This is a genomic window from Agrobacterium sp. 10MFCol1.1 (genome assembly GCF_000381165.1).
Taxonomy (GTDB): Bacteria; Pseudomonadota; Alphaproteobacteria; order Rhizobiales; family Rhizobiaceae; genus Agrobacterium; species Agrobacterium tumefaciens.
This window is the reverse complement of the sequence record NZ_KB906081.1, coordinates 1-115343: the sequence shown is the minus strand read 5'-3', so window position 1 is coordinate 115343 and position 115343 is coordinate 1. Positions and strand designations below refer to the sequence as shown.

Sequence of the window (115343 nt, the reverse complement as noted above, 5' to 3'; positions counted from 1 at the left end):
GCGAAATTGGCCGGAAGCTCGAGCCCGCCCAGCTCCACTGCACCGCCGACGCGAATGCCGGTCGAAAGCCGCGTGACAACGAAACCATGACCGCCGAAGGTCACCTGCGTGCGCAGATCGAAGGCGGCTGAAGGCAGGGTGGTATTATACCCTCGTTCCGTTTCCAGCGGAATTTTTTCCCCAAGCGAACGGGCAATGCGATGCGAAAAAGCGCCCGCCGCCAGCACCACCTTGCCGGCCTTGCGGGTGCGCCCGTCATGGCTCACCACTTCCACACCGTCTTCCAGCGGCCTGAGCGCTGCGATGTCGAGACGTTCGATACGACCGCCGATGCTGCGGAAATGCTCGGCAAGAGCCAGCGTATAGAGCTTTGGATCGGCGATGGAATGCCAGCCGGGCGTGAAGGTGCCGCAGGTGAAGCGCGGCGCGATGCCCGGCTGTATCTCGGCCATCTGCTCGGCATTGAGGTGCCGGAATTCGATGCCATGACGCTCGCGCGCCTTCCAGCCGGCAAGCGAGCCTTCGAATTCGGCTTCGCTTTCATAGACCTGGAGATTGCCCTCCTTGCGCAGCATGGCAATCGTGTCGGTTCTCCTGAGAAACGGCTCAAGTTCAGATTTCGACAGGTCCATCAGCGCCGTCTGGGCGGCGGTGGAATGTTCAATCTTCGAGGCGGCACAGGCGCGCCAGAACCTGAACATCCATGGTGCAATCTTCAGCGCATAGGCAGGCGGTACGCTGAGAGGCCCGAGCGGGTCGAGAAGCCACTTCGGCGCTTTCCAGAGAATGCCGGGGGATGCGAGCGGCAGGATATCGGTGAAGGCGAAGGCACCGGCGTTACCGGCGGAAGCGCCGGCCGCCGGGCCTTCGCGATCGATAACCGTGACCGAAAGGCCGCGTCCCTGCGCGGCAATAGCTGCCGAGAGGCCGACAACGCCGGCCCCTATGACGATGACATTGTTTGCAGACATTACCGCACGCTCGACAGGAATTTCTGCGTCTCGGGGTGCTGCGGCGCGCCGAAAAGCCGATCCGGCGTGCCGATTTCCGCCATCACGCCCTGATGGAAAAAGGCGACACGGTTTGACACATCGCGGGCAAAGGCCATTTCATGGGTGACGCAGATCATCGTCATGCCCTCGTCGGCCAGCATCTTCAGCGTATCGAGCACTTCGCCCACCAGCATCGGATCGAGCGCTGAGGTGACTTCGTCGAACAGCATATATTCCGGCGACATGGCAAGAGCGCGGGCGATCGCCATACGCTGCTGCTGACCGCCAGACATGCGGTTCGGATAGACCTTCAGCTTTTCAGCAAGACCGACATGGGTCAGTTGCTTGACCGCGATTTCCTCGGCCTGCTCTTTCGAAATGCCAAGCACCTTGCGCGGCGCCAGCATGACGTTTTCGAGCACCGTCAGATGCGGAAAGGCGTTCCATTGCTGGAAGACGATGCCGACCTTGCGACGCAGCTTGTTGAGGTCGGTCGATTTGGCATGCACCTCGGTGCCGTCGATGACGATCTTGCCGCTATCGATCGGCTCCAGGCCGTTGATGCAGGTCAGCAGCGTCGACTTGCCGGAGCCGGAACCACCGATGATAGTGACGACCTCGCCGTTGTTGACGGTCAGGTTGATCCCTTTCAGAACCTCCAGCGGGCCGAAGGATTTGCGGACGTTTTCGATCTCAATCATTGGGGGACCACCGTCTTTCGAGATACCCGCCGAAACGGGCGATGGGGAAGCTGATAAGGAAATAGATGGCGCCGCAGATCATGAGAATGGTCAGCGGTTCCTGCAGGCGGGTGACGAGGATCTGCGAGGCACGCAGAAGCTCGATAAGTCCGAGCCACAGCACCAGCGCCGAATCCTTCATGACGCCAAGTGTCAGGCCGATCCAGGCGGGCAACGACACGCGAGTTGCAAGCGGCAGCACGATGTAGCGCATGTCCTGCGACCAGGTCATGCCGAGCGAACGGCAGGCACGGCGCGTGTTCGACGGCACCGCTTCGATGCCGCCACGCACGATCTCGGTGCAGTAGGCCGCCGTATAAAGCGACAGTACCACGCATGAGGTGGTAAATGGCGGCCAGCCGAGCTTGGCGATCGACTGGAAGGCATTGCCAAGCACCAGCTGGATGAGGAGCGGCACGGAGCGGAAAACATCCAGCACGAAGGTCAGCGGCAGCGACCAATAGGCCCCGAGCTGGAAGCGGATGACACCGAAGATGATACCCATGAGGGTGCCAGCCGTCACGGCAACGGCGGTGACGGCAAGCGTCATCCCCGCGCCCTTGGCAAGGAAGGCAAGATCACTCCAGGTGAGAGCGGTTTCAAACATGGCGCACCTCTCTCAGTAACGAAACAGACGAGCGGCCAGCAATCTGGCGGCAAGCGTGACGATCTTGGCGATCACGTAATAGATGACCGCGGCAAGCGCGAAGAATTCGAAGGTGCGGAACGAACGGGCGTTCAAGGCCTGCGTGACACCGGCAAGATCCGTATTCATGCCGACGGTGACACCGAGCGAGGTCATCAGGATTGCCCAGACCATCTGGTTGGTGGCAGGCAGGAAGGCGACGCGCAGCATCTGCGGCATGATGATGAGGCGGAAGGTTTGCATCGACGTCATGCCGAGCGAACGGCCGGAGCGCGTTTGCGTATCCGGTATCGCCTTCAGCGCTCCACGGAAGTTCTCCGCAAGATAGCCCGCATTGTTGAAGGCGATGCCGGCCAGAAGCGCCGTATAGGGGCTGAGATGAATGCCGAAATTGCCAAGGCCGAAATGGGCCATGTAAATCTGGAACAGCGCCGGCGTGTTGCGGGCGATTTCCACCCAGACGGCGGCAATGGCACCCAATATCCGGTTACCGGAAAGCCGGAACAGGGTCAGCACGATGGCGCAGGAAAGACCGATCACCATCGACAGGATCGCGATCTGCAGCGTCACCACCGCACCGTCCAGCAGCTGCGGCAAAGCCTTCAGCGCCTGATTCCAGTGGAATGTATAATTGAACATAACCGTCTCACCTTTTCAGAAACGATCAACGGCGCGATCGATCCGACCGCGCCGTTTGGGAAAAGTTCCGATCAGCGATAGACGCCGTTGACGGTGAGCGAAGGAACTTCGCCGCCAACCCATTTTCCGTAGAGTTCGGCGTAACGGCCGGTGCGAACCTGCTGGTTGATGAACAGGTTCAGGTAATTGATGAAGCCATATTCATCGCGGTTGGTGAAGAGAGCGACATAGTCGATGTCATAAGGTGCCTTGCCGACCACCGAGATGCCGGCAAATTTGCCGGTCTTGACGTTGGCCTGTGCAACGGTCGAGGTCGAAACGGTGGCGTCGATCTGGCCCTGGCTGAGCGCGAGGAACACATCGGCCTGCGTCTGGTAAGGACGGAACTCGCCCACGCCCCATTCCTTGACGGTCTTTTCGAGCGCAATGGCTTCGAACGTACCGGCAGTCGCGCCGACGGTCTTGCCCTTCATGTCCTCAAAGGACTTGACGCCGGACTTGTCGTTGGCGGTGACTGCCATTTCGAAGGCGAAGTAAGGCACGGTCATGCCAACCGTCTTGGCGCGCTCAAGCGTATCGGACGTGGAGGCAACGCCAACATCGACGCGGCCGGACATCAGCGCCGGAATACGTTCCGGGAAAGGTGTCTCGACGATTTCAGCCGTGACGCCGAGCGCCTTGGCGAGATCGTTGCAATAATCGACATCGAAGCCGATCGGGTTGTTGGCGTCATCACGCGCGCCCATGGGCGGGAAGTCGAGCACGACCGCACAGCGCAGCGTACCGGACGAAATGATGTCGTCAAGCTTGTCGGCCTTGGCCGGAGTAATAGCGAAAGTGGCGGCCAGCAGGCCGGCGACGATGACCGATTTTTTCATTGTTGATTTGCTCCCAGAATTGCTCTGCCATTGAAGGCGAGGTCACTATTTCCCCATGGAGGCGATAAATCAACATAAAAATACAATGAGTATACAAAAAGAATTTTTGCAGCAGCGAACACTGCTACGGCAGCCGGCTTGCAATTCGGGACCGAAGAGCACGTGAAAATGGCGCCCTGGTTGGGCAAGTCTGCCCTACTCTCATCCCGGCGCTTGTGGCAGGAATGGGCACCGGACGCAGAATGCCGAAAAGACGAGTTGCAATAGAATGACCGTTGTATACTTTATGTATTCAAAATGTGCGAGCCCAATATCGGAGGATTATGATGAGCGACAACACCACATTGACCATCGACGGGCTTTTTCAGCGGGTCGAAGCGATTTTCCGCAAGGCGGGGCTCAATGCCGTGCAGGCGGGAGCGCTTGCGCGGGTTATTGTTGCCGGTGAGCGCGACGCCTGCAAATCGCACGGCATCTACCGCATCGAAGGCGCCCTGCGCACCGTCAAGGCAGGCAAGGTTAAGCCCGATGCGATGCCGGAGGTGGCCGCAGACGACGGCACAGCGATCGTGAAAGTCAGCGCCAATGGCGGTTTTGCCAATCCCGCTTTCGAGCTTGGCCTGCCTGTTCTGGTGGAGCGGGCGAAACGCACCGGCATCGCCGCGCTCGTCATCAATGACTGTACCCATTTCTCGGCGCTCTGGCCGGAAGTCGAGGGGCTGACAGCGAACGGTCTAGCGGGTCTGGTCATGTGCCCGAGCTATTCCACCGTCGCCCCCACTGGCGGAACCAAGCCGCTGCTCGGCACCAACCCCTTCGCCTTCGGTTGGCCCCGTAAGAACACTTCACCCTATGTCTTTGATTTTGCGACATCTGTTGCGGCGCGCGGCGAGATAGAACTGCACCGTCGCGCGGGCAAATCTTTGCCTGAAGGCTGGGCCGTGGATGCCGACGGAAACCCGACGACCGACCCGGAGGCTGCGCTTGCCGGCGCCATGCTTCCGTTCGGCGGCCACAAGGGTTCGGCGATCGGCACCATGATCGAGCTTCTAGCGGGTATCATGATCGGTGACCTGACCAGCCCCGAAGTACTGGAGTATCTCGGCACCACAACGCTTGCGCCCTTCCATGGCGAGCTGATCGTCGCCTTTTCCCCGGAAGCCTTCGCCAAGGGCCGTCCGGGCGATCCTTTCCAGCGGGCGGAAATTCTGTTCGACGCCATTATCGGCCAGGGAGCCCGCCTGCCCTCCGGCCGCCGCTTCACTGCACGCGCCAAATCGGAAAGCGAAGGCATTACCTTGACCGCCGCCGAAATCGCCGGTCTCGACCGGCTGCTGGAACAGGGGATGGACGCCGTCTCCTGACATCAGTCCTTCGTCGTGCCGAACCCAATCAGGCATGACGAAGGATAGCTATCGAACCTTATAAAACAAAAAAGGCCCGCAAATGCGGGCCTTTTTCACTGCAGAAAGTAATCAGGCAGCCTTGCAGGCCTGCACCGCACCCGGAAGCTTGCTCCAGTCGGCGTACCAGCTGTTGAACAGCTTGAACTGCGCCTCGACATAACCGCGCTGGCTGTCGCTGAGGGCATCGGTCTCGTTGAAGTGCAGCGTATATTCCTTGTCGCCCTTCAGCACCATCATGTGCTTGAAGTAGAGAACCAGATCCGGGCCTTCATCGAAGGAGGAGAGGACGGCGAGCGCCTGCTCCAGTTCCAGCGCGCGGGCGCGGGCATCCGCATCGCCCTTGGCGGCGGCCTGCGACAGCTTGCAGAGATGGATGACTTCCTTCGGCAGGACATTGCCGATGCCCGTGATCGCGCCGGTTGCGCCGCAATTGACGAAGCCGTGGACAACGGCAGTATCGACGCCGATCATCAGGGTGACTTCATCATCGCGGCTGGTGATGTTTTCAGCAGCGTAACGCATATCCGCCGGACCACCGAATTCTTTGAAGCCCACGAGGTTCTTGTGTTCCGCACGCAGCGCGAAGAAGAGATCGGCGCGGGTGGCGAAACCGTAATAGGGGCTGTTGTAGATGACAGCGGGCGTTTCGGGAGCGGCCGCAAGGATGGCCTTGAAATGCGCCTTCTGGGCAGCGATGACCGAGCCGCGCGAAAGAACACGCGGAATGACCATCAGGCCCTTTGCGCCAACCTTCTGGGCATGGGCGGCGTGCGCAACGGCAGATGCCGTGTTGACCGCGCCGGTGCCGACGATGACCGGAATGCCGGCTTTTACCAGACGTTCCACGCCTTCCATGCGCTGCTCATCGGAAAGAAGTGGCCAGTCGCCCATGGAACCGCAATACACGACGGCAGACATGCCATCGGCGATCAGCTCTTTGCCCTTGCGGACAAGCGCGTCGAAATCGGGGGTGCGATCATCTTTGCAGGGGGTCATCAAGGCGGGAATCACGCCGGAAAAAATGCTGGCCGTCATTACTAGCTCCTAAGGGACAGTTTTTCGGGAATGGACGCACCTCCGCGCCACCCTTTCAACAAGGACATTACAATCTTGCATTTTATTTGTCGACAAGAAATCGACAAGCTACAGATTTATTTCCAGCCGCTCATTGCGCACTAGTAGTTTCTGCACCTGCTGCACGATCTGTTCGGCATGCTCGCGGGCCAGTTTCTCGGACAGAACGGTGTCGCGCGCGGCGATCGCCGCTATGATCGCATCGTGATCGTCGACGAAACGTTTCGGCAGGCGATCATCATAGGACTGGTAATACAGCCGCAAGATGCGCCGTCCCTCATCCAGCAGACGCTTGAACAGACTGGTGAAATAGGGGTTGCGCCCGGCTTCGGCGATGGAAAGGTGCAGGGCCGCATTGGTGGAAATCATCGCCAGCGCGTCTTGCTCTTCCACCGCAATGGCAAATTCCGCATTATGGGCGCGGATGCCGGCCAGATCTTCCGGACGGTGATATTGGGCAGCAAGCTGGGTCGTCACCCGGTACATCAGCACCAGCGCATCGAAATAGGTATGCATATTGAGGAAATCGATGTTCGACACCATGGTCGAACGGTTCGGCAGCGTATCGATCAGCCCCTCGCCCGAGAGCCGCACCAGCGCTTCGCGAATGGGCGTGCGCGACATCTTGAACCGCTCGGCAAGCTGCACCTCATCGATTGGACTACCCGGCGGCAGAACCAGATCGAGAATCTCGTCGCGCAGCAGATCGTAGACCATCTTCACGCCGGAGCCACGCTTACGCTCGGCAGAAGCAATTATATCCGTCATAACCAAATCCCTCTTGTCGACATAAAGAGTACTATTATATTTTTTCCATATCAACGCCGCGTTGCAGCACCTGCCCCTCGAATGGCGGAATAATTGTTCAAAAACAACAAAAAGCCGTCACGAAAATTACCCGCGACGGCTTCAATAATTCAATTTGTGACATCGCTGCTTTTTTACAAAGCACCGTTCCGAGGTAGGGACCTCAGTTACGCAGGCCGGTGGCCACGACGGAAATCTTGAAAGCGCCGTCCAGCGTCGGATCGAAGGACGCGCCCATCACCACATCGGTCTCTTCGCTGACTGCCTCGCGCACAAGCGTCATCGCCTCGTCGATCTCGTAAAGCGTCAGGTCGTTGCCGCCGGAAATCGACACAAGCGCGCCGCGGGCCTCCTTCAGCGACGGTTCGCCGAGCAGCGGGTTGGCGATGGCGGCTGCTGCCGCTTCCGAAGCGCGTTTTGGACCCTTGGCCTGCGCCGTGCCCATAAGCGCGCGTCCGCCATTCTTCATGACGTAACGCACATCGGCGAAGTCGAGATTGACCAGGCCTTCGCGCAGGATGAGATCGGTAATGCAGCGCACGCCGAGGGACAGGACCTTGTCCGCCGTCTTCAGGGCACTTTCAAAGGTCGTGCCGGCATCCGCAATACGCAGCAGGTTCTGGTTGGGAATGACGATGACGGTATCGGCGGTATTAAGCAGATTGGCGAAACCATATTCGGCAGCACGCATGCGGCGCGCGCCCTCGAAGCTGAACGGCAGGGTGACGACACCGACGGTCAAGATATTCTTCGCACGGCACGCTTCCGCGATGACGGGCGCAGCACCGGTGCCGGTACCGCCGCCCATACCGGCGGTGATGAAGCACATGTCGTAACCGTTGAGGTGATCCATGATCTCGTCAAGCGAATCGATTGCCGCCTGCCGGCCAACCTCCGGATCAGCCCCGGCACCCAGCCCGCCTGTAAGTTCGGAGCTGAGTTGCACGAGCCTTGGCGCGTTGGTTTTCTTCAGCGCCTGCGCATCCGTGTTGGCGGCGATGAAATCAACGCCGCCGATGCCCTCGTCGATCATGTTGTTGATCGCGTTTCCGCCGCCGCCACCGACGCCGATAACAGCGATATTGGGCGTATTGCGGGCGATTGGAGCGCGCGGAGACTGGGTCATCGTCTTATTCTCTTTCTAAACTCATAGGGTCTCGCGCCGTTTTTTAACCGCGGCACGCGAATGATCGGCAACGTTCCTGCGTTTCCTTCCTGGCGCGTGAAGGACGCTGTAACGCTTTGAATTTGCATGCAAGCCTTTGCCCCGCTTGCGGCTAAAGGCTTGTGCTCCAGGGGCGAAAGATGCGCTACGGCGACTGTCTCCGACCCCTTCCCCGGATGAAAACCAAACCGAATCAACTGCTTCGCTATCTAGAGGTGATAGCCGAAAAGCCGGTCCGTTTACACTGTATTCACCATGTTTATCTCACTTTGGAACGAGTTGCTTCGGCAGGTGTTTGCCTTCCGACCGCGCTAAAGCGCATGGAATGGAGGCAGTCATATGTCCGCATACATCCTGCAAAACGAACCGGGTTTCCGCACGGAACAACCGCGTGTGCTGATCGTGGAGGACGAATTTCTCATCGCCATGGATATCGAAGATTCCATTATGCAGGCGGAAGAGGAAGCTGACGTCATCGGCATCGCCAACCGGCTGGATCAGGCCGTGGCACTCGGCAGCCTCGCAGATATTGCCTTTGTCGACGTCAATCTCGCCGACGGCCAGACCGGCCCGGAGATCGGGAGGCGGCTTTCGCAGGACCACGGCGTCGTGGTGATCTTCATGACGGCAAATCCGGAAGTGGTGGTCAATCTCGGTATCGGCGCAGGCGTTATCGTAAAACCTGTGCCGCAGGACGCCGTGGAACAGTGCCTTTCCTACGCACTTGCCAAGCGCGCGGGCACGCGTGCCGTTACGCCCATCGGCATGATGGCTTTCGACTGAACCATTCTTGTGGAGATAAAAAGCGGGTTGCCTGAAAACGGCGCCCGGCGCTGAAAACAAAAAAGCCTGCCGCGGGAGGAGGTGCGGCAGGCTTTTTAAAAGATTGAACAGCGATATGGGAGGAGGAAACCGCTGTCCCCGGGGCAATCCTTGGGAGGAGGAGTAGGATCACCCGCATTACCGAAAGGATGTGGGAGGAGGTACATCCGTTTCGATGATTTGAAGATATCATTTTTTTCTGCATTTCACAGACACAAGCTTGCACCTCAGACATGCATCAAACGCATGGCGATTTTTCCAACCCGAAACATCAATGCAACAGGCTGATCTTCGCCTTTGCACGGCATGCCCCGTGGGAGACACAAGCGTCGACGGTTCGCCAAAAACAAAAACGCCCGCGAAGCGGGCGTTTAGTCATTCAAAAGCGGCAATAGCTGCCTGATTACTTGCCGACGGCGGCGCGGGCGACGCTATTGATCTGGCTACGGTCGATACCGAGATCGTGCAGTTCGCGGCTGCTCATGCGGCCCAGTTCGTTGACGGTCTGACGATACTTGCGCCAGTTATTAAAGCTGCGTGCTACGTTCATGACATTACCCTTTCAAGGTGTTGGCGACGTCAGTAACGTTTCGTTCCGGCGTCCTTTGATGTCCCTTATATGCGCCCTGTCGGGACCAAAGAACAGACAGAATAAGGCAGGCCACCCATGCGCTGAATGCAAGGGTCATCCTCCGAGGGGCGCGGAAAAACGGAAGTATGGCGTAAATTCAGTCATATCGGGGGGCCACTACCGGCACCACGTCGTCAGAACTTGTAGCGAACGCCAAACACATTGGCATTCGTCGCGCCCTTCATATTGCCCAGCGTCTTGCCGCCGCCGGAACGGTGGTGAAGCCGCCAGAAGAACTCCGTCGAGGATTCTTCGCTGAAGGAAACATTGATTTCCGGGCCGAGGTAAAACAGGACATTGGCGTTGCCGTTGTCCTTGATTTCTTCTTGCCTCTCCCGCCCCGGCTGAGCATCCGAGACGAGGCTCAGACCCGCCGTGAAACTCGGCGAAACGAACAACCGTTCCCCGAGCCTGATCTTGTCATAACGCGCGACAGGCCCCGCCCAGACTTCACCTGTGAAACCCTTGCCAAATCTGACAGCAACGCCAATTTCACCGCCCAGTTTCACATTGCCAATGCGATAGGGATAGAACTGATAACCGCCACCCAGAATGGCGTTCTTCTCATAGTCGACCGGAATGAGTGCTGCGCTTTTCAGCATGTCTTCCGTGGTGAGGGCGCCGCCAAAACCGAATATCGCTTGGCTTGTCTCCGAGCCCATATCCTCCGAAGAAAGAGACGGCGTCGCGACCAGGGCAATCATGACTGCCAGTGACAGACTTGGTGCGATATTCATTTGCTACTCCTGAACATGGCCGCTTTTATCCGCCCTCATAAGGGTATTCACGTAAGGCGAACATACCCTTACCGAACACAATTAATTTAACACATTCGGAAATGGGCGAGAAAAGCCGTCCACCGTTGCCGTCGTGGGGGCATAGGTGAAACCGAAAAAGGCCGTGGATGAATCCCACGGCCTTTTGCATTCAGCAGTTCTGCGAAGCGAGCTTACACCGCGCGAGCGCGCTTCACCTCCACCTGCGTCCATTCCGGCAACCAGTCCCGGTGCGCGACAAGCAGATCATCCACCAGCGACCAGATCTGGTCGAGATCGAGTTCCGCTGCCGTATGGGGGTCCATCATCGCCGCGTGGAAGATATGCTCGCGGTTTTCGCTCATCAGCGCCCGCACCGTCAGCTCCTGCACATTGATGTTTGTGCGCATCAGCGCGGTCAGCTGCGGCGGCAATTCCCCGATGAAGGTTGGTTGCACGCCGTTATGATCGACAAGGCAGGGCACTTCCGCAGCGCAATCTGATGGCAGCGAGGTGATGCAGCCATTGTTGCGCTGGTTGCCGTAGATGACAGACGGTTCGCCGGTCCAGACCGAGTTGATGATGGAGGAGGCATATTCCTTGGATTGCTTGACCTCGATCTTCTCGGCTGAGCGATAGGCAGCCGCCTGCCCCTTCCAGCGCTCGATCTGCTCGATGCAGCGCTTGGGATATTCATCGAGCGGAATACCGAATTTCTCGATCAGATCCTCGCGCCCCTCCTTGATGAAATAGGGTGTGTATTCGGCGAAATGCTCGGAGCTTTCGGTGACGAAGTAGCCGAGACGCGTCAGCATCTCGTACCGCACCTTGTTGGGGCAGCGCGGGTTCCAGCCGGGCTTCGGCGCACGGCCTTCGCGATAGCCGCGCACGAGATCGGGATAGAGGTTCTTGTAGCTGCCATCAGGCTGGCGGTGCTCGAATTCCAGGAAAAACGCCATGTGGTTGATGCCGGCCGAACGATAGCGGATTTCCTCATAGGGAATATCGAGGTCATGGGCGAGTTCCATGGCCGTGCCCTGCACCGAATGGCAAAGGCCGACCTGCCGGATGGTCGGGTATTTTTCCGCAATCGCCCAGGTGTTGATCGCCATCGGGTTGACATATTGCAGCATGATCGCATTGGGGCAGACGGCGAGCATATCCTCGCAAATCTTCCACAGATGCGGCACGGTGCGCAGGCCCCGCATGATGCCGCCGACACCAAGCGTATCGGCAATGGTCTGGCGCAGGCCATATTTGCGCGGCACCTCGAAGTCGGTGACTGTGCAGGGCTCGTATCCGCCGATCTGGAAGGCGACGACGACGAAATCGGCACCGGCGAGCGCCTTTTTCTGGTCTGTAAAAGTCTCGGCTTTCGCTTTTGCCCCGAGCGTCGAAATCAGCTTGTTGACGACGATGGCGCTTTCTTCCAGCCTTTCCCGGTTGATGTCCATCAGCGCGATCGTTGCGCCTGAAAGGGCTGGACGTTGCAGCACGTCGCCGATGATGTTCTTCATGAACACCGTGGAACCTGCGCCGATAAATGTGATCTTGGGATCTCGTGCCATATTTGCCTCCGGCATCTTGAACTATGCGATTTCAAAGGCGGCCCGGACGAGCCGCTGGGTGTATTCGGTTTTCGGACGGTTCAGCACCTCCTCGACGGGGCCTTCCTCCACGATCCTGCCGCGCTGCATGACGATGACGCGGTGGCAGAGAGCGCGAACGACCTTCAGGTCGTGCGAGATGAACAGGTAGCTCAAGCCCCGCTCGTCCTGCAGCTTGCGCAGCAGGTCGATGATCTGCGCCTGAACGGAAAGGTCGAGCGCCGAGGTTGGCTCGTCGAGCAGGATGAATTCCGGCTCCAGCGCGACTGCACGCGCAATGGCAATGCGCTGGCGCTGGCCGCCGGAAAACTCGTGCGGGAAACGCGAGAGGATGTTGCCGGGCATGCCCGCCGCCTCCAGCGCGTCGCGCACCCGCTCCAGCCTTTCGGCCTTGGTTTTACCAAGCCCGTTGATGACCAGCCCTTCCTCGATGATCTGGCCGATGGTCATGCGTGGATTGAGCGAGGCGAAAGGGTCCTGAAAGACGACCTGCATGCGAGAGCGCAGAGGCCGCATTTGAGACCGGGAGCGGCCGTCGACCCTCTCGCCATCGAAAATCACCTCTCCGGCCACCGGCTCGTTCAGCCGCAACAGGGATTGGCCAAAGGTCGTTTTGCCAGACCCGGATTCTCCGACAATTCCCAGCGTTTCATGGCGCTTGAGGGTAAGACCAAGATCGTCGACAGCAATCAGTTCCTTCAATTCCGGCTTGAACAGGCCACCGTAGCGCATCATGAACGACACCCGCACGCCATTCGCCGTCAGCAGCACACCGGAATTTTCCGGCAATGGTTTGGCGGTACCATGCGGCTCGGAAGCAAGCAGCTTTCGGGTATAGGGGTGCTTCGGCGCTGCAAACAGCCGCTCAGTGGTGTTGTGCTCACGCATCTCGCCATGCTGCATGACGTAGACGTAATCGGAAAACTGCTTCACGATCGTCAGGTCATGGGTGATGAGCACCACGGCCATGCCGCGCTTCTTCTGCAGATCGCGTATGAGGTTGAGGATCTGCGCCTGTACTGTCACATCCAGTGCTGTGGTGGGTTCGTCGGCGATCAGAACATCCGGATCGTTGGAGAGCGCCATGGCGATCATGACACGCTGCCGTTGACCGCCTGAAAGCTGGTGCGGATATTGCTTCAGCCGCGCCTCGGGTTCCGGAATCTGCACCTGCCGCAAAAGATCGAGCGCCCTCGCTTCGGCCTGCTTCCTGCTCAGCTTCGAGTGGACGCGGATCGCCTCGACGATCTGACTGCCGATCGTATAGATCGGGTTCAGCGAACTCATCGGCTCCTGAAAGATCATCGAGATACGGTTGCCGCGCAACGCCCGCCGCTCGCGGCTTGAAAATTTCAGGATGTCGTCGCCGTTGAAGCGCACGGTCGCGGTTTTCGAAACCGAGGCCCGCTTCGTCAAAAGCCCCATGATGGTGCGGGCGGTCACCGATTTTCCCGAACCGGATTCGCCAACGATGGCGATCGTCTCCCCCCGGTAAAGCTGGAAGGAAATGTCCTTCACTGCCTCCACCGTGCCGTGCTCAACCTTGAAAGTCACGGCAATATTGCGTGCATCGATGATGGCCTGGTCGTTTCGATTATCAGCATCGAAGCGGATGGCAGGGGCGTAGGTGTTCTGTGCAGCAACCATGTTACGCTCCTCTCAATAGGGATCGACAGCATCGCGAAGGCCATCGCCCAGCGCGTTGAAGGCAAAAACGGTGACCAGCACAAAGCCGACCGGCGCAAGGATCCATGGATAGGAACCAATGACAGAATAGGTGGCCGTATCCTGAAGCATCAGCCCCCAGGAGATCAGCGGCGGCTTGACCGCGAAACCGAGAAAGCCAAGGAAGGATTCGAGCAGCACGACGCTTGGAATATGCAGCGTGACGGCAACGATCACATGGCTCATCACATTCGGCAGGATGTGCTGGAAGATAATGCGCCGGTCGGTGGCGCCGACGGCAATCGCGGCGCGGACATAATCGATACGCGCCAGCGCCAGCGTCTTGCCGCGCACCTCGCGAGACATCTGCGCCCAGCCGAGCGCTGACATGACGCCGACCACGAAGAGGAGGAAAACAGTTGTCGGGGCGGTGACCGGGATGAGCGACGTCAAGGCGAGATAGAGCGGCAATTGTGGAAAGGCCAGAACCACTTCCACGAAACGCTGCACCCAGGCATCCAGCGGCCCGCCGAAATATCCTGAGATCAACCCGACGCTGGTGCCGATGACGGTAACGATGGTGACGACACTGAGCGCGATGGCAAGCGAGATGCGCGATCCATAAATGGCGCGTGACAGCACATCGCGTCCGAACTTGTCGGTTCCGAGAAAATGCACCGGCTGCCCGTCCGTGGTGCCGAAGAAGTGCCGGTTTGCCGGGATGAGGCCGAACAGCCGATATTCCGCGCCTTTCACGAAAAAGCCGAGATAAAGCGGATTGTCGTAATCCGGGCCGACGATAGGCTGGAAGGTCACCGGATCGAGCTCGTCCGTTTCAGCGGTGGCATAGACCCGAGGGAACAGGCTGATATTGCCGTCCTTGTCGGAGAACCGCACCACCTGCGGCGGGGAGAAACTGTCATTGGTTTCAAGCGGGTTCATCGGCGCGAAGAAATCGGCGAAGACTGAGATCGTGATCAACAGCACCACCAGCACCAGCCCCACCATGCCGGTGAAAGAGCGTCTGAGGCGCCGCCACACCAGAGCGAGATAGGTCTCGTTACCCTGAACACCCCGCTCGGGCTTCGCTGCGGCAGCCGATTCATTCTTGAGTTCGTCAACGGCCACCATCTCAAGCCCTCCCGAATTCGCGCACACGCGGGTCGAGCATGGCGAGCAGCATGTCGGCGATGATGTTGCCGACGATGAGCGTGGCGGCCAGCACCATCATGAAGGTTGCGGTGACATAGACATCGCCGACCGCCATGGACCCGACGATGGCGGGACCGACGGTCGGCAGCGCAAAGATGATCGCAGTTTCGATTTCGCCGCTCAGCATGTAGGGCAGCACGACGCCCTGATACATAATGAGCGGATGCACGGCGTTCGGCACGGCGTGGCGCATGATGACCGCGCCTTCCGAAAGGCCCTTGGCGCGCGCCGTCTCCACATATTGGGCGTTCAGCGTGTCCAGCAGATTGCCGCGCATCACCCGCATATTATAGGCAAGGCCACCGAAAACGGCGATGGCAACCACCGGCCAGACATGGCTGACGAGATCGACGAACTTCCCCCATGACCATGGCGCACCGCCATATTGCGGCGAAAAGAAGCTGCCGATTTCCGACACGTCGAAATGAAACACCATCAGGTAGACGAGGATCAGCGCCATCAGGAAGCGCGGAATGGTCATGCCGAGGAAGGCGACGGTCGAAAGCAGATTATCGATCCAGGAATATTGTCTGGTGGCAGCCCAGATGCCGAAACCGATGCCGAGAAGCGATGAAAGAATGTGGCAGACAAGGGCGAGTGCGATGGTGCGCGGCAGGCGTTCGCCGACCACATCGGCAACCGGCTTGTTGTAATAGAAGCTGTAGCCGAAATCGCCGCGTGTGATGATACCGCCGATCCAGTTGAAATATTGCACGACGATCGGCTTATCGAGACCGTGTTCGATGCGGTAGGCCTGCGCCTGCGCTTCCGCCTGTTCGAAGGACGCGCCGCCCTGGTTCATCAGTTGGGAGCGGATGTAGTCGGCATAGTCGCCGGGTGGCGCCTGAATGATGGCGAATGTCACCACGCTCAGGATAAGCAGCACCGGAATGGCGGAGCCTATGCGTATTGTCAGGAATCTCAGCATCGAACGGGTATCCTCCGCTTGGCTAGTCCGTGTGTCTCCGGCCGCGCTTCACGCGCGACCGGTACCGGGTTTTCTCCGGGAGGAGTTCTAGTTGATCGGGCCGCCCTCACCCGGCTTGCCGGGAAGCTGCTCGGGGAAAAGCTCGTATTTGCCCTGCTTGTCGGCCGCGACCCAAAGGCGTTCGCGGATGATGGCGTCTTCAGCCCAGTTGAACATGAAGATCGGCGTGCCCTGCGGCACATTCGAGAACCGCTTGTTCACGATGAGCGCGCCGGGATATTCGGTAAGCCCGATCGTGTAGAGGTTCTGCGTGTAGACCTTCTGATATTGCTTCATCAGTTCCGCCCGCTCGGCATTGTCCTGCGAGGAGATGAATTTGCGCACGATATCGGCCATCTCCTTTTCGAACGGCATCAGATCCAGTTCCTTGCCTTCAGGTGCGCGATGGTTCCAGCTGGTGCGCGGGCCAACGGGTGCCAACTGCTCGGTATTCTGCACCACGGACGAAAGCTCGGTGGAGTTGCGGCGCACCAGCCAGTCGAACTGACCGCCATAATGGGCCGCATCGCGCTGGTTGGAATCAAGGCTGTTGATGACGAGGCGAAGGCCAAGTTTCGCCATTTGCCCGACAAGGCCTTCCGCAATGCTCTTGTCCGTTGTGTAGCCGTTATTGACCAGAAGAATGATCTCGACGTTTCGTCCGCCCAGTGTCTCCTTCGGGAAGTTCAAGAAGCCGTCGCCATCGGTGTCCTTCAGGCCGATTGATGCAAGGGCGGCTTTCGCTTCCTTAAGGTTGAAGGGGTAATAGACCGTGGAATTGCGATCGTAAAAACCGGTGCCCGAGGAAATGCCACCCGGATAGATCGCCGTGAACGGGCCCTTGACGAGCGAGTCGCCGATTGCCTTGCGGTCGAGGGCCGAGGTCACCGCCTGACGGAACACCTCGTTGCGGTTCAGCTCGCGAATGGCCTGCCCGCGCTCGTCCGGATTGCCCCAGCCATTGGCGGAAAAGTTCATCTGCAGGTTATAGCCGATCAGGCGTGGCCCGAAGGCAAGGCGAGCCGGCGCATTCGGGTCAGCTGCGCGTTTCAGCGAAGCGACGAAATTTTCCGGCTGTTCGAGATTGGAGAAATCGCCCGATCCCGCCACAGCCTGCACATCGCGATCGGCCCAGGTGGAGAGCTTGTAATGAAGCTCGTTGAGATAAGGCAGCTGCTGGCCCTTCTCGTCGACCTTCCAGTAGTATGGATTGCGCCTGAGCACGATGATGTCGTCGGGGCGATATTCCACCGGCACCCAACCACCCATGACAGGCATGTTCATATATTCCGGCGGAAAGGCGTTCTTGAACTGGTTATAGGTGTTCTTGGAATATTTCGGGTGCTGTGGTTTCAGAATATGCGCCGGTCCGGGGCAGAAGCTCGGATAAGCCATGGTATAGAGATATTGCTTCGGGAAAGCGGTCTTGAAAGTCCACTCCACCGTATAGTCATCGATCTTTTTGAGCGTGGTGCCTTCGCCGAAGGCTTCAGGCGACGCGCCGCCGCCGAGCGGCGACACGTTGGGATCGAGAACCGCGTCTTCCCAGTAGAATATGACGTCATCGGCGTTGAACGGCACACCGTCAGACCATTTGGCACCCTTGACCAGATGCATCGTCAGCTTGTGGCCATCCTGCGACCATTCCCAGCCTTTGGCGAGATTGGGCAGCGGTTCGGTGTCCTTGGCATTCACCTGAAACAGCGGCGCTGTGCGCGTCAGGCATTCGGAAAGCGCAATATCGATGCCGCCCCAGCCCTGGCTCTGGCCGGCAATGTAGTTCCAGCCTTCGGGCCGTCCGCCGATCACATGGCGCATCGTATCGCCATAAACGCCGATGCCATCCACCATGTTGCCGGTCTTGTAGACCAGCGGCTCCTCAGGCAAGCGTTCCTTCAAGGGCGGCAGCTTGCCTGTCTTCTCGAATTTTTCGGTGATCCAGTCCGGCTCGCTGTAATCAGGCAGGGCCTTGAATTCGAGGATCGAGTCGCGCGCCACATAATTGATCTTGCCTTCCGCCGGAAACTGCGGCGGCTCCGGCGGCGTGGTGGTTTCGAAGGCGTTCGCACTGAGTGCGATCATCGAAACACCAAGACCCAATGCCGAGATGATACCGATCTTGCGTTGAAGTTGCATCGTCATTCCTCCCAAATGGCAGCTCTTCGACCGCCCACCCTCTGTTGTCGCGATAGCCACGGCGGCGAACTCCCTTTTCACCACCGGCCTGTTCCCATGCCTTTTCCTTCAAACGGCCTTTTTCAGCGCCGATTTCTCGGCCCGTAGTTCCTCGATTGAGCGCACATTGCGGCGCGCCGCACCCGCCCAGTCGCGGGTCTTGACGGTGGATTTCGCAAGCCGCTCCTTGGCATCAGGCACGGCATCCGCATATTGCGGCAGCCAGCGCGCCTGTGCGACGACCATCTCGTCCACCATCTGCCAGACCTCCTCCGGAGTGGCGACGGCGCCGACCAGCGGGTCATGCAGCACGGCAAGCTTCAGAAGATCGATATCGCCGCTGACCGCCGCATGTACCGACATGCGCTGCACGTTGATGGACGCCATGCAGGTCGCTGCGCAGGCTTCCGGCAGCGTGATACCCGAGACCATGTTGATGCCGAAACGATCCACGAAACCGGGCGACTCAATGATCGCATCAGAAGGAAGGTTGGTTATGACGCCATTGTTCTTGACGTTGAAGTGGCCGCGATAGACACGCCCGGTTTCAAGCGCTTCCAGAATGTGGCTCGCATGTTCGTTGGAGCGCTTCTCCGGTTCGATGGGCTTGGCGGCTGACGCCAGGAACTGCGGGAATTCCGTTTCGAACCAGTTCCGCGTCTCGGTGGAGTGGCGCAGATAACCGCCGGTTTCGCCGTGAATCCAGTCCGACATATCGATCCAGCGGGCGATTTCATCCGGGCGCTTACGGTACCACGGCAGATATTCGGACAGATGGCCGTTGCTCTCCGTCGAGTAGACACCGAAGCGCTTAAGCACGTCGATGCGCAGCTTTTCCTGCTGTGAGAAAACCGGATGCGCCTCGAAAGCGGCGACCAGCTCTTCTTTGCCGATCTTGCGGCCATTCAGCCTCAGATCGATGAACCATGTCTGGTGGTTGATGCCCGAGCAGATGTAATCAAGTTCGGACGGGGATTTTGCGCCGAAAATTTCAGCGATCTGCTCCGCACCGTGCTGCACACCGTGGCAAAGACCAACCGTATCCACCTTGCCGTATTCGATGGCTGCCCATGTATTCATGGCCATGGGGTTGGCGTAATTCAGGAACTTGGCACCGGGTGCGGCGACCTCGCGGATATCCTTGCAGAAATCCAGAATGACCGGAATGTTACGCTGGCCATAGAGAATGCCGCCGGCGCAGATGGTGTCACCGACGCACTGGTCGATCCCGTATTTCAGCGGAATACGGATGTCGTCCGCATAGGCTTCCAGACCGCCGACCCGCACACAGCTTATGATGTATTTCGCACCCTCAAGCGCGCGACGGCGATCGGTATGCGCTGTCACTTTCACCGGAAAACCGTTGGCCTCCACGACCTTGTCGAGGATCGCCCTGATCATATCCAGATTGTGCTGGCTGATATCCGTCAGCGCGACCTCGATGTCGCGAAACTCCGGCACGCACAAAAGATCGGTGAACAGTTTTTTCGTGAATCCGACGCTTCCGGCGCCGATTATAGCGATTTTGAAACTCATAACGCCACCTCTGTTGCAAATCGAACGGGTGAAACGGGCCAAACGATCATAATAAGGCGATGCGAGAATATACCTGTAAGAACCCCGGAAAACCGGCACTCCTGAAAAATTCTCCGCAACAATATCGTACTGGCTGTCTCCTCGGTTCGGGATTATGCGTATAATGACGAGCGGAACCAGAGAAGGATTATGCTTTCATGGGTAATTTTGTGCTGCAAGATTTGATCGATCAGGGGCCCGGGATGCGGACCGTCTCGCTGCCCCGCGGCCGCCAGACCCTGCACACAATGCCCACCAGCAGCGGCTATGAAATCCGCAGCAGTGGCAATTATGACTGGGACGGACGAAAGCGCGGACAGACACCATTCACTGTGCTGCAATATTGCATTGGCGGACAGGGAAACCTTCGTTACGAAAACCGTCATTACGTGGTGAAGCCGGGCGAAACTCTCCTCCTGCTCATCCCGCACAATCATCGCTACTGGCTGGAAGCGGGAAAGCAATGGGAGTTCTTCTGGATCTCCATGAATGGCGAAGAGGCCTTGCGCATTCACCGCAATATTCTTGCCGTCACCGGGCCGATCCTCAAGCTGCAACAGGAAACCGTCGATCATCTCGCCCATTGTTGCTCGCGCCTCGTCAACGGCGCGGAAACACCAGGTGCGGCCTCCGCCGTCGCCTATGAAGCGGCGATGACGCTTTATGACGACGTGTTCGGCTCGCATCCCTCCTTTGGCGGTGAATATCGCACCATGCAGCAGGTGCTGAGCTATATAGACGGGCATCTCGGAGAGCGTCTTTCCGTCAGCGATCTTGCCGCCGTCGCCGGCCTCAGCCGTGCGCATTTTTCCCGCATCTTCACGGCAAGCGAAGGCCTGCCACCGGCCGAATTTGTATTGCAGCGACGGTTGAGGCGGGCAGCCAAGCTTCTCACCACAGCCGAAAACATCCCCATCAAGGAGGTATCCGTGCTATGCGGCTTCGAAGACCCGAACTATTTCTCGAAGGTCTTCCGCAGGCTATATGGCATCAATCCAAGCGAATTCCGCACCACCGGCATGTATGCGAGCGTTCAGCAGAGCAGATCGTAAAAAACAACTTCGTTTTGCCACGTTTCAGGCGATTAAGAATTGGCCATACAGCCCCTTTTGGAGACCGAATGAGGTGAACAACAAAATCAGGAAGATCCTCATCTTTCCGCTTCGGGCAATCATCGTGTTTGCCCTGATCCTCGACGGCATGTTTCGCCCGCTCTATCGGCCGATCATCAAGGCAATATCCAGACTGACATTCATCAGGAAACTGGAAAGCCGGATTGGCGGATTGCCGCGTCTCGCCATTCTTCTTTTGCTGGCGGTGCCATTTGCCATCGCCGAACCGATGAAAATCATCGGCCTGCTCCTCATCGCGCACGGCACCGTCAAAACAGGAATTGCGCTGACGATCCTCGCTCACCTCGCCACATTCCTGATTGTCGAGCGCATTTACCACGCCGGTCGGGAGAAGCTCCTCACCTACGCCTGGTTCGCATGGATCATGCGATATGTGCGCTTTGCCCGTTCGTTTTACGATCGCTTCAAGCGCGCGACACTGGGCTGGATCCGGCTGAGCGTTCTGGCGCGTCAAAGATAAAAGCGGCACCTTTCACCGCCGGCCGCGCAACTTCTTCAAAAGATATTCCGCAAAGGCGGTTGCCTGCAAGGAGACGAGAATGATGGCAATGCCAAGAACAACACGGGCTTCGGGCACCTCGTCAAACAGGAAGTATCCCACAGCGGTCACGAACAAAATCGACAGATATCCAACGGGCGCCAGAACACTGGCGTCAGCGATGCGATAGGCCCGCAGGAAGCAATATTGCCCCATTTGCGCAAGCAGGCCGATGGCGAGCAGCGCCACCCAGTCGAGCGGCATGACCGGTTTCCACGTCCAGATCGCCGGAACGGCGGTAATGACGGCAAGACCCACCGTGTAGAACACCATCATGACAGTGGTGTTTTCCTGCCGCAGCGCCCGGGTCTGGATCACCGCAAGCGCGCCGAACACGACGGAGACGAGGACGACGAGCACGCCTGCGTTAATCTCCGCGCCGCCCGGCCCGATGACTACAAGAACGCCAACAAATGCGAGGCAAGCGCCGACCCAGCGATATCGGCTTACCTTTTCACCGAGAAAGACAACCGCCATGGCCATCGTCACCAGCGGGCGTGAGAAGCCGACAGCATTGACGGTGGCGAGCGGCAAGAGGGTGATGGCGACGAAGTTGCTCGTGAGTGCAATGGCGTTGCAGCAGATTCGGAAAAGGTTGCGCCAGGGATATTTGACGCGCGCCATTTCCCCCCGGTGTTGCCAGATAAGCGGCAGGATGAAGATCAGGCCGATCATCGCTCTTATGAAGACGAGCTGGAATGCCGGATAGGTCACACCCTGCGCCTTGACGAGGGCTGTCATTCCACCCGAAACGAGGGCCATATCCATGAGCAGCCAACCGATGCCCGCGCGAGCATCGTTTTCGCGCGGGTTTTCCTGTTTTTCAATCTGGTCCTGGCCATTCACGCGGGTTGCACAAGGTTGGCCATGAGGCGAAATGCCCCCGGCACCAGCTTGTCCATCTGGTGGTGCAGCACGAGGCTTGTATGCGTATGCCGGCCCCTTCCAATGGCCGCCGAGACCAGCGCCCCTTTCAGAGGCTGTTCATCGACATCGTGCATGGCGAGCAGGGGTTCATAAGCATCATCCCAGCGCGCAGCGAAATAGAGCCCGCGCTCCTTGTCCCAGCCCGTCCAGTCGGCAGCACCGATCGTGTTGGGCCCGACAAGCAATGGATGATCGGGCAATAGCACCGTCACCTCCGCATTTGTGTCCGTCACCCGCCAACGCAGGGAAGGCTTACCGATCTCAAGCCGCCTGACGGGCGTCGTCTCGGGATTCCATCCGTCGGTTGGACGGTGATAGAGCGTGACAAGATGGCCGCCTTCTTCGACGAAGCGGTGAAGCCTTTCGGTTGCCGCAGCCAGATCCTTGCGAATGCCGAAGGCGAAGATGCCGACAACGATTGTCGTGAAGGACGAGAGATCACCGCCAAGCGCCTGCGCATCGAGTTCTGTGACATCAAGACCCATGCGCGAAAGCCATGACCCGACCCGGTCGGCACCGCCGCCGACATAACCGACGCGCGCGCCCTCGGGCAGCTTGAGATCGAGCGAGAGGATTTTCAGAGCGGAGGGTGCCAGAAACCGCGCCCGGCCTATATGCGGATATGCGATGGGCGTGATCTGGAAGGCAGGTTGTGAACCGACAAGCGCTTCGATCTGGGCAAGGCCAACCGCTGCCTCACCGGTACGCTCGGCAATCCAGTCATTGCCGGTCTTGCGCAGGTTCCAGCCACCCGTACTCCTGAAAGACAGCGGGGCATCGGCACCCTTTATGTGTGCCTGAAAAACATGGGAATCCTGCCCCTGTCCAAGTGGAACCAGAAGCGCATCGGGCGAAATCGTCAGCGACTGCGCCGGCGTCACGAAAAACGGCTCCTCCAGATCGAAAGCGGCCGAAACCTCCCTGCCTCCAATCCTTACGGACAGGCGCACCGAGGCATGACCATTGCCGCCTGAGGCTTTCCAGTCGGGCTGGTAAAGCCCGGAAACGGCCGCGTCCTGATCGGCGGCAAGCGAGAAGACCATTGTCTGGCCACGCGACTGAACCGAAGACGATACGCCAGCCGGAAGGACCGGGGTAACCTCAACGTCAAATTCAGCCGCCTTTCCCGCGAGTTCCACATAGAGAGATGACGTCCCACCCGGAACGATCTCGGCTGGCTCGGCATAGGCCCGCTCGAAAAGATCGAGCGCTGTCAGGATAGCGGCATCGACCTGCGTCCGTTTGCGCGCGATCCGGTGCCCATGCAACTCTCTGAAGTCCTGCGCTGCGGCCTCGTCGACCTCTTGCAAAAGGGCTGCCGCCGTCAGAAGTGAGGCCGTGATCCGCTGCGTGTCGGGAAAGGCATCGATTGCGTCAGTGATTGCCTGTTCGGCTGCAACCAGCGCCTTTTCCAAATCGGCGGTAAGACCCGGAAAAGCCGAGAGATCAGCCAGCGACGACGGCAGGCTGTCGAGGATCGAGCTTTCCTCACCGACTGCGACGTTGGAGAGTTCCAGATGCAGTGGCCATGCTTCCTGCGCCCGCTTCGGCCAATGCCCCATTCCCTGTGAGGCATGATAATAACGCGACCATTCGCCGATGCGGTCATATTGCGCGCCGGTTGCCCGCTCCTTGCCCACCGCCTTGACTGTCAGCGTCGTTTCCGGCGGAGGCACCTCGTCATCATAGGTGTCACCACCACCAGACCATGCAGGAAGATAATATTTGGCCACCTTCCACGGCTTCAGCCCCTCGGAGAAATGCTCGGGATAGGCGGCAGGATCAGCCGCCAGCGCGATTGCGCTTTTCGCCGCGCGCGTCATGGCGCGGTGATGCCCGTGTTGTCCCGGCACATCGAGAAATGTCGGAATGACGATATCGGGCCGTTCCTTGCGATAGGCGCGCACCAGCCGCTCGACGATGCGCTGCTGCCCCCATCGACCAAAGGTCTGGTCGCCATCCTTGGAGAAGCCGAAGTCGTGGATGATATCCGCCGGGCCATGGCCGAGCCAGCTTATGTCCGCATCGATGATGCGGGCCGCCTCCTCCAGCTCCCGCGACCGGATGACACCAAGCGCGCCCAGCCGCTCCGGCCCAAGCGCATTCTGCCCGCCTTCACCGCGCGTCGAGCAGGCGATGATGATCCGCATGCCCAGTTCCATCCGGAAATAGGCAAGAAGACCGTTCTGCTCGTCGTCCGGATGCGCACCGGTGTGCATGACGGTGACAGTGGATTTCAGTGCGCTCAGTCTACGGTGCAGACGCACGAGCCATGGATCGGCCATCTGCCGTTCGATGCGCTCCCGGGGGTTAAGCATGGGCGGTCTCCTCCAATATTCAGCCGGGCACCTGCGCTGCGGCGCCCAGGGACGTCTCAAGTTTTGGTGTGACAATGTCGAACAGCGGCAAGGCGGCAGCACCAAGCGCCGCCGTCAACTGTCCGGACTTGCCGTGGATGACGCGCGGCAACTCTCTTTGCCGCCGGCTTGCAACCGAAGTCGGCAGATGCCCCATCCGCGCAATGATCTCGCTGATGATGTTTTCAGGCAGCGCACCGCCGAGAATGACCGTCTGCGGATCGAGAATGTTCTCGAGCATCGCCACCATGGGCGCCAGATGGACGGCTGCCTCGTCGATCCATTCCATCACGACCGGATTGCCCGCGCTGAACAGGGCTTCAAGATCATCAAGCTCCGTGTCCGCAACACCGGCACAGACGAGCTTTTCCTTGAGCACATAGACGGAAGCATAGGCCTCCAGACAACCTCTTTGCCCGCAAGACGGGCAAGGCCTTCCCTTGGGCGAGACGGTCACATGGCCGATTTCGCCGGCGTTGCCGAAAGCACCGCGATAGGGCGAACCATCCTGGATGATGCCGAGACCAATGCCGACGCCGAAATAGATCATGCAGAAATTCGGGATAGCCAGCCCTGCGCCGAACAGGCGCTCGCCGACGGCAGCGGCCGTCGCATCGTTTTCCACCACGACCTGTTGGCCGCAGGCATCGCTCAGCATCTGGCGGGCATCGATACCCACCCAGCCGGAAAGCGTCGTCGGACCGACAGAGGTCATGCCGTCAATCTCGAAAGGCCCGGGCATGACAACGCCGGTGCCAAGCAGCCTGCACCCGACATTCTTCGCAACCGCTGCATGCTCCGCCGCAAAGGTTTTGAGTATGGCGTCCGGCGTGGTGTCCTTGAGCGGGGTAACGCGCTGCGTGCGCAACACGCCGGCCAGATCAAGACCGACGGTGACCATATGGTCTGCGGCAATCTCAACCCCGATCGTTGCGCCACCATCCGGGTTGACAGCAAATTGTATCGGCGGCTGGCCCCTGCCGGTGCGCCGGCGACCAAGCTCTTTCAGGAGTCCCTCGCCCACCAGCTCATCGACGATATTGGCGACCGCCTGGGGTGTGAGATGCGTGATCTTGGCTAACTGGGCGCGACCGAGCGAGCCGTGCCGCCTGACGATGTCGAGGACGACTCGCCTGTTGTGTTCGCGGCTGCGCTCAGGATTTTTTCCGATTGCTACGGGATAGGTATCCACCGTGTGCACCGTCATCTCTTCAACTTCCCGTCCGTTAGAAAATTCATAGCGTCGAAGTGAGGATAAGCGCAATATAATAATTCAAGTAAATTATGTTATTGACAAATGCTCGCCTTCAGAGAACCGTAGAGAGCGACCGGGGGTCAGAATTGCAAGGGGCGGAACGCGTAAAAATCCCGCTGCCGGCAAATCGATGAGCGCGCGCGAAAGCGCGGATAAAGGGAACGATCACTCCGCATCCGGAAGACCGGGCGGAGAAAATGGAGGCTTACATGCGCAGGGCAACTTTGTTCGCCGGCTTGGTCGCCGGTTTCAGCACATTTGCATTCAACGCCGCGCAGGCGGTTGAAATCGAATATTGGCAATATGTCTTCGACACACGCGTCAAAGCGATGGACGAGCTTATCGCCGAGTTTCAGAAGGCCAATCCGGATATCACCGTCAAACAGGTGACCTTCCCTTATGCCGACTACCAGACGCGAGTGATTGCCGCCAACATGTCCGGTAAAGGCCCTGACGTGATGCAGCTCTTCTACGGCTGGCTCGACAAGTTTGCAGCCGGCGGTATCTTGCAGCCGCTGCCGACAGACGCTTTCCCGCATGACAAGATCGAAAGCGAATTTTTCCCCATCGTCGGCGCCATGAAGCGAGGCGACGATTATTACGGCCTGCCGACGGCGGTTCGCTCGCTCGCACTTTTCTACAACAAGAAGCTCTTCACGGAAGCCGGTCTCGACGCCGCGAATCCGCCGAAGACGCTGGACGAATTTGTTGCCGCGGCGGAAAAGATCGCCAAGCACGATGCCGCCGGAAACCTGACCGTTGCAGGCTCCACGCTCGATATGGGCGGTCAGGACCACCAATGGTGGCGCGAAGTTCTTATCCGCCAATATGGCGGCGAGCCCTACACCGACAACGACCAGAAAGTCACCTATGACAGCGAGGCGGGCATCCAGGCGCTGAAGTTCTATACGAGCCTGCAGCTTGAAAAGAAGATCGGTCAGGTGGGCTTCATGGACGAAGGCCAGGCTGCCTTCCGTGCGGGCAAGGCAGGCATGACCATCGACGGCACGTTCAGGCTTGGATCTTTCAGAACCATCAAGGACTTTGAGTGGGGCGTGACCGAGCTTCCCACCAACGACAAGAATATCCGCTCCAACTATGCCAGCTATTTCGCCAATGGCATCAGCGCCAAGACAACCGGTGAAGAACTGGAAGCGTCGAAGAAATTCCTCGCTTACATCTCCTCACCGGAAGCCATGGCGATCTGGCTGAAGACGGTTGGCGAGTTGCCGGCGCGGCGATCTGCGGCGTTGACCGAGGAGAACCTGAAAGACCCGATCTATGCACCGTTCCTGAAGGGTCTCGAATACGCCCATACGACACGGTTCATGGATGAGGCAGCCCAGCGGCAGAACGCCATCGACATGACGAACCGGATTTTGCTCGAGGGTCAATCCGTCGAGGAGTCCATCAAGCAGGCCGCCAGCGCCGAGCAGGAAATCATCGACGCGGCCAAACCGTAAAACCGCAGGTCCAATCATGACAGCGATCGATCAACAGGGGGCGGCATCCGGCCGTCCCGGCGGCTCCTTCGGGGATCGCTTTTCCATGCGCACGAAGCGGCTTGTGTGGATCTGGAGCTTTCTTGCTATCCCGATCCTGTTTTACAGCATCATCCGTTTTTACCCGACGTTGCAGGCCTTCTGGTTGTCCTTCACCAACTGGGACCTGCTGCGCCCGGCAAAGTTCATCGGCGTTGCCAATTACGTCAAGCTGTTCAAGGATCCGCAATTCTGGAAGGTTTTCAAGAACACCTTCACCTATCTCATCGTCGGCACGCCCATCAGTCTGGTTCTGGCTTTCGTCATCGCCTTTTATCTGGATCGGGTGCGCATCCTGCACGGTTTCATCCGCGCGCTTTATTTCCTGCCCTATCTGACGACGGCAGCAGCAATGGCATGGGTCTGGCGCTGGTTCTATCAGCCGCCGCCGATCGGCATCATCAACGACGTGCTTGGCATGATCGGAATTCCCCAGCAGCCGTTCATCCGTTCCACCGATCAGGCGCTTTATTCGGTCATGGTGACGTCCATCTGGGCGGGGCTTGGTTTCCAGATCATTATCTTCATGGCGGGCCTGCGCTCCATTCCGACGACATTTTATGAGGCCGCGCGCATCGACGGACTTGGCGAATGGGCGATCCTTCGAAAGATCACGCTGCCGCTCCTGAAACCAACCACCGTTTTCCTGGTCGTCTTCTCCTCAATCGGGTTCCTGCGCATTTTCGATCAGGTCTACAACATGACCACCAACGATCCGGGTGGACCGCTCGGCTCAACCAAACCGCTGGTGCTGATGATCTACCAGACCGCGTTCAATTCTTATGCGATGGGTTATGCCGCTGCGCAGACGGTTGTCCTGTTCACCATTCTTCTTGTCGTGTCGCTGGTCCAGCTCTGGGTTCTGAGGGAAAAGAAATGAGCGAAGCGTTGCCACTCTCCCACGCCCGCGTCCGCCCCGGCCGCATCCTTGCCTGGACGCTGCTGTTCATCGGCGGCCTGATCATGATTTCGCCGCTGCTCTTCATGTTTTCGACCTCGTTCAAGACCGCGGATCAGGTCTATGATCTCAGGCTCATTCCCGCAGCACCGACGCTTGCGAATTACATGACTGTCATGGCCGACGGCCGTTTTCTCCGCTGGTTCTTCAACTCGATGTTCGTTGCGGTTATCGTCACCGTCTCCAACTGCTTCTTCGACAGTCTGGTCGGTTATACGCTGGCCAAATTCGAGTTTCGCGGTCGCTACTTCATCTTCCTCGCGATCCTTTCCACGCTGATGATCCCGACCGAAATGCTTGTTATCCCCTGGTATCTGATGTCCAGCCAGCTTGGCTGGCTCGACAGCTACTGGGGCATCATGTTCCCGGGAATGATGACGGCCTTCGGCACCTTCCTGATGAAGCAGTTCTTTGAGACGGTTCCGAATGACTTCCTGGAGGCAGCGCGTGTCGACGGGCTGAACGAATTCCAGATCTGGTGGAAGGTAGCCCTGCCGCTGGTGACGCCTGCCCTTTCGGCGCTTGCAATCTTCACCTTCCTCGGCAACTGGACAGCATTCTTCTGGCCCCTGATCGTGACTACCAGCAAGGAGCTGTACACGCTGCCCGTCGGCCTATCGAGCTTTGCGGTGGAACAACAGATCCAGTGGGAAATGATCATGACCGGCGCTGCCATTGCGACCATCCCAACCCTTATCGTCTTCATCGTCCTGCAACGCTACATCGTTCGCGGTGTGATGCTGGCAGGCCTGAAAGGATAACATCATGGCCGATATGAACCCGCGCCTGTCGGATACCAGCAAGTTTCCCGACCCAGTTTACAAGGAAACCGTGCTGCGTCCGCTTTTCGATGGCGCCAAGAACCACCATGTCGACGGTTTCCGCCGCATCGACCGCGCCCATCTGGTCATGCTGCGCGAGACCGACATTCTCGATGCGGACACGGCAGCAAAAATCGCCGAAGCGCTTGATGACATCGACAGGACCATCAATCCGTCGGAGCTGGTGTATACCGGCGAGGTCGAGGATTTCTTCTTCCTGATCGAAAAGGAGCTGAAAGCCCGCATCGGTGTCGATGTGGCAGGCCGCCTGCACACGGCACGCTCGCGCAACGACATAGATCACACGCTTTTCAAAATCGGCCTGAAAGACAAGATCGACACGCTCACTGCCAAGGCGCGGCTTCTGCTGGCCGCCCTGATCGACGCCGCCGAGCGCAATGAAAAGACGTTGATCGTCGCCTATACGCACGGACAACCGGCCCAGCCCACCACCTTCGGCCACTATCTTTCCGCCGCCATCGAAGTGCTGATCCGGGATATTGACCGCTTCACTGAGGCCCGGCGCATCGTCGATCTCTCACCCATGGGCGCTGCGGCCATCACCACGTCCGGCTTTCCCATCGACCGGGCACGTGTCGCCGAACTTCTCGGCTTTGCGGCACCCTTGCGCAATTCCTATTCCTGCATCGCCGCCGTCGACTATACGACAGCGACCTATGGCGCCATCGAATTGATGTTTCTACATCTCGGCAGGCTCATTCAGGACTTCCAGTTCTGGACGAGTTTCGAAGTCGGGCAGATCTACGTACCGAATTCGCTGGTGCAGATTTCGTCGATCATGCCGCAGAAACGAAACCCGGTCCCGATCGAACATCTGCGCCACCTTGCAAGCCAGACATTCGGGCGGGCAAGGACCATGCTCGACGTGATGCACAACACGCCCTTCACCGACATGAACGACAGCGAGGGCGAAACCCAGGGCATGGGTTACGAAGCCTTCGCCTCTGCCGGCCGGGTGCTCGATCTCCTTGCCAGCCTCGTCGGCAAGATCAGTATCGATCCGGAAAGGGTCGACCAGAATATTCGCCGTTCCTGCATCACCATCACGGAACTGGCAGATTCTCTTGTCCGCATCGAAGACCTGTCATTCCGCCAGGCCCATGAAATTGCCGCAACCGTCGCCAAAAGCGTTGTAGCGCTGAAGGGTGACCTGTCGAACGACGGTTACCAGCCGTTCCGCAGGGCGTTCGAGGAACTGGCAGGACGCGAGACCAGTGTCGATGAGGAAAAGTTCAGGCAGATCGTCTCGCCTGAGCACTTTGTCGCCGTGCGCAGCCGCTTCGGCGGCCCTGCCCCGGAGCCGATGCGCGAGGCGATTGCGGCCTATCGCGACAAACTTGCTGCGTTTGAAGCAGAAGCACAGCGATCCGCCGACTACGAAGCGGCAAAAGCCGCTGAGCTTGCAGAGAAATTTACCGCCCTGACGGGAGCGCGATAATGGCGACAATCGAACTCAATCAACTCGTAAAGCGCTACGGCAAGGTGGAGGCAGTCAAAGGCATCGACCTTGCCATTGAAGACGGCGAATTCGTCGTATTCGTCGGCCCTTCCGGCTGCGGCAAATCCACGACACTCAGAATGATCGCGGGTCTGGAAGAGATTTCGGGCGGAACGCTGAAAATTGCCGGAAACGTCGTCAACGAGAAAGAACCGAAACAACGCAACATCGCCATGGTCTTCCAGAACTATGCGATCTACCCGCATATGACGGTTCGCCAGAACATCGGCTTCGGGCTCTATACCTCAAAGCTCGACAAGGCGGAAAAGAACCGGCGTATCGAAGAGGCCGGTCGGGTGCTCGGACTTGAGGCATTGCTCGACCGTCGGCCCGCGGCTTTGTCAGGCGGACAGAGGCAGCGCGTCGCCATCGGCCGCGCCATGGTGCGCGATCCCTCAGCCTTCCTTTTCGATGAGCCGCTGTCCAATCTCGACGCCCAGTTGAGATCGCAGATGCGCATTGAAATCAAGCGCTTGCACCAACGTCTTAAGACAACCACCGTCTACGTCACTCACGATCAGGTGGAAGCCATGACGATGGCCGACCGGATTGTCGTGATGAAGGACGGCCATATCCTTCAGGTCGGTACGCCCTCGGAACTTTACGAGACGCCGGTGGACGTCTTCACTGCGCGTTTCATCGGCAGCCCGTCGATGAACCTGCTGCGGGGCAAAAGAACGACGAACAGCGTTACACAGTCTGCCGATGGCGATCTGCTGATTGGCATTCGCCCCCATGATCTGCTGGTTGGAGAAGGCGAGGCAACTCAAGGGTCCTTCTCGCTGGAGGGAACAGTGACAGCCGTGGAGCCGCTCGGCCCGGAAACGCTGGTTCATCTGGACACGCCCACGACCTCGGTCATCGCGACAGCAAGGGGCAAGGCCATTCCCACGGTGGGTAGCCGCTTGCAATGCGAGGCGCACGTAGGCGCGCTCTATCTTTTCGATGCCAAGACGGAAAAGCTTCTGGGCCGCGCATGATGACGACAGACACGGAAAAGTCAGCGGTCATCAGTATCGGCCGGATCTATTGCGACCTCATTTTCACCGGGCTTGACGAATTGCCGGTGCTCGGACGGGAGCTGTTTGCCAGCGACATGGAAATCGCCGCCGGTGGCGGGGCTTTCATTGCGGCTGCGCATTTCGCCCATATCGGTCGCACGGCCACGCTGTTGGCAAGGCTCGGCACCGACACCTTCTCACGCGCCATCGGCGAGAAAATGCAGCAAAGCGGTGTAGACCTGCAATTTCTGGAACACTCGGCAGATGCGGGCCCGCAGGTCACCGTCGCGACGGTGGTTGGCAATGACAGGGCGTTTTTGACACGGCGCGCCGGTATCGCCCGGCCATCGACCCTTGATGCCGCCTTTTCGTGGAACGGGGCCTGCCATCTGCACATCGCGGAATTCGCCACGCTGCACGAAATCCCCGATCTCGTCGCCCGCGCCAGGGACAGCGGACTGTCCGTCTCGCTCGATCCCAGCTGGGATGCCTCGCTGATTTACGACAAGGGCCTGCTCAAGGCGTGCGATGGCGTCGACGTGTTTTTGCCCAACCTCGAAGAAGCCGAGGCGATCACAGGCCATTCTGACCCTGAGGCGGCGGCCAGGGCCTTGTCGGGGTCGTTTCCTGTCGTCGCCCTGAAAGGCGGCGCAGAGGGCGCCTGGGTGTCCTCGCAAACAGGCCTACACCATGCGGCGGCGAAGAAGGTACCCGTCGTCGACACGACAGGCGCGGGTGATGCCTTCAATGCCGGTTTCATCGATGCCTGGCTTCGGCAGGCGGACGAGAAGCAATGCCTTGAGGCAGGCGTCGCGGCGGGTAGCCTTGCCGTGCAGGCCACGGGCGGCGCGCCGAGAACGACCGCCGCCGCATAATCCCTGCCAGCGTTATTCCCCGCGTGGAAAACGCTGGTTTTCCTCCAGCACGTTCAAGTCCATGTGGTTGCGCATGTAGCGTTCCGAGGCTTTCTGCAACGGCTGATAATCCCACGGGAAATAGGCGCCGTTTCGCAGCGCCTTGTAGACCACCCAGCGCCGCGCCTGACTTTCCCGCACCGATGCGTCGAAAACGGGCAGCTGCCAGCGTCGGCCGATTTCAGCCGAAAGCGATGACAGCACATCCGCGAATTCAGGATTGCCGGCAAGGTTTATCCGCTCTTCAGGATCCGTCTCGAGGTCGTAGAGCAACGGCGGATCCGCTTCGCAGACTGTGAGCTTGTAACGGCCATCCCTGATGGCGACGAGTGGCGCAATCGAACCTTCGGCGGCATATTCCATCGGCACCGGCCCGCGCTCGCCTGTTCCCGCAGCCAAAGCCGCAAGGTCTTCGCCATCCGTCCAGCGTTTCAGTGAGGTAATATCGAGGCCTGCCAGACCGCACAGCGTCGGTGTGACATCAAGCGTCGAAACCGGCGCGTCGATAAGCGCCGGTTTCCAGCCGGGTGCTGCGATCATCAAGGGCACACGGGCCGAACCCTCGAAAAAGCACATCTTGAACCACAGGCCGCGCTCGCCCAGCATGTCGCCATGGTCGGAGAGGAACAGGATGATCGTGTCCTCCTCCATCCGCGTCGCCTTCAATACGTCGAGAATTTCGCCGACCTTCTCATCGATATAGGAGATATTGGCGAAATAACCGCGCCGCGCCCGGCGTATCTCGTCGGGTGAAATATCGAAGGCCTGATGATCACAGGCTTCCAGCAACCGCTTCGAATGCGAATCCTGCTCCTCGAAGGGAAGCGCCTGTATCTGCGGATCGAGTGCCGGGCAATCCTCATAGAGATCCCAGAATTTCCGCCGTGCCACATACGGGTCATGCGGATGGGTGAAGCTGACGGTCAGGCACCATGGGCGGTCATCGAGCCGGCGCGACAGATCGTAGAGCTTGCGGGTTGCGTGATAGGCAACCTCATCGTCATATTCCATCTGATTGGTGATTTCGGCAACGCCCGCGCCGGTGACCGAACCGAGATTGTGATACCACCAGTCGATCCGCTCGCCCGGCTTGGTATAATCAGGCGTCCAGCCGAAATCCGCCGGATAAATATCCGTCGTCAGACGCTCTTCGAAGCCGTGCAGCTGGTCCGGTCCGACAAAATGCATCTTTCCGGAAAGGCCGGTGTAATAACCAGCTGCCCGCAGGTGATGCACATAGGTCGGAATATCCGACGCGAATTCGGCGGCATTATCGTAAACCCGCGTCCGGCTGGGCAATTGACCGGACATGAACGAAGCCCGGGCCGGCGCGCAAAGCGGACTTGCCGTATAGGTATTGGCGAAACGGACAGACCGCTCCGCCAACGCTTTCAGATGTGGCGCATGAAGAAAGTCGGCCGGGCCATCGGGAAAAAACGTCCCGTTGAACTGGTCGGCCATCAGGATCAGGATATTGGGACGCGGCATTTCACCCTACAGTCTCAGAGGCCAAGCTTGCCTTTGACGGCATCCGCACCCGGCTTGCCATCCAGCGTGGTAACGCCCTGCAGCCAGCCATCCAGCGATGTCGGATTGGCCTTCAGCCACGTCGCCGCCGCCGCCTTGGAATCCTCGCCACCGAGAATGGAACCCATCAGGGCATTTTCCATGCCGATATCGAATTTGAGGTTCTTGAAAAGCGTCGCCGCATTCGGGCATTTCTGCGGCCAGCCGGTACGGGCAAGCGTATAGACCTCGGCGCCACCGAAATTCGGGCCGAAATAGGCGTCACCGCCGGAGAGATAGGCGATATCGATCTTCTCGTTCATCGGGTGCGGCGCCCATGCTAGGAAGACGACCGCCTTTTTGTCTTTTCCGGCCCGTTCCACCTGCGCCAGCATCGCCTGCTCGCCGGATTCGACAAGCTGCCAGCCCTTCAGGCCGAAATCATTGGCATCGATAATCTTCTGAATGTTCTGGTTGGCGGGTGCGCCCGGCTCTATGCCGTAAATCTTGCTTTCAAATTCGTCAGCGTGTTTGGCAAGATCCGAAAAATCCTTCACGCCCTTTTCGGCCATATAGGAAGGCACTGCCAGGGTGAACTTGGCGCCTTCAAGGTTTTTCGTCAACACGTCGGCCGCCTTGGCGGCGTTGAGGTCGTCAACGAAGGATTTCTGGGCGGGCATCCAGTTGCCGAGAAAGACGTCGATCTCACCGTTTTTCATGGCCTGATAACCGATCGGCACCGACAGCGTCTTGACGTCGGCCTCATACCCCAAAGCATCGAGCAGAACCGAGGCGACGCCATTGGTGGCGGTGATGTCGGTCCACCCGGGATCGCTGAGGCGAATGGTCTTGCAGGCCACATCATCGGCGGCATAAAGCGGGGTGGAGAAGGCTGCCACGGACAAAAACAGACCGGCGGCGATGCGGTGCATGCGAGAAACGGTTTTCATTGCGGCTCCCCTTTTATTAGTCCAGTTTATTGAACACCACATTGTTTTTGCCTGTGAAGCGGGTATTTTTCGATGACTGATATAAGGAATTTCTATGACAGAGCGGCCGCTCGATCTTGGATGGATGCGCATTTTTACCGAGGTCGCGCGTCGCGGCAGCCTGACGGCAGCGGCGGCGTCCCTGCGGCTGACCCAGCCAGCTGTCAGCTATCAGATCCGCCGGCTGGAAGACGATCTGGGCGTTGCACTGGTGCGGCGTAAACATCGCGGCATCGAGTTGACGGCCGAGGGGCTAAAGCTGTTCGAGATCGTCTCACGCAATGTCGATGCCATCGATCTTCTGGCCCAGCAACTTCGCCGAACGGAGGAACGGCAGACAATCCGCCTGCACACGGACTATGCCTTCTCCTCTCTCTGGCTCATCCCACGCATGCATGGTTTTCGCGCGCTCAATCCTGACATCAACATCCAGATCGTCGCCACGCAGGATCCGCTCGGACAGGGCAAACACGACAGCGACGTGATGATCATCTTCGGCACGCGGCAGGATGCCGGCGACGGCGCGGTGCTGCTGCTTTCGGAGAAGGTCACGCCCGTCTGTTCGCCGGCGCTTTTGGCGGAGCAGTCGGCACCCGAAACCGTGGCTGATTTTTCGCGGCTGAAACTCATCCACCTCGAAAATACCTCACAGGCGCACTGGTTCGACTGGGCGTCCTATTTCAAGCATTTCGGCGTGCTGAGAGGCGCGGAAAACGAAAGCGGAGACATCAGCTTCAACAATTACACCATGGTGGTTCAGGCGACGATCGGCGAACAGGGTTTTGCCCTCGGCTGGGCGGGACTGGTCGATCCGCTGGTCGAGGCAGGCGTGCTGGTGACCGCAGGCCCGAGTCTGGATGCGCCGGGTCGCGGCTACTGGTTGCTGAGGCCGAAAAGCAGCGACAGTGCGGTCAGAAAACTCACCGGCTGGCTGATCGACGAGAAGCGTTGACGTAACCAGCCAGCCGGTGATGCTTCCGGCTTAAATCGGGTAATGCAACGGTCCGTCCTGCAGCGTGACCCATCGCAGTTCGGTGAATTCCGCAATGCCCGAAGTGCCGCCAAAACGGCCGTAACCGGAGGCCTTCACCCCACCGAACGGCATCTGCGCCTCGTCGTGAACGGTGGGTCCGTTGATGTGGCAAATGCCGCTTTCGATGCGTCCGGCTACCGCGAGTGCTTTTGCCTGATCCCTGCCGAAAATAGCTGCGGAAAGACCAAACTCGGTTTCGTTGGCGATACTGACTGCCTCATCGACGCTGCCGGCGCGAATGATGGAAACGACTGGGCCGAAGCTTTCTTCGGAATAGAGCCGCATCGCAGAGGTCACGCCATCGACGGCAAGCGCATCCAGCATGGTACCATTGCCGCCTCCGCCGGCCACAAGGCGTGCGCCTTTGGCAACGGCGTCATCCACCAGCGCCCGGATGCGGGACGCGGCCTCGGCGCTGACCAAGGAGCCAAGCGGCATTTTTCCCTCCCGAGGGTCTCCCGCTTTCAGGCTCGCCGCTTTTTTGGCAAAGGCCTCGACAAAGGTGTCGGCAACGCTGTCGAGTACGATGATGCGTTCCGTCGACATGCAGATCTGGCCCTGGTTCATGTAAGCGCCAAAGGCGGCCGCAGCCACTGCTGCATCGATATCGGCATCATCAAGCACGATGAAGGGTGCCTTGCCGCCAAGCTCCAGAAGCGCTGGCTTCAGGTAACGGCCCGCCGTTTCCGCAATGACACGACCGACGCGGGTCGAACCGGTGAAATTCACCCTTCTGACAGCCGGATGGGCGATCAGTGTTTCAACGATTTTCGCCGCATCGTCCGGCGCATTGGAGACGGCGTTCAGCACACCTTTCGGCAGACCTGCCGAAGCGACGGCCTCGATGATCAGCGCATGGGTGCGCGGGCAAAGCTCCGAGGTCTTCATCACCACGGTGTTGCCACAGGCAAGTGGCGTGGCGATGGAGCGTACGCCAAGAATGACCGGTGCATTCCATGGCGCGATGGACAGAACCACGCCTGCCGGCTGGCGAAGTGCCATCGCCGTGGTTCCCGGGCGGTTGGAGGGAATGATTTCGCCCTTTATCTGGGTCGTCAGGCTGGCCGCCTCGACCAGCATGTCGCTGGCCAGCATCACGTTGAAACCGGCCCAGGCATCCGTCGCGCCAATCTCCTCTTTCATCGCCAGCGTAATCTGCGGCCCGGCATCGCGGAGCGCCTGCGCCGCGGCAAGAAGCAGGCGACGGCGTTCGCCGGGCGGCGTTGCCGACCAGACGGGAAAGGCTGCGGCTGCGGCATCGGCCGCACGTGTGGCGTCCTCAGGGGTTGCCGCCGCCGCACTGGTTGCCAGGTCCCCGGTAATCGGATTGTTGCGCTCGAAACGCTTACCGTTTGCGGCCGGGCAATGGTCGCCACCGACGAAAAGATTGACAGTCTGCATGGTCTTCCTCCTGAATTCAGAAAACGGTGGCGGCGGCACCGCCGAAAAACGCCCGTTGCAAGGTGGGACGGGAGGAAAGGGCTGCTGCCGTCCCCGCCCCTGCGATCCTTCCGGTTTCCAGCAGATAATCGCGATCGACAAGGGCAAAGCTTCCGCGAACACCCTGTTGCGCCAGCGCAAGGCAGGACAGCGTTCTGCGCTTCATACCATTCATGATTTTCCTCCAACGGCGCAGTAGCGGGATTGCCATTCTCCTCAAGGCTTCCCTGCGCTGATGGAAGTTTAGCAACGACAGGCGCATATAAAATGCACTAATGTAATACATTATTGTACTTTTGGAGGGTGAATGCCGCATCACGGCCAGATAGCTGCTAACAGGATCGAAACGACGGCGCGCATGCTGACTTCGTCCCTGCGCGTGTCGGAGTTCAAGCTGGAACAGGGCGCAGCCCATCTTGTCCTCGTCTCAGCCGGTGAAGCGGAGATCATTCAGGGCGAAAAGACACTTGTGGTTACCGCGCCGGGGCTGGCCTGGCTGCCTGCCTCCGGCCCCGTCGGCCGCCTGCGGCTGAATGCCGGAAGCCGCGGATCACTGCTGAAAACGACTGAAATCGGCCTTGCGCATGCCATGCCAACCGGAACGAGCGCAATCATGGTGCGCAGCACATTGCAGCGCGTTCTGACCCGGACGCTGGCTGAAAAAGACAGCCAGGAACTGGCGGGTTATCTCGACACCATCGCGGATGAGAATTTCCGGTCATCGACAGCGTCGGATACGATTATCGCCAGCCTGTTATCCGTCACCCTTATCCGCATCTGCCAGCATGCCATGGCCGAGGTCGCGGGCGCGGCTTCCACCGCAGGCAGCCTTACGGAGCGGTTTGTTCTACTTGTCAGTCAGCACAAACGCGACCAATGGGGCGTGGAAGACTATGCGGGTCAACTCGGCGTCAACCGTGAACGTCTTGGATTTGTGGTGCGCAAGGCAACGGGGCTTTCACCACAGGCCTATATTCACCGCGAACTGCTTTCCGAAGCGCGTGACCTTCTTCTCAACTCTTCACTGCAAGTCGCTGAAATTGCGTTTCGATTGGGATTTCAGGATCCTGGGTATTTCAACCGCTTCTTCACCCGCAATGAAGGCACGTCTCCCGGCCGTTTCCGGCGAATGGCGATGCGCATACAGAACGTAGCACCGCCGTCCTATGCCGCATGGCCTTGAGTTCTGCCCGGCAGGTGCAAATCAGGAGCGGCAGAAGAGACAACGGAGCGAAGTGCCGGCCTGTTTGCCCGGCACTCCAACGGGGCGTTAGCGGGCGCTGTCGATAATCTGGCCGCCGTCCGGGGTCAGGCTCGAGCCTGTAATGAATCTCGAATCGCTACTTGCGAGGAAGAGAGCGACCGGAGCGACATCCTCTTCAGGGGAACCGTAACGACCAAGGGCATTCGTGGGAGCAGGAGCGTCGACGCCCGCACCCCAGGTGTCGGCAACCGGAAGCAGGTTGTTCACGGTGATATTGTCAGGACCCCATTCGCGCGCAGCAGATCTCGTCAGGGCGCGGACGGCCTCCTTGGCAAGGTTGTAAGGTCCATACGGCGACATGCCGAGAATACCGGCCAGCGACGCGAAATTAATGATCCGGCCCTCGCCACTGGCCTTCAAGTACGGATAACAAGCCTGCATCGTGCGAAGATAGGCGATCGGCCCCATATCGAGGTTTCGTTGCAGTTGCTCGACGGTGAGCTCAATGATCGGGGAGTGGACGACAGTCGGGTCGAACGCGACATTCACGAGAATGTCGATGCCGCCAAATACCTCCGCTGCCTCAGCCACAGCCCGGGTGATCTGTTGGCCATCGCCAAGATCACAGACGATGCCGAGCGCGGTGCCACCACTGGATTGTATCTGACTGACGACCGCGTTCACATTTGCAGGCGTCAAGGACAATACCACGACCTTGGCGCCCTCCCTTGCAAAGAGTTCTGCCGTCGCACGGCCAATCCCTCTGCCTGCGCCCGCCACGATGGCTACTTTTCCGGTCAGTTTTCCCATTTTGATTTCCTTTCGTGATGAATGCGTCAGAGCTGCCGTGCAAGGGCATAGGGGGATGGGACTTCGCGTGCAGCGTTCTGCATGGCGAAGGAAACGACGAGCAGCCCGAGCCCGATGGCGGCAGGCAGTGCGCCGGCAGGTTTGCGGACGCCGATATGTGCAAGGCCGGACAGCAGCAGGTGAAACAGTACCCCCGCATACGCCAGATCGCTGATGGCGACGTTGAACCGCGCAAGGATGGCGATGACGGCGGCGATCTTCACCGCCGTCAGAAGAGGCACGAGGTAGGCAGGGTAACCGAATCCGGTTATCGTCTCCCTCACCCAGTCGGATTTGACGACGTAGGTGACTGCCGACGCCAGATAGAGCAGGACGAGAAGGGTTGTTGCGACCCAGTAGATATAGAATGAAGACATGGGATATCCATTGCCGCCGAATGTCTTCGGCAGCTTGATTTGTTCAATATTTTCGTTGTTCCGGAACAGCTTGGGGCTCATGATCCGGCGTTCACATGGAAAATGTGCTATTGAATGAATATGCGCAAGTAGGATGAATTTGGCGTGGTAAGTATGGAAAACCAGACTAATGGCGGTGGAGCCATTAACATGCACGAGGAAATGCGTCGCGCTTTCGCGCTGCTTTCCGGCAAGTGGAAGCTCGAAATCATGTGGCTTCTCAACCAGCGGATCTATCGTTTCAACGAGCTGCGCAAAGCCATTCCCGGCATCACACAGCACATGTTGACCTCTCAATTGCGTGAGCTCGAGGCTGATGGACTGGTCTCTCGCACCGTCTTTGCAGAGGTTCCGCCACGCGTGGAATATGAAATTACGGCAAAGGCGAAAGGACTTGGCCCGACCATGGAGGCATTGATGGCATGGTGGAACGAGTACGGCGCGAGCGTTCCGGTTAAAACCACCACCCGTGGACGCAGACGGTCACCGCAAAAATAGATGGATTATTGCGGCCGTTGCGCCGCCGTCCTGTGCCGCCCGATCGGCAGCATCATTGGTTTGCCCGACGTCGGGTCTTCGATGACACGGCTTTCTATGCCGAAGACGTGCCGCACGTTTTCTTCCGTCAGCACCTCCTCCGGCGTGCCGCAGATATGCAGCTTCCCACCGGTCATGGCGACCAGATGATCAGCGTAGCGCGCCGCGAGATTGAGATCGTGCAGCACCATGACGATGGTGGTCTGACGGGCATGGTTGAGGTCCGTCAGAAGATCCAGCACTTCCACCTGATGGCTGATGTCGAGGAAGGTGGTGGGTTCGTCGAGCAGCAATATCTCGGTCTCCTGGGCGAGCGCCATGGCGATCCATACGCGTTGCCGTTGCCCGCCGGAGAGTTCGTCCACCGGCCGCTCGGCAAGTTCGACCGTATCGGTGGCGGCGAGGGCTGCGGCCACGGCCTCATCATCCTGGCGCGACCAACGCGCGAAAAGGCCGTGATGCGGGTGCCGGCCGCGGCTGACCAGATCGGCAACGACGATGCCCTCGGGCGCAATCGGTGACTGCGGCAAAAGACCCATCCGTCTTGCAAGTTCGCGCGAGGGAAGACGGTGGATCGACTTTCCGTCGAGCAGGACCTGACCGGCGCGGGGAGAGATAAGCCGCGACATGCTGCGAAGAAGCGTGGACTTGCCGCAGGCATTGGCACCGACGATGACGGTTATCTGGCCGCGCGGAACGACAAGATCCAGCCCTTCGATGATGAGGCTATCACCGTATCCGGCCGAAAGACGGTTCACGGAAAGGGAGTGGCTGGTCATAACGAGCCTCCGCTGCGGTTCACCCGCACGATAAGGTAGATCAGATAGGGCGCGCCGAGCGCGCCGGTGACGACGCCGACCGGGTAACGGCCCGGCAGCAGGAACTGGCCGCAATAATCGCCCACCAGCACCAAGGTTGCCCCAACGAGCGCAGCCGGAATGAGCAGCGACCCATTGCTGCCAACGATGCGCGCGGCAATCGGCCCGGACAGAAAGGCGACGAAAGCAATCGGCCCCGAAACTGCCGTGGCAAAGGCGATCATGCCTACGGCGGCGATAATCACGATGATGCGCGTTCTCCCCACTTGGACCCCAAGCGCCGCGGCCGCATCATCGCCAAGCCTCAATGCCTCGAGATCGCGCGCGCGACTGAGCAGCAGGCCGCCAAAAAGGATGAGCGCAACGAAGAGCGGCAGCGTCTGGGCAAGTTTTGCGCCGTTGACGCTGCCCGTCAGCCAGCGCATCGCCTCCTGCAGCGTCCAGGCCGGTGCAACGGACAGGATATAGGCGATGAAACTTTCGAGCATGGCCGAAACGCCGATGCCGACAAGGATCAGCCGCGTTCCGGCAACCCCGTTGCGGAAGGACAGCAGATAGACCAGCAATGCGACGCCAAGCCCGGCGACAACGGCAAACACCGAAACGAGCGGTCCACTCAGATGCAGGACAACGATGGCAAACACCGCTGCCACGCTTGCGCCGGAACTGATGCCGATAATGTCAGGGCTGGCAAGCGGGTTGCGCAGCATGATCTGGAAGGCGACACCACCCAGCCCGAAGCTCAGACCCGCGAGAACGGAGAGCAGCGCGCGTGGCAGGCGCAACTGCCCGACCGTGAAAGTGACCCCGGCAATGTCCTCTCCGAGCAGCACCCGCAGGACGTCACCGGGCGGCGTGAAGCATTGTCCCAGCATCAGCGTCAATGCGAAAACCGCGATCAAAAGAGCTGAAAGGGCTGCTATGACAAGGCGACGCCGGCGCTGGCGGTCGTGACGATTGGAAACCAATGTTTCCATGACGGACGTGTGCATGTTCACAGTTCGCGTACCCGCTGACGTCTGACGATCCAGATGAAGAAAGGTGCGCCGACAAGGGCGGTGACGATACCGACATCGAGTTCGGATGGCCGCGCAACGATGCGCCCGACAATATCGGCCGCAAGCAGCAGACAGGCGCCGCCGAGCGCGGAAAATGGCAGAAGCCAGCGATTGTCGACGCCAACGAGCAGGCGGCAGAGATGCGGAACGACCAGCCCAACGAAACCGATTGGCCCGCAGATGGCAGTCGCCGCGCCGCAGAGGAGGATAGCTCCAAAGGATGCAATGGCTCTCGCGACCACGACATTCTCGCCAAGACCGGCAGCCAACTCATCACCAAGCGCCAGAGAATTCAGCTTGCGTGCCGAAAGAAGGCTGATGGCAAAACCGGCGGCGAGGAACGGCAGCACGGTCTCAATCCGGTCAAAGGTCGCACCACCGACACCGCCGATCTGCCAGGAACGGATGCCGCCGGCAATATCGCTGCGCGGCAACACGACGGCAATGACGAGTGAGGAGAAGGCGACAGAGGTGGCGGCACCGGCCAGAGCGAGTTTCAGCGGCGTTGCCCCACCGCGTCCGAGCGAGCCGACGACATAAACGAAAACCGCAGCCGCACCCGCCCCGACAATCGCCGTGATGATAAAGGCCTGCGCCGAGGCAATGCCGAACCAGACGATGGCGATAACGACGGCAAGTGATGCGCCCATATTGACGCCAAGAATACCGGGATCGGCAAGCGGATTGCGCGTAACGCCCTGCATGATGGCGCCAGCGAGCCCGAGCGCTGCCCCGGACAGCAGGGCAAGCAGCGTTCGCGGCAGGCGAACCGCCACAGCCGCTTCCGCCACCGTCTCCACGCGACCGGCAAGCGCTGCGGTGATGTCAGCGAACGTGACGTCACGGGTGCCAATCGCCACGGAAAGCGCACATAGCAGCACCAGAAGCGCCAGCACGGCGCTGAGCCATGCGGTCCGCATGCGGTTGGAGCGGCCGCTCGGCAGCACGGCCGGACCTTTGGCAGGCCCTTCCATTGTCATTTCGCTTTACCGGAGGACTTATCCGCTGCTTTCGCCAGAAGATCGGCGTAGTCCTTCAAAACCCAGGAAATCGACAGCGGTGTGGGATTGGATGCGGTGCCGAGCGGATCACGCCCCAGCATGACGATGGCGTCATGGGCAACGGCGGGCATGCGGGCAAGCAGCGGATCGGCCCGCATCGCCTTGAGCAATGGCTGGCTGCCATAGGTCACGACGATATCGACATCGTCAAAGGCATCGACGCGCTCGGCGCTGACGCCGGCGGCGAATTGCCCCGGTTTCGTCGCCTCCGCCACGCTCTTCGGCGAGGTCAGCCCAAGATCGGTGAAAAATTTCACCCGGCTGTCATTGGCGGTATAGAAATTGACGACACTGAGATTGGTGGCGTCGAGATGGGTGACGAACATCGCAGACTTGCCTTTCAGCTGCGGATGGCCGGCAACCACCTGCGCGATCTCACCCTCGATGCGTTTGATCAGCGCCTCACCTTCCGGCGCCATGCCAAGCCCGGCACTGTTCAGCCGGATCATCTCGCGCCAGTCGGTTGCCCACGGTGACACGGGATAGGCAACGACCGGTGCGATCTGGCTTAGCGTATCGTAGTCGGACTGGCTGAGGCCGGAATAGGCGGCGAGGATGACATCCGGCTGCGTTGCCGCCACGGCCTCGAAATCGATACCATCACCCTCGTCGAACAGAACAGGCTTTGCAGCACCCATTTCAGAAAGCTGCTTCGCCACCCACGGCAGCAATCCATCACCGTCATCATCGCCGAAATTGGCAGCGGCAAAACCGACGGGCACGATGCCGAGCGCCAGCGGCACCTCGTGGTTTGCCCAGGCGACGGTCGCGACACGCTGAGGTTTCCTCGCAATCGTGGTCGTGCCGAAGGCGTGTTTGATGACGACGGGATAGCGCGTCGCCTCTTCCGCCGAGGCAATGGTCGGCGCGATCATCGACAGGAAAAACACGAATGCCGGCGCGAGGCAGCGAAACAGGAAAAGCATGGGCGAAGCTCTCAACGGTTCAAAAGTGGACTTGAACTCTCAGCTTCACATGCCTCCGTCAACCCCGGTGAGGAAATGCCGCCACAACAGTGGTGAAATTTCCGGGGTTTTGTACAAAACCGCAAAAAGTTACAATACCGGACAAACTTTCTCAAGTTATTGGGCGCTTCGAGAGCGGGCCGTGGAAGCGGCGATTGGGGCATCAACTTCTGGAATTTAGCAATGAAAACTGAAATGAATGGCGTCAACGGCGGGACCGCGCGACTGCGCTACGGGCAGGCAGCCCTTCTTGCCTGCACGGCGCTTGTGACGGTGCTGCCCGCTCGTTCGCTGGCACAGGAGGCCGCCAATACGGGCGGTAGCACGGTTCTCGAGCGCATCACCATCGACAGCGGTGACAATGACCAGAAGTCGATCGTCGCCACCCGCACGACAAGCGGCAGCAAGATGGCAACCGACATTCTCGATACACCGGCCGCCGTTTCCGTCATCACCGCCAAGGAAATGCAGCAGCGTGGCGTGCAGACCGTGGAAGAAGCCTTGCAATACACGGCAGGTGTGACCACGGATTTCTACGGCTCGGACGACCGTTTCGACTATTTCAAGATTCGCGGTTTCGACGCCTACACCTATCGCGACGGGCTGACGCTCGGCCGTCCCTTCGGCGCGCTGCGCGAAGAGACCTATGCCTATGAGCGCGTGGAAGTCCTGAAGGGTGGCAATTCCACGACCTTTGGCGTATCCGATCCCGGCGGTTCGGTGAACTACTCGACCAAGGTTCCCAAACGCAGCCGCTTTGGTGAGGCCTATGTGACAGGCGGTTCCTATAGCCGCGCAGAAACCGGCTTCGATTTCGGCGACAACATCACCAGCGACGACACCCTTTCATACCGCCTGACCGGCAAACTCAGAAATGCCGACGCGGAATATGACTATTCCCGTGACGATGAAAAATTCTTCATGGGCGGCCTGACATGGCGGCCCACCGATGCCACCAGCCTCACCGTCGTTTACGATCATCTCAACAAGGACGGCGTTCCCGGCGGCGGCGGCCATCCGGTCGGCTCGCATTTCGACAGGAGCCGTTTCTTCGGTGAACCGGACTATAATTACCGCGGCACCAACCGCAATTCGCTGAGCGTGATGTTCGACCATGATTTCGGCTCTGGCCTGACGCTGAGTTCGAACGCGCGCTACAGCAAGGCAAATACCGATTTCGGTTATGCGTATATCTCGTCCACACCGACCAATGGCTCGACCATCGCCAACCGTTCCTATTTCGGCAACGAGACCGAAACCGAGAATTTCCTGATCGACACCCGGCTGCAATATGACGCGACGTTCGAAAGCGTCGAAAGCCGCAGCCTTGTCGGCGTTTTTTATAACGACTACTCGTCCGGCAGCAAAAGCTACTTCGGTTCTGCGCCAGGCATCAACTGGCTGAACCCGGTCTATACCGGTGCGCCCGCTTCGGTGCCGCTCTACGCCAGCTCGCTGACGGATCAAAAGACAAGGGCAATCTACCTCCAGCAGGACCTGACCTTCTTCGACAGGCTGACCGTCAGCGCCGGTCTGCGCAATGACTGGATCGACACCGACCAGACCAACAGGCTGAACGGCACGACGGCAAGCGGCGACATCAGCGAACTGACAAAGCGCATCGGCGTGTCTTACAAGGTCACGAACGAGATCGCGCCCTATATCAGCTACGCCGAATCCGTGGTGCCGGCCTCGGGCCTGACCGTCGAGCCCGAACGCGGCGAGCAGATCGAGCTTGGCGTGAAGTATCGCCCGGATGCCTTCCCTGCCCTGTTCACGGCGTCGATCTACGACCTCAAGAAGAACAATATTACCGTCACCAGCCCGATCACCAGCCTGCCCACCACCATCGGCGAGGTGCGCGTGCGTGGTCTCGACCTCGAGGCCAAGGCGGAGGTTACCGACGAGCTGAGCCTGACGGCGGCCTATTCCTATCTCAACGCGGAAATCACCGAAAACGGCATCGCTGGCAATGTCGGCAACCGCCCGCAATTCGTGCCTGAACATCAGGCCTCGCTTTGGGTAAACTACACGCTGGCTGGCAACGACAAACGCGGTGACATGACCTTCGGGCTCGGCGGACGCTTCACTGGCGCGTATTATTTTGATGATGCGAACAAGGTTTCGACCGGCAGCAGCGTGACCATGGACGCAGCGTTCAGCTACAAAATCCAGGAAACCACCTCGCTGGAGGTGAATGTTTCCAACCTCTTCAACGAGAAGCACGTCTCTTATGGCGGTTTCGGCGCAGACTTCTACAACCCCGGCCGAGCGTTCTCGGCTACGCTGCGCAAGACGTGGTGAGGATAAGTATATCCCTACTTTTCAACATACTACGTAACCATCCTAACGTTCCACGTCATCCCCTGGGGTGACGTAGAACGAAGCTCAAGGCATGCGCCGAACCCACTCCGCGCGCACGGCAAGGCGCCCGTTCAAAGCAGCCTGTGCATGCGCCGCCAGGCGGCTGGCGTATTGCCCACGGACTGGCGGAAGGCTTTGGTCAAATGGGCCTGATCGGAAAAGCCTAGCTGGGCGGCAATATCGGCCACCGTCAGATCGCCTTCGAGCAACAGTTTCTGGGCAAGGCTTATCCGCCGCTCCAGTTGCCATTGCAGCGGCGTCTTGCCCGTTGTCTGGCGGAACACGGTTGCGAACCAGCTTTCCGAAAGCCCGACGATGTCGGCCATTTCTGCAACCGTCATGCGGTCTTCACCGCGGCTTTCGACACGGGCAAGCAGCTTGTTCATCTGCGCCTGCGTCAGCCTGCCATTTACCTGTTCCGGCGAAGATCCGGGAATATCGAGAAGACCGGCAACGATGCTGCCAACAAGGCTTTCCGCATAGACCGCATGTTTCGAAGGCTCGGCGAGTTCATCGACGAGCAGTCCAGCCAGTGTTTCAACCGAACCGATATCCTGTATCTCGACCGGGCGGTGCAAGGCTGTCATCGCCGCCGAACTGCCGACCGATGGCGACAGGAAACGCAGCAGACGGTCCTTGTGGATATGCAGATTGAGGTGCGAAAACCTGTGCGTAGCATTGCTGCTCGTCCACATCGGAACACCGGCCGGCACATAGACCGCCCGCGTCATGGGGCGGGAATGCTGCATGAACTCGCCGTCGCGGTTGGAAATGCTGATGCGCGACGAGACATCGTTGAAAAATATCATGATACGCGGATCGGCGGCCAGGTAATAACCCTTCGCGCCCATCTGGCTCTCTGCCTCCCAGAAAGCGCTGACGAGCCCGTCCAGCTGGCGCCATTTGACCGGCGCAGTGACGCTGATCCCTTCCGTGTGCCAGGTCATGGAGTGCCAGAAACTCAATGCGGGTACCGTTCAGTTGTCGAGCCGAGGTTGTAAGACATGCGCGTCACGATAACGGCGCCGCACGCTCCACCATATGAGGCCGCAATAACATGACTTATCAATTCATGTTAATAGCAAAGATGGTTGTAATGCAAAACATTGCTGTGCTGCCAGTCGATCCCGCTCCAATGTGAGCCTTGGAACCTCTGCCCCGACCAGCCGTTTGATCTCCAGACAAATGAAATCACGAAGGGAGATCACTATGAACGACAAAAAGGAACCCGGCGATTTCGCCGACAAGAAGCGCGAAGAGCAGGGCCGCGGCGTCATCGTCGCTGGGCCGGATGCGCATGAGAATGAAAAGGGCGGCAAGGCGCCGGCGGATAGTGGCGAAAAGCCATCGCCCGGAAAACCGGTTCCATCGTCCGACCGCAGATAGAAAATTGCCCCTCCCTGATCGCTCAGTGAGGGGCTTTTTTTTGGACTAGTCAGCCTTATCAGACAAGGTCGAAACGGTCGGCGTTCATGACCTTCGTCCAGGCGGCGACGAAATCACGCACGAACTTTTCCTTGTTGTCGTCCTGCGCATAAACTTCCGCGTAGGCACGCAGGATGGAGTTGGAGCCGATAACGAGGTCCACGCGGGTCGCCGTATATCGGGTTGCTCCGGACTTGCGATCGCGAATCTCATAGAGATTGCCGCCGGTCGGAACCCAGGAATAGGCCATATCCGTCAGCGTTGTGAAGAAATCGGTGGTCAGAGCACCTGGAGTCTGCGTGAACACACCATGCGCTGCGCCGCCGTAATTGGCGCCAATGACGCGCAGGCCACCGATGAGAACGGTCAGTTCCGGCGCCGTGAGGCCCAGAAGCTGAGCGCGGTCCAGCAGCAGTTCTTCAGGGCTGACGACATAGTCTTTCTTCACCCAGTTGCGGAAACCATCCGCCAGCGGCTCGAGTGGGGCAAAGCTCTCTGCATCAGTCTGCTCGGCTGAGGCATCGCCACGACCGGGTGCAAAAGGCACGGCGACATCGAAGCCGGCTGATTTCGCCGCCTGCTCAACACCGTAGTTGCCGGCGAGAACTATGACATCAGCGATGCTGGCGCCAGTCTCACGGGCAATCGGCTCCAGCACCGAAAGCACATGGGCCAAACGGGCGGGCTCGTTGCCTTCCCAGTCCTTCTGCGGCGCAAGGCGGATGCGCGCACCATTGGCGCCGCCGCGCTTGTCCGAACCACGGAAGGTACGGGCGCTGTCCCATGCGGTCGAGACCAGATCGGCGACCGCCAGACCGGAAGCGGCGATCTTTGCCTTTACGGCAGCGACATCGTAGCTCGTGGAACCTGCCGGGATGGGATCCTGCCAGATCAGGTCTTCTGCGGGAACATCCGGGCCGAAGTAGCGGGACTTCGGGCCCATGTCGCGGTGGGTCAGCTTGAACCATGCGCGGGCAAAGACCTCGGAGAAGTGGTCCTGGTCATCCTTGAACTTCAGCGAAATCTCGCGGTAGATCGGATCGACCTTCAGGGCCATGTCGGCATCGGTCATCATCGGGATGGTGCGGATCGAGGGATCCTCGACGTCAACAGGCTTGTCCTCTTCGGCAATGGTGATCGGCGCCCACTGGGACGCGCCAGCCGGGCTGTGCGTCAATGTCCACTCATGCTTGAACAGCATGTCGAAGAAGCCGTTGTCCCACTTGGTCGGTTCGCTTGTCCAGGCACCTTCAATACCGGACACCACGGTGTCACGGCCGATGCCGCGACCCTTGGTGTTGATCCAGCCGAGACCCTGATATTCGGGGCCTGCTGCTTCCGGATCGGGGCTGAGGTTGGCGGCGCTGCCATTGCCGTGCGACTTGCCGATGGTGTGGCCGCCTGCGGTGAGCGCGACGGTTTCTTCGTCATCCATGCCCATGCGGGCAAAGGTTTCGCGCATCTGCGCGGCTGTCGCAAGCGGATCGGACTTGCCGTTGACGCCTTCTGGATTGACGTAGATGAGACCCATCTGCACGGCGGCAAGCGGATTTTCCAGCGTCTCGGGCTTGGTTACGTCACCGTAACGACCATCGCTCGGTGCCAGCCATTCCTTTTCGTCACCCCAATAGGTGTCTTTTTCGGGAGCCCAGATATCCTCGCGGCCGAAGGCGAAACCGAACGTCTTCAGACCCGCGACATCATAAGCGATCGTTCCGGCAAGCGCGATGAGATCGGCCCAGGAAATCTTGTTGCCGTATTTTTTCTTGATCGGCCACAGCAGGCGGCGGCCCTTATCGGTGTTCACATTATCAGGCCAGGAATTGAGCGGTGCAAAGCGCTGGTTGCCGGTGTTGGCGCCGCCGCGTCCGTCCGTCACGCGGTAAGAACCGGCCGCATGCCAAGTCACGCGGGCCATCATGCCCACATAGCTGCCCCAGTCGGCCGGCCACCAGTCCTGGCTTTCCGTCATCAGGGCGCGCAGATCGGCCTTCAGGGCTTCCACGTCGAGCGTCTTTAGCGCTTCGCGGTAATTGAAGGAGGTGCCGAGCGGATTGGTCTTGGTGTCGTGCTGATGCAGGATATCGAGGTTCAGCGCGTTCGGCCACCATTCGGTAACCGATTTACCGGAGGCCGTATTGCCTCCATGCATGACGGGACACTTGCCAGCCGGTTTTGAAGTTGCGTCCATTTCGCCCTCCGATGGGTTTAGTAATTAAACGACATAGTCAATTCGACATGCGCAGCATGTTGGAACCACAGCCCACAGCAGGTCATCCTTACGGAAAGCGCGCAGTGACGCTGGTGATACCGAACAGCTACATCCTCTTTCTGTCATGACGATGACTAACAGCCGGGTTCCATAATTTCCAATTGTATATTCTAAAGGCTGCGATATGCTCAGCTTATGATTGGACTATCGATGAAACACCTGCGTTATTTCGACGCCTTGGCGAAGATCGGCCATTTCGGGCGGGCGGCGGAGGCGTGCTCCATTTCCCAGCCAGCACTTTCGCTACAGATCAGGGAACTGGAAGAGCTGATCGGCGCGCCGCTCGTCGAACGGGGCAGCCGCCAGATCAGGCTGACCGCTCTCGGCGATGAATTCGCCGAACGCACCCGCCTGATCCTGCGTTCAGTGGATGAATTGCAGGATTTGGCGAGGGCAAGGCACGGCCCGCTCAGCGGCCGCCTGCGCATCGGCGTCATTCCAACGGTCGCGCCCTATCTTTTACCGCAGGTCATCAAGACGCTCACCCGGCATTATCCGGGACTGGAAACGCGTCCGCGCGAAGCGGTGACACAGAAACTGATCGAGGACCTCCTGGAAGCCCGGCTGGACATGGCAATCGTGGCGCTTCCGGTGTCTGAAGCGTCGCTGGAAGAGGTTCCGCTGTTTTCCGAGGAATTCATTCTGGTCCGGCCGATGGAGGATGCGGGGATGCCGGTGCCGAGCGCTGGCAAGCTCGGTGAAATGCGCCTGCTGCTGCTCGAGGAAGGCCATTGTTTCCGCAATCAGGCACTGTCTTTCTGCAGTACAACGAACGCGCCGCCGCGCGTGCTGATGGAGGGCAGTTCGCTCTCGACGCTGGTCCAGATGGTCGGCGCCGGCATCGGCGTCACGCTCATTCCGCAGATGGCTGTCGATATGGAAACGCGGCAATCCACCGTCTCGGTATTTCGGCTGGCAGAGCCAAGACCATCCCGCACCATCGGCATGGTGTGGCGCAAGAGCAATCCGCTCTCGGCGCAGTTTACCCACATTGCCGAGATCGTCCGCGAATGCGGCCTGCAAAAACTCGGCCGTGCTGCCGATGCAGCGGCATGACGGTGTCGACGGCCAACTCGGATCTGTGGCCTCAACTCTTCGCAGCACTCCCAGCTTTACCCTCGCAAAGCCGGTCGGCCATGGCAAAAAAGGCAAGCTTCATCTTGCTGCGTTTGTCCGCGCCCTCGAGGCTTGAAACCGGTACCTGAAAACCGAACACGTCGTCCGGCTCGGCGGAACGTTCCCGCCAGAATGCGTCTATGTCGGAAAGCAACATTCTCTGCCGCCGCGCGCGACGATAATTGATCGGATGTCTGGCGTGGGAGACTGCGAAATAGGAACCCGCTTCCGTCTCTATTAGACCTTGCAGCAGCATCAAAACGGCATCCTTCGGGCGAAGACCCGCAAGGTCGCGCGTTACTGCCACCATCTCCTGCTTTGCGGCGCGTGGCCCCTGCATGCCGCCAACGGCAATCGTCCTGTACCCTCCCCCATCCTGCGTCACGAAGATAAACTTCGTCGTCCACAAGGTGACGTCGTCACGGGTTCTGATCAGCCGAACCGCGAGAGCGCCTTCGTGGCGGCCGCCACATAAATCCGCAAGAGCAAGCGTGCAGCGATATTCGTCAGCACGGCCGCCTATGGTGCCGATTTCGATCGTTTTTCCACTCCAGAGCGCAGCCATAACCTCTCTGGAAAAACAACCGCTGGCGATGGCGAAATTCTTCATGAGAAAATCCAGCCGTCTTCCATAGGAGATTTTGCCGACGAGGAATTTCGACAGGGGTTTCTGAAGAAGCTCGTCATGCGGCGGTGGCAGTTTTTGCGTCGCCGAGAATCGGGACAGAAACCGCCACCACCGAAGAGTTACAAGCGGATGAGCCAAAAAACGCATCCAGAAAAGGAAACCCCGTTTCCAGTGGGCGCGCATAACGAAGGTCACAACGCTCCAGGCCAGGGGAAAACGGAGGAGTTCCATCCCATCGCCAGTCATGGTTTGCGCAGCGATGACCGGCTCGGGTTTCGCCGAGTTTTTTTCCGCAGCGAATGCGGCGATTTCAGTATGCGACATCGTAAAATTCCGGGGAGTATGACTGTTTGGACTGGGGCGTGGAGTGATTTGGCCGGGACTGTGCGCGCCCAGGATGAACCGAATATGAAATCGGATTGGTGCTCTGCTGCGATCATAGGCGCTGCAGCATTGCCCGAGGTTCCGGGCCGCCGACGCGCATTTTACGCGCCGGTTTCTCGCCGGAAATCCGGAAGAAAACGATCCGGTGGGTGCGTCACTGTGAGTACTCCGGTTGGCACGGTTGATCCCGTGCCCACACATTATGACCGCGAACGTTGCGGCAGCATTACAATCGCCGCGACCGGTCTACAGCGCGCAAAGCGCTATCAGAATCGAACCCGGAACGTGCTTCCAGAGGGGTTGCTTTCCAGCACGATACGGCCGTTATGATTGGCGACGATCTTCTTGACGAGGCTGAGGCCAAGTCCCGCGCCCGTGCTTTTCGGCGTGACCCGATAGAAAGGTTCAAATATCCGCTCCTGCTGGTCCTCGGGTATGCCCTGCCCCTCGTCGGAAATCGCGATTTCGCCGTTTGCGAGAACCGAGACATGGATCAGCCCCTTGTTTCCACCATGGTCGATGGCGTTGCGCACGATATTGCTGATGGCGCGCGGCAGGGCGAAGGGGTTGCCTTGCATGTCGTATTTTTCGATCTGCGTTTCGAAGGAGATGTCGTAACCTGCCGAAAGCGCAAGCGGCGCGAGCTCTGCCACCACCGTACGGGCGATATCGACCAGGTCCACCACCTCGCGCCGGTCGTTCACCTGATCGTTTCGCTCAAAGGCCAGAAGCTGTTCGGCGGTTTCACCGAGCCGCGCGACATCCTCCATCAGGCGCTGCTGGTCAGGTCCGGGCAGGCCCTCTATCCGGGTCTGCATGATTGCAATCGGCGTCCTCAATTCGTGCGCGGCATCGATCAGAAAACGTTGCCGCGCCTGGAACTGCTCTTCGAGCCGCTCGAGAACGCTGTTGAAGGAAACGATCAACGGAACGACTTCGCGCGGCACATCTTCGACAGGAAGCTTCGAACCCGGTCGTCGCGGGTCGATCTCCGGTGCTTTTTTGACGACGGAACTCAGGCCAGCAAGCGCCCGGCGCACGATGTGTGGCACGGAGAAAAACACCGCAGGCAAAAGAACCGCCAGGAGGGGGACGTAAATCGGATAGGTGCCGGCAAGAAGCGTCAGAAACGACGCTCGTGCATTAGAGGTTCCGCCGAACATGATCCTGACGGGCCCCGACGTCGTCTCGATACTTTCAGCCGAAGCGACCTCGGATATGCCGCTGCCGCCGCGAATATCGGCGTCCGTCATCAGATGAACGTAGCGCGCCAGTTCGGCATAAACAGCCGGTACGGTGCCGAAGGTGGCCGCGTGACCGTCAGGCGTCGAGACCACGAACCACAACGTCTCATTCTTCGCCTTCAAGGCACGTAATGCCGGCCCCTCGGTAACGACTAGACCCTTTTGCGGATCAAGCGACAGCGACTCGTCAAGCGTCGCCGACAAATCGTTCCAGAGCCCGATATTGGGCGAGAGCTTCATCACCCCGTAAACGCAGAGCCCGACGATGACGACAGCGATCATGGAGGAGACGACAATGCTGAGCTGCCAGCTCAATTGCCACCACAAGGAGGGATTGGACTTGCCCTGCGCCTTCATGTGTCTTCCCTGAGCAGATAACCGATACCGCGAATATTATGCACGCTGACCCCGGCAGAAGCGTCGAGCAGGCGTTTGCGCAGTCGCGATATATGCGCATCGAGCGCATTGGACTGGATTTCCTCCTCGTAGTTGTAGACGGCGGCCTCAAGCGTCGAGCGCAGCACGGATTTGCCTTTTCGTTTCGCCAGCGTGATGAGGACCATCAGCTCGCGCCTTGGCAGATCGAAGGGAAGCGAGTTGATCGTGACGCTGAGATGAAGCGGATCGATCACGATGCGGCCTGCAGCGATTTGCGACGGGGCGATGCTTGCCGGCCTTCTCAAAACCGCGCGCAGCCGCGCCAGCAGTTCGCCGACGAGAAACGGCTTGCCGAGATAGTCGTCGGCGCCGCCATTCAGCCCCTCGATCCGCTCCTCCGGTTCGTTCATCGCCGTCAATAAAATGATCGGCGTATCGATACCGGCGCGGCGCAGCTTTGGAATGAAGGTAAGTCCCTCCCCGTCCGGCAGACGACGGTCGAGCAGAATGGCATCATAGACATGCTGGCGCGCCAGCTCCATCGCATCGCCGAGCCGCATCGTATGGTCGATGACGATCCCCTGCTTGCCGAGCGTCGTCGACAGCGCATCCGCCATTTCCTTTTCGTCCTCAATCAACAGAAGTCTCATTTGCCACCGTCCCTTCGCCCCCTCCTTGTCTGCCAGAAAGGTTGCGACAGTATTGCGGCGCAGAAGATGCGGGCGGGTAATGCTGCTGCAATTATGAACACTTATCCAGAAGCCATCAGCCTGCAAGACAGGCGACATGACCGCTCGATCGGCGGTCACAGGATGAGTTTTGCCTGGAAGGAATATGTTATGTGGGTGAAAAGAACGATCAAGGCGGGGATCGCGCTTGCGGGCTGCGCTCTCGTCGTCACGGCTCTTGATCCGGCGCGCGGAAGCGTCGATGCGAACGAGCGCGTGAAGGGAATCGTGGCGTCAACCTCGATGAGCCCGGCCGGTATCCCGTTCGAACTGACGGCTGCGGAAATCGCAAGGATCGGCACACGAGCGATGGCGGAGCGGCTCAGCATCAGTGGCGAACTTCAGCCGGTCAGCCGTGTCGTAATCCGCGCCCGCGAGGCTGGAAAAATTCTGGATATGAATGTCAGGGACGGGCAGGCGGTGCGGGCGGGCGACCTGCTGGTACGGTTCGAAACCGAGGAACTGCAATCGACACTCCTGCTGCGGCAGAGCGACCGGGATGCAGCCGAGGCCGAACTCACACTGGCGATGCAGGCCCTCACCCGAACCGAACAGCTGGCGTCAAAAAACATCGCATCGGCTGAACAGCTCGACAAGGCGAAGAGCGATGTCGTTGTGAAAACGGCAAGGCTTCAGAGCCTTTCGGCGCAGGTGGATATCGCCCGCCTTGCCCTTCGCAATGCCGAAATCCGCGCGCCTTTTGATGGCACCATTACCCGCCGGCAGGCAGAAGCCGGCTCCCGCGTCAGTGCCGATGGTGAACTCATGACGCTGGTCGATACAAGCATGCTTGAGGCGAAGGTTCTCGTTGCCACGCGCGACATCCCACGTGTCGCCGTTGGCCAGACCGCCGAACTCGATATTGACGGCATCGGCGGCCAGCCTCTCAGAAGCACCGTTGAGCGCATCAGCCCGGTTGCCGAAGACGGGACGCGCTTTGTCGCCGTCTATCTGCGGCTTGCCAACCGCGACGGCCGGCTGTGGGGAGGAATGTTCGCCAGCGGGTCCATCCTCGTGCGCGAAAAAAACGATGCGCTTGTCGTTCCTGCAATCGCGCTTCGCAAAGACGAAACCGGCTATCACGTCCTTAAAGTCCTGAACGGCCACCTTCGCCGCCAGACGGTGGCTGTGGGATCGCGCTGGAACGATGGCAGCCTGATCGAGATAGGCGCCGGTCTAGAGGACGGTGAGACGATCCTGACCGCACCGCTTCCCGAATTGCAGCCCGACATGGCCGTTACCGTCGACAAGGCAGGCTGAGATGTTTCTGACCCGCATATCCGTCTCCCACCCTGTTTTCGCCACCATGATGATGGTGGCGCTTCTGGTCATGGGTCTTTTCTCGTTGCAGCGGCTGGGGCTCGACCTCTACCCCAATGTCGACGTTCCGGTCGTCGTGGTGTCCACCGCTTATCCGGGCGCCACGCCGGAAACGGTGGAGACAGAATTGACGCGCCCGGTCGAGGATGCGCTGAACGCCATCGGCGGTCTGGACGAGATCACGTCAACCTCCTACGAGGGACGCTCTGTCGTCGTCGCAAAATTCAAGCTCGAGGTTAAGAGCGCGACCGCGGCACAGGAGGTGCGCGACAAGATCGCCGCCATCGACGCGAATTTCCCGCAAGAGGCCAAAAAGCCGGTCATATCCAGGTTCGATCCCGCCGCCGAGCCTATCCTGTCGGTGGCGATAAGCTCGACGTCGCTCGACATACCCGCACTCACCACCCTTGCCGACCAGAAGGTGGTGCGGCAACTGACGACCGTTCCCGGTGTCGGGCAGGCAACGCTGGTCGGCGCCCGCAAGCGGCAGATCGACATTGTGATCGACGATACCCGTATGCGCGCGCTTGGGATCGGCATCAACGAAGTGGTGAGCGCGCTACGCACCGGCAACAGCAACAGCCCGGCTGGAAGGCTTGTCGATACCGTTTCCGAACGCACGATCCAGGTGCAGGGCCGCATCGCAGAACCGCAGGCGCTGCTGGACATGGTCGTCGCCCGGCGCGGTGGCGCAGCCATTTATCTTCGCGACATCGCCGCACTCTCCGAGGGGGCTGCCGACCCCGAAAACCGTGCCCTCTATAATAGCCAGACTGCGCTGGCGATCGACATCGTCAAGGTTCAGGGTGCCAACACGGTTCAGGTTGTCGCGGATGTGAGAAAGCGCCTGGACGCCCTCAATGCCGACCTTGTTCCGCAAAACGTGCAGTTGCGAGTCATTACGGACACATCCATTCCCATCCGGGAATCCGTCACGCAGGTGCAGACGACGTTGATAGAAGGGGCGGCACTTGCCGTGGCCATCGTCTTCCTGTTCCTCAATTCCTGGCGCAGCACCGTCATCACCGGACTGACGCTGCCGATCGCGATCATCGGCACGCTTGCGGTCATTGATGTTATGGGCTTCACGCTCAATACACTGAGCCTCCTGGCGCTGACGCTTTCCATCGGCATTCTGGCGGATGACGCCATCGTTGTGCGCGAAAACATCACCCGTCACCTTCACATGGGGAAATCCCATATCCGCGCAGCACTCGACGGCACGAACGAAATAGGACTTGCGGTTATCGCGACAACGGCGACAATCGTGGCGGTCTTCCTGCCTGTCGCTTTCATGGACGGCATCGTCGGTCGGTTCTTCTATGAATTCGGCATCACCGTTTCAGCTGCCGTGCTGATCTCGCTTTTCGTCGCCTTCACGCTCGATCCGATGCTATCGAGCGTCTGGTACGATCCGGATGCGCAACCCAACGCCCGGCGTGGGCCGGTGGGCCGGCTGATCGCCCGTTTTGATCACGGCTTCGAATGGCTCGCCGATCAGTATCGGCACGTGATCGGTTGGACATTGCACCACCGCCTCGTCACCCTGCTCGTCACATCAGGCATTTTTGTCGGCAGCCTGCTCATGGTGCCGTTAGTCGGTGCGGAATTCGTCCCGAATACGGATGAAGGCCGCTTCCAGATAAACGTCACGGCACCGGTCGGCTCCTCGCTGGATTACACCACGGCGAAGGTGCGGCAGGTCGAGAAGGCACTCCAGGAATTCCCGGAAGTCGAGATGCTCTATTCCACCGTCAATACCGGCGGCACCGTCGGTAAACATCGCGCCGCCGTTCTGGTGGGACTGGTGCCGCTGGAGATGCGCACCCGAACTCCGGTCACGCTGGCCGATCCGATCCGCAAACGCCTGTCGGCCATATCGGGCATAGAGGTCGCGATCCTGCAAAACGGTCTTGGCGGTGGCGAAAGCCCCGTCCAGCTCAGCATTCTTGGCGACGACCGGGCGATCCTCGAAAAGATCGCCGACGGTCTGATGGAAGACATGAAAAAAATCCCCGGCCTCGTGGATGTGACCTCAAGCACCCGCGACGTGACCTCCATCCTTTCGGTACGCCTGAAACGCGAGGCGGCAAGCGATCTCGGCATTTCCCGATCCGATCTTGCCGCAGCGCTCTCGCCGCTCATCGCCGGTGAGGACGTGTCGAAATGGACGGATGTGGGCGGTAACAGCTACGACATCGTCGTGCGCCTGCCCGGCGAGCGGCGTGCCGACACGACGAGGATCAGCGAGTTGATGATCGCCACCAGCCGCACGGCATCCAACGGCTCGCCCCTGTTGGTACGTCTGGATCAGGTCGCCGATATTACCACCGTGGAAGCACCCGCCGAAATCCGCCGCATCGACAATCGCCGCGAGGTGCTGGTTTCGGCCAACATATCCGGACGAGCGCTTGGCGAAGTGACAGACGTTTTGAAAACCCTTACCGCCGCCCGCGACCTGCCGGACGGCTACCGTATCCGCTTCGGCGGCGACGCCGAAACCATGGAGGAGACGGTTGGCCACATGGTAACCGCGCTCGCAATGGCGGTCATCTTCATCTACATCGTGCTCGCCTCGCAATTCGGCAGCTTCCTGCAACCGCTCGCCATCATGGCGTCCCTGCCGCTATCTCTCATCGGCGTCCTCGTCGGGCTCTTGGTTGCCGGCAGCACGATCAACATGTTCTCGCTGATCGGCTTCATCATGCTGATGGGCCTCGTTACAAAGAACGGCATCCTGCTTGTCGATTTCGCCAACCGCGAAAGGAAGCGTGGACTTTCGCTCAACGAAGCGCTGGCGAGCGCCGGCATCATCCGCTTCCGCCCGATCATCATGACGACGCTTGCGATGATTTTCGGCATGATTCCGCTCGGGCTGGCTGTTGGCGGTGGCGGGGCGCAGCGCGCGCCGATGGCGCACGCAGTAATCGGCGGCCTCATCAGCTCCACCCTGCTCACCCTGATCGTCGTGCCAACAATCCTGTCTTACATCGACAGCATCACCCGGCGTTTCGCCCGCCTGCTACCGAAGGCACCGGACGAGATGGGGGAGACGGGATCGACCGAACGTCCATCTTCACCATCCTAGGTTCGCCGGTGACGATTGCCGTTAGGACTTTTCTTCGGTCAGGCGTTTCCTCTTCCCCCTCGGGCGGAAGTCGACCAGAAGCGATTTCAGTTCGATTTCCCGGACGCGCCTTGCTGCCTCGTCCGGGCGAACCCATTCCAGAAGGCGTTCGCCGCGCTCCTTGAAACTCGTTTCCTCCCCGGTGATCTCGATCTGGAAGACATCGACAACGCAGGGAACGACATCGCCATTGTCGAGCATCTTGAGATAGGTGTAGCGGCCAACGGCGTCCTTCCTCACGCGGCCGCGAACGCCCGCTTCCTCCCACGCCTCGATCGCGGCAGCCTCATGCGGCTTCTTGCGTTTCATCGGCCAGCCGCGCGGAATGATCCAGCGTGCGCTGGTGCGGGAGGTGACGACGAGGATTTCGATCTCTTCGCCGCTTCCGGTATAACGGAAGCATAAGGCGGCATATTGCTGCCGGAAAGAGCCGGTGAACAGCTTTTCAGGAACAGCAGCAAGTTGCTGAAGCAATGTCAGGGAACGCGCCGGACGGGCTTTCCGGCTTTTCTTCATGGATTTCATATCCGTTGATACTGCCGATTTTCCGGGTTGCATCAATGCCCCGCGTGCATTTATGACAGTTTTATGACAATCGCTCCCCACAACTAATAAAGCGCCATTGAGGGCCAATTCGCATGATGAGCATTTTTCGCAAGCTGATGCCGCGCGAAGACCGTTTCTTCGACATGTTTAGCAAACATTCGGAAACGGTCGTCAAAGCCGCCGCAGCTCTGGACCACCTTCTGAGCGGCGTCGACGTCGAGAAAAACTGCGACCTTATCGTCGCCCTCGAAGACCAGGCGGATGATATTACCCGCGACGTTCTGCTTGCGGTGCGCCGCAGCTTCATAACGCCCTTTGATCGTGGCGATATCAAGGACCTCATCCAGTCCATGGATGACGCCATCGACATGATGCACAAGACCGTCAAGACGATCCGGCTGTTCGAGCAAACCGAATTCGACCCGCTGATGCGCGAGATGGGCCACGAGATCGTGCGTGCGGCAAGCCTCGTCGCCGAAGCCATCCCGCTTCTGGAAAAGGTCGGCACCAATGCCCAGCGCCTGTCGGTGATTGCCGAAGAGGTTACCCGCGTTGAAGGGCGCTCCGACGAACTTCATGACCAGGGCCTGAAGGACCTCTTCCGGCGCCATGGTGCGACCGGCAATGCCATGGCCTATATGATCGGCAGCGAGATCTACGGCGAACTCGAAAAGGTCGTCGACCGCTTCGAGGACGTGGCGAACGAGATCAGCGGCATCGTTATCGAGAACGTCTGATGGATGTCGCGCTTGCACTGCCGCTGCTTGTCGGCCTTATCGCCATCGCGCTGTTCTTCGATTTTCTGAACGGTCTCCACGACGCCGCAAATTCCATCGCCACCATCGTCTCCACCCGTGTATTGCGCCCGCAATATGCGGTGGCATGGGCGGCCTTCTTCAATTTCATCGCCTTCCTGTTCTTCGGCCTGCATGTGGCCGAAACGCTCGGCACCGGCATCATCGATCCGGCCATCGTCTCCCCGCAGGTCATCTTCGCGGCATTGATGGGCGCCATCGTCTGGAACATCGTCACCTGGATTTTCGGCATTCCCTCCAGCTCGTCACATGCCTTGATCGGCGGTCTCGTCGGTGCCGGCTTTGCGAAGGTCGGTTTCAATTCCATAGTCTGGTCGGGTCTTCTGAAAACCGTGGGCGCGATCTTCATGTCGCCGGCCATCGGCTTTTTCCTGGCACTGCTGCTGGTGCTTGCCGTCTCCTGGCTGTTCGTGCGCCAGACGCCCTTCGCCGTGGATCGTACGTTCCGCATCATGCAATTCATTTCCGCCTCGCTCTATTCGCTCGGCCACGGCGGCAATGACGCACAGAAGACCATGGGCATCATCGCTGTGCTGCTGTTCAGCCAGGGGCATCTTGGAGAGAGCTTCTACGTGCCGTTCTGGGTGGTGATCTCGTGCCAGTCGGCCATGGCGCTCGGCACACTGTTCGGCGGCTGGCGCATCGTTCACACCATGGGGTCGAAAATCACCAGGCTGAACCCGATGCAGGGGTTCTGCGCCGAAACCGGCGGTGCGCTGACACTTTTTGGCGCGACGTGGCTCGGCATTCCGGTATCCACCACCCATACGATCACCGGCGCCATCATCGGCGTCGGTGCCGCGCGTCGCGTCTCGGCCGTGCGCTGGGGCCTTGCGGGCAATATCGTCATTGCCTGGGTCGTGACCATGCCGGCCGCTGCCCTGATATCCGCATCTGTCTATGGTCTTACATCGCTGTTCGGCTGAGACAGAGTCCCGCCCTCTCTGCCAAAGCTCCCGGAACAAAAGCCACCCTGTGGTTGTTGATCCGGGAGACAACAGGCGACAAGGCGGATCGCGGATCATGGCACGGCAGGTTTTCTGGAAGGGCTATCTGAAGCTGTCGCTGGTGACGGCCGCAGTTTCGCTGACGCCTGCCACGACCGAAAGCAACAAATACCGCTTCCACGTTCTCAACCGCAAAACCGGCAATCGCGTCGAAAGCCGCTATGTCGACAGCGTTACCCACAAGCCGGTGGCCGCAAAGAACCAGGTAAAGGGGTTTCCCCGCGCCGAAGACGATTATGTGTTGCTGGAGGATGACGAGATCGATGCGGTCGCGCTCGAAAGCACCCGCACCATCGACATCCAGGCCTTCGTGCCCACAGGCTCTATCGACTGGATATGGTACGACCGGCCGCACTTCCTGCGCCCGGAAGACAAGATCGGCACAGAAGCCTTCAGCGTGATCCGGGAAGCCATGCGGGCAAACGGCGTTGTCGGCATTGCGCGGCTTGTTCTCTATCGCCGCGAAAGAGCGGTTCTGCTGGAACCGTCAGGCAAGGGCATCATTCTGTGGACCCTGCACTATGGCGAGGAAGTGCGCGAAAGCGTCGACGCGCTGGATCCGAAGATGAAATTCGAAAAGCCGCTGCTGGACGCGATGGAAAAACGCATCGGCAAACAGATGACGGGATGGAAACCCGCGCTGGTGCAGGATCCGATCCAGAAAAAGATCAGCGCTTTGCTGAAAACGAAGAGCAAGACCGTCTCTTCCCCGGAAAAAAAGACCGGCACGAAAACCCGGACAGGCGGCAATGTCATCAACATCATGGATGCCTTGAAGAAAAGCCTTGCCTCGGACAAGAAAGGCTGACGCTCATCGGGCCTTTTTCGGCAGGGGTCGCGCGGCAGCGAAAAAGCCGTCCCATGGATCCTTCTTCAGGGCAGAAAGGCGCGCGCCGATATTGCTGACCGTGAAGTGTGCCGGACCTATCTCATCTGAGAGTTCCGTCCATTCGATTGGCGCTGAAATGGCGGCTCCCGGTCGGGCACGTGTCGAATAGGGCGCAACAGCCGTATTGCCCCTGCCATTACGCAGATAGTCGAGGAAGATGCGGCCCTTGCGTTTCGCTTTGGTTGCCACCGCAAGATATTTCTCCGGCTCTGCCTTGGCCATGTCATCCGCCATGGTCTTTGCAAAGGCCTTCAACGCCGGCCATCCCGCTTCCGGTTTCAAGGGTGCCACTACATGCAACCCCTTGCCGCCGGAGGTTTTCACGAAAGCGGCCAGACCGGCATCTTCGAAACGCCGCTTCAGTTCCAGTGCCGCGCCGATTACCTCCTGCCATGACACGTCCTCGCCGGGGTCTATATCCATGGTGATCATGTCAGGCTTTTCCCAGTTCGCGGTTGTCGCCCCCCATGGGTGAATTTCAAGCGCAGCGGACTGGACCAGGGCCATCATGCCATCGAAATCCGTAATCCTGATCAGTGGTTCCCCGCCCTTGTCCTTCGGATCCTTGATCTGTTCTATCGCCTTGTTCACACCGCGCCATGCGTGTTTCTGGAAGAAACGCTGACCATCGATCCCTTCAGGACAACGCAGCAGCGCCAGAGGCCGGTTAACGACAAAGGGGGCCATATAGCGCCAGACCTGAGTGTAATAATCGGCAAGCCCTTCCTTGGTCACGCCATCGTCCGGCCAATAAAGTCGTTTCGGATGGGTGAACTTGATCTTTGACTGCGGCGTCCCTTGTTCCGACACGGCTTTATCCTCGCGTTCGATTTCGCCCGCCGGCTTGTCTTCCCGCAAGCCGCGGAATGATGCATGGCGCAGATTGCCATCTCCGGACCAGGCACGAAACTCCACTTCTGCAACCAGTTCCGGCTTGACGAAATAGAGGTCGCGGCGCGCAAGTGCCGTTAGCTTTTCGCCGAAAGGGCTGTCATCGATGCCCAGCGGCTTCAGGCGGCCAAGCAGCATTTCGGCAATGTCAGCGGTATAGCCGGTGCCGACGCGGCCGACATGACGCAGCTTGCCGTCCTCATAAACGCCGAGCGCCAGCGAGCCGATGGCATTATCCGACGCGGATGACAGCGTGTAGCCGCCGATGACGAACTCCTGCCGCATCGAGCATTTGGATTTCACCCAGTTACCCTTGCGGCCCGAGACGTATTTGCTGTCCTTGACCTTGGAGATAACGCCCTCGAGGCTGAGGCGGCAGGCATGATCGAGAACAAGCCCGCCGCTTTCCTCGAAATGTTCGCTGTAGCGAAGATGCGGGTTGCTGGCGGGCAGCAGCTTTTCCAGTAGCGCCTTGCGATCCGTCAGCGCCGCACCGCGCAAATCCGTGCCATCCAGATACAGGAGATCGAAGGCATAAAAAACGAAGCGGTCGCTGCGCCCTTCGCTCAAGTCCTGTTGCAAGGCTGAGAAATCCGAGGCGCCGCTGTCCCGTTCCACCACGATTTCGCCGTCGATCATCAGCGTTTCGGCCGGCAGCGACTTGAGCGCTCCCGCCACGGCATCGCCGAACTTTTCGGTCCAGTCCAGTCCGCTACGGGTCAGAAGCTGGAGTTTGCCGTGGTCGATACGGACCTGCAGGCGATAGCCGTCGAACTTGATCTCATGCAGCCAGCGGGAGCCTTCCGGTGGCTTGGGTTTCAGCGTCGCAAGTGCCGGCGGCACGAAGGATGGCAGCGCCTGTTTGCGGGCACCTTTCGGCAGGGCATGCGCCTGTTTTTTGCCCGAGGAAGAACTAACGGTCTTTTTCGATGCGGGCTTCGAATTCCAGGTGTCCTTCGGCTTGGCGGCAACTTCTTCAACACTTCGGCCAGTCTTCACGGATTCCGGCCGCTCCTCCAGAATATCGGCGCCGCCATCATGCCTTGCCTCTTCGTCGTCGCCCTTGATCAGCAGCCAGTTTTCACGGCTTTCACCGGGCTTTCCATGCATACGCACAAGATGCCAGCGGCCTTTAAGCTTTTCGCCCTCCAGTTCGAATTCGAGATGGCCTTTGCGGTAGCCTTTCTTCGCGTCGCCAATCGGGCGCCAGACACCACGATCCCAAAGAATGACAGTGCCGCCGCCATATTGACCTTTCGGGATTACGCCTTCGAAGTCGCCGTAGCTTAGAGGGTGGTCCTCGACATGCACCGCAAGGCGCTTGTCCTCCGGGTCAAGGCTCGGCCCGCGGGTTACCGCCCAGCTTTTAAGGACGCCGTCCATCTCCAGCCGGAAATCGTAATGCAGCCGGCGGGCATCGTGCTTCTGTATGACGAAACTCGATCCCTGCGCATCGACCTTGTCGCCCTTCGGCTCCGGCGTCTTGTCGAAACTGCGCTTGGCGTTATAGCTCTGCAAACCCATGGATCAGCTCGCTTTCCGGGAGGATTTGCGCCCCGCACCAGCGGTAGATTTTCCGCTGTCGCCGTCACCGGCGCTGCGGCGCAAAGCCTCCTTCAAGTCGATGATGTTATCTTGCTTGCGCGGCGGCTGTTTGCTGATTTCCCTACCCTCGATCTTCGCCTTCACCAGTTCCGCCAGCGCATCATTGTAACGATCGGTATATTCCGCCGGATCGAATGTGCCTGCCCGTTTCCCGATGATGTGACCGGCGAGCTCAAGCATCTCTTCATCGAACTGAATATCGGGAATGGACTTGAAAACGGTGGTTTGCGAGCGAACCTCGTAGCCGAAATTCAAGGTCGTCGCCACGAGCGCCTTGCCGCTTGGACGGATCAACAGCACGCGGTTTCGGCGAAAGAGTACCGCTTCGCCAAGTGCCGAGACCTTCTCGTCGTCCATGGCTTTTGCCAGCAGCGTCAAAGCCTCTTCGCCACCCTCCTGCGTCGGCGCCAGATAATAGGATTTATCGAAATAGAGCTTGTCGATCTCGTCGTGGCTCAGAAAATGCCTGATGCGGATGACCTTGTCGTTTTCCGGCATCAGCGTTGCGATCTCATCTCCCTCAATGACAATATGGTCGCCATTGTCGAGTTCATATCCCTTAACCTGATCCTCGCGGTCGACAGCGTCGCCGGTATCGCTATCGACATATTGCCGTTCGACGCGATGGCCGGTCTTTCGGTTGACGATGTTGAAGGAGATCTTTTCCGATGAAGTGAGCGCGGAATAGAGACCGATTTCACAGTTGAAATCGCCGAATGTCAGATGACCCTTCCAGCTCGCTCTCCGGTTCATGATCGCCGCCCATGGTCGTCTTGAGAGGATTGGCCTCTGCCCCGGTCCGCAGCAAGGATACGCTCGATAGCGGGAACGTCCGCATCGGCCAGCACCGGCACAGGGTCGGATGCCATCGCCTCCAGCACCTCAGGCGAAAGCCCGCCATTGCGGATGACCCATTCCATGGCTTCGCGCGTTTGCCGCTCGGCCTTCAGCTGCGCATAAAGCGCCAGTATCAGCCGCTCGCGGACATCGAAGGGCTTCACATCTCTGTCTGAACGTTCTGTCTGTCGTTTCATGTCAAGTCCTCAAAGCCGATCAGGCAACGCCCCGGCCTCCGGTCACACCATAGACCTCGCCATTGATGAAGCTGCCATCCTGCGAAGCCAGCAGCACATAGACCGGAGCCAGTTCGACAGGCTGGCCTGGACGGCCAAAATCGCTGTCCTTACCGAAATTCCTGACCTTTTCGTCCGGCTGCCCGCCGCTTGGCTGCAAAACCGTCCAGAAGGGACCAGGCGCGACGACATTTGCCCGCACGCCTTTTTCGATAAGCTGTTTGGCGAGCGCTTTCGTATAGGCAACGATGCCGGCTTTCGTAGTGGCATAATCAAGAAGAATGGGAGACGGCTCATAGGCCTGTATGGATGCGGTGGTAATCACCGACGATCCGGGCTCAAGATAAGGAACGGCGGCCTGCGCAATCCAGTGCAGCGCGTAGAGATTGGTCTTCATCGTGCGGTCGAAATCTTCAGTCGACAGCTCGGCGATACCCTCGCGATATTGTTGTCTCGCGGCATTGATCACCAGAATATCGAGGCCGTTGAGATCACCTACCGCTTTTTCAACCAGTTCGCGGCACCATGCCTCATCGGTAATATCTCCGGGTAAGGCGACCGCCACGCGTCCTTCCGCTTCGATAAGTGCAACCACCTCTTCGGCGTCCGATTCTTCCTCCGGCAGATAGGATATCGCGATATCTGCACCCTCCCGCGCAAATGCGATAGCCACGGCGCGACCGATGCCGGAATCACCGCCGGTTATGAGCGCCTTGCGCCCGGCAAGCTTGCCGCTGCCGCGATAGGTCTTTTCACCATGATCAGCGAAAGGCATCATGTTCGTGACCAGCCCCGGCATTTCCTGAGTCGGCGTTGAAAAGGGTGGGCGCGGATACTGGTTGCGCGGGTCCTGCGGCTCAAGGCGGTCTGTCATTGGTTTCTCCCAGAGATAGAATTCCATCCTTGGTGCGTCTCATGACCAGCGAATTCATCATCGGAAGGTCAGGGCTGTCGTCTGCCGCCGGCTGCGGCGGTGACACGGACGCACCACACACAATCCTAACGATCTGCGTTCGCTCTCGTTCCATTGGCGTAGGAGAATGGAATTACGACGGCATCACGCCGCCGCACTCCTCTTTCAGACGGAATGTTTCTTCCGCTTGCCAGTGCTTGCCGCCGCGGCAGGAGCCACATCCGGCCTGCCGAAGAGATAACCCTGCGCCTGCGCGCAACCTTCATCGACAACCATGCGATATTGCGCGTCGGTTTCGATACCCTCCGCCGTCACTGGCAGATCGAGGCTGCGACCGAGGCCGATCACCGCGCGCACGATGGCGCGGGCATTATCATCCTCGCTCATGGCGGCGATGAAGCTGCGGTCGATCTTGATCTTGTCGAAGGGGAAGCTCTGCAAGTTGCTGAGCGATGAATAGCCGGTGCCGAAATCATCCATGACGATGGCCACACCCAGCGCCTTCAACTGGTTGAGGATGATCAGCGTCGCCTTGCGGTCCTTCAGCAACGCGGCTTCGGTGATCTCGAGTTCCAGCCGGTTCGGCGAAAGGCCGGACTGCATGAGGACCGTGCATACGACATGGCCGAGATTTGCGAGCGAAAACTGCAATGGTGAAACATTGACTGCGATTTTCAAGTGCGGCGCCCAGGTGCTCGCCTGGCGGCAGGCCTCGCGCAGCACCCATTCGCCGAGCGAGATGATGATCCCGCTTTCCTCTGCAATCGGAATGAAGACATCCGGAGGTACGACACCCCGTGTCGGATGCTGCCAGCGTACCAGCGCCTCATAACCAACGACCTGACCACATTCGACGGAAAGGACAGGTTGATAGTTCAACACCAATTCGTTGCGGTTGATGGCGAGCCGCAGATCCGTTTCGAGCTGGCGGCGCTCGCGGGCCTCCTGATCCATCAGGGGATCATAAAAGGACAATATTCCGCGCCCACCCATCTTGGCGCGGTAAAGCGCCAGATCAGCGGCGTGCAAGATGCTTTCGTTGCTGTTGCCATCCCGCGGAAAGACAGCGATGCCGATGCTGACGCCGACAGCGGTCGGGTCGTTGGCCGCATTCATTCTTAACCCGAACATGGCAAGGATTGTCTCGGCAAGCAGACGTGCCTCCTCCGATTTGGTGTGCCGGGCAGTCAGGATAACGAATTCATCGCCCCCGAGACGGGCGACGATATCTCCCGGCCTTGCGCATTCATCGAGGATGGTCGCAACTTTTTTCAGCACCCGGTCGCCCTCGGCATGGCCGAAAATGTCGTTGACCGCCTTGAACCGGTCGAGATCGAGCGCCAGCAAGGCAAACTCATCCTCCGCGTCGCAATGTTCGATCTGCTGGTGCAGCCGCGTCTGGAACATGGTGCGGTTCGAAAGGCCGGTCAGCACATCGTGGCGGGCCAGATATTCGATCTCCCTTTGCGCCTCCCGCTTTTCCGTCAGGTCGCGGATCGCCAGCACTTCGCAAGGATGGCCGCGATACTCGATTGTGCGCACGGCAAGCTCGAATACCTGCGGCCGATCGGCGCGTTCGCGGATTGCCTCAACCGGCGCGAGGCGCGGCAGATAGGTGGGCTGTCCGTCCATGGCCTTGAAGAGATCATCTGGATTTTTACCCATCAGCGATACCTCATCGCTGCCGACAAGCCCGGCAAAACGGGTGTTCAGCTCAACAATGCGGCCATCACGGACCACGGCAAGACCATCCAGCGTCGCATCCACAAGCCCCTTAAGATCGACAAGGTAACGGTCAACGAGAGCGGCGGTGGCAGTGGCTGCGAGGACCAGGAAAGTCACGCCCGAAACGGCAGCAATCATGATTACTCTGGCGAGATTGTCGGGATCCGGGCCAGCGACGGACGGATCCGGCGACAGGATCGTGGCCGACATGGCGGTGAAATGCAAAGCGCAGATTGCCAAGATCGAACATCCGGCCGGAATGACGATGCGTTTCCATGCGGCGAAGCGAAGGAACAGGAAAAAGGCCAGCAGAAAAAATACCCAGGCAACGGCAAAGCCACCCAAAACGGGGCCCCAGCGATAGCTGATCGTGGCGGCCACATCCATGCCCGCCATGCCGACGAAATGCATGACGGCAACCGAAAGGGTAACCAGCGTTCCGACGATAACGGGACTGTAGCTCGCCTGCGAGCGCGCCCTGAGCGCCAGCCAGAACCCCAGAACGGCCAGAACCGCCGACAGCGCCGTGAACTGGAAATCAAAGCCGATCGGGACTGAACCCTTATAAGCAAGCATGGCAACGAAATGCGTGGCCCAGACGCTGAGCCCCGCTGCAAAGGCGGCAACCAGCACCCAGTAAGGCTTGCGGCCAGCCGGGCTTTCTTCCGCACGCAACAACAAATGGAAAAAAGCATGCATGCCAAGCAGGCAAATAACCGCTGCAAGCAGCACGATCGCATGATCGTGTTGTACCGCAACGCATTCCAGAACCGTGAACATGATGCACTCTCCCAGCCTCGAGAACCGCCCACGATCGCACTATGGAGTTGGTTTATTTATAAATCTCTAATGCAACTTTGGATAATTGATCGATCTCATCGACAAAGAGCCAGGAGACGCCGGGCCGACGCGCCAGCCCATAAAGCTCTTGCGACCGGCCCAATAAACGCCAAGAGAGAAAGCCTTTATTTCCAGCTTCGAAAATCGTCCCCGGCACAACCGAAAGGTGCCGGACCATCAGCAAAACGCTCCTGCAGACGCGCGCAGCCCCACTCGTTGAGCGCCGCGGGCATCATGTTGTTGAGGTCCATGCCCGGAGAGTTGAATTGCGAAGGCGCGCTGGTGACGTACCACAGCCAGTACCCCAAGGTTGCAACGACGATAAAGGCGACAATTGCAACGAACGTTGCCAGCCGTCGCGCAAGGCTTGGGGCTTTTGTCACCGCCGCGCCGGGGGCGGGTACACCCTCCTGCCCACGGTTCGCAAGCACCGGTTCGAGCGAAGCAAGTGCTTCCGCTCTTTCCTGTTCCGATAGGTCAATTCGCTCCAGCTGATCGTCAAGCAGAACAGGCAGCGGGGTTTCACCGTGCCAGACCGCCAGTGCGACATCGTGTTTCCCGGTGTGGCCGACGACGACCGGGATTCGCCCTCTCTCCAGGGAGGTAAAGGATTGCCTCTTCGTCTTCCCCTCCCTGACCGTATCGGCATAGGTCACGAAAAGACGGCTGCGTTTTTCGGCGACCGCCGTCAGCGCCACCGGAATAACAGTCAATGGCGCCGGGTGCCGCAGACGCAGACGAGCCCGCAAGGTGCGGATAAGTGTAAGCAGCAGTGCGAAACAGCCGAAACCGAGCAGGGCAACGAACACGCCCAGGGTTATGATCCGGTTCCAGAGCATATCGAGGCCAAGTGAAATCGTTGCAAGTTCGGGATTCTTCGCCGAAATGACCAGACCGGTTTCATAGTCACCTGAATGGAAATCGACGAACATAACCTCGACATCCTTCTTGTAGCTCACACCGCCATGGTCGTAGGAAAGCTCCGCTTCGCAATTCGTGAAGATCGCCTTGCGGGTCTTGCAACTGCCGTTGATATCGCCGCTTTCGATCTCCAGCGGGTCGCGGCTGATCTGATAGTCGCGCAACACACCCGGGCCTTCGGCCACGAGCAGGACGACTGTAATCACCAGCAGCACGGGAATGGAGAAATAATAGGCCGCCGGTACCGAAATGACACCGCGCTTCAAACTGAGCGGCCTTGCGGGAAGTTTTATTTGTGGGAAGCTCATGGTGCCAACGCATTTAGTGGAATGTGAGCGAGCGGGGTTTGGGAATCCCGCTCTGGGAAAGGGTCGATCGCTGCACGGTCTAACCCGCTAAAGCCATCGCGAAAACCCCAAGAATTCAAGGATGCGGGCGTAATAGTTCGCACGGCGGCCCTGTCTTAATTGGCCAGCAAGCAGTCGGGGGCCCCACAAAAAAACGGGCGGTAAATTCACCGCCCGTCACATGTTTTCCGTCTAGTGGTTTGCAGTCACTGCTTCGTCACGTTTTCCAGTCGCGTCGTCTGGCTTGGGTGACCGACATAATCCTTGACGCGCGACGTCAAAACGATCGGCTCGTATCTCTCGAAGAGAGGCAGAACCGCTGGCTTCTGCGCGACGAACATTTCCTGCATCTGGGTGTAGATTTCCCCACGTTTCTTGGCATCGGGCTCAAGGGAAGCCTTTGCGGTCAGAGCCGTCAGTTCCGGAATGTCCCAGGCAGAGCGCCAGACGAAATTGCCGGCATTGTTGGCAGCAAGCGAGTTGTCGGGGTTACTGGAGAACTGCTCCATCGAGCCGAGGACGTTGGGCATATAGGCGCCCGTCTGCGGAATGAGCAGATCGAAGTCTCGCGCACGGTGAGCGGCAATCACATCCGAACCGTTACCCTGCTGAATGTTCACCTTGATACCGACCTGGCTCAGCGATGCCTGGATGGCCGTAGCAAGATCGATACGCGGCGTTTGGGCAATTGTCTTCAGATTAAGCGTGAAGCCATTCTCATAACCGGCTTCCTTCAGAAGAGATTTCGCTTTCTCGACATCAAGCTTCCAGTCGGGGCTTGGAATGGCATATTCGAAATTCTCCGGAACCGGCACCGTGCGCGCCCTGCCATAGGGGCCCATGATGGTCTTTTCCATTCCCTTGTAGTCGATGCCGTAAGCAATCGCTTCGCGAACCTTGGGGTTGGAAAGAGGCTCCTTGCCGGCATTCATGGACAGGACGTAGAAACCACCCGTCGGCACGCGCTGGATCTGAAAACCTTCCTTGTTGTTGAAGGTCGCAAGGTCGGATGCCGTCAGCGCGCTGGCAATGTCGATGTCGCCTCGCTCCAGCATCAGGCGCTCCACCTGGCTTTCCGGTACATGCCGCACGATCACGCGACGCATTTTCGGGCTGCCGGCTACATAGTCCTTGTTGGCCTCAAGAATGATGATTTCGTTCGGCGACCAGCGATTGAGGGTGAAGGGTCCTGAACCGGCGGAATTTGTTCTCAGCCACGCATTGCCCCAGTCGCCATCAACTTCATGGGACTTGAGCTCCTTGCTGTCGACGACACTGGCAATGACCATCGCCAGACGATAGAGCAGCAGTTCGGATGTCGTTTGCCCTGACAGTTCGATGCGGACCGTCTTCTCGTCCGGGGCGCTCACCAGCTTGTCGACATTTTCCGCGTTGTAACCAACGCGCTTGAGGTTGGCGGCCGCCGCCTGATTCATCTTCAAAAGGCGGCTGAACGAATAAACCACATCTGCGGAGGTAACGGGATTGCCCGAGGCAAAGTTGGCGGCGCGAAGATGAAACGTGATGCCCTTGTCATCTGTCTCCCAGCGCTCTGCCAGCTGCGGCGAAACCTTTCCCGAGCCATCGACCGAGATCAGCCGATCGTAAAGATTGGCCATGATTTCGTTGGCTTTCGCTTCGGTGGCCTGATGGGGGTCTAGCGACAGCACCTGGGCAAGCGACGTCCCGACGACGAGCTGGTCGTTGGGGGTCTTGGCCGCCACCGGCGACGCCTGCACCAACATGGCGCCCAGAACGGTGGTGAATGCGAGACGGATCATCGATTTTTTCATACCTGCTCCTCCTACAGATCGGTAATTGCAAGCCGGCAGCGCCACGTGCGCCAACCGGCCTGAAACAGTCAAAGATGGTTGTTATTAAGCGCTTCGATGAGCGCGGCGATGTAGCCGTAGCAAAACGCAAAGGCGACACCGACGGGATCGCGGCCCGCAATCGTCGGCACATGATCGGGCATGATCATATAGCGATAGCCGAGTTCATGGTAGAGCTTCAGCGAACGGACCATGTCCATGTCACCCTCGTCGGGAAACGTTTCCATGAACGACAGCTTGCCGCCGCTGATGTTGCGGAAATGGACATTGAATATCTTGTCGCGGCTGCCAAACCAGCGGATGATCTCGTCGATCTCCTCGCGCGGATTGTCGAGCATCTCGCCGATCGATCCCTGGCAGAAATTCAGTCCGTGATAAGGGCTTTCCCGCATCTGCACGAATTTCTTCAGGCCCTCGACGGTGCCGAGCACCCGGGTGACACCCTTGTAGCCGGGCGGGGTGTAGGGGTCATGCGGATGGCAGGCGAGCCGCACCTTGTTGCTTTCGGCAACCGGCACCACGCGTTCGAGGAAATAGTCGATGCGTTCCCAGTTTTCGTCCTCGGATAGAACACCGGCAAGGCCCGGAGCCGCATCATGGTCCGCCTTGTCCCATCGCCAGGCTTCATTGAGCGAACCACCGCGCCCGCGCTCCATTTCAGTGCGCGGGATGCCGATGAGATTGAGGTTGTATTTCGCCGCCGGGATGCCGGCCCTGGCGATATCCTCAATCATTCTGCAGACGGCATCGATCTGCCGGTCGCGTTCTGGCCCGGCAAGCAGGATATCGGGAAACGATGCCTGTTCGATCGGCCTTGATGGCAACGGCAATTGCACCATGTCGAGCACGAGGCCAAAGCTCTCGACCTTGTCGCGGTGGCGCTCAAAATCCTCAAAGGTCCAGCTTGCGGGTGCACCAGGCGGATCTGCGTTGATATTCCTGACGCCAAGCTGCGCCCAAACCTTGAAATCCTCGTCATCGCGCGCTGTCACCTGGGTGCCGACATACATCGATTCTCTCCTCACTCCATGCTAGTCATCATATGACATCGCACGAAATAAGATGAGTGTCGAGATGCTATTGCGCCTCGGAAAGCAACCTGTATCGACGCTGGCTCGCAAGCATATGATCACGCATGGCTTTCCGCGCGGCATCCGGATCCTGCTCTACGATGGCGCGCAGGATTGCCTCATGCTCGGCCTGCACTTTGCGCAGATAATCCGCGTCGCCCGTCTCCGGCAGGGTTGGAAACTGACCGCGCGGTATCGAGCGTGACCCGAACTGGCGCAGTGCCTCGAGATAGAACCGGTTGTTGGTCGCTATCGCAATGGCCGTGTGAAACTCGTAATCGGCACTGACGGTGCTTTCGCCTGCATCGATGGCCCGGCCCATTTTCCGATGGGCTGCGGAAATCGCCGCTTCTTGCTGGGCTGTGCGGCGATAGGCGGCAATTGCCGCTGCTTCGCCTTCGGTTGCGAGCCGAAACTCAAGCATTTCCAGCGTTTCTGCAATTGTGCCAACTTCGGATTGCGTCAGCTTCACACCGGCCCACTCGCTGACATTGCTGACGAACACGCCCTTGCCGTGGATGGGAATGACATAGCCGGAAGAGCGCAGATCCGCGATCGCCTCGCGAACCACTGTGCGGCTCACGCCGTAGGTGCGCTCAAGCTGCGGTTCCGTGGGAAGCTGATCGCCGTTCTTCAGTTTTCCACTGCGAATTTCTGCACTGAGATTATCGATGATCTGTTGTGCCCGCCGCTCCCGCGGCTTTTCCCTATCGCCCATCATGCCACTCTTCCCTCTTGCAGAAAACGAATCCCTTCGTTACTCATATGATGACGTGGCGTTACGTCATATGTTTTCATGTTAGCTCAGGGAGGAGTTGGGATGAAGTACCATCAAAAGTTTTTGCAGGGTAGAATTGCTCGTCTGCGGCGAGCCGTTCAAAAAGTGGCATCGCTGACAGCGTTTTCGCGTGGAAGTGCGATTTGCGATGACTGAAATTTCATTGCGCGGGCTTGGACATCGCTTCCTGCAACTTGTCGTCAGCCTCTTCATCCTGCTCTGCATCACCTTCATCATTGGCCGGGTGATGCCGACCGATCCGGTCGGGGCAATCGTCGGTGAGCTTGCAGATCCCAAGGCCTATGAAGCCATGCGGGCTCGGCTTGGGCTTGATCTCCCTCTCTACCAGCAGTTTTTCATCTATCTCCGCGGCCTGCTGCACGGCGATTTCGGTATAGCTATCCTGACCGGAAACCCGGTAACGCGGGACCTGGCGCAAGCCTTCCCGGCGACGCTTGAGCTTGCAACGCTGGCAATCATCATCTCCACCGTCATCGGCGTCCCGCTCGGTCTCGCCGCGGCCCTGTTTCGCGACACGTTCATCGACAAGTTCGCACGTGTCTTTGCGCTGGTGGGGCATTCGATACCCGTATTCTGGTTCGGTATCGTCGGGCTCGTGATTTTTTATGCGAATCTCAACCTTGTCGCCGGGCCCGGTCGCGTGGACGTCTTTTACGAAGGCCTCGTGGAGCCGAGAACAGGGCTGATGCTGGTCGACACTCTTCTAGCAGGTGAGACAGAGATTTTCTGGAATGCGCTCGCGCATATCATGCTGCCGGCGATCATCCTTGCCTATATGGCAATGGCCTACATTACCCGCATGACCCGCGCCTTCACCCTCGAACAGCTCAGCCAGGATTATGTGATCGCGGCGCGTGCGAAAGGCGTCAGCCCGGCGCGCACCGTAACCCGCCATGTACTGCCGAATATCGCGGTGCAGCTGATCACCGTTCTCGCCATCTCCTATGGCAATCTGCTGGAAGGCGCCGTTGTGACCGAAATCGTCTTTTCCTGGCCCGGCATCGGACAATACATGACGAACGCACTGCTTATCGGTGACATGAATGCGATCCTCGCAGCCACGATCGTCATCGGCTTCATCTTCATGATGCTCAACTTCCTCGCAGACGTGGCCTACACCACGCTTGACCCGCGGACACGGGAGGTCGCTCGATGACCGATATAACTCAGAACACTCCCGTGCGGAGCCGCAGCGCGTTGTCTCGGATATCCACAACGACGGCGCGGACGCTGCGGAAGCTTGGCGACGAGCCGCTTGGAATGTTCGGCTTTGCCATTCTCGCCATTCTGGTCGTGGTTGCTATTTTCGCTCCCCTGATTGCGCCATATGATCCGGTGCGCCAGGTGCTCGACAATGCGCTTCAGCCTCCCAGCTGGGCGCATCTGGCGGGGACCGACGAATTTGGCCGAGACATTTTCAGCCGCCTCGTCTATGGCACCCGCATCACGATCCAGACCGTCTTGTCGGTCTCGGTCATCGTCGGCCCTATCGGCCTTGCAATCGGTGTCATGGCCGGTTTCTTCGGCGGCAGAACCGACGCCATTCTGATGCGCGCGACCGATATTGTCCTTTCCTTCCCTTCGCTCGTTCTGGCACTTGCCTTTGCTGCTGCAATGGGAGCCGGTCTCGGCACCGCAATCATCGCGATCTCGCTGACCGCCTGGCCGCCCATCGCGCGTCTGGCGCGTGCCGAAGCGCTGGTCGTGCGCAACACCGACTATGTTGCGGCCGCACGCCTCTATGGGGCCTCGCCGATGCGCATCCTGTTTCTTTATATCGCTCCGATGTGCATTCCTTCGGTCATCGTCAGACTGACATTGAATATGGCCGGTATCATCCTGACGGCCGCCTCGCTTGGCTTCCTCGGTCTTGGCGCTCAGCCGCCACTTCCTGAATGGGGGGCGATGATTTCCAGCGGCCGTAAATTCATGCTCGATTACTGGTGGGTCGCCGTCATGCCCGGCATCGCGATCCTTTTGACGAGCCTTGCCTTCAACATCGCTGGCGATACGCTGCGCGACCTACTGGATCCGCGTCATGCCCGTTCCTGATAGCTCTCCCATTCTTTCGGTCCGCGATCTTAACGTTCGCTTTGGCCGCAACGCCATCCCCGCCGTCTCCAATGTCAACTTCGACGTCGGGCGCGAGCGTGTCGGTATCGTCGGCGAATCCGGGTCCGGAAAGTCCACGACCGGTCGTGCCGCCATGCGCCTTCTGCCCAAGAGCGCCACGGTGACGGCAGAACGGATGGATTTCCTCTCCGAACCGCTGCTTGAAAAATCCGAGCGCCAGATGGGTGCTATCCGCGGCAGCGAGATGGCGCTCATCATGCAGGACCCGCGTTATTCCCTCAATCCGGTCCTGCCGATCGGAAAGCAGGTGACGGAAGCGGCCGAGCTGCATCTGGCCCTCAAGGGCAAGGCCGCCAGAAATGCCGCGCGCGACATGCTGCTGCGCGTGCGCATCAACGATCCTGACCGCGTGATGGGGCTTTATCCCCACCAGATCTCAGGCGGCATGGGACAGCGCGTGATGATCGCCATGATGCTGCTTGCCAAACCCAAGCTGGTCATCGCCGACGAACCGACCTCAGCACTCGATGTCAGCGTCCGTAAGGATGTCCTTCTGCTTCTGGACGAGATGGTGCGCGAAAACAATTCGGGCCTCATCCTCATCAGTCACGATATCCGCATGGTTGCGGCCTTTTGCGAACGCGTGCTGGTCATGTATGGCGGACGCGTCGTGGAGACGCTTTCCAAGCTCGAAGATGCGCAACACCCCTATACACGGGGCCTGATCGCGGCCATGCCCGATCCTCGCAATCCGGTCCGGCGCCTCAAGGTGCTGGATCGCCAGGCAATCGATGCGGAGGTGATGCGATGATCACGGTAGAAAAGCTGGATGTCGTCTACGGCACGAAGGAAAACCGCAATCACGTCGTGCGCGACGTCAGCTTTCGGGTCAACAGAGGCGAGACACTCGGCATCGTTGGCGAAAGCGGTTGCGGCAAGTCGACATTGCTGCGATCGCTTGCCGGCCTTGAATCCGGCTGGACCGGATCGATCTCTTTCGAAGGCAAGCCTGTGGGTAAAGTGCGTAGCCGCGACGAGCTGAAGCTGGCGCAGATGGTGTTCCAGGACCCCTATGGTTCCCTGCACCCGCGCCACCGCATCGGCCGGGCTCTTGCCGAACCGATCCGCTCCATGGGGCTTGGTGACGGCTGGTCGAAGGTTTCGGCCGCACTGCAGCAGGTTGGCCTGCCCGCGCATTTTGCCGAGCGCTTCCCGCACGAACTGTCTGGAGGCCAGCGTCAGCGTGTTGCGATCGCCCGCGCGCTTATCCTCAAGCCGCCGATCCTGCTTCTCGACGAGCCGACATCCGCTCTCGACGTCTCCATTCAGGCGGAAATCCTGAACCTGCTGGCCGATCAGCGCGACGAGCAGAACCTCACCTTCGTTCTCGTCAGCCACGACCTGTCGGTTATAGCCCATATGTGCGACCGCGTTCTGGTAATGCAGAATGGTGTTTTTGTCGATGAGTTGACCAAGGCCGATCTTGAAGCGGGCATCACCCACGCGGCCTATTCAGGCGAACTCTTCGAAAGCAGCTTTCTTTGAAAGCCGTCATGGGGTGAGCCATGGGAACAGCTGGACTGCGAGGTTTTCCCTGGCAGTCCAGTATCTGATCAGGCCCTCGGCCCGCTCAAGAGGCAGAGGGCCTCGTGATCAGTTCAGCCGCGCTCCGTCTTCACTCGAAAACAGATGGACGCTGTTAAGCGTCGGCGAGACCATGATGCTGTCGCCGACTGCCTGCCCTATGCGTTCCCGAAAGACGCCGAGCACCTTGGTATCGCCGAGTTTCATGGTGACCTGCGTTTCCGATCCTAATGGTTCAACCAGCATTATCTCGGCAGGCACGCCGCCGGCATCAAGTAGGAAGTGTTCCGGGCGGATGCCGTAAACGGCCTGTTTGCCGGCGAAGCCGGCCGCGGAAACTGGCAAGGGCAACACGATACCTGCGGTTTCAAAACCTCTTTCAGTTGTCGCGCCGGTCAGGAAGTTCATCGATGGCGAACCGATGAAGCCCGCAACGAACTGATTTGCCGGGCGGTCGTAAAGTTCGAGCGGCGTGCCGATCTGCTCGACCCTGCCACCATTGAGAACCACGACCCTGTCGGCCATCGTCATCGCCTCGACCTGGTCGTGCGTCACATAGATCGTGGTGGTCTTCAGCTTCTGGTGCAGTGCCTTGATCTCGCCGCGCATGACGACGCGCAACTTCGCATCAAGGTTTGACAGGGGCTCATCGAACAGGAACACCTGCGGATTGCGCACAATGGCGCGGCCCATCGCAACGCGCTGTCGCTGGCCGCCGGAAAGCTGGCGCGGATAACGGTCGAGCAGCTGCGCAAGGCCAAGAATATCCGCTGCCCAGTTCACCTTTTCAGCAATTTCCTGCTTGCTCGAGCCGCGGTGCTCCAGCGAAAAGCCCATATTGCTGGCCACCGTCATATGCGGATATAGGGCATAGGACTGGAACACCATGGCAATATCGCGGTCCTTGGGATCGAGATCGTTGACGACCCGTTCGCCGATCCTGAGCTCACCGCCGGTAATCGTTTCAAGACCGGCTATCATCCGCAAAAGGGTCGACTTGCCGCAGCCGGAAGGCCCAACAAGCACAACAAACTCGCCGTCCTTAATGGCGAGATCGATGCCGTGAATGGTTTTCACCGCGCCATAGCTTTTGCGGATGTCGGAGAGAGTAACGTGAGCCATCAATCGGTTTCCGGTTCTTCAGCCCTTGAGGCCGGTATGGGCGAGGCCTTCGACAAACTGCTTCTGGGCAATCACGAAGACGATGAGCACGGGCAGCGAAGTCAGCGTCGCTGCGGCAAGCTGGATGTTCCACATCGGCCCGCCATAGGCGTCGGTATATTGCGTCAGCGCCTGCGGCAGCGTGAACATCTCGGCGCTGGAGAGAAAGACGATGGGTTCGAGGAACAGGTTCCAGGAATGCAGGAACGTAAAGATCGCGACCGAAGCAAGCGCCGGCTTCGCCAGGGGCAAGGCAATCTTGCGAAATATCTTGAAACGTCCAAGACCGTCGACGCGCGCGGCCTCCTCCAGCTCTCCTGGCAGCGTCACAAAAAACTGCCGCATGACGAAGGTGGCAAACACGCTTGGCGCCCCGAAAATCGGCACGAGGATCAGCGGCCAGTGGGTGTTGACCATGCCTGCCTTCAGGAACATCTGGAAGAGCGGCACGATCGTCACTTCGGACGGGATCAGCAGGCCAAGCAGCACGATCATGAAGATCACATTGGCGCCCGGAAACCGGATCCGTGCGAAGGCATATCCTGCCATTGAGGAGACAATCATCGTGCCAATCGTCACGACAGCAGCAATATAGGCGGAGTTCCAGTATTGCCGCACGAAGGGTTGCAACTCGAATACCTTCGAGTAGGTCGTCCAATCCTGGTTTTGGGGAAAGAACTGCGGCGGGAAGGCGAAGATGTCGCTGATCGGCTTGATCGACGATGTCACCATCCACCAGGTTGGAAAGACGAAGGGGACAAGCAGCACGCACAGCAACCCGTAGAGCGCCACCTGCATGCGGGGGGAAAGGTCAGCTTTCATAAAAGACGATCCTCTTGCGCATCTGCCACTGGGCAAAGGTCAGCACGGCAACAATCAGAAACAGCAGGATGGACAGCGTCGAGCCGTAACCGAAGAAATGGAACTGGAAGGCCTGCTGATAGAGGTAGTAGACCAGCACCGTGGTCGACAGACCAGGCCCGCCCTGGGTCAAAACCGCGATCTGAGCAAAAACCTGTAACGAGCCGACAATGGTGATGATCGAGGTCAACAGGATCGTCGGGCTGATCAGCGGCAGGGTAATGCGACGGAACTGTTTGAAGGCTGGCGCGCCGTCGATGCGGGCGGCCTCGTAGAATTCCTTCGGCACGCCCTGAAGTGCCGCCAGAAACAGGATCATGTTGAGCCCGACATTCTTGAAGACCTGTACGACGATGACCGAAATCATCGCTGTCGTCTCCTCGCGCAGCCAGTTGGGGCCTTCGATGCCGACCATCAGCAACATGCCGTTGATGCCGCCGTTCTTCTGCAGCAGGAAACCCCAGACGATCGTCCAGGCAACCAGAGACACGACGACGGGCGAGAAGAACAGCGTTCTGAATATCGCTATGCCGGCAAGCTTCTGGTTAAGCAGCACGGCAAGCAGCAGCGCCAGCGACAGGTTGAACACGACGAGGCCGGCGGAGAATATCCCGGTCGCGCCCAGCACCTCCAGAAGATTGCCGTCTTCGATGAGCATCCGGTAGTTCTGCGCACCGGTATAGGTGAAGGTATTGGCGAGCACGTTCCACTCATGCAGCGAATACCAGAACACCAGCCCGAGCGGGATCAGCACGAAGATGATGATCCCGATCAGCTGCGGGGCGATGAACAGAAAGCCAGCGAGACTGTCGCGCCGCGCGATGGTCCAGAACGCCGATGCAGGGCGATGCCGGGGACGGGTAATCTCCTGCGCGACAGCCATGGCTTTCTCCTCAGCGCTTCAGGAGCGGCGCGATCTGGCCGCAGATTTTTTGAAGCGCTCCCGCGACATCGGCCTCCGGCCGCCAGACCGCATCGAGGTTTGAGCGCACGATCTGCTGGATCTGGGCAAAGCCGGTGTGGCCGGGCATGACCTTGCCTGTGGCGATGCCTGATATGACGACCTTTTCGATCTGTTCCTGGCTGAGCAGCGGATTGGTTTTTTTCAAAACCTCCGCATTCAACAGCGACTTGCGTGCCGAGGGGAAGAACTGGCTGAGCTTTGCCGAATTTTCCGGATTGGTCATGTAAGCAACGAATTCGGCCGCCGTCTGCGCATTCTTGCCAGACTGCATGACGCCGATGCCGGCCTGCCCGATCAGCGCGTATTCACCGGCAGGTCCTTTCGGCAGCGGCACTAGGTCCCAGCCGAAAGGCTTGTCCTTCGGCAAAAGCGAGGCCCGGCTGATCTGGGTAATGGTCATCGCGGCATTACCGGCAAAGAAATCGACCGTCTCGCCGGGGCCGGGCATGGCCTTCTTGCTGAAGATGGCATCATGGATGAACGACACCGCATCCGCCATCGGCTTTTCCGACATGGTGCAGGTTGCGCCATCCGCGCTCCAGGGCGATGCGCCCCAGCCGTTCCACACGGAGGTCAGATATTGCCAGTTTTGGTAATTGAAGTCGCGGACGACAAGCCCGCCCTTGCCGGATTTCGCGACCGCCGAGGCGGTGGCGATGGCGTTTTCCCAGGTCCATTCGCCGGCAGCGATCATCTCCGCCGGGGTCTTTGCACCTGCGGCGTTGATGAGATCATTGTTGACGAAGACCGCAAAGGGCGAGGTCGAGAACGGATAGGCGAAGAGCTTTCCGTCCTGCGACCAGCGTTCCGTGGCCCCGGCGCTGACTTCGTCGAGATTGTAACCCTGTGCGGCCTTCAGCGTGTCGGTGAGCGGATAGAGCGCGCCTGATTTGACGAAATCATAGGCCGAGGTCTCGAAAATCCAGGCCATATCAGGCGCATTGCCGCCCGCAATCTGGGTCGTGAGCGCAGTGGTATAGGTGTCGAAAGGCAGGGACTCATAGGTCACGCTGACATTTGGATGGTCCTTTTTGAAGCCGGCTGCGATGTCGTTGAACAGCTTCAGATGCGCCTCGTTGGCACTCCAGATCGTCATGCGCAGCTTGACCGCATCCTGCGCCGCCGCTGCCCCTGCCAGCGCAAACGAGCCGATAAGGGCCAGCGCGCAGACCGTGGTTTGCATTTTCCAATGACTATTCATTCCCAGTCCTCCTCCAAAGATGGGTTCGATCGAACGACAGTCCGCCGTCCTAATAGGCCGCGATATCCGGCCAGCGTATTTCAATGCCCTCGCGGGTCAGCGCCGTCTGGAAGGCATGAAGATGGTCATCGTCTTCCTGCACCTGATGCGGTGTGAGACCTTTTTCCAGGCAATAGGCCGCCAGCATTCCGGCCACTTCGCCGATATTCCATTCGACTGGATGCAGACGGTAGCAGCCATTGGTGATATGCGTCGTGCCGATGTTCTTGCCCGCCGGAATAAGGTTCTTCACGCGCTCGGGTATGAGTGCGCCAAGCGGAATCTCGAACGGGCAGGAAGGCACATCGATATAGTTGTCGCCACCGGTCGATGGGTGCAGATCGATGCGGTACATGCCGATGCCGATGCTGTCGCGATAGCGGACAGCCCCCCTGTCACCGCGAACCGTGTAGGAAAGATCCTGTTCGACGATGCGCGTGACCGGCTTGATGCGGCGGCTTTCCCGGATATAGGGCGCCATGGCAAGGCCGTGTTCGGTGCCGGTAATATCGCCTCTGAGGCGCAGGCCGCGAAAACCCTGTCCGCCATCAAGGCGCGGCGCTTCGGTCTGCAACCAGTAAAACACCGAATAGGAAAGTTCGGCCGCCGCCTTCAGATGCCGCGCCTTTTCTTCTTCCGACACATCGATGATGGTGCCGTCCATGTAGTCGATCATCGGCCAGTTCACGAGGCAGATGTCGGATTTATAAAAACCTGGCGCAAAGTTCTTGCGTGCCGCGATGCGACGGAAAATCCAGAGGTTTTCATCGCCACCGCCCTTGCGCTGGTCGGCATCGACCAGCAACGGATCGTCGTCCGGATTGGGCGTGAAGGAGCGGGTCGTGTGTTCCAGCGTGCGCGGATGCGGCGCGGTGAAACCGAGCATCGGCCCACCCCAGAAATGCGGCTCGTACTTGCGCCAGTAGTCGTAATTATCAGGCTTGTCGATCGTCTGATCGCCGTCGACATGATCGATTGCAAAGCAGATCGACACGGCCTGCACATTATCAGGCTGGGCGCTGGCCGGCGCACTGGGCTCACCCGTGTCCGATTGCGCCTCGAACCCCTTGGCATATTCCGTGCCCGTCATCGGCAACAGATCGCCAAGCTCGGTGGCATCAAGAATGTAGTCGGCGGAAATGACGATCTCAGCTCCGCTGTCGCGATGCCGCACGGTGATCGCGCGGACCCTATCGCCGTCCACATCGGCAGCAACCGGCCGATAGGGCTTGAGCACTGTCAGCCGGTCGGCGCCGATATAGGGCATAAGCATGCTTTCCATCACCGCAAGGCTGACGCGCGGCTCGGCGCAGATGCGGCTGACCCAGCCGCCACCCGGATTGAGGTCACTCCAGGAGCGGGCGCCTTCCGTCAAAGGATAATGGTCGCGGTAATATTGGCGCACGCCGTTGCGCAGCGCGCGATAAGAGCGGGTGATACCGAACTGCTCGACCCAGCTATGTTCGTCCGATGGCACGGCCTGGCTGGTCAGCTGACCGCCGATCCAGTCATATTCCTCGGTCATGATCACGCGCTTTCCGGCGCGTGCGGCACCGAGGGCCGCCGCCACGCCGCCAAGGCCACCACCGACCACAAGAATGTCTGCTTGCATCTCTTTCACGTCGTCTCATCCGTTTTGTTGACTGGGGACTTATCTGGGGAGGCCACTGGAGCCGGCCCCAATGTTTCACCCTTGACGGGTTGGCACTTGAGAAGAATTTGACTTCCCGGGCTGCCGGTCTCGATGCGGTTCACCAGCATTGCAGTCGCCTGCCGGCCCATCTCTTCACGGGGAATTTCATAGGATGTGAAACGCACCGGGCTGCGGCCGGCACGAATATGGCTGCCAAGCACGACCATCGAAAACACTTCGGGCACCCCAATTCCGCGCTCCCGTGCCAAAGTCTCGACGCGCACCGCATCCGCCAGTTCTATGAAAAATGCCACCGTCGCGCCGCTTTCGATGATCGCGTCGAGGATCTTTTCGGCAGGCCGGTTTACCGCCTTTATGTGCAATGCAAGCGTCGCCGCCGTGCCGAGCGCATCACTGAAACCTCGCCAGCGGTCGGCAATCGATTCCGCCGGACCCGCAGGGCCGATATAGGCGAGCTTGGAATGCCCGAGCATCATGGCATCTTCAACAAGCTGCCGTGTGCCCGCGGCATAGTCGCCGCCAACATAGGGCACGGGCCCGCCAGCATCGTCGCGTCGGCCGATCGCCACGAATGGATAATCTTCCGAGACCAGCCGGGTAAGCTCCTTGCGGTCGAATTCACGGCCCAGGACCAGGCAGCCATCGGCGATCCGGAGCCTGTTGCCCTCGGAAAAAATCTTGCGGTTGTTGCCGACGCCGGCACTGGTCAGCAGCAGAAGATCGTACGCCTGCTGTTGCGCCTCTTCCTCGATGCCCAACAGGAACGGCGTGAAGAAGTCCGCCTGTGCGCTTGGAAAGGCAGGCTCGTAGGTGAAGACGCCGAGGATGCGATTAAGCCCCTTGGCCATGCGGCGCGCGATCGGGTCCGCGACATAACCCGTCTTGCGAATGACCGCCTGTACGCGTTCGCGTGTTTCTGCCGGGATACGGGCGATCGCGGTCGGCGCGCCGTTCAGAACAAGCGATACCGTGGCCTGACTGACGCCGGCAAGCTTCGCAATATCGTTCTGAGTAAGGCGTTTATGGCTGGTCACGCAATGCCCTCCCCGACACTCGTTGACTGCTAATACGTATTAGCTGTTAATGCGTATTAGCACGACTTCCCTGCTCTGTGTCAAGAGGCGAAAGACACGCTTGTGGAGAGATGTTTTGACGAAGGCTTATAACGTGGCCAGCCCGGCCTTATGACGGCCGCGCTGGGTTATGGGCTTTCATACCATCGGTAAATGGTGCCCGCTGGGGGTTCAGGGTGCCGAAGGCGTCTTTGCGTCTGCAAGCTTTTGCTGGAGAAGCCAGGTCCACATCGCCTCATCGCCGAGCACTTTTGCTTCCACCTCTTCATGGTTCGTATCTTCAAAAACCGTCAGCCGCACATTACGTTTAAGTTCCTGGAGACGCTGAACGAGGACAACAGTATCGGACAAAGGAATCACCTCGTCCCTTGAGCCGTGAAAGGCCCAGAATGCTGTCTTTTCATTGGTGCGGTTGAGGTAATGGCGGATGCCGCCACCGGCAATTGGGACGACCGCAGCAAAAGTTTGTGGAAACTGCTCGGCCATTGACCAGGCGCCGAACCCTCCCCGGCTATATCCAATCAGATAGATACGGCTGCGGTCCACCCGATGATCCGCCACAACGGAAGCCAGGACGCTTGCGACACGTTCGATCGGATAAAGCAGTTCCTCACTCGGATTTTGTGGCGAAAACACCATGAAAGGAAAATCACGGCCCCCTTCGATCAATTTTGGCAGACCGCTGCGGCGCAGCTTTTCGACGTCGCTCCCGCCCTGATCGCCGCCATGCAGCCAGACCACGAGAGGATAGGTTTTGTCCGAACCGGCATAGTCTTTGGGCGTATAAAGCAGATAATTGATATCCGACGCGATCGTGGCGTCAGACCTCATGGCCTTCTGCTCGGCAAAGGCAAATGTCGATGTGGCCAGTGCCGCAACAGCGATCAGGCATAGTTTCAGATGCTTCATGCTTTTGTCCTCCCAACAAACACGTCTTCCAAGACGCGACTGGTGAACTCATCAGCCGCCGGGTTGGTTCAGTGGTTTGAAAAGAATGCCGGTCAACACGCCATGCGGAACCCGATTGAGGCTGCGAATATCGATCAGCCAAGTTTGTCCACCGCAGTGTGGAGGACAGAGACATGCGTTCATTATTTGTTCTGGCCTGCTGTTTGAGTTTTTGCTAATCATTGCAACAAGAGTGCTTTTGAAAAATGCCGTCGTCGTGCGGATAGGAAAATATCAAGGATGCAGGCATGGCGGTTGCCTATCTGGACAAACTGAACGAGCAGCAACGCAAGGCCGTGGAACATGGCGTTGGGCCTTCAGGCGGACACACGGCTGGACCGTTGCTGATTATCGCCGGTGCCGGTTCCGGCAAGACCAATACGCTGGCGCACCGGGTGGCGCATCTGATCGTCAATGGCGCCGATCCTCGCCGCATCCTGCTGATGACGTTTTCACGGCGTGCCGCTTCCGAAATGTCGCGCCGTGTCGAGCGTATCTGCAAGCAGGTCATCGGCGCCAACGCCGGAGCCCTCACGGATGCGATGGCCTGGTCCGGCACGTTTCACGGGATCGGCGCCCGCCTCTTGCGAATCTATGCGGAACAGATTGGACTGGACGTGGATTTCACGATCCACGACCGCGAAGACAGCGCTGATCTGATGAATCTTGCCCGACACGAACTGGGTTTCTCCAAAACCGAGAGCCGTTTTCCGACAAAGGGCACCTGCCTTGCGATCTATTCGCGCGCCGTCAATTCACAAACGCCGCTGAAAGAAATCCTGCGCCAGCACTATCCATGGGTGTCCAGCTGGGAAGAAGAACTCAAGCAATTATTCGCCGCCTATGTGGAGGCCAAGCAGGCCCAGAACGTTCTCGATTACGACGATCTTCTGCTCTACTGGGCCCAGATGGTCAGCGATCCCGACCTTGCAGGCGATATCGGCAATCGTTTCGACCACGTGATGGTCGACGAATATCAGGATACCAACCGGCTGCAGGCCGCGGTGCTGATGGCACTGAAGCCGGGCGGTCGCGGGTTGACCGTGGTGGGTGACGATGCCCAGTCGATCTATTCCTTCCGGGCAGCAACGGTGCGCAATATCCTTGATTTTCCGGCATCTTTCAGCCCGGCTGCCGATATTATCACCCTTGATCGCAACTATCGCTCGACACAGCCGATACTGGCTGCCGCCAATGGTGTTATCGACCTTGCCCGTGAGCGATTCACCAAAAACCTCTGGACCGAACGACAGTCACTCGAGCGGCCGAAGCTCGTGACAGTAAAAAGCGAAACCGAGCAGGCGAACTTCGTTATTGACCAGGTGCTGGCCAATCGTGAGACCGGCATGACGCTGAAGCAACAGGCCGTGCTGTTTCGAACCTCCAGTCACAGCGGGCCGCTTGAAGTTGAACTTACACGCCGCAATATTCCCTTCGTCAAATTTGGCGGCCTGAAGTTTCTCGACAGTGCCCATGTAAAGGACATGCTGGCGGTATTGCGTTTCGCGCAAAACCCGCGCGACCGCGTCGCCGGTTTCAGGCTACTTCAGATGCTGCCGGGTATCGGGCCGAAGAAAGCCGGCAATATTCTCGATACGATTGCGGCAGACCCGGAACCTCTGCTCGCCCTTGCCGAAATTCCGCCGCCACCCAAAACCGGTGATGACTGGGTATCCTTCGTGCAATTGCTGGCGAACCTGCGAAAATCGCACGACGGCTGGCCATCAGATATCGAGCAGGCGCGGCTCTGGTACGAGCCCCACCTCGAACGCATCCATGAGGATGCCGAGACGCGGAAGGCCGATTTGCTGCAACTCGAGCAGATTGCCGGCGGCTATCCTTCCCGCGAACGCTTCCTCACCGAACTGACACTCGATCCGCCGGACGCAACCAGCGATCAGGCAGGCGTGCCGCTGCTCGATGAGGATTATCTGACGCTTTCAACCATTCATTCGGCAAAAGGCCAGGAATGGCGTTCCGTCTTTATCCTGAACGTGGTCGATGGCTGCATACCCTCCGATCTGGGTGTCGGCTCCACCCATGAAGTCGAGGAGGAACGCCGGCTGCTCTATGTCGCCATGACGCGCGCCAAGGACAGTCTGTCACTGATAACCCCGCAACGGTTCTTCACCCATGGCCAGAACGCGCAGGGCGACCGGCATGTCTATGCCGCTAGAACCCGCTTCATACCGGCAACTTTGCTGCAGTTCTTTGAAACCGCCACCTGGCCCCTGGTTTCGGCCGCAGCCTCCGAGCGCAGCGCGCAGCAGATCCGCATCGATGTAGGCGCGCGGATGCGGGCGATGTGGAAATAGGGAAGATCGTACAGGCTGGAACGATGGACAACACGGCTGTTCGAAAGATCATCCATATCGACATGGATGCCTTTTATGCATCGGTGGAACAACGCGACAACCCCGCACTTCGCGGCCTGCCGGTCGCCGTCGGCGGATCGGCCGCACGAGGCGTGGTGGCTGCGGCAAGTTACGAGGCGAGAACCTTCGGCGTCCATTCAGCCATGCCGTCCGTCACTGCCAAACGGAAATGCCCGGATCTGATCTTCGTGCCGCCACGCTTCGAGGTATACCGGCAGGTGTCGCAACAGATACGCGAGATATTTGCCGAATATACCCCTCTGATCGAGCCGCTATCGCTCGACGAAGCCTATCTCGATGTCACCGAAAACCTGAAAGGCATGGAGATCGCCACCGAAATTGCGCTGGAGATCCGCGCAAAAATCAAGGCGGTCACCAGCCTCAATGCATCTGCCGGCATCTCCTACAACAAGTTTCTGGCCAAGATGGCAAGCGACCTGAACAAACCGAATGGCCAGGCCGTCATTACGCCGAAGAATGGGCCTGGCTTTGTTGAAGCCCTGGCCGTCAAGAAATTCCATGGCGTAGGACCCGCCACGGCGGAGCGGATGAAACGGCACGGCATCGAAACAGGGCTCGATCTCAAGTCGAAATCACTCGGTTTTATGCAACAGCATTTCGGGAAGTCCGGCCCTTATTTCTATAACATCGCCCGCGGTATCGATGAACGGCAGGTCAAGCCCGATCGCATCCGCAAATCTGTCGGCGCCGAGGACACATTCGTCGAGGATATCGACGATCTCAATGTCGCGAAGGCGGAGCTTGGCCCTTTGGCTCAGAAAGTCTGGCGTTATTGCGAGGCCCACGACATCACGGGAAAGACGGTGACCGTGAAAATCAAATATTCGGATTTCAGCCAGGCGACACGCAGCAAAACAGTGTCGGGAGCCGTGTCTGATCTCGCAATGATCCAGGAAATGTCAGAGACCCTGCTTGCCTCCGTCTTTCCATTCAAACGTCCGGTAAGGCTGTTGGGGATTACCCTTTCCTCGCTGAGCACCGAAGAGAGTGAAGAGGAAGCGCAGCTCGCGCTTGGCTTGTGATGCCCCTGTCCCGAAAACGAAAAAGCCCGCCGCGGGAGGAGGTGCGGCAGGCTTTCCGAAATTTCGAACAACGGCTGGGAGGAGGAGTGCCATTGTTCACAAGACAACCCTTGGGAGGAGGATAGGGTCATCTCAATCCGAAGCTTTGCGGGAGGAGGTGCATCGCTTCGATGAAAACAAGATACCCCGTTTTACCGCATATTAAATAGGCTTTAATGCAGCGCAGCCATGCAAGAAACGCACGACGTCATCTAGCAACGCGTGCTGAGAGGCCATCAGCAACAGCACTGCGTCAAAATGGATGCCCTCCACGCGACCTGCAAGGCGAGCCTCAGGATCAAGGCCGCGCAATTCTCCTTCAATGCGATACAGCACGCCGATTCGTTTGACGCCGTCTTCGGCAATCGGTGCTGATCCATTGCGAGTGATCTCCACCAGCTTGCGCCGAGCATGGGCCCAACCATAGGCAAGCCTGATGTCCGGACCGACACGGCCTGGCGCGATCAGCCTGTTGTATCCGGCATATCCATCCACCTGCAGGACGCCTGAGAAGCCCTGCAGTATCCGCCTGGCATGAATGCCACCGCGCCCGCGAGCGTAGGTGAAGGCCACGCCGGGCGGAGCACCGCCGCCCCAAGGTCGATCATCCCGCGCCAGCGCCCAGAAGTATTCGGTCTTGGTCTTACGCTAGCCGGGATCGAGAACCGGGGCACAGGTCTCGTCCATGAACAACTTGGTGGAGCGCTTCAGGTTGGCGATCAACGCATCGAAGACGGGACGCAATTCGAAAGATGCTCGACCGACCCAGTCAGCCAGCGTTGATCGGTCGAGATCGATGCCCTGACGGCTCATGATCTGGGCCTGACGGTAAAGCGGAAGGTGGTCTGCATATTTGGAGACCAGCACATGGGCGATGGTGGCTTCCGTTGGAAGCCCTGCCTGGATCAGCCGTATTGGAGCTGGAGCCTGAACGACACCGTCAGTGCAGGCGCGGCACGCATATTTCGGGCGACGGGTAACCATGACGCGGAACTGTGCCGGGGTCACGTCCAGCCGCTCGGAGGCAACCTCGCCAATATAATGCAGGCAACCGCCGCAGGCGCATATCAGGCTTTCCGGCTCGATCACCTCCTCGACACGCGGAAGATGCTTTGGAAGGGAGCCGCGATTGATGGCGCGTGGCTTGGCAATCCGGTTTCTAGCAAGAGTGTCCGCCTCATCCTCGGTATGGACCACGGCCATAGCCGTCTCCAGGTCTTCCAGCGCCAGGTCGAATTGGTCAGGATCGGTCTTCTCGGACTTGCGTCCGAAGGCCGCCTGCTTGAATGCTGCGAACAGCTTCTCAAGCCGTTCGATCCGCTCATCCTTCCGGGCGATATGCTCATTCTTCCTGGCTATCGCTACGTCCTTCGCCATCTCACGTGCTTGTGCCGCAATCAGCATCGCCTTCAGGTCGGCAACATCATCGGGAAGCTCAGTGGCATCAAGCATGGCCGGAAGCTACCAAATCCCGAGCCGATTTGTCTTTGGAATTTGCGGTGCTGAGTCATCGTGCCGCAGCTATTCAATGGCCTCCGGCCTGCTCGTCTGGACGGCATGAACCCGCCGCCAATCGAGGCCTGCGAACAGGGCTTCGAACTGGGCATGGGTCAGTGTCATCAGCCCATCTTTGATGCCTGGCCAAGTGAAGGTGTGCTCCTCCAGCCGTTTGTAGGCCATGACGATCCCAGAGCCATCCCAGTAGATCAGCTTCAATCGATCCGCCTTGCGTGACCGGAACACGAAAACCGTACCGGTAAACGGGTCCTTGTGCAGTTCGTTCTTCACCAGCGCCGCTAAGCCATCATGACCCTTGCGGAAGTCCACAGGTTTGGTCGCCACCATGATCCGCACGCGGTTCGACGGAAAGATCATGTCGCAGCCGCCAGGCAACGAGCGATGGCAGCAATCCGGTCCACAGATGCCCCTTCCTCAAGACGGATTATGACGGGACCGAGAACGATCTCAGGGCGGTTAACCGTTTTAGGCGGAGGTTCCGATACTGGCAGTTCGACGATCAATGCCGCGAACTCCACCACATCTTCCGGTGCGGGCAGGACCAGCTTGCCCTGCCGCGCCATCGTCCGCCAGGTGGAAAGGCTGTTGGCTCGCAATCCATAGCGCTGGGCAACTTCATTGACCGTCGTGCCAGGCCTCAAGCTTTCCGAAACGATTTTCGCTTTGACCTCGTCCGGCCATCGCCGATGAGCCTCACGTACAGCCTTCCTTGTTATGAGAAACTCCAATGTAGTCTCCATGGAGAAATTCCCGTTCTTCATCCATGGAACGTCGATCACAGATCAGGCGACGGCGCACAATGTGGGGGCAGAACACCGGTTACGTATGCTACCCCTGAGCATCAAGATCATCCAAAAATTCCATAAGAATAGTTACATGCTCTTGGAGCCAATCTGACGCCCAATCGGTAGTTTTTGCATGTAACGATTTTCTATACGATTGTATATTCTTTTGCCAAGGCGCTGGGATGGCTTCTCTATCCGGATATAAGTACAGTAAGACAATAAGAATGTTGCCAGACTTACCACCAAAAGTGAGAGATATACCGAAATCTTTCCACGCAGTGATTGACCATAATTATCAAGGTAATAGATCCCCGCATACATGACGGGGCCATGCATCAGATATATGGAATAACTAATTCTGCCGGTAAATGACAAAAACGCCGATTTAATTTTGAAGAAATGAATGGAAAAGAAAAATACGGCGAAGGCTGCAAAATAAGAGCCATATAAACGGGGCACCATATCTGGCTCAGCGTGCGTTCTGACGTAGGCTTCATTGAAGCCTGCCATTGGGAACACAAATAGCCATCCAATTGCTACGATCCAGTAGGCAAGCTCTGCAAATCCTTGTAGCCCCTGCTTTTCAAAACGAGCGCGCGCCAAGGCGCCCCAGAACATGAAGCCCAACAGCATGGGATATTCGCCGAGCTTGCCTTCAAACATTTGAAATTTATGAAGATATTCACGATCTATGAAAGTAGCCGTCAGGACAAGCGCCAGCAGCGCCAAGACGTTGGGGTTCTTTACGCCCTTCAACAGGAACAGCGCCAGGCACATTCCATAGAAAACCAGCTCGACAGCGAGAGTCCAGTAGGCGCCGTTTATAGGCTGAACGGAGAAAAGATCCGGCACCATTGTCGCGTTGAGAAATATATCTGTCGTACTAGGATACTTGCCGGATGCCCATTGCTGGGCGATTAGGGCGAAGAGCAACGAGAGCCAAAAGAGCGGAAATAGTCTGAAAAATCGAGACAATAAAAATTTCACGCTCCCGTCAAATCTTCCTCCCGACAAGCTACCTGGTATCACGAATCCACTTATTATAAAGAAGATCGTAACACCCATCCGACCGAAATCGAATTGATGCGCGATTTCTGCGATCCATCTGCCTCCGGCCTTCCCCTGCTGCGCGAAGCCGACGTAAAGCTCGGAAATGTGAATTATCAAAACGAGAAGCACCGCGATGCCGCGAAGAACGTCTATGAACTGATATCTCTCGGACTCTCTCACTTACTCTCCTCTCGATCGAGCATTTCATCCGGCAGTTGGCTGCCACAATATCAGGCTCATAAAGGACGTTGGATATGAGAACAAGCTTACAAGTCCCCTATTATCTCCCATAGCCGCGTAACACACCGCTTCCAGCAATGGGTAAAACACGTCAAGATTGAAGGAACTGGCCGTACTAAAGGTAGATATCAGCGTAATGCGTGGGGGTGGCCACGGTTTCCGCGGGCGAAACGATAGCGCGGTGGCTGATAGTGAAACTCTGCCGTGTACGGAGACAAAAACTTGTCTTCCAGACAATCATCTGAAACAAAGTAGGCATTCACTCCGATAATATCACAACCGACAAGCGACATGGCTTTGCTGCGACCAATCAACTCCATAGTCTTTAAGGAGCCGCCAAATAGGTTGGTTCCATCCCAAAGCGAATTTGGATCATAAGGCACTTCGTATTCGATACTTGGGTGGATGTGCGCGTTGTACTCAATACATGCAGCTCGGGCGCTAATCGGTATCGCTTTCCATACGTGCGAGGTATTTTGATCGATATCGACGCTCATAAAATCGACTTCCGCGCCTATGCCAGTGCCTTCCAGAATCCCCGATATGTTTTCAGCGGCGACAAACGCTTGCTCTACAATAAGCCGTCCGTCTCTAATCTCATTGGCAAATTTCTCTCTAATCTCAGCCACGTGACGGGAGCTTCCTTCGATCCACACACCTCGCCACCCCATTTCGAGCAGAAACCTGGTCGTATTTTGATTGCCGTTCTCAGTGCCCAATTCTATGAACGTTTTATGCTTCACGCCTATTCTGGCAAAAATTTCAGCGATCGCAGAATCTTCATAAGTCTGGGAAAAAACGTGAGCGTTATGTTTGGCAACAAATTTCTCGCCATACCTGCGAAGTAGAGCTTCGCAAAGCATATCTTCGTAATAAATAGCTGAAAGCTCTTTATTTATGAACGCGTTTTCATTTGCTTGCCTTATCCATTCGGCAATTTCTTTTAGATTAACGTCTGACAGGGCTGTATTGTCACCGGCGTTGAAAACTTTCCGCCATCTCTTCAGGATTGAAGTTCGAAGCCTGCTAATGTTCATATTTTAAGACCCTAAACCAACGTCCAATGAGAGAACCAGGCCGATTTTGCGTGCGCCAGGCGCGGCCTGGTTTCGAAACTGACTACTTCCAGAAACCTATCGATTACAGACATGTCTCCAATGTAACTGAAGCCTATCACTGAGACCGGATTTTCTTTTTCAAGCGATCCCACATGGACGACAGACCACGTCGTTCCAGTTTCTCCCGGAAAAACCTCACTTCTGCCTTCAGACGCTCAATCTCGTCTCTATTCTGTTCATTGTGCGTTTTCAGATCAGCCAATTCCGTCTCATTCCGATGGGTTTTATCTATGAAATCGTCAATCACCCGATAACTATATGGATTACTATCTGGATATGTTTTGCGTACAAACTCCAGAAACCCGGTCGAGGTGGCGCCTTCCTTGGGCTTGCGCCCGAGCACAGCATAATCGGGGAACAGTTCCATCATTTCCAAGAATGCGGCTGCTGACCCTGTTTGATAACGGAGATTCGGCTGATTGATGCCGATACATGTTGCCTCGGAGAAGCCATAGAACTCGACGACAAATTCGAGATACTTAGGAGGCAACGGGTGAACATGGGTTGGATCCGAGTAAAAGCGGTTCGAACCGACAAGTATGTTTTCAGGATTGGGAGTCTCGAAGATCACAAGGCCACCGGGCTGCACTACGCGATGCGCATGCTTGACAAAATCGTGCAGCACATCTGGCGGAAGGTGTTCTACGATGTGAAACCCGGTTATCAAAGTCACACTATTGTCTGGCTGGCTCGCAATATGGCTAAGACAATCACCAACCTCGACACTTAAACCATCCGCCTGAGCCGGAGAAAGCATATCGTCGTTCGAGTCGACGCCCAAAACCTGCCAGGAGCGCTCGGACAGCAAACGTAGCCACTCGCCACGCCCGCATCCATAATCGATCGCATTCCTGGGTAGTAGCTCCTGCTCTAGAAGCTCAATTGTCTGATTGTAGATTTCCAGACGTCCACGAATTTCGCTTCGACTGCCCCTATGCCTGTTTTCAAACTCATAATAGAAACCTTTTTCGATCACAGCAGGCACCTTCCATCTCGCAACAACACAGTTCAGCCTCGACGCGCATTGGCTTGCGAATTCGTGACGCCAGAATTTCTATATGTTCGTGTACATTGAAGGCAAGTCACTATGAGACCAACCGTGACACTGCAAACAAACTTCCTTACACACTAGTATCAATCATTCGGCATCATGCGCCGACAATGTGTTTCTAATCGTATCAATAACCACGTCGACAGATATTCCAGTCATGCATTTGTGAGCGGCAACACAATCTTCGATGCGCGCTATATGGCAGGGCGAACAGGCTAGCGGTTTTCTGACGATGGCAACAGACCTTCCCATTGGTTGCCATATATTGTGATCGGCAACACCGCTGAACACGACAACAGTTGGTACGCCTATTAACGCCGCAAGGTGGGTGGCACCGGTATCTGTGCCGACAAAAATCTGCGCATTGGAGATGACCGAAGCAAGGTCCACCAAGGGGAGATTGGCAATCAAATCCAACCCCATGCCCTCTGGGATCGCGTTAAATATCGCATCGCGATATTCAGATTCCGCGTTACCACCGACAACGACTATCTTGAAATCGTCTTCCGATACAAGCCTGCGCGCGAGCTCCGCAAACTTCGAAGGAGCCCATTTCTTGGCCAATGTCCCTCCGCCGGGAGCAATGACCACATATCGAGAGCCAACGAAGGGATTATTGAAGCTTCCACTCGCTATCAATGCAGAGGTCGCGTCGGAGCTGTCAAATCCCTTTAAAGTGTTGACGACATGGCTACTCAGCAACATGAGACGATGGATGTTATGCGCGTTTTGATATAGTCCGCGGGGAACCTCCATCGGCGGCAATGAAATATTGAGGGGCATGAAGTGTTTTTCAAAGCCCTGAAAGCCTGCCTTTACGGCGGCCTGAATAAACATCAGAAGCGGCCTTGTATCTGGGTCATGCCTCAGATCGATAGCCAAATCGTAGCGATCAGGTACTAGCCTTTTTATGTTCGCGTAGTTTTCAAGTTGGGCTTTCTGAACATCCTGCGAGAGTTCCGCAGAGAATTTGTATTCGATTACTGAATCGAAATAGCCGCTTGCCCTGGCCAGATCACCATTCGTCGGCGAACAGACCAACGTGACCTCCGCATCAGGCCACGCTCTTTTCAGCACATCGACGGCGGGAAGCGACAGAAAGAAATCACCTATATGGTCAAGCTTCAGAATAAGTATCTTAGGTTTTTGACCAAAAGGGGTTAGCCCACAGGTAGTTCTATTCTCGACCACAACGCCGTTTTCAGGCGCCGAAGGAGAACGAAGAGGCTGTAAATCAGGCGCCTGACTTATATGTTTTTTTTTTCGTTTTGCCTTAGCTTTTTTTATTAGCGATAGCACCAAACCGGCGAAAAGAGACCATGGATAAGTAATCGGTAAAAATAGGGATGTCTGTTTTCTGAGCGCCAGAACACGCCGCTCAGTTTTCAAAAGGCGGCGAGACGCATCCTTTGCGGAAACAGCGGTTTCGGACAGAGACGCTATCATCGCTTCCGCCGTGCTTGCTTGGGCCTGCAATGTATAATGCATCTGCCAGATGTCCGAGAGATCGTGATCCGCCATCTTGGCCCCATCCGTGGCTTGGGGCGACCCGATAGTGAACTGCAAATTCTCGGATTGCGTTACGGCCCGAATGTCGTCGATTGCTCTTCTAACTTCTCTAATAAAAGAGTTCTCGACGTCGAAGTCACGACAGACAACGATCGTTAAGTAAGTTGAGGCGGATATACGGCCTTCAGGCTTCGCGTGCCCATCGTTGCCGCCAGAATAAGGCATTAATATTTTTGCTAGAATACGTAAGTTAAACGTGTCTAGAACAAAGCGCCAGCGATGCAGCGCTTCGTCTATGTCGCTTCCAGCAGTTTGTCGATCTAATTTCAGTTCAAATATCAACAAACCGTTTGGCAAAAAACTGCGCTCGACATCGCTCACGCACTTGTGGATGTTTTCGAGGCTATCGAGTGTTGACGAGCGCTTAAAAAATACGTCGAACTGCAGCGTCGCTGGAGAAGTCTCCGCCTTCTCGGATGAGCTTCCCCCACCCGATACAAGCGACCACATCTGGGGATTTATCGCAGAAAACTCCACGCCATCCACGCCATCAACGTGGACAGTGCACAATCCGCTTTTGCTCGCTTCGACGGCTTGGAAGATTGGCAAATAGTGAGTGCCGGCAGAGGTCTGTGTTTCCCTCCATTTCGCGTAAGCGTCTTGGTAGTTCGAGAATTCAGTGCCGTTCAAGTTAAGCAACCGCGTACTTTCCATAACATCACAACCAAGACGTTAGAGTTTTTTGCTTGAAACAAAATCAAACAAGTTTTTTCCGGAGAACAACGCGCCTTGAATGGCGGCCGCAACAGCAGCCTCAACATCCGACGCCTTGTCGCCGATGAGAACGCTGCGCTCCCGATTCACGTTCCATCGCATGATGATATCTTCTATCATTCCTGGAGACGGTTTTCTCCAATAGTGATCACCCCGGTATTTTTCGACCGTGGCATTCTCGTGGAAAGGACAGAGGCGTTCATCGTCAATAGATGCGCCTTGTTCATGAAGCAACTTCCCAATATGAGCCCGCAAGATGATATAGTCGAGATCATCGTAATAACCGCGACCGATGCCAGACTGGTTTGTTACGACAAATACCCGATATCCCCGATCTCTGAAAGAACTTATAACTTCCGCTGCCCCAGGGATAAGTCGGACGTCCTCAATCTTACCAGGATATCCCGTGTCTTCGATAATCACACCGTCTCGATCTAAAAAAAGCGCGGGTACGCTTTCGGTATAAGGCTGCAGCAATCTGTGCATTTCTTCGACAGCACAGACGATATGATAAAGAGACGACGCGGGCGCATGCTCCTCGACTGGGGTACCATCTTCGTGGAAACGATCCACCCAAAGGCCGGGTAGAACTCCCTTGAAAAAACCCTGCAAGGCACCGGCCGCCTCAGCAACCTTTGCGTATGCCACTTCTCTATCTTCGAGAGTTATCGCCGTCTCGGCCATCATAAGCCAAGCTTTGATCCGCTCTGTTTGCGGCCATAGACGAAATGCTTTGTCGTTGAGCGTCAGATCAAAATTCAGACCGTTGCGAGCCAGACCACGGGACTCATCGACACCTTTCTCGCCAATCTCCACGAGTTTGCGCGCAGCGATAAGAGCGTCTTTCCGCCCTACCATCTTACCCCATCGCGTGAGCAACCATGCCCATTCGAATTGGTGCCCCGGCTCGATTGGCGCCAGGGTGTGGTGCTGCATTACCGACCAGTCGTGATTATAATATTCACGAAGAGCCCCGTTTTCAGGCGAGACAAATGCCGACAGGCACAATTCGCCTATTTCATTGAGGCACGACAGCCAGCGTTCAGGCTTTTTTACCGAAGGATTTTCCATCCATGCAAGAAACGCCTCAAAGAGATGCATATGCGGATTGGAACGCAGAGGCACGATAGGCGGCGCGGCCTCTTCAAAACCTGAGGCCGGATGCTTCCAACCTGCGATCATCGCCTCGAGACAATGCAGCGCGGCTTCGGCAATGGCGTCCTCGTTTTCAAGCGTGTCAGCAGCATAGCTCAGACCGAACAACGCAAAGGCATGGTCATATAGATCGAATGACGTATTCCTGACCCCACTCGCCAAATCGACCGTAGTAATCAGGGAACCGTCCGCATTAAAACAGTGCTGTTGAAGAAAGTCCCATCCGTGCTGAACCACCCCTTCAGCATCGCCGGCCCAACCCATTCTCTTAGCCGCAGAAAAGCTATAGATCTGACGGCAAACGACCCGCGTTCTTCTCGCCGCTTCAACTGCAGCACCGCTTCTATCGATTTTTTCGAAAAAGCCACCACTCACATCATCTCGCCCAACCGAGGACCATAGTGGAAGCGCCGCTTCGAAAAGCCATTTTTTGAGTTTCAGATACTCATTCTGAGCGGATTCGAAGCCCGGCTGTGTCATCAATAATTATCCTTAACCAGACTGGTTTGGCTGACATGAGTGATAGCTATCCAAATCCGTTTTCGAAGGACGCCATTCAGCGGTTGCAATTTTGAGGGTGTTCAATCCAGCTTCATATGAGCGCATACAGTCTTTTCGCATCAATTATGTCTACTGCTAGCGATATCTGTCTTCGCGGCTTAGATACGAATTGATGTAATCGTCAAGCCCTTCTTCGAGCGATGATTGGGGACCGTTATATCCGATTGACGCGACTTTCGACATATTTGCCTCGGTAAAGTACTGATATTTACCGCGGATCGCCTCCGGCATTTCAATGAAATTAATATTCAGCTTCTTGCCGAGAAGATCGCCCATGACATGAACGATGTCTGCAAAAGATCGTGCCTTGCCAGATCCACAATTAAAGATCCCGCTATATTTCTGATTGTTCAAAAGCCACAAGATGAACGATGTGCAATCTTTCACATATACGAAATCCCGACGCTGTTCTCCATGTTCGATATCAGGTCGATAAGACTTGAACAGGGATACCTCGTTGGTGGCCTGCACGACGTCAAAGAGTTTGCAGGCGACACTGCGCATATCATCCTTATGATATTCATTTGGCCCGTAAACATTGAAAAATTTTAGGCCAGCCCACTGCGGAGGGGCATTCTCACCACGCGCAACACGTTCGATGAAAATATCATCGGTCGTCTTTTTGCTCCAGCCATAGGCATTCAGCGGTGCAAGAGAGGCGCGTGCCGATGCAGCCTCGTCGTCATCAAACCCCTCCTCGATGCCGCCATAGGTCGCAGCGGAAGAGGCGTAAATGAAAGGAACGCCATGCTCAGCACACCAGTCCCACAACATTACAGAATAGTTGATGTTCAGCTCGATCAGTCTGTCTACATCAGCTTCCGTGGTGGCGGAAATCGCGCCCATATGTATGACGGCTTTCACATCCACTTTAATGCTGCGAAGATAGTCGGGCAGTCCTTCGGGTGACACGTAAGCTGCGATGTTACGCTTTGCGAGATTGCGCCACTTATCGCCACGGCCAAACCAGTCAACGACGGTAATCGGCCCCAGACCCGCCGCCTCCAAATCAGCGACAATGTTGGACCCGATAAATCCAGCAGCTCCGGTTACAATATACATCAAACTGCCTCTTTTTTGCTGCGCGCAATCGTCGCCGTCGTGCTTTTTCCGGGCACTATTTCGAATGTAACGACCTTGCCGCCATCCGCCATCACGACATCCGCACCAACAATGTTGTCGATTGTATAGTCCGCCCCCTTAACCAGCACATTGGGGCGTATCGTCTTAATGAGTTCAAGCGGTGTGTCTTCGTCAAACACCACCACCGCGTCGACGAAAGCCAATGCGCCCAGAAGTTCGGCGCGATCCAGTTCGGTATTTATCGGTCTCGATGGACCTTTAAGCCGCTTTACCGAGCTATCTGCATTAACGCCAACGATCAGACGATCACAATTATCCCTCGCAAACTGCAGAAGCCTGATGTGGCCAACGTGCAGGATATCGAAGCAACCGTTCGTAAAGCCGACCTTCAGATTATCGCCCCGCCAATCCTCTGCCAGCGCCTGGACATCTTGCCTGTCAAAAAGCTTGTCCGAAGGGCTGACTTCCCCCGACGAGGTGTCGTGAGACAAGGCATCTCGGAGTTCGGCAGCAGAAACAGTTGCCGTGCCTTTTTTCCCAACCACGATGCCAGCAGCTGCATTCGCAATCCGTGCTGCATCAGCACGTGAAGTTTGGGAGCCCAGGCCAACGGCGAGCGTCGCAATTACCGTGTCGCCGGCACCAACGACATCGAACACTTCTTTAGCTTCCGTGCGAATATGGAAAGGTGGATGGCCTCGCTCAACAAGGGTCATCCCTTTTTCCGCTCGCGTAATGAGGACCGCCTCGATGTCGAAGCGCGACAGGATCAACTCGCCAGCCAATTCAGCTTCCTCATCGGTATCCGGCCAGACACCCGTTACGGCCTGCGTTTCCTTTTGATTGGGTGTTACAATCGCGGAACCTGCATAGCGGGTAAAATCAGACGTTTTTGGATCGATAATGACCGGTTTTCCCTCAGTACGGCACGCAGCAATAATTGCTTTCACAACCCTTTCGCTTAACAGACCTTTGGCATAGTCCGACAAAATGACAACGCTGTGAGATGCGATCAAGGAAAGCGCAGTAGAGATGACACGATCCTCTTCCTCGTGGGAAATCGGAGTGGCATCCTCAAAATCAACGCGCAACATTTGCTGGCCGTGACCGAGGAAACGCGTCTTGATAGTTGTCGGGCGCTCATCCAATGTCACGAAGGGCGCCGAAACACCATGAACATTGTTCAGCAACTCAAGCAGTTTGCTGCCATTGTTGTCTTTGCCCACCGCTCCCAGCAATGTACAACTTGCTCCAAGAGAAGATATGTTGCGCGCAACGTTAGCTGCGCCACCGGCAAAATATTCCTCTGATCGCGCGCACATAACCGGGACCGGGCCTTCCGGGGAAATGCGGCCGACATCGCCGGAAATAAAGCAGTCCAGCATTACATCGCCAATGCAGAGAACCTTAACTTCAGAAAATCTCAAATAGTCCAACATCACCAGTTATTCATCCTGTCGCTGTCCTACACGTGAGCCACAACACACGCAAAACGGAATGCCCAATTCAACTGCTCTGCAAATTGCAGAACTGCCATCGCCCCCGAGACGATTCAACTGAATCGAATTAGCTGCCCAATGTGCCCCAATTGCGCTTAAGACATTTACAAGGGCATGATTATCATAATTTTTACGGCGACCCTACAACTCCATGAATCGAACTTTTGTCTGTCGTAAATCAAAATTTACAAAAGCAAAAGGCCAACCAACTTAGCCATCACGTCTAAAAACCATCAGGAACATCGAAAAACGATCGACTATATGCCTTAAAGAACATTTTCTTCTGCCAGCATTTCATTCAGACGGCTCAGACAGTTCTTGAACATTATTTGCATGCATCAAGATCTTACGGATTTAATTGACTCAAGAATTCCTTGCGCAACATCTTTCCAGGTCCGCATTTGTGGACGAGAAAGCGCGATGGTTTTTTTCCACTCCGAATATTCCGCAGGATTTTCCAAAAGCTTCTGGAGCTGACCCGCTAGCTCTTCCGGTCTTTCTGGATCGAAATAGCGCCCCAAATCTCCTCCTGCCTCTCGAAGTGCAGGAACATCTGCAGCCAGAGCCGGCGTTCCACACCACAATGCTTCACTTACCGGCAGGCCCCAGCCTTCCATTCGACTGGGCAAAAGAAGCGCGTAAGCCTTTTCATACAGCGCGCGCAATTCCGCCTGGTTAGGATTGAAAACGAAGTTAAACTTTCCGGATAGCGGCGCAAATTTCTCTTTCTTAAGAAATTTTTCCACTCTTTTACGGCGCGCACCCGCCAAGACAAGTTCAGGCACCTGAATGCCCCGTTGATGCAAGGAGAGCATCGCTTCAACGACGCACTCAAGGTTTTTCCTTCCGTTGTAGATACCCACGCATAAGAGATACGGCTTTTCCGGGCCATGTTTATCAACCGGCTCGTTAGTCGGGCGCAATTCATGACATAAGGGAACGGCAACAACAGATGACACGGCCGGCAAAATCCCGGCTTCCGAAAAATGCCGGACTTCTGACGCGGTAAACTCCGAGTTGGTCAGAACCATAGACGCAGCCGTGATCGCCACCTGATTGTCATAAATAAAGTTTCTCGGGAACGAAAACTGATTTCGATGGGTGAAATCATGCAAGGGGATCATGTCATGAAGAAGCGGGATGAAAATCGGCTTGGTGCCATTTTCAGCGAGAGCCATCAGATAGTCTGACATTATCTTCGGACGCCCAAGCGCAATCAAGATTTGCCCGTCGAGGTCTACATCCTTAACCGCCCCAACGGGAACGGTGGCCCAGCGCTTCCTGTTGCGATGCTGAACGATCTTGTGCAGAATCCGGTAAAGCGCGTTTTTAATAACGTTTTTATCATATAAATTTTGACGAAGGCGCAAAGGCGTTGCCGAAGAAGGAATATTCGGATCAAGTACGCCCGTTGGAGACGCATCGCCTACGCGTGGGAAAACCTCAAAGAAACGCCGATGCAACGGTGAGTATATGACGTATCGAATGGACGCGTCAAGCTTTGTAAGCTCGTATGCAACTTCCATTACGGTTCGCGCTATACCGTAATATTTGAATTTCACGCCGGAATTCAAATACAGTTCTGATAAATCAAAAAATACATCGGACATTCACTGACCTGCCTGCTTTGAACTGGCCCGACGACGGTCATCGGGGATGCAACCAAAAATTCTCCTGCAATCAGTGAATGGGATAATGCACCGTTCACCAATAAGCCAGAACGTTTCAGGCGAGAGCTTTCGCGACTTCGCGTCGATATAGATTTTAGCCAGCCAGCTTGTCAATCACGCAGCGAGTCAAACGCCCAGAGCCACATTACAGTTGGAAAAATGCCGCACTTGGAATTGCCAGCGCCTTGTAGACGTACATTGGGGGTTCGCCACGCGCAGTACCTCCCAATCTGTTGCTCTGAGTAACGATATTCGCTCATCGTTATTTATGTTCCGATCACGCCTTTTCATGGCCGCATCAACGCTCAATGTTGACACTTTAGATCGCTAGGCTTATTGGCGTGGTCTCAAATAAGTCGGGCTCTTTACCTACCAGAGCCTTTCGCGCATTTTTGCTAGGGCGCGAGAGAGATTATCGAGCTTGGCACGGCAGCGAGTGGAAACTGAGAAAGCCATCCCGCATGAATAACATGCAGCTGAATGTGCAATTTGGAATCTGTGTGGGCGTCGACACCAAATAAGGATATTTCTGTGATCGGATCGTTTTTGTCGCCAAACGACAAGAAGTTGCTGGTGCGGCTTTTCAAAGAGAACTTCAAAAAACATGTCGGTTGGTACAGTGCGGCAATTGTGGCGATGGTTGTCGTTGCCGGCACAACCTCTCTCAGCGCATGGATCATGCGCGATATCGTCAACAGTGTTTATCTGAAGCAGGGTTTTGACGTTGTTCTGGAGATTGCGTTTGCAGTGGCTGCAATCTTCATTGTCAAAGGTCTCGCCACCTTCGTACAGAGCTACTATCTCAGCAAGGCAGGCAACAGTATTGTTGCCGAACAGCAGCGCAAAATCTATGACAGGCTTCTAAAGCAGGGCGTTTCGTTCTTTCAGAACCTGCCATCGTCGGAATTGCTCGTTCGCGTTACGTATAACGCGCAGGCTGCCCGTAGCGTCATCGATACCATTGTCACATCCTTTATCCGCGATCTTCTTTCGCTCATCGGCTTGATCATCGTAATGTTCGCCCAGAATTTCCTTCTGAGCGCGATCTCGATGATCATAGGACCGCTGGCGATTTTCAGTGTTCGCCTGGTTTTGCGGCGTGTGCGCCACATCATGGAAGCGGAACTTGCTTCGCTCGGCGAGATCGTCAACGTCGTGCAGGAAACCAGCATTGGGGTTCGCGTTATCAAGGCGTTTTCGCTTGAAAAGCTGATGCGCCAGCGCATGAACAAGGCGGTATCCGATGTCGAGCAACGCGCCAATGGCATTGCGAAGCTTGAAGCGGCGACCAGCCCGATCATGGAGACACTGTCCGGTCTCGCCATTGCAGTCGTCATCGCCGTATCCGGTTACACCGTTCTTGAAAAAGGTGGTTCGCCGGGCGACCTGATGGCCTTCATTACTGCCCTGCTTCTCGCCTATGAGCCAGCCAAGCGTCTGGCACGTATGCGTGTCCAGATCGAGGGCGGTATGATCGGCGTGCGTATGATGTTCGAGGTTCTGGACGCTCCGTTGACACTTGCCGAAAAGAAGGATGCCCAGCCGCTCCCCAAGGCAAGCGGCAATGTGGAACTCAAGAACGTCAGCTTCGAGTATGTTGCCAACCAGCCGGTTCTGAAGGACGTCAGTGTCCTCTTCGAGGGTGGCAAGATGACTGCGCTGGTCGGGCCTTCCGGCAGCGGCAAGTCGACGATCATCAACCTCATGATGCGTCTTTATGATCCGCAAAGCGGTTCGGTCGAGATCAACGGAATGGATTTGCGCGATGTGTCCTTCGCAAGCCTGCGCGAGCATGTTTCTTACGTGGGTCAGGAAACCTTCCTCTTCTCGGGAACGGTGAAGCACAACATTTCTGTCGGTCGTGACAACGCTACCGATGAGGAAATCATCGCTGCGGCCAAAGCGGCCAACGCACATGATTTCATCATGAGCATGCCCGATGGTTATGACAGCAAGCTTGGCGAAAACGGTTCCGGTCTGTCCGGTGGCCAGCGTCAGCGTGTTGCCATCGCCCGCGCCATGCTGAGAGATGCGGACATATTGATCCTCGACGAAGCAACGAGCGCGCTCGATTCCGAATCCGAAGCGCTTGTCCGGGACGCGCTTGAGCGGTTGACGTTTAACAAGACATCGATTGTCATTGCTCACCGGCTCTCCACGATCAACCGGGCCGACAAGATTGTCGTCATGGATAATGGTCAGGTTGTGGAGCAGGGAAGCCGTCGCGAGCTGCTTGCAACGGATGGTCTCTACAAACGCCTGCACAGCATCCAGTTCGATGCGGACGTGGCCTAAGTCAGACAGTTATCGGGCGGCATTGCCGCCCGATCCATATTAAACTCCCCTTATCAGGTGCCCCCGACCGATTGACGCCGATTACCAGGCGATTTCCATGTCGCTCGCTGCCCTCATCAGAAGCGGCAGAATTTCTGCCACACGCTCATCGGTCAACCGCGTGAGCGGCGCGGCAACGCTCATGGTGCCGACAACTTCCTTACCTTGACGGATGGCAACCGCGATTGCCCCTACCCCCTCCTCGGCTTCGCCAACCGCGCGCCCGTAACCGAGGCGGGAGACGGCATCGAGTTCCTTGTTTAGTGCCTCGATGGTGTTGATGGCATTGGCGGCCTGCTGTCCGGGTTGGCCCAATCCGGCGTCGAGAGCGATCCTTAGCGCCCGCTCCCTGTCGAGGCTTGCCAGCCATATCTTGCCGTTCGCCGTAGCGTAGGGAACGATGCCGGCGCTCATATCAGGCTCGAATACCAGACCGGAACGGCGGCCGCGCGCCGAGCCGACCCACACGAGAGTGTTGTTCTGCACGGCGGTCAGGCGAACGAGTTCACGGGTGCGCTCCGCAAGATCGTCGAGGATCGGCTGGCGCAGATCCGATACCTGCAGGCGCGCCAGCTGTTTCTGACCCACCAGCGCCATGCGCATGGTCAACGCATAACAATCGCTTTCCTGGCTCTGCCACGCCCAGCCGTTGTCGATGAGCGATGTCAGGATACGGTGGCAAGCGCTTTTGGGAATATCGAGTTGGTGTGCGACATCGGAAAGCTTCAGCGGCTCCTCGGCCAAGGCAAGAAGCTCCAGCATGGCGATCGTCCGCTCGACACCGCCGCTTGGTACATTGATCGTCTTTTCCATCTCACTCTCCGGTCGACGTGCACGGCCACTATCGGGAGGGAACCCCAAGGCGATGCGAAAATAGGCTGTTGCGGCGTCTTTGGCTTCAACGAAAACCAGGAGACGCCGCCGGTTCAGGCATGGCGCTGCAGAATGCCGCGCGATAGGAATATCTCGGTGATCTCCTCGGATTTTTCGATAAATTCCGGCTCGCGCCGTGCCGCCAGTCCACGCGGACGCGGCATGTCGATCTCCAGCACTTTTTCAATTCGGCCCGGCCGCGGCGTCATGACTATGACGCGGTCCGCCAGAAGAACCGCCTCGTCGATGGAATGGGTGATGAACACCACCGTCATACGATTTTTCAGCCAGAGCGCTTCAAGGTCGATACGCATCTGTTCGCGCGTCAGCGCATCCAACGCACCGAAAGGCTCATCCATCAGCAAAAGCCTGGGCTGAAGCAGAAGCGCACGCGCAATGGATGCGCGCTGTTTCATGCCGCCGGATAGTTCGTGCGGATACCGGTTGGCAAAGTCTTTCAGGCCGACGGATTGAAGAAGCGCCAATGCGTGGGGTCTCAGTTCCTCACGGTTTCTGCCTGTCATTTCGGCCGGGAACAGCACATTATCGATAATCGTTCTCCAGGCCAGAAGCACGTGATTCTGGAAAACGATGCTCATGCCGGGCGGCGGGTTATTTGAAACATCGCCAAAAACGGAAATCTTTCCGGTGCTGGCGTGCGAAAGCCGTGAGATCAGCCGCATCATCGTTGATTTGCCGCAGCCGGAAGGGCCGACAATTGCCACGAACTCCCCGTCGCCAATCGTCAGGTCGAGCTTTTCCAGCGCCACGACCGGCGCATCCGGGTGCCCGAAATATTTACTGACACCCTCCAGCAAAACGCCCGCCTCATAGGTCTTCCTTTCGGTTTTCTTCTGCAACATGCACTCCTCCCGCTGCATTCCAATCCTCTTGTCCTGCCTGAATTACCACTTGACGAAACATCAGTCCATATGGAACATTGTTCCAATATTAGAATTGCACGGTGAACGGCCGGGCAATTTCGGGAGGAAACATGTTTTCGAAAGTCATGGGGGCCGTCAAAGGCCAAGCCCACACGATGGCCAGTCTCGTGGGCGCAGGGGTCGTGTGGGAGATTGCGGTGAGAGCGCTAAAGGTGCCGGAATACATTCTGCCGGCCCCGAGCAGAGTGTTTGCGGACCTTTTTAACAATATACCGATCGTGGTCACGGCATCGCTTTATACGCTACAACCGATGGTGCTGGGGTTTCTGGTGGCGGTGGTCATGGGAACGCTTCTTGCGCTTCTGGTGGTCTATTCGCGTCCCTTCGAGGCGATATTTTACCCGCTGCTGGTGATCCTGCAAATCATCCCGAAGATCGCCATCGCACCGCTTTTCATCATCTGGGTCGGCTTCGGCCTGCCGTCCAAAATCCTGCTGGTCTTCCTGCTTTCCTTTTTCCCGATCGTCGTCAACTCCATCGTGGCCTTCAAATCCATCGAGCCGGAGGTCTACGATCTCGCCAAAAGCTATCGGGCCGGACGCCTGAAGATTTTCTGGAAAGTGGAACTGCCGGGCGCCCTGCCCTCCCTTTTTGCGGGATTTAAGGTCGCTGCCGCACTTTCTGCCACTGCAGCCGTGGTGGCGGAGTTCGTCGCCTCCGATAACGGGCTCGGATATCTGCTTCTGAATTACAACGGCAACATGAACACCAGCATGACCTTCGCCGTCATCATCGTGCTGAGCCTGCTTGGCCTGCTTCTATACGGGATTGTGGAATTGATCGAGCGCTTTGCCATCCCCTGGCATGTTTCCCAGCGCCGAGATGATTTCACCGTGGGCAAGAGCACGACCTGAACCAGGACTTTAATTAAAAAGGGAGGATAAAATGTTTAATACAATGAAGAAAACACTGGCGGGCGGCGTGCTTGCCCTTACCGTCGGCCTGGCGGGTGTGCAATCGGCCGCAGCCGAAGACAAGGTGACGCTCCGCCTCAATTTCCTTTTGAGTGGCGTCCACACCATCTTTTATTACGGCGCCGAAAAGGGCTTCTACAAGGACGCCGGCATTGATCTGCAAATCGGCGAAGGTCAGGGTTCGGCACGCACCGTGCAATCCGTCGCAACCGGCGGCGATATGTTCGGCATTGCCGATGGCGGGAGCGTGATTGCCGGCGCTTCGAAAGGCGCGCCTGTCAAATCCGTGCTTGGGCTGCTCAATACCTCGCCTTATGCGATGACGTTCCGGGCGGATTCCGGCGTGAACTCCATAAAGGACGTGGAAGGAAAGACGGTCGCCGCCAGTGCCGGCGAAGCATCTCTCGCCCTCTTGCCAGCCATCTGGAAGAAAAACGACGTCGACTCCTCCAAAGTCAACATTCTGAATGTGGATGGCCCCGGCAAGATCATCGCCATCATGCAGGATCGCGCAGCAGGCATCCTCGGCGGGCTTGAAAACCAGGTGGTGGTTCTGAATTCCAAAGGCCTGCAACAGAAGGTGTTTTCCTTTGCGGAACTCGGTGTGAACACGCAGGGCCTGACCATCGTCACCAACACGAAGCTCATCGACAACAACGAGGACCTCGTCAAACGTTTCGTCGCGGCATCGCTGAAATCCATCGAAGCGGCCAAGGCCGATCCTGATGCGGCGGTTGCGGCAGCGGTCAAGGAAAAGCCTACCGGCGATCCGAAACTCCTCAAAGAGCAGCTTGAAATCTCGCTCAAGCTTCTGCCGTCGCCCACGGCACCCTCCGCACCGCTCGGAGAAATGGCTGTTGCCGACTGGCAGCAGACACTCGACCTGATGAAGGAATATCAGGACATCAAGACCGATATGCCGGCAAACGCCTTCTTCACCAACGGCCTGATCGCCAAATAAGCACGGATGCTCCCAGTCCGGCGGATGCCGCCGGGCTGGCACGCGGAACAATGGTTTAAAACATGTCCACATATTATGATTTAGAGGGCAAGGTGGCGGTTGTTACCGGCGCTGCGGGCGGCTTTGGCACCGCCATCAGCCAGCGCCTTCGCGACTGCGGAGCGACGGTCGTCCATTGGGACCTGCCAGCCTGCGTAAAACAACACCAGTTTGCCGGCCTTACGTCATCCGGTGTCGACATTACCGAACCTAAAAGCATCGACGTGGCTGCCGCCGAATTGCGCAGCCAAATCGGCAGGCTCGATATTCTTGTCAACAATGCCGGCATTGTCGGCAATATCGCGCCGCTTTGGAAAATCCCGGTGGAGGAATTCCGTCGGATCATCGACGTCAATCTCATCGGTTCGTTTCTTGTCTGCCGTGCCCTCGTACCGCTGATGATCGAGACGGCGAAGAGGAGCCGCGCAGGCCGCATCGTCAATGTCGCTTCGATCCAGGCAAAAGAGGGCATGCATCAGGCCGCCGCCTACAGCGCCGCCAAGGCGGGGTTGGTGGCGCTGACGAAAAGCCTCGGCAAGGAACTGGCGACATCGGACATCCTCGTCAACGCCATCACACCCGCCGCTTCCTTGACGGCGATGAGCATCGACGCGCCGAAGGAACGGCTGGACGATATTCTCTCGCGCATCCCGATGCGCCGTTTTCTCGAACCCGCCGAGGTCGCCAATATGGTGGCTTGGCTCTCTTCTTCCGAATGCAGTTTTTCGACCGGCGCGGTTTTTGACCTGTCCGGCGGTCGTGCAACATATTGAGGTAACCTATGTCTCTTTTGGGAAAAGCCGTCGTCGCCATCTGGAACGACATCTTGCCGGAAGGCCGCGAAAACTTCATCGAATGGCATAATCGCGAGCATATTCCGGAACGCGTGGCGATCCCCGGCTTCCTGCGCGGACGCCGCTATGTCGCCGAACAGGGCACGCCGGAATATTTCACGCTCTACGAAGCGGCGGACGCACAGGTGCTGGTTGGCCAGCCCTACCTGGAGCGGCTGAACAGCCCCACGCCCTGGACTAAAAAATCGACCGCCGACTTTCGCAACACGACGCGCGGCGTGTGCAACACCGAATACTCCCATGCATGTGGTGACGGCGGCTTTATCGCCACCTTCCGGTTTGATGCCGCCGATGGGCGGAAGGCAGCGTTGCGATATGCGCTATCACAAGCGCTGACCGAGATCGGCAAACTGAACGGCGTCAGCGGCGTGCACCTGTGCATTGCGGACAATGGCGCAAGCAGCCTTGCGACAGCAGAGCGAAAGGGTCGGCAGGTGGGCGTGCCCAACTGGATCATCCTCATCGAAGGCGGATCCGCCCTTTCCGTAACGAATGCCAGCGACGCGTTGGCACATAAACTGTCGAAACAGGAGCTGACGGGGTCGGTGGAAAGCGGGCTTTACCGGCTCGAATTTTCGCTGGGCGAAAACGCCCTTCAGCAATCGGCAGCATAAGGAAAACAGCATGAAACTTCTCCGTTGTGGGCCATCCGGTCATGAAAGGCCGGCAGCAATCGATGCCGATGGAAATATCCGCGATCTCTCTTCCGTTATCACCGACATCACCGGTCAGACGCTTTCGCGCCGTTCTCTGGCTGACCTTGGCAAAATCGATCTCTCGTCACTTCCCATCGTGTCACCAGATGTCAGGATCGGCGCCTGTGTCGGCGCAGTCGGAAATTTCGTGGCAGTCGGCCTGAATTACAGCGACCACGCACTCGAAACCAACACGCCGATCCCGGAGGAGCCGGTGCTGTTCAACAAACACACCTCCTGCATTTCCGGGCCGAATGATCCGATCGTGCTGCTGAAGGATTCGGAAAAAACCGACTGGGAAGTGGAAATCGCCTTCGTAATCGGCGAGCCCGCCTACAATGTCAGCGAAGAGGACGCGCTTTCCGTCGTCGCCGGTTATTGCGTCTGTCACGACGTTTCGGAGCGCGCCTTCCAGATCGAGCGCGGCGGCCAATGGACAAAGGGAAAAAGTGGCCCTGGCTTCGGCCCGCTAGGCCCATGGCTCGTCACCCCGGACGAAGTCGACGATGTGCAAGACCTCGGACTCTGGCTCGATGTCAACGGCCAGCGCATGCAGACCGGATCGACCGCGAAGATGATCTTTCCTATCGCCACTCTCGTCTCCTATATCAGCCGCTTCATGCGCCTCTTGCCAGGTGACGTGGTTACGACCGGCACACCACCGGGCGTCGGCCTTGGAATGAAGCCGCCGGTCTTCCTGAAAGCCGGAGATGTCGTCGAACTTGGCATTGATGGCCTTGGCAAGCAGCGCCAAATCGTGACAGCATTCGGCCAATAGACAGAATGAGGGATGATGACTGGATGACGGCGATCGAAAAACTGGCCCAGCGCCTTCTGAAAGCAGGCCTGAACAGCAGCAAAATTCCGCTAGCGTCAATCGAGGTGGATGGCCTCGTTCCAGACGGCCTTGAGGAAGCCATGGCCGTTCAACGCGCTTTCGTTGAAGCTTCAGGCAAAACGGTGGGGGGCTGGAAGCTGGCGATCCGGCCGGACGGGAACGCGGTTGCTGCGCCGATGGTCGATTGTTATGGCGTCTATGAGGATAACGTCGCGTCTTTTACTGGAAGAGACGTTGAAGGCATCGAGGTGGAAATCTGTTTCACCCTCGCCTCCGACATACCCGCGGCAACCGCAACCCCGCTAAGCAGGGCCGATATATTGACGCATATCGACGCCGTTCACCTCGGCGTCGAGCTCCTCGGCTACCGGCTGGTGGAAAAGAACCAGGTTCCCTTCCCGCTTTTTCTGGCGGATCGCCTTGCCAATCGCGGATTTGTTCTCGGGCCGGAAATCAACACGGCAATCGTTGATACCTTTGCCGACAATACCGGGGATCTGCCGCATCTGACGGTGACCGAAGGTACAGAGCTTCGTTTCGATGCGGTGGTGAAACACCCAAATATCGATCCGCTCGCCCCGCTTATCGCTTTCGCCAATTCCCCCCTCAACAGGGATGGAACGCTGAAGCGCGGACAGATCGTCACCACCGGCAGTCTTTGTGGTGCGATAACAAGCGACCTTGCCGCCGAAACCTATATCGATATGAAAGCGGTCGGGGCTTTGACACTTTCATGCTCTTGATCGTCGCCTTCGGCCATCGACGCGGATAGTGCTTCCGCGTCGATGGCGATTTTGGTCGAGACGTTACGGATCTAAGGCGTCATGTTTCGAAGAACCCCTTTCGGGCTGCTTCATATCCCGTCGGCCAATCTTCGTCCGGCGATCCTATCCGGTTTTCGTCGTCGCCGTCGTGTCCACGCGGCCCGAAAACCAGTTGGCCAGCAACGCGCCGGAGATATTGTGCCAGACGCTGAAGATGGCGCTGGGCACAGCTGCGAGAGGCGAGAAATACGCTGTCGCAAGAGCCGCACCGAGACCGGAGTTCTGCATGCCCACCTCGATGGCGATTGCCTTGCGCTTGGTGAGTGAGAGGCCGGTCGCCTTTGCCGCGAAATAGCCGAGCAGATAACCGAGCCCATTATGAACAACCACGACCGCAAAGATCATCAGGCCGGACTGCACGATCGCGCCCTTCGATGCGCCGACAACCGCCGAGACGATCAAAACGATACCGATGACGCTCACGAGCGGCAAAGCCGGCACGGCCGCCTTGACGACACTTGGCAAAAGCTTCTGCAAGGCAGCACCAAGGGCCAAGGGAACCAGCACGACCTTGACGATGCTCAGGAACATTGCCCAACCATCGACCGGCAGGAACTGGCTGGCAAACAACCAGACGAGGAAGGGCGTCACCAGAGGAGCAGCGAGCGTCGTCACTGACGTGCAGGCGACGGAGAGGGCGACGTCGCCCTTCGACAAATATGTCATGACATTGGAGGATGTCCCTCCCGGGCAGCAACCAACTAGGATCACGCCTGCTGCCACTTCCGGCGGCATCGGAATGATCCGGGTCAGCAGGACCGCAAGCAGCGGCATGATGAGGAACTGGCCGAGCACCCCGATGGTAACATCGACCGGGCGCTTTACGACTTCACGAAAATCGTCGACCGAAAGTGTGAGCCCCATGCCGAACATGATGATCGACAGAAGCGTGACGATCCACGGTCCAATCTGCTTGAACGTATCTGGAAAATAAAAGCCGAGCACGGCAAACAAGATGACCCAGACCGCAAAGGTTTTGCCCACAAAAGCCGAAACGGCTGCCAGCGATTTCATGTCTACACTCCCAAAATGAACATGAAACCCCCTCTAGACTCCTAGGGTGCTCTGTCAAGGTCATTACGCCGTTGCTACAACCTCGCGGTCAAAACGATACGTCGCAAATCCCGGAAGATCGAATACCTCTACGTCAACAAGCTCAGTTGGCCAAATCTAGCCAACATTCACCGCAACATCTGCCCCACCAAATATGAAGCCAGATTGGCTGCAAAACTCATCGGGACGCAACCATATCTAGCGCGACTCGAATTTTCATTTGTCCTTGCTTACGGGAATGCTAATCTTATCAGCGACTTCGATCCGCCTCCCCGAAAAAGCGCGCCTGGGCGCATAAGGATCATGACGGCCTATGTCAATGACGCCAAAGGTCTTGTTTGGAACCGAGGCAGGTCCATAAGCCGCATCCCGTGGACTTCATTTCGGTTCATCTTCACTATACGAGTGGCGTCGGCACCACTGGGTTACCAGTCTACAGGGCGTCTGCGGACGCTTATCGCGGCAAGCGCCAGCAGCGTTAAGAAACCTGGGTGATGTAGACAAGCGAGCCGCGACCGAATCCCGTTTGCTCGAGGAAATGACGGCCACCCATGCCGACCAAAACGAGACGATGAACAGGATTGAAAGAATAGGTTGTACCCTGTGGTTCATCACGCTGCGGTGGCTGCGACCTGAGCTCAAACGAGTTTGTGCTACGGGTGAAGCTCAGTCGCTGGCGTTCGCGGCCTGTTCGAGCTTTTCGATGTGCTCGCGGCAGAGCGTCTCAACCAGCTTGTGAAGTTCCGCGGTCCGCTCCAGAAGCCAGGTGAGCGCCTCTTCGGAAACCTCGAAACGCTTCGAATAGCGTGCCTTGACGTAGGCCTCATTCAGAATGTTGTACCACGTGGTAAATCGCTGACGGTCGCGCGGCCAGATGTCGATCAAACGGTGATCACGACCTTCGGAAAGTCCACGCAGGAATTTGAGATTGTGCGACGCAGGGGAATAGTTTGTCAGTGTCAGGAGGTAGCAGTTGTAGGCGCTCTCCACTGCCTGATGGAGATTGAAGGCCGCTAGGTGCAGGTTACCTTTCGCAACGAGATATTTTGCCACATCAGCGAAATCTCGCGCATCCGGGAAGTGCCGCAAAAAATGATCTTCTGCCACCCTGAGTGCATCGGCAGGGCTGAG

General features: G+C 57.9%; 99 protein-coding genes and 1 pseudogene (1 of these 100 running past the window's edge). 34 read left to right on the top strand and 66 right to left on the bottom strand.

All coding sequences use genetic code 11. The annotated features are described in order from the left end of the window. The 5 genes from F617_RS0121800 to F617_RS0121780 form a co-directional block, all read right to left on the bottom strand. A protein-coding gene (locus tag F617_RS0121800; protein WP_019566706.1) for an FAD-binding oxidoreductase crosses the window boundary here: on the bottom strand, window positions 1-971 show its 5' portion. The gene continues 271 nt to the left of window position 1, outside the view; the window shows 971 of its 1242 coding nt (coding positions 1-971); its start codon is at window positions 969-971; its stop codon lies off the left edge, out of view. Continuing rightward, window positions 971-1693, bottom strand: a complete 723-nt coding sequence (locus tag F617_RS0121795; RefSeq protein ID WP_019566705.1) for an amino acid ABC transporter ATP-binding protein — start codon at window positions 1691-1693, stop codon at window positions 971-973. The genes F617_RS0121800 and F617_RS0121795 overlap by 1 nt, the downstream gene beginning before the upstream one ends. After that, a complete protein-coding gene (locus F617_RS0121790) occupies window positions 1686-2339 on the bottom strand; it encodes an amino acid ABC transporter permease (RefSeq protein WP_004431304.1) in 654 nt (217 codons plus the stop codon). The genes F617_RS0121795 and F617_RS0121790 overlap by 8 nt, the downstream gene beginning before the upstream one ends. 12 nt (window positions 2340-2351) lie before the next feature. Next, on the bottom strand, window positions 2352-3017 hold the full coding sequence (locus F617_RS0121785) for an amino acid ABC transporter permease (protein ID WP_019566704.1): 666 nt from the start codon (window positions 3015-3017) through the stop codon (window positions 2352-2354). Between the two features lie 71 nt (window positions 3018-3088). Continuing rightward, complete coding sequence (locus F617_RS0121780; RefSeq protein WP_013761084.1) at window positions 3089-3895, bottom strand: transporter substrate-binding domain-containing protein; 807 nt, start codon at window positions 3893-3895, stop codon at window positions 3089-3091. A gap of 326 nt (window positions 3896-4221) precedes the next feature. On the opposite strand from F617_RS0121780, the gene F617_RS0121775 reads away from it, so the two are divergent. Beyond that, on the top strand, window positions 4222-5259 hold the full coding sequence (locus tag F617_RS0121775; RefSeq protein WP_019566703.1) for an Ldh family oxidoreductase: 1038 nt from the start codon (window positions 4222-4224) through the stop codon (window positions 5257-5259). A gap of 111 nt (window positions 5260-5370) precedes the next feature. On the opposite strand, the gene F617_RS0121770 is transcribed toward F617_RS0121775, so the two are convergent. The 3 genes from F617_RS0121770 to ftsZ form a co-directional block, all read right to left on the bottom strand. Further along, on the bottom strand, window positions 5371-6336 hold the full coding sequence (locus F617_RS0121770) for a dihydrodipicolinate synthase family protein (protein WP_013761087.1): 966 nt from the start codon (window positions 6334-6336) through the stop codon (window positions 5371-5373). A 108-nt stretch (window positions 6337-6444) separates the two neighbouring features. After that, entirely contained in the window at window positions 6445-7143 is a 699-nt protein-coding gene (locus tag F617_RS0121765; protein ID WP_004431295.1) for a GntR family transcriptional regulator, read from the bottom strand. A gap of 202 nt (window positions 7144-7345) precedes the next feature. Then, window positions 7346-8308, bottom strand: a complete 963-nt coding sequence (gene ftsZ, locus F617_RS0121760) for a cell division protein FtsZ (RefSeq protein WP_019566702.1) — start codon at window positions 8306-8308, stop codon at window positions 7346-7348. A gap of 378 nt (window positions 8309-8686) precedes the next feature. On the opposite strand from ftsZ, the gene F617_RS0121755 reads away from it, so the two are divergent. Next, window positions 8687-9130, top strand: coding sequence for a response regulator (locus F617_RS0121755; protein WP_019566701.1), 444 nt, complete (start codon window positions 8687-8689; stop codon window positions 9128-9130). 442 nt (window positions 9131-9572) lie between these two features. Here the strand turns inward: F617_RS0121755 and F617_RS28100 are convergent, their stop codons facing one another. The 8 genes from F617_RS28100 to F617_RS0121710 form a co-directional block, all read right to left on the bottom strand. Next, a complete protein-coding gene (locus F617_RS28100; protein WP_004431290.1) occupies window positions 9573-9719 on the bottom strand; it encodes a DUF1127 domain-containing protein in 147 nt (48 codons plus the stop codon). A 215-nt stretch (window positions 9720-9934) separates the two neighbouring features. Further along, on the bottom strand, window positions 9935-10537 hold the full coding sequence (locus tag F617_RS0121745) for a hypothetical protein (protein ID WP_019566700.1): 603 nt from the start codon (window positions 10535-10537) through the stop codon (window positions 9935-9937). Window positions 10538-10749: 212 nt separating this feature from the next. Continuing rightward, window positions 10750-12123 (bottom strand): alpha-glucosidase/alpha-galactosidase, encoded by a 1374-nt coding sequence (locus F617_RS0121735; RefSeq protein ID WP_013761091.1) that lies wholly within the window; start codon window positions 12121-12123, stop codon window positions 10750-10752. Between the two features lie 21 nt (window positions 12124-12144). Continuing rightward, a complete protein-coding gene (locus F617_RS0121730; protein WP_019566697.1) occupies window positions 12145-13809 on the bottom strand; it encodes an ABC transporter ATP-binding protein in 1665 nt (554 codons plus the stop codon). Window positions 13810-13821: 12 nt separating this feature from the next. Then, window positions 13822-14958, bottom strand: a complete 1137-nt coding sequence (locus F617_RS0121725; RefSeq protein ID WP_013761093.1) for an ABC transporter permease — start codon at window positions 14956-14958, stop codon at window positions 13822-13824. 1 nt (window position 14959) lies between these two features. Next, a complete protein-coding gene (locus F617_RS0121720) occupies window positions 14960-15967 on the bottom strand; it encodes an ABC transporter permease (RefSeq protein WP_019566696.1) in 1008 nt (335 codons plus the stop codon). Between the two features lie 87 nt (window positions 15968-16054). Continuing rightward, entirely contained in the window at window positions 16055-18142 is a 2088-nt protein-coding gene (locus F617_RS0121715) for an ABC transporter substrate-binding protein (RefSeq protein WP_019566695.1), read from the bottom strand. A 108-nt stretch (window positions 18143-18250) separates the two neighbouring features. After that, window positions 18251-19717: an alpha-glucosidase/alpha-galactosidase gene (locus F617_RS0121710; protein WP_026331006.1), complete on the bottom strand. Its 1467-nt coding sequence runs from the start codon at window positions 19715-19717 to the stop codon at window positions 18251-18253. A 197-nt stretch (window positions 19718-19914) separates the two neighbouring features. Here F617_RS0121710 and F617_RS0121705 point away from each other — a divergent pair, with 197 nt between their 5' ends. Both F617_RS0121705 and F617_RS0121700 read left to right on the top strand, forming a co-directional pair. Beyond that, entirely contained in the window at window positions 19915-20808 is an 894-nt protein-coding gene (locus F617_RS0121705) for an AraC family transcriptional regulator (RefSeq protein WP_004431265.1), read from the top strand. Window positions 20809-20881: 73 nt separating this feature from the next. Then, window positions 20882-21349, top strand: a complete 468-nt coding sequence (locus F617_RS0121700; protein WP_019566693.1) for a hypothetical protein — start codon at window positions 20882-20884, stop codon at window positions 21347-21349. A 12-nt stretch (window positions 21350-21361) separates the two neighbouring features. On the opposite strand, the gene F617_RS0121695 is transcribed toward F617_RS0121700, so the two are convergent. From F617_RS0121695 to F617_RS0121685, 3 genes are read right to left on the bottom strand one after another with little or no spacing between them, the layout of a single operon-like run. After that, complete coding sequence (locus F617_RS0121695) at window positions 21362-22273, bottom strand: DMT family transporter (RefSeq protein WP_019566692.1); 912 nt, start codon at window positions 22271-22273, stop codon at window positions 21362-21364. Further along, a complete protein-coding gene (locus F617_RS0121690) occupies window positions 22270-24672 on the bottom strand; it encodes a PIG-L family deacetylase (protein ID WP_019566691.1) in 2403 nt (800 codons plus the stop codon). Before F617_RS0121690 ends, F617_RS0121695 begins: the two co-directional genes overlap by 4 nt. A gap of 19 nt (window positions 24673-24691) precedes the next feature. After that, window positions 24692-25918 (bottom strand): ROK family transcriptional regulator, encoded by a 1227-nt coding sequence (locus F617_RS0121685; protein ID WP_013761100.1) that lies wholly within the window; start codon window positions 25916-25918, stop codon window positions 24692-24694. A 245-nt stretch (window positions 25919-26163) separates the two neighbouring features. Here F617_RS0121685 and F617_RS0121680 point away from each other — a divergent pair, with 245 nt between their 5' ends. Genes F617_RS0121680 through F617_RS0121655 form a run of 6 tightly spaced genes read left to right on the top strand, consistent with a single transcriptional unit; the run spans window position 26164 to window position 32681 of the window. Further along, window positions 26164-27429 (top strand): extracellular solute-binding protein, encoded by a 1266-nt coding sequence (locus F617_RS0121680; protein WP_019566690.1) that lies wholly within the window; start codon window positions 26164-26166, stop codon window positions 27427-27429. A 16-nt stretch (window positions 27430-27445) separates the two neighbouring features. Beyond that, window positions 27446-28387: a carbohydrate ABC transporter permease gene (locus F617_RS0121675; protein ID WP_004431252.1), complete on the top strand. Its 942-nt coding sequence runs from the start codon at window positions 27446-27448 to the stop codon at window positions 28385-28387. Continuing rightward, window positions 28384-29226, top strand: a complete 843-nt coding sequence (locus F617_RS0121670; RefSeq protein ID WP_019566689.1) for a carbohydrate ABC transporter permease — start codon at window positions 28384-28386, stop codon at window positions 29224-29226. The genes F617_RS0121675 and F617_RS0121670 overlap by 4 nt, the downstream gene beginning before the upstream one ends. 4 nt (window positions 29227-29230) lie before the next feature. Beyond that, complete coding sequence (argH, locus tag F617_RS0121665; RefSeq protein ID WP_019566688.1) at window positions 29231-30745, top strand: argininosuccinate lyase; 1515 nt, start codon at window positions 29231-29233, stop codon at window positions 30743-30745. Continuing rightward, on the top strand, window positions 30745-31785 hold the full coding sequence (locus F617_RS0121660; protein WP_019566687.1) for an ABC transporter ATP-binding protein: 1041 nt from the start codon (window positions 30745-30747) through the stop codon (window positions 31783-31785). The genes argH and F617_RS0121660 overlap by 1 nt, the downstream gene beginning before the upstream one ends. Continuing rightward, window positions 31782-32681, top strand: coding sequence for a carbohydrate kinase family protein (locus F617_RS0121655; protein WP_019566686.1), 900 nt, complete (start codon window positions 31782-31784; stop codon window positions 32679-32681). Before F617_RS0121660 ends, F617_RS0121655 begins: the two co-directional genes overlap by 4 nt. Before the next feature lie 12 nt (window positions 32682-32693). Here F617_RS0121655 and betC read toward each other — a convergent pair whose 3' ends face one another. Both betC and choX read right to left on the bottom strand, forming a co-directional pair. Next, entirely contained in the window at window positions 32694-34208 is a 1515-nt protein-coding gene (betC, locus tag F617_RS0121650; protein ID WP_019566685.1) for a choline-sulfatase, read from the bottom strand. Window positions 34209-34222: 14 nt separating this feature from the next. After that, window positions 34223-35176, bottom strand: coding sequence for a choline ABC transporter substrate-binding protein (choX, locus tag F617_RS0121645; protein WP_026331005.1), 954 nt, complete (start codon window positions 35174-35176; stop codon window positions 34223-34225). Between the two features lie 94 nt (window positions 35177-35270). On the opposite strand from choX, the gene F617_RS0121640 reads away from it, so the two are divergent. After that, window positions 35271-36167, top strand: coding sequence for a LysR family transcriptional regulator (locus F617_RS0121640; protein ID WP_004431240.1), 897 nt, complete (start codon window positions 35271-35273; stop codon window positions 36165-36167). 30 nt (window positions 36168-36197) lie between these two features. On the opposite strand, the gene F617_RS0121635 is transcribed toward F617_RS0121640, so the two are convergent. Then, entirely contained in the window at window positions 36198-37649 is a 1452-nt protein-coding gene (locus F617_RS0121635) for an aldehyde dehydrogenase (RefSeq protein ID WP_019566683.1), read from the bottom strand. Window positions 37650-37665: 16 nt separating this feature from the next. Continuing rightward, on the bottom strand, window positions 37666-37863 hold the full coding sequence (locus F617_RS0121630) for a hypothetical protein (RefSeq protein ID WP_019566682.1): 198 nt from the start codon (window positions 37861-37863) through the stop codon (window positions 37666-37668). Window positions 37864-37995: 132 nt separating this feature from the next. Between F617_RS0121630 and F617_RS0121625 the strand changes: the two genes are divergently transcribed. Beyond that, window positions 37996-38871 carry a helix-turn-helix transcriptional regulator gene (locus F617_RS0121625; protein ID WP_019566681.1) on the top strand — a complete coding sequence of 292 codons (876 nt, stop codon included), beginning with the start codon at window positions 37996-37998 and terminating at the stop codon, window positions 38869-38871. An 87-nt stretch (window positions 38872-38958) separates the two neighbouring features. On the opposite strand, the gene F617_RS0121620 is transcribed toward F617_RS0121625, so the two are convergent. After that, on the bottom strand, window positions 38959-39702 hold the full coding sequence (locus tag F617_RS0121620) for an SDR family NAD(P)-dependent oxidoreductase (protein ID WP_019566680.1): 744 nt from the start codon (window positions 39700-39702) through the stop codon (window positions 38959-38961). Window positions 39703-39728: 26 nt separating this feature from the next. After that, entirely contained in the window at window positions 39729-40118 is a 390-nt protein-coding gene (locus tag F617_RS0121615) for a DoxX family protein (RefSeq protein ID WP_025594944.1), read from the bottom strand. A gap of 153 nt (window positions 40119-40271) precedes the next feature. Between F617_RS0121615 and F617_RS0121610 the strand changes: the two genes are divergently transcribed. Further along, on the top strand, window positions 40272-40655 hold the full coding sequence (locus F617_RS0121610) for a helix-turn-helix domain-containing protein (protein ID WP_026331004.1): 384 nt from the start codon (window positions 40272-40274) through the stop codon (window positions 40653-40655). Between the two features lie 5 nt (window positions 40656-40660). On the opposite strand, the gene F617_RS0121605 is transcribed toward F617_RS0121610, so the two are convergent. Genes F617_RS0121605 through F617_RS0121590 form a run of 4 tightly spaced genes read right to left on the bottom strand, consistent with a single transcriptional unit; the run spans window position 40661 to window position 44557 of the window. Further along, window positions 40661-41473: an ABC transporter ATP-binding protein gene (locus tag F617_RS0121605; protein ID WP_019566679.1), complete on the bottom strand. Its 813-nt coding sequence runs from the start codon at window positions 41471-41473 to the stop codon at window positions 40661-40663. Beyond that, window positions 41470-42504 carry an iron chelate uptake ABC transporter family permease subunit gene (locus F617_RS0121600; RefSeq protein ID WP_026331003.1) on the bottom strand — a complete coding sequence of 345 codons (1035 nt, stop codon included), beginning with the start codon at window positions 42502-42504 and terminating at the stop codon, window positions 41470-41472. Before F617_RS0121600 ends, F617_RS0121605 begins: the two co-directional genes overlap by 4 nt. 2 nt (window positions 42505-42506) lie before the next feature. Next, on the bottom strand, window positions 42507-43550 hold the full coding sequence (locus F617_RS0121595) for an iron ABC transporter permease (protein WP_019566677.1): 1044 nt from the start codon (window positions 43548-43550) through the stop codon (window positions 42507-42509). Further along, window positions 43547-44557 (bottom strand): iron-siderophore ABC transporter substrate-binding protein, encoded by a 1011-nt coding sequence (locus F617_RS0121590; RefSeq protein WP_019566676.1) that lies wholly within the window; start codon window positions 44555-44557, stop codon window positions 43547-43549. The genes F617_RS0121595 and F617_RS0121590 overlap by 4 nt, the downstream gene beginning before the upstream one ends. 222 nt (window positions 44558-44779) lie before the next feature. Here F617_RS0121590 and F617_RS0121585 point away from each other — a divergent pair, with 222 nt between their 5' ends. Continuing rightward, window positions 44780-46900: a TonB-dependent siderophore receptor gene (locus F617_RS0121585; RefSeq protein WP_026331002.1), complete on the top strand. Its 2121-nt coding sequence runs from the start codon at window positions 44780-44782 to the stop codon at window positions 46898-46900. A 131-nt stretch (window positions 46901-47031) separates the two neighbouring features. Here the strand turns inward: F617_RS0121585 and F617_RS0121580 are convergent, their stop codons facing one another. Further along, on the bottom strand, window positions 47032-47925 hold the full coding sequence (locus tag F617_RS0121580; RefSeq protein ID WP_026331001.1) for an AraC family transcriptional regulator: 894 nt from the start codon (window positions 47923-47925) through the stop codon (window positions 47032-47034). A gap of 244 nt (window positions 47926-48169) precedes the next feature. Between F617_RS0121580 and F617_RS27250 the strand changes: the two genes are divergently transcribed. Then, window positions 48170-48346: a hypothetical protein gene (locus F617_RS27250; protein ID WP_019566673.1), complete on the top strand. Its 177-nt coding sequence runs from the start codon at window positions 48170-48172 to the stop codon at window positions 48344-48346. Window positions 48347-48404: 58 nt separating this feature from the next. Here the strand turns inward: F617_RS27250 and katG are convergent, their stop codons facing one another. Beyond that, window positions 48405-50576, bottom strand: a complete 2172-nt coding sequence (gene katG / locus F617_RS0121570; protein WP_026331000.1) for a catalase/peroxidase HPI — start codon at window positions 50574-50576, stop codon at window positions 48405-48407. A 216-nt stretch (window positions 50577-50792) separates the two neighbouring features. Between katG and F617_RS0121565 the strand changes: the two genes are divergently transcribed. Then, window positions 50793-51713, top strand: coding sequence for a hydrogen peroxide-inducible genes activator (locus tag F617_RS0121565; RefSeq protein ID WP_026330999.1), 921 nt, complete (start codon window positions 50793-50795; stop codon window positions 51711-51713). 31 nt (window positions 51714-51744) lie between these two features. On the opposite strand, the gene F617_RS0121560 is transcribed toward F617_RS0121565, so the two are convergent. The 3 genes from F617_RS0121560 to F617_RS0121550 all read right to left on the bottom strand — a co-directional run bounded on the left by F617_RS0121560 (window position 51745) and on the right by F617_RS0121550 (window position 55057). Further along, window positions 51745-52725: a DUF535 family protein gene (locus F617_RS0121560; protein WP_019566671.1), complete on the bottom strand. Its 981-nt coding sequence runs from the start codon at window positions 52723-52725 to the stop codon at window positions 51745-51747. Between the two features lie 326 nt (window positions 52726-53051). Further along, window positions 53052-54386, bottom strand: coding sequence for a HAMP domain-containing sensor histidine kinase (locus F617_RS0121555; protein WP_019566670.1), 1335 nt, complete (start codon window positions 54384-54386; stop codon window positions 53052-53054). Next, entirely contained in the window at window positions 54383-55057 is a 675-nt protein-coding gene (locus F617_RS0121550; RefSeq protein WP_004431205.1) for a response regulator transcription factor, read from the bottom strand. The genes F617_RS0121555 and F617_RS0121550 overlap by 4 nt, the downstream gene beginning before the upstream one ends. A gap of 189 nt (window positions 55058-55246) precedes the next feature. On the opposite strand from F617_RS0121550, the gene F617_RS0121545 reads away from it, so the two are divergent. Then, complete coding sequence (locus F617_RS0121545) at window positions 55247-56395, top strand: efflux RND transporter periplasmic adaptor subunit (protein WP_026330998.1); 1149 nt, start codon at window positions 55247-55249, stop codon at window positions 56393-56395. Window position 56396: 1 nt separating this feature from the next. Next, on the top strand, window positions 56397-59543 hold the full coding sequence (locus F617_RS0121540) for an efflux RND transporter permease subunit (protein ID WP_019566667.1): 3147 nt from the start codon (window positions 56397-56399) through the stop codon (window positions 59541-59543). Window positions 59544-59564: 21 nt separating this feature from the next. Here the strand turns inward: F617_RS0121540 and F617_RS0121535 are convergent, their stop codons facing one another. Continuing rightward, window positions 59565-60107 carry an NUDIX hydrolase gene (locus tag F617_RS0121535; RefSeq protein WP_019566666.1) on the bottom strand — a complete coding sequence of 181 codons (543 nt, stop codon included), beginning with the start codon at window positions 60105-60107 and terminating at the stop codon, window positions 59565-59567. A gap of 113 nt (window positions 60108-60220) precedes the next feature. On the opposite strand from F617_RS0121535, the gene F617_RS0121530 reads away from it, so the two are divergent. The 3 genes from F617_RS0121530 to F617_RS0121520 all read left to right on the top strand — a co-directional run bounded on the left by F617_RS0121530 (window position 60221) and on the right by F617_RS0121520 (window position 62758). Next, on the top strand, window positions 60221-60865 hold the full coding sequence (locus F617_RS0121530) for a DUF47 domain-containing protein (protein ID WP_004431197.1): 645 nt from the start codon (window positions 60221-60223) through the stop codon (window positions 60863-60865). After that, on the top strand, window positions 60865-61869 hold the full coding sequence (locus tag F617_RS0121525) for an inorganic phosphate transporter (protein ID WP_004431194.1): 1005 nt from the start codon (window positions 60865-60867) through the stop codon (window positions 61867-61869). Before F617_RS0121530 ends, F617_RS0121525 begins: the two co-directional genes overlap by 1 nt. A gap of 97 nt (window positions 61870-61966) precedes the next feature. Further along, window positions 61967-62758 carry a Ku protein gene (locus tag F617_RS0121520; RefSeq protein ID WP_019566665.1) on the top strand — a complete coding sequence of 264 codons (792 nt, stop codon included), beginning with the start codon at window positions 61967-61969 and terminating at the stop codon, window positions 62756-62758. 3 nt (window positions 62759-62761) lie between these two features. Here the strand turns inward: F617_RS0121520 and ligD are convergent, their stop codons facing one another. The 9 genes from ligD to F617_RS0121475 form a co-directional block, all read right to left on the bottom strand. Next, window positions 62762-65254, bottom strand: coding sequence for a DNA ligase D (ligD, locus tag F617_RS0121515; RefSeq protein ID WP_019566664.1), 2493 nt, complete (start codon window positions 65252-65254; stop codon window positions 62762-62764). A gap of 3 nt (window positions 65255-65257) precedes the next feature. Continuing rightward, window positions 65258-66088: a Ku protein gene (locus tag F617_RS0121510; protein WP_019566663.1), complete on the bottom strand. Its 831-nt coding sequence runs from the start codon at window positions 66086-66088 to the stop codon at window positions 65258-65260. Then, window positions 66085-66369: a hypothetical protein gene (locus F617_RS0121505; RefSeq protein ID WP_019566662.1), complete on the bottom strand. Its 285-nt coding sequence runs from the start codon at window positions 66367-66369 to the stop codon at window positions 66085-66087. The genes F617_RS0121510 and F617_RS0121505 overlap by 4 nt, the downstream gene beginning before the upstream one ends. Window positions 66370-66388: 19 nt before the next feature. Next, window positions 66389-67282 (bottom strand): SDR family oxidoreductase, encoded by an 894-nt coding sequence (locus tag F617_RS0121500; protein WP_026330997.1) that lies wholly within the window; start codon window positions 67280-67282, stop codon window positions 66389-66391. A 204-nt stretch (window positions 67283-67486) separates the two neighbouring features. Beyond that, window positions 67487-69826 (bottom strand): EAL domain-containing protein, encoded by a 2340-nt coding sequence (locus F617_RS0121495; protein ID WP_019566660.1) that lies wholly within the window; start codon window positions 69824-69826, stop codon window positions 67487-67489. A 185-nt stretch (window positions 69827-70011) separates the two neighbouring features. Further along, the gene (locus F617_RS0121490; protein ID WP_026330996.1) at window positions 70012-71115 is read right to left on the bottom strand and encodes a hypothetical protein; all 1104 of its coding nucleotides are present in this window, start codon (window positions 71113-71115) and stop codon (window positions 70012-70014) included. A gap of 245 nt (window positions 71116-71360) precedes the next feature. Then, window positions 71361-72899, bottom strand: a complete 1539-nt coding sequence (locus tag F617_RS0121485) for an ABC transporter substrate-binding protein (protein ID WP_370953851.1) — start codon at window positions 72897-72899, stop codon at window positions 71361-71363. A 116-nt stretch (window positions 72900-73015) separates the two neighbouring features. Continuing rightward, a complete protein-coding gene (locus F617_RS0121480) occupies window positions 73016-73996 on the bottom strand; it encodes a mannonate dehydratase (RefSeq protein WP_004431175.1) in 981 nt (326 codons plus the stop codon). A 67-nt stretch (window positions 73997-74063) separates the two neighbouring features. Further along, window positions 74064-74777, bottom strand: a complete 714-nt coding sequence (locus F617_RS0121475; protein WP_004431172.1) for a FadR/GntR family transcriptional regulator — start codon at window positions 74775-74777, stop codon at window positions 74064-74066. Window positions 74778-74982: 205 nt separating this feature from the next. Between F617_RS0121475 and F617_RS0121470 the strand changes: the two genes are divergently transcribed. From F617_RS0121470 to F617_RS0121455, 4 genes are read left to right on the top strand one after another with little or no spacing between them, the layout of a single operon-like run. Further along, complete coding sequence (locus tag F617_RS0121470) at window positions 74983-76011, top strand: ABC transporter permease (RefSeq protein WP_004431168.1); 1029 nt, start codon at window positions 74983-74985, stop codon at window positions 76009-76011. After that, complete coding sequence (locus F617_RS0121465) at window positions 76008-76907, top strand: ABC transporter permease (RefSeq protein ID WP_013761140.1); 900 nt, start codon at window positions 76008-76010, stop codon at window positions 76905-76907. Before F617_RS0121470 ends, F617_RS0121465 begins: the two co-directional genes overlap by 4 nt. After that, window positions 76894-77739, top strand: coding sequence for an ABC transporter ATP-binding protein (locus F617_RS0121460; protein ID WP_019566657.1), 846 nt, complete (start codon window positions 76894-76896; stop codon window positions 77737-77739). Before F617_RS0121465 ends, F617_RS0121460 begins: the two co-directional genes overlap by 14 nt. Further along, window positions 77736-78473 carry an ABC transporter ATP-binding protein gene (locus tag F617_RS0121455; RefSeq protein ID WP_019566656.1) on the top strand — a complete coding sequence of 246 codons (738 nt, stop codon included), beginning with the start codon at window positions 77736-77738 and terminating at the stop codon, window positions 78471-78473. The genes F617_RS0121460 and F617_RS0121455 overlap by 4 nt, the downstream gene beginning before the upstream one ends. Before the next feature lie 108 nt (window positions 78474-78581). Here the strand turns inward: F617_RS0121455 and F617_RS0121450 are convergent, their stop codons facing one another. From F617_RS0121450 to F617_RS0121420, 7 genes are all read right to left on the bottom strand, one after another. Continuing rightward, window positions 78582-79634 carry an ABC transporter ATP-binding protein gene (locus tag F617_RS0121450; protein WP_019566655.1) on the bottom strand — a complete coding sequence of 351 codons (1053 nt, stop codon included), beginning with the start codon at window positions 79632-79634 and terminating at the stop codon, window positions 78582-78584. An 18-nt stretch (window positions 79635-79652) separates the two neighbouring features. After that, entirely contained in the window at window positions 79653-80495 is an 843-nt protein-coding gene (locus tag F617_RS0121445) for a carbohydrate ABC transporter permease (RefSeq protein WP_019566654.1), read from the bottom strand. After that, window positions 80485-81417: a carbohydrate ABC transporter permease gene (locus F617_RS0121440; RefSeq protein ID WP_019566653.1), complete on the bottom strand. Its 933-nt coding sequence runs from the start codon at window positions 81415-81417 to the stop codon at window positions 80485-80487. Before F617_RS0121440 ends, F617_RS0121445 begins: the two co-directional genes overlap by 11 nt. Before the next feature lie 10 nt (window positions 81418-81427). Further along, window positions 81428-82699 (bottom strand): sugar ABC transporter substrate-binding protein, encoded by a 1272-nt coding sequence (locus F617_RS0121435; RefSeq protein ID WP_026330994.1) that lies wholly within the window; start codon window positions 82697-82699, stop codon window positions 81428-81430. Window positions 82700-82748: 49 nt separating this feature from the next. Continuing rightward, window positions 82749-84350, bottom strand: a complete 1602-nt coding sequence (locus F617_RS0121430) for an FAD-dependent oxidoreductase (protein ID WP_019566651.1) — start codon at window positions 84348-84350, stop codon at window positions 82749-82751. 5 nt (window positions 84351-84355) lie between these two features. Beyond that, window positions 84356-85426, bottom strand: coding sequence for a LacI family DNA-binding transcriptional regulator (locus F617_RS0121425; protein WP_019566650.1), 1071 nt, complete (start codon window positions 85424-85426; stop codon window positions 84356-84358). A gap of 210 nt (window positions 85427-85636) precedes the next feature. Beyond that, on the bottom strand, window positions 85637-86374 hold the full coding sequence (locus tag F617_RS0121420; protein ID WP_013761149.1) for a prolyl oligopeptidase family serine peptidase: 738 nt from the start codon (window positions 86372-86374) through the stop codon (window positions 85637-85639). A 287-nt stretch (window positions 86375-86661) separates the two neighbouring features. Between F617_RS0121420 and F617_RS0121415 the strand changes: the two genes are divergently transcribed. After that, window positions 86662-88728, top strand: coding sequence for an ATP-dependent helicase (locus tag F617_RS0121415; RefSeq protein ID WP_019566649.1), 2067 nt, complete (start codon window positions 86662-86664; stop codon window positions 88726-88728). 23 nt (window positions 88729-88751) lie between these two features. Continuing rightward, window positions 88752-89831, top strand: a complete 1080-nt coding sequence (gene dinB, locus F617_RS0121410) for a DNA polymerase IV (RefSeq protein ID WP_019566648.1) — start codon at window positions 88752-88754, stop codon at window positions 89829-89831. Between the two features lie 312 nt (window positions 89832-90143). Here dinB and F617_RS27245 read toward each other — a convergent pair. The 11 genes and pseudogenes from F617_RS27245 to F617_RS0121350 all read right to left on the bottom strand — a co-directional run. Further along, a pseudogene (locus F617_RS27245) lies at window positions 90144-91322 on the bottom strand (IS66 family transposase); the annotation flags it as partial. Window positions 91323-91391: 69 nt separating this feature from the next. Next, window positions 91392-91745 carry an IS66 family insertion sequence element accessory protein TnpB gene (gene tnpB / locus F617_RS0121400; RefSeq protein ID WP_019566645.1) on the bottom strand — a complete coding sequence of 118 codons (354 nt, stop codon included), beginning with the start codon at window positions 91743-91745 and terminating at the stop codon, window positions 91392-91394. Then, window positions 91742-92128: a transposase gene (locus F617_RS0121395; RefSeq protein ID WP_019566644.1), complete on the bottom strand. Its 387-nt coding sequence runs from the start codon at window positions 92126-92128 to the stop codon at window positions 91742-91744. Before F617_RS0121395 ends, tnpB begins: the two co-directional genes overlap by 4 nt. A 132-nt stretch (window positions 92129-92260) precedes the next feature. Then, window positions 92261-93403 carry an acyltransferase gene (locus tag F617_RS0121385; protein ID WP_019566642.1) on the bottom strand — a complete coding sequence of 381 codons (1143 nt, stop codon included), beginning with the start codon at window positions 93401-93403 and terminating at the stop codon, window positions 92261-92263. Window positions 93404-93591: 188 nt separating this feature from the next. Continuing rightward, entirely contained in the window at window positions 93592-94500 is a 909-nt protein-coding gene (locus F617_RS27240; protein WP_019566641.1) for a hypothetical protein, read from the bottom strand. A gap of 136 nt (window positions 94501-94636) precedes the next feature. Then, the gene (locus F617_RS27235) at window positions 94637-95566 is read right to left on the bottom strand and encodes a bifunctional 2-polyprenyl-6-hydroxyphenol methylase/3-demethylubiquinol 3-O-methyltransferase UbiG (RefSeq protein ID WP_196811691.1); all 930 of its coding nucleotides are present in this window, start codon (window positions 95564-95566) and stop codon (window positions 94637-94639) included. A 153-nt stretch (window positions 95567-95719) separates the two neighbouring features. Further along, window positions 95720-97831, bottom strand: coding sequence for a glycosyltransferase family 9 protein (locus tag F617_RS0121370; protein ID WP_162714097.1), 2112 nt, complete (start codon window positions 97829-97831; stop codon window positions 95720-95722). Between the two features lie 42 nt (window positions 97832-97873). Continuing rightward, entirely contained in the window at window positions 97874-99550 is a 1677-nt protein-coding gene (locus F617_RS0121365) for an HAD-IIIA family hydrolase (RefSeq protein WP_019566638.1), read from the bottom strand. Window positions 99551-99706: 156 nt separating this feature from the next. Next, complete coding sequence (rfaD, locus tag F617_RS0121360) at window positions 99707-100693, bottom strand: ADP-glyceromanno-heptose 6-epimerase (RefSeq protein WP_019566637.1); 987 nt, start codon at window positions 100691-100693, stop codon at window positions 99707-99709. Then, window positions 100693-102153, bottom strand: a complete 1461-nt coding sequence (rfaE1, locus tag F617_RS0121355) for a D-glycero-beta-D-manno-heptose-7-phosphate kinase (protein ID WP_019566636.1) — start codon at window positions 102151-102153, stop codon at window positions 100693-100695. The genes rfaD and rfaE1 overlap by 1 nt, the downstream gene beginning before the upstream one ends. A gap of 398 nt (window positions 102154-102551) precedes the next feature. After that, window positions 102552-103823: a glycosyltransferase family 1 protein gene (locus F617_RS0121350; protein WP_019566635.1), complete on the bottom strand. Its 1272-nt coding sequence runs from the start codon at window positions 103821-103823 to the stop codon at window positions 102552-102554. Between the two features lie 591 nt (window positions 103824-104414). Here F617_RS0121350 and F617_RS0121345 point away from each other — a divergent pair. Then, window positions 104415-106178: an ABC transporter ATP-binding protein gene (locus tag F617_RS0121345; RefSeq protein ID WP_026330991.1), complete on the top strand. Its 1764-nt coding sequence runs from the start codon at window positions 104415-104417 to the stop codon at window positions 106176-106178. Window positions 106179-106259: 81 nt separating this feature from the next. Here the strand turns inward: F617_RS0121345 and F617_RS0121340 are convergent, their stop codons facing one another. Both F617_RS0121340 and F617_RS0121335 read right to left on the bottom strand, forming a co-directional pair. After that, complete coding sequence (locus F617_RS0121340) at window positions 106260-107030, bottom strand: IclR family transcriptional regulator (protein ID WP_019566633.1); 771 nt, start codon at window positions 107028-107030, stop codon at window positions 106260-106262. A 113-nt stretch (window positions 107031-107143) separates the two neighbouring features. Then, window positions 107144-107953: an ABC transporter ATP-binding protein gene (locus tag F617_RS0121335; protein WP_019566632.1), complete on the bottom strand. Its 810-nt coding sequence runs from the start codon at window positions 107951-107953 to the stop codon at window positions 107144-107146. A gap of 131 nt (window positions 107954-108084) precedes the next feature. Between F617_RS0121335 and F617_RS0121330 the strand changes: the two genes are divergently transcribed. The 6 genes from F617_RS0121330 to F617_RS0121305 all read left to right on the top strand — a co-directional run bounded on the left by F617_RS0121330 (window position 108085) and on the right by F617_RS0121305 (window position 113078). Continuing rightward, window positions 108085-108888 (top strand): ABC transporter permease, encoded by an 804-nt coding sequence (locus F617_RS0121330; protein ID WP_019566631.1) that lies wholly within the window; start codon window positions 108085-108087, stop codon window positions 108886-108888. Between the two features lie 31 nt (window positions 108889-108919). Further along, window positions 108920-109909: an ABC transporter substrate-binding protein gene (locus tag F617_RS0121325; RefSeq protein WP_026330990.1), complete on the top strand. Its 990-nt coding sequence runs from the start codon at window positions 108920-108922 to the stop codon at window positions 109907-109909. A 62-nt stretch (window positions 109910-109971) separates the two neighbouring features. Next, window positions 109972-110721 carry an SDR family NAD(P)-dependent oxidoreductase gene (locus tag F617_RS0121320; RefSeq protein WP_019566629.1) on the top strand — a complete coding sequence of 250 codons (750 nt, stop codon included), beginning with the start codon at window positions 109972-109974 and terminating at the stop codon, window positions 110719-110721. A gap of 8 nt (window positions 110722-110729) precedes the next feature. Continuing rightward, a complete protein-coding gene (locus F617_RS0121315; protein ID WP_019566628.1) occupies window positions 110730-111416 on the top strand; it encodes a DUF4286 family protein in 687 nt (228 codons plus the stop codon). Window positions 111417-111426: 10 nt separating this feature from the next. Then, entirely contained in the window at window positions 111427-112275 is an 849-nt protein-coding gene (locus tag F617_RS0121310; RefSeq protein WP_019566627.1) for a fumarylacetoacetate hydrolase family protein, read from the top strand. A gap of 23 nt (window positions 112276-112298) precedes the next feature. After that, on the top strand, window positions 112299-113078 hold the full coding sequence (locus F617_RS0121305) for a 2-keto-4-pentenoate hydratase (protein ID WP_019566626.1): 780 nt from the start codon (window positions 112299-112301) through the stop codon (window positions 113076-113078). Between the two features lie 144 nt (window positions 113079-113222). On the opposite strand, the gene F617_RS0121300 is transcribed toward F617_RS0121305, so the two are convergent. Then, window positions 113223-114173 carry a bile acid:sodium symporter family protein gene (locus F617_RS0121300; RefSeq protein WP_019566625.1) on the bottom strand — a complete coding sequence of 317 codons (951 nt, stop codon included), beginning with the start codon at window positions 114171-114173 and terminating at the stop codon, window positions 113223-113225. 705 nt (window positions 114174-114878) lie between these two features. Further along, window positions 114879-115343: HEPN domain-containing protein (locus F617_RS0121295; protein ID WP_019566624.1), on the bottom strand; the 465-nt coding region annotated here is incomplete at its 5' end.

What these genes read in the sequence shown, in the direction of transcription:
- F617_RS0121795 (WP_019566705.1), bottom strand. Translation starts at nt 1,693, where the DNA reads ATGATTGAGATCGAAAACGTCCGCAAATCCTTCGGCCCGCTGGAGGTT.
- F617_RS0121790 (WP_004431304.1), bottom strand. Translation starts at nt 2,339, where the DNA reads ATGTTTGAAACCGCTCTCACCTGGAGTGATCTTGCCTTCCTTGCCAAG.
- F617_RS0121785 (WP_019566704.1), bottom strand. Translation starts at nt 3,017, where the DNA reads ATGTTCAATTATACATTCCACTGGAATCAGGCGCTGAAGGCTTTGCCG.
- F617_RS0121780 (WP_013761084.1), bottom strand. Translation starts at nt 3,895, where the DNA reads ATGAAAAAATCGGTCATCGTCGCCGGCCTGCTGGCCGCCACTTTCGCT.
- F617_RS0121775 (WP_019566703.1), top strand. Translation starts at nt 4,222, where the DNA reads ATGAGCGACAACACCACATTGACCATCGACGGGCTTTTTCAGCGGGTC.
- F617_RS0121770 (WP_013761087.1), bottom strand. Translation starts at nt 6,336, where the DNA reads ATGACGGCCAGCATTTTTTCCGGCGTGATTCCCGCCTTGATGACCCCC.
- F617_RS0121765 (WP_004431295.1), bottom strand. Translation starts at nt 7,143, where the DNA reads ATGACGGATATAATTGCTTCTGCCGAGCGTAAGCGTGGCTCCGGCGTG.
- ftsZ (WP_019566702.1), bottom strand. Translation starts at nt 8,308, where the DNA reads ATGACCCAGTCTCCGCGCGCTCCAATCGCCCGCAATACGCCCAATATC.
- F617_RS0121755 (WP_019566701.1), top strand. Translation starts at nt 8,687, where the DNA reads ATGTCCGCATACATCCTGCAAAACGAACCGGGTTTCCGCACGGAACAA.
- F617_RS28100 (WP_004431290.1), bottom strand. Translation starts at nt 9,719, where the DNA reads ATGAACGTAGCACGCAGCTTTAATAACTGGCGCAAGTATCGTCAGACC.
- F617_RS0121745 (WP_019566700.1), bottom strand. Translation starts at nt 10,537, where the DNA reads ATGAATATCGCACCAAGTCTGTCACTGGCAGTCATGATTGCCCTGGTC.
- F617_RS0121735 (WP_013761091.1), bottom strand. Translation starts at nt 12,123, where the DNA reads ATGGCACGAGATCCCAAGATCACATTTATCGGCGCAGGTTCCACGGTG.
- F617_RS0121730 (WP_019566697.1), bottom strand. Translation starts at nt 13,809, where the DNA reads ATGGTTGCTGCACAGAACACCTACGCCCCTGCCATCCGCTTCGATGCT.
- F617_RS0121725 (WP_013761093.1), bottom strand. Translation starts at nt 14,958, where the DNA reads ATGGTGGCCGTTGACGAACTCAAGAATGAATCGGCTGCCGCAGCGAAG.
- F617_RS0121720 (WP_019566696.1), bottom strand. Translation starts at nt 15,967, where the DNA reads ATGCTGAGATTCCTGACAATACGCATAGGCTCCGCCATTCCGGTGCTG.
- F617_RS0121715 (WP_019566695.1), bottom strand. Translation starts at nt 18,142, where the DNA reads ATGCAACTTCAACGCAAGATCGGTATCATCTCGGCATTGGGTCTTGGT.
- F617_RS0121710 (WP_026331006.1), bottom strand. Translation starts at nt 19,717, where the DNA reads ATGAGTTTCAAAATCGCTATAATCGGCGCCGGAAGCGTCGGATTCACG.
- F617_RS0121705 (WP_004431265.1), top strand. Translation starts at nt 19,915, where the DNA reads ATGGGTAATTTTGTGCTGCAAGATTTGATCGATCAGGGGCCCGGGATG.
- F617_RS0121690 (WP_019566691.1), bottom strand. Translation starts at nt 24,672, where the DNA reads ATGCTTAACCCCCGGGAGCGCATCGAACGGCAGATGGCCGATCCATGG.
- F617_RS0121685 (WP_013761100.1), bottom strand. Translation starts at nt 25,918, where the DNA reads ATGACGGTGCACACGGTGGATACCTATCCCGTAGCAATCGGAAAAAAT.
- F617_RS0121680 (WP_019566690.1), top strand. Translation starts at nt 26,164, where the DNA reads ATGGAGGCTTACATGCGCAGGGCAACTTTGTTCGCCGGCTTGGTCGCC.
- F617_RS0121675 (WP_004431252.1), top strand. Translation starts at nt 27,446, where the DNA reads ATGACAGCGATCGATCAACAGGGGGCGGCATCCGGCCGTCCCGGCGGC.
- F617_RS0121670 (WP_019566689.1), top strand. Translation starts at nt 28,384, where the DNA reads ATGAGCGAAGCGTTGCCACTCTCCCACGCCCGCGTCCGCCCCGGCCGC.
- argH (WP_019566688.1), top strand. Translation starts at nt 29,231, where the DNA reads ATGGCCGATATGAACCCGCGCCTGTCGGATACCAGCAAGTTTCCCGAC.
- F617_RS0121660 (WP_019566687.1), top strand. Translation starts at nt 30,745, where the DNA reads ATGGCGACAATCGAACTCAATCAACTCGTAAAGCGCTACGGCAAGGTG.
- F617_RS0121655 (WP_019566686.1), top strand. Translation starts at nt 31,782, where the DNA reads ATGATGACGACAGACACGGAAAAGTCAGCGGTCATCAGTATCGGCCGG.
- betC (WP_019566685.1), bottom strand. Translation starts at nt 34,208, where the DNA reads ATGCCGCGTCCCAATATCCTGATCCTGATGGCCGACCAGTTCAACGGG.
- choX (WP_026331005.1), bottom strand. Translation starts at nt 35,176, where the DNA reads ATGAAAACCGTTTCTCGCATGCACCGCATCGCCGCCGGTCTGTTTTTG.
- F617_RS0121640 (WP_004431240.1), top strand. Translation starts at nt 35,271, where the DNA reads ATGACAGAGCGGCCGCTCGATCTTGGATGGATGCGCATTTTTACCGAG.
- F617_RS0121635 (WP_019566683.1), bottom strand. Translation starts at nt 37,649, where the DNA reads ATGCAGACTGTCAATCTTTTCGTCGGTGGCGACCATTGCCCGGCCGCA.
- F617_RS0121630 (WP_019566682.1), bottom strand. Translation starts at nt 37,863, where the DNA reads ATGAATGGTATGAAGCGCAGAACGCTGTCCTGCCTTGCGCTGGCGCAA.
- F617_RS0121625 (WP_019566681.1), top strand. Translation starts at nt 37,996, where the DNA reads ATGCCGCATCACGGCCAGATAGCTGCTAACAGGATCGAAACGACGGCG.
- F617_RS0121620 (WP_019566680.1), bottom strand. Translation starts at nt 39,702, where the DNA reads ATGGGAAAACTGACCGGAAAAGTAGCCATCGTGGCGGGCGCAGGCAGA.
- F617_RS0121615 (WP_025594944.1), bottom strand. Translation starts at nt 40,118, where the DNA reads ATGTCTTCATTCTATATCTACTGGGTCGCAACAACCCTTCTCGTCCTG.
- F617_RS0121610 (WP_026331004.1), top strand. Translation starts at nt 40,272, where the DNA reads ATGGAAAACCAGACTAATGGCGGTGGAGCCATTAACATGCACGAGGAA.
- F617_RS0121605 (WP_019566679.1), bottom strand. Translation starts at nt 41,473, where the DNA reads ATGACCAGCCACTCCCTTTCCGTGAACCGTCTTTCGGCCGGATACGGT.
- F617_RS0121600 (WP_026331003.1), bottom strand. Translation starts at nt 42,504, where the DNA reads ATGCACACGTCCGTCATGGAAACATTGGTTTCCAATCGTCACGACCGC.
- F617_RS0121595 (WP_019566677.1), bottom strand. Translation starts at nt 43,550, where the DNA reads ATGACAATGGAAGGGCCTGCCAAAGGTCCGGCCGTGCTGCCGAGCGGC.
- F617_RS0121590 (WP_019566676.1), bottom strand. Translation starts at nt 44,557, where the DNA reads ATGCTTTTCCTGTTTCGCTGCCTCGCGCCGGCATTCGTGTTTTTCCTG.
- F617_RS0121585 (WP_026331002.1), top strand. Translation starts at nt 44,780, where the DNA reads ATGAAAACTGAAATGAATGGCGTCAACGGCGGGACCGCGCGACTGCGC.
- F617_RS27250 (WP_019566673.1), top strand. Translation starts at nt 48,170, where the DNA reads ATGAACGACAAAAAGGAACCCGGCGATTTCGCCGACAAGAAGCGCGAA.
- katG (WP_026331000.1), bottom strand. Translation starts at nt 50,576, where the DNA reads ATGGACGCAACTTCAAAACCGGCTGGCAAGTGTCCCGTCATGCATGGA.
- F617_RS0121565 (WP_026330999.1), top strand. Translation starts at nt 50,793, where the DNA reads ATGATTGGACTATCGATGAAACACCTGCGTTATTTCGACGCCTTGGCG.
- F617_RS0121560 (WP_019566671.1), bottom strand. Translation starts at nt 52,725, where the DNA reads ATGTCGCATACTGAAATCGCCGCATTCGCTGCGGAAAAAAACTCGGCG.
- F617_RS0121555 (WP_019566670.1), bottom strand. Translation starts at nt 54,386, where the DNA reads ATGAAGGCGCAGGGCAAGTCCAATCCCTCCTTGTGGTGGCAATTGAGC.
- F617_RS0121550 (WP_004431205.1), bottom strand. Translation starts at nt 55,057, where the DNA reads ATGAGACTTCTGTTGATTGAGGACGAAAAGGAAATGGCGGATGCGCTG.
- F617_RS0121545 (WP_026330998.1), top strand. Translation starts at nt 55,247, where the DNA reads ATGTGGGTGAAAAGAACGATCAAGGCGGGGATCGCGCTTGCGGGCTGC.
- F617_RS0121540 (WP_019566667.1), top strand. Translation starts at nt 56,397, where the DNA reads ATGTTTCTGACCCGCATATCCGTCTCCCACCCTGTTTTCGCCACCATG.
- F617_RS0121535 (WP_019566666.1), bottom strand. Translation starts at nt 60,107, where the DNA reads ATGAAATCCATGAAGAAAAGCCGGAAAGCCCGTCCGGCGCGTTCCCTG.
- F617_RS0121530 (WP_004431197.1), top strand. Translation starts at nt 60,221, where the DNA reads ATGATGAGCATTTTTCGCAAGCTGATGCCGCGCGAAGACCGTTTCTTC.
- F617_RS0121525 (WP_004431194.1), top strand. Translation starts at nt 60,865, where the DNA reads ATGGATGTCGCGCTTGCACTGCCGCTGCTTGTCGGCCTTATCGCCATC.
- F617_RS0121520 (WP_019566665.1), top strand. Translation starts at nt 61,967, where the DNA reads ATGGCACGGCAGGTTTTCTGGAAGGGCTATCTGAAGCTGTCGCTGGTG.
- ligD (WP_019566664.1), bottom strand. Translation starts at nt 65,254, where the DNA reads ATGGGTTTGCAGAGCTATAACGCCAAGCGCAGTTTCGACAAGACGCCG.
- F617_RS0121510 (WP_019566663.1), bottom strand. Translation starts at nt 66,088, where the DNA reads ATGAACCGGAGAGCGAGCTGGAAGGGTCATCTGACATTCGGCGATTTC.
- F617_RS0121505 (WP_019566662.1), bottom strand. Translation starts at nt 66,369, where the DNA reads ATGAAACGACAGACAGAACGTTCAGACAGAGATGTGAAGCCCTTCGAT.
- F617_RS0121500 (WP_026330997.1), bottom strand. Translation starts at nt 67,282, where the DNA reads ATGACAGACCGCCTTGAGCCGCAGGACCCGCGCAACCAGTATCCGCGC.
- F617_RS0121495 (WP_019566660.1), bottom strand. Translation starts at nt 69,826, where the DNA reads ATGTTCACGGTTCTGGAATGCGTTGCGGTACAACACGATCATGCGATC.
- F617_RS0121490 (WP_026330996.1), bottom strand. Translation starts at nt 71,115, where the DNA reads ATGAGCTTCCCACAAATAAAACTTCCCGCAAGGCCGCTCAGTTTGAAG.
- F617_RS0121485 (WP_370953851.1), bottom strand. Translation starts at nt 72,899, where the DNA reads ATGTTGGTGCAGGCGTCGCCGGTGGCGGCCAAGACCCCCAACGACCAG.
- F617_RS0121480 (WP_004431175.1), bottom strand. Translation starts at nt 73,996, where the DNA reads ATGTATGTCGGCACCCAGGTGACAGCGCGCGATGACGAGGATTTCAAG.
- F617_RS0121475 (WP_004431172.1), bottom strand. Translation starts at nt 74,777, where the DNA reads ATGATGGGCGATAGGGAAAAGCCGCGGGAGCGGCGGGCACAACAGATC.
- F617_RS0121470 (WP_004431168.1), top strand. Translation starts at nt 74,983, where the DNA reads ATGACTGAAATTTCATTGCGCGGGCTTGGACATCGCTTCCTGCAACTT.
- F617_RS0121465 (WP_013761140.1), top strand. Translation starts at nt 76,008, where the DNA reads ATGACCGATATAACTCAGAACACTCCCGTGCGGAGCCGCAGCGCGTTG.
- F617_RS0121460 (WP_019566657.1), top strand. Translation starts at nt 76,894, where the DNA reads ATGCCCGTTCCTGATAGCTCTCCCATTCTTTCGGTCCGCGATCTTAAC.
- F617_RS0121455 (WP_019566656.1), top strand. Translation starts at nt 77,736, where the DNA reads ATGATCACGGTAGAAAAGCTGGATGTCGTCTACGGCACGAAGGAAAAC.
- F617_RS0121450 (WP_019566655.1), bottom strand. Translation starts at nt 79,634, where the DNA reads ATGGCTCACGTTACTCTCTCCGACATCCGCAAAAGCTATGGCGCGGTG.
- F617_RS0121445 (WP_019566654.1), bottom strand. Translation starts at nt 80,495, where the DNA reads ATGAAAGCTGACCTTTCCCCCCGCATGCAGGTGGCGCTCTACGGGTTG.
- F617_RS0121440 (WP_019566653.1), bottom strand. Translation starts at nt 81,417, where the DNA reads ATGGCTGTCGCGCAGGAGATTACCCGTCCCCGGCATCGCCCTGCATCG.
- F617_RS0121435 (WP_026330994.1), bottom strand. Translation starts at nt 82,699, where the DNA reads ATGAATAGTCATTGGAAAATGCAAACCACGGTCTGCGCGCTGGCCCTT.
- F617_RS0121430 (WP_019566651.1), bottom strand. Translation starts at nt 84,350, where the DNA reads ATGCAAGCAGACATTCTTGTGGTCGGTGGTGGCCTTGGCGGCGTGGCG.
- F617_RS0121420 (WP_013761149.1), bottom strand. Translation starts at nt 86,374, where the DNA reads ATGAAGCATCTGAAACTATGCCTGATCGCTGTTGCGGCACTGGCCACA.
- F617_RS0121415 (WP_019566649.1), top strand. Translation starts at nt 86,662, where the DNA reads ATGGCGGTTGCCTATCTGGACAAACTGAACGAGCAGCAACGCAAGGCC.
- dinB (WP_019566648.1), top strand. Translation starts at nt 88,752, where the DNA reads ATGGACAACACGGCTGTTCGAAAGATCATCCATATCGACATGGATGCC.
- tnpB (WP_019566645.1), bottom strand. Translation starts at nt 91,745, where the DNA reads ATGATCTTTCCGTCGAACCGCGTGCGGATCATGGTGGCGACCAAACCT.
- F617_RS0121395 (WP_019566644.1), bottom strand. Translation starts at nt 92,128, where the DNA reads ATGGAGACTACATTGGAGTTTCTCATAACAAGGAAGGCTGTACGTGAG.
- F617_RS27240 (WP_019566641.1), bottom strand. Translation starts at nt 94,500, where the DNA reads ATGAACATTAGCAGGCTTCGAACTTCAATCCTGAAGAGATGGCGGAAA.
- F617_RS0121365 (WP_019566638.1), bottom strand. Translation starts at nt 99,550, where the DNA reads ATGACACAGCCGGGCTTCGAATCCGCTCAGAATGAGTATCTGAAACTC.
- rfaD (WP_019566637.1), bottom strand. Translation starts at nt 100,693, where the DNA reads ATGTATATTGTAACCGGAGCTGCTGGATTTATCGGGTCCAACATTGTC.
- rfaE1 (WP_019566636.1), bottom strand. Translation starts at nt 102,153, where the DNA reads ATGTTGGACTATTTGAGATTTTCTGAAGTTAAGGTTCTCTGCATTGGC.
- F617_RS0121350 (WP_019566635.1), bottom strand. Translation starts at nt 103,823, where the DNA reads ATGTCCGATGTATTTTTTGATTTATCAGAACTGTATTTGAATTCCGGC.
- F617_RS0121340 (WP_019566633.1), bottom strand. Translation starts at nt 107,030, where the DNA reads ATGGAAAAGACGATCAATGTACCAAGCGGCGGTGTCGAGCGGACGATC.
- F617_RS0121335 (WP_019566632.1), bottom strand. Translation starts at nt 107,953, where the DNA reads ATGTTGCAGAAGAAAACCGAAAGGAAGACCTATGAGGCGGGCGTTTTG.
- F617_RS0121330 (WP_019566631.1), top strand. Translation starts at nt 108,085, where the DNA reads ATGTTTTCGAAAGTCATGGGGGCCGTCAAAGGCCAAGCCCACACGATG.
- F617_RS0121325 (WP_026330990.1), top strand. Translation starts at nt 108,920, where the DNA reads ATGTTTAATACAATGAAGAAAACACTGGCGGGCGGCGTGCTTGCCCTT.
- F617_RS0121320 (WP_019566629.1), top strand. Translation starts at nt 109,972, where the DNA reads ATGTCCACATATTATGATTTAGAGGGCAAGGTGGCGGTTGTTACCGGC.
- F617_RS0121315 (WP_019566628.1), top strand. Translation starts at nt 110,730, where the DNA reads ATGTCTCTTTTGGGAAAAGCCGTCGTCGCCATCTGGAACGACATCTTG.
- F617_RS0121310 (WP_019566627.1), top strand. Translation starts at nt 111,427, where the DNA reads ATGAAACTTCTCCGTTGTGGGCCATCCGGTCATGAAAGGCCGGCAGCA.
- F617_RS0121305 (WP_019566626.1), top strand. Translation starts at nt 112,299, where the DNA reads ATGACGGCGATCGAAAAACTGGCCCAGCGCCTTCTGAAAGCAGGCCTG.
- F617_RS0121300 (WP_019566625.1), bottom strand. Translation starts at nt 114,173, where the DNA reads ATGAAATCGCTGGCAGCCGTTTCGGCTTTTGTGGGCAAAACCTTTGCG.